At 47.3% G+C, this 112,117-nt stretch carries 96 protein-coding genes, 1 tRNA gene and 3 pseudogenes; 60 read left to right on the top strand and 40 right to left on the bottom strand.

Going from position 1 to position 112,117, the window contains the following annotated elements:
• Window positions 1-25: 25 nt before the first annotated feature.
• A pseudogene (locus ACN08Z_RS05635) lies at window positions 26-679 on the bottom strand (glucose-6-phosphate isomerase); the annotation flags it as partial.
• Between the two features lie 258 nt (window positions 680-937).
• On the opposite strand from ACN08Z_RS05635, the gene ACN08Z_RS05630 reads away from it, so the two are divergent.
• The 7 genes from ACN08Z_RS05630 (at window position 938) to ACN08Z_RS05600 (ending at window position 9,906) form a co-directional block, all read left to right on the top strand.
• Complete coding sequence (locus tag ACN08Z_RS05630) at window positions 938-2,935, top strand: BCCT family transporter (protein WP_419103596.1); 1,998 nt, start codon at window positions 938-940, stop codon at window positions 2,933-2,935.
• Between the two features lie 270 nt (window positions 2,936-3,205).
• The gene (gene typA, locus ACN08Z_RS05625) at window positions 3,206-5,113 is read left to right on the top strand and encodes a translational GTPase TypA (protein WP_419103595.1); all 1,908 of its coding nucleotides are present in this window, start codon (window positions 3,206-3,208) and stop codon (window positions 5,111-5,113) included.
• 141 nt (window positions 5,114-5,254) lie between these two features.
• A complete protein-coding gene (locus ACN08Z_RS05620; protein WP_419103594.1) occupies window positions 5,255-6,157 on the top strand; it encodes a PIG-L family deacetylase in 903 nt (300 codons plus the stop codon).
• An 11-nt stretch (window positions 6,158-6,168) separates the two neighbouring features.
• A complete protein-coding gene (locus tag ACN08Z_RS05615; RefSeq protein WP_419103593.1) occupies window positions 6,169-6,609 on the top strand; it encodes a hypothetical protein in 441 nt (146 codons plus the stop codon).
• A gap of 189 nt (window positions 6,610-6,798) precedes the next feature.
• A complete protein-coding gene (fdxA, locus tag ACN08Z_RS05610) occupies window positions 6,799-7,122 on the top strand; it encodes a ferredoxin (RefSeq protein WP_419101599.1) in 324 nt (107 codons plus the stop codon).
• Between the two features lie 165 nt (window positions 7,123-7,287).
• Window positions 7,288-8,418: a succinyldiaminopimelate transaminase gene (gene dapC / locus ACN08Z_RS05605; protein WP_419103592.1), complete on the top strand. Its 1,131-nt coding sequence runs from the start codon at window positions 7,288-7,290 to the stop codon at window positions 8,416-8,418.
• 189 nt (window positions 8,419-8,607) lie between these two features.
• Window positions 8,608-9,906 carry a citrate synthase gene (locus tag ACN08Z_RS05600; protein ID WP_419103591.1) on the top strand — a complete coding sequence of 433 codons (1,299 nt, stop codon included), beginning with the start codon at window positions 8,608-8,610 and terminating at the stop codon, window positions 9,904-9,906.
• A 119-nt stretch (window positions 9,907-10,025) separates the two neighbouring features.
• Here ACN08Z_RS05600 and galE read toward each other — a convergent pair whose 3' ends face one another.
• Window positions 10,026-11,039 (bottom strand): UDP-glucose 4-epimerase GalE, encoded by a 1,014-nt coding sequence (galE, locus tag ACN08Z_RS05595; protein WP_419103590.1) that lies wholly within the window; start codon window positions 11,037-11,039, stop codon window positions 10,026-10,028.
• Between the two features lie 211 nt (window positions 11,040-11,250).
• Window positions 11,251-12,204 (bottom strand): 2,3,4,5-tetrahydropyridine-2,6-dicarboxylate N-succinyltransferase, encoded by a 954-nt coding sequence (gene dapD / locus ACN08Z_RS05590; RefSeq protein ID WP_419103589.1) that lies wholly within the window; start codon window positions 12,202-12,204, stop codon window positions 11,251-11,253.
• A 108-nt stretch (window positions 12,205-12,312) separates the two neighbouring features.
• Between dapD and dapE the strand changes: the two genes are divergently transcribed.
• Window positions 12,313-13,446 carry a succinyl-diaminopimelate desuccinylase gene (dapE, locus tag ACN08Z_RS05585; RefSeq protein WP_419103588.1) on the top strand — a complete coding sequence of 378 codons (1,134 nt, stop codon included), beginning with the start codon at window positions 12,313-12,315 and terminating at the stop codon, window positions 13,444-13,446.
• Between the two features lie 94 nt (window positions 13,447-13,540).
• Here dapE and ACN08Z_RS05580 read toward each other — a convergent pair whose 3' ends face one another.
• The 4 genes from ACN08Z_RS05580 to ACN08Z_RS05565 are packed head-to-tail and all read right to left on the bottom strand — an operon-like array spanning window position 13,541 to window position 16,764.
• Window positions 13,541-14,455, bottom strand: a complete 915-nt coding sequence (locus tag ACN08Z_RS05580) for an amino acid ABC transporter permease (protein ID WP_419103587.1) — start codon at window positions 14,453-14,455, stop codon at window positions 13,541-13,543.
• Window positions 14,452-15,135: an amino acid ABC transporter permease gene (locus tag ACN08Z_RS05575; RefSeq protein WP_419101592.1), complete on the bottom strand. Its 684-nt coding sequence runs from the start codon at window positions 15,133-15,135 to the stop codon at window positions 14,452-14,454. Before ACN08Z_RS05575 ends, ACN08Z_RS05580 begins: the two co-directional genes overlap by 4 nt.
• A gap of 30 nt (window positions 15,136-15,165) precedes the next feature.
• On the bottom strand, window positions 15,166-16,011 hold the full coding sequence (locus ACN08Z_RS05570; RefSeq protein WP_419103586.1) for a glutamate ABC transporter substrate-binding protein: 846 nt from the start codon (window positions 16,009-16,011) through the stop codon (window positions 15,166-15,168).
• 12 nt (window positions 16,012-16,023) lie between these two features.
• Window positions 16,024-16,764: an amino acid ABC transporter ATP-binding protein gene (locus tag ACN08Z_RS05565; protein ID WP_419101590.1), complete on the bottom strand. Its 741-nt coding sequence runs from the start codon at window positions 16,762-16,764 to the stop codon at window positions 16,024-16,026.
• 313 nt (window positions 16,765-17,077) lie between these two features.
• On the opposite strand from ACN08Z_RS05565, the gene ACN08Z_RS05560 reads away from it, so the two are divergent.
• From ACN08Z_RS05560 to ACN08Z_RS05545, 4 genes are all read left to right on the top strand, one after another.
• Window positions 17,078-17,374, top strand: a complete 297-nt coding sequence (locus tag ACN08Z_RS05560; protein WP_419103585.1) for a hypothetical protein — start codon at window positions 17,078-17,080, stop codon at window positions 17,372-17,374.
• 78 nt (window positions 17,375-17,452) lie between these two features.
• Window positions 17,453-18,793: a hypothetical protein gene (locus ACN08Z_RS05555; protein ID WP_419103584.1), complete on the top strand. Its 1,341-nt coding sequence runs from the start codon at window positions 17,453-17,455 to the stop codon at window positions 18,791-18,793.
• A 133-nt stretch (window positions 18,794-18,926) separates the two neighbouring features.
• The gene (locus ACN08Z_RS05550) at window positions 18,927-19,106 is read left to right on the top strand and encodes a DUF3117 domain-containing protein (RefSeq protein ID WP_419103583.1); all 180 of its coding nucleotides are present in this window, start codon (window positions 18,927-18,929) and stop codon (window positions 19,104-19,106) included.
• A 215-nt stretch (window positions 19,107-19,321) separates the two neighbouring features.
• Window positions 19,322-19,693: a Sec-independent protein translocase TatB gene (locus tag ACN08Z_RS05545; protein WP_419103582.1), complete on the top strand. Its 372-nt coding sequence runs from the start codon at window positions 19,322-19,324 to the stop codon at window positions 19,691-19,693.
• Window positions 19,694-19,794: 101 nt separating this feature from the next.
• Here ACN08Z_RS05545 and ACN08Z_RS05540 read toward each other — a convergent pair whose 3' ends face one another.
• The 3 genes from ACN08Z_RS05540 to ACN08Z_RS05530 are packed head-to-tail and all read right to left on the bottom strand — an operon-like array spanning window position 19,795 to window position 22,939.
• Complete coding sequence (locus ACN08Z_RS05540; protein WP_419103581.1) at window positions 19,795-20,937, bottom strand: Mrp/NBP35 family ATP-binding protein; 1,143 nt, start codon at window positions 20,935-20,937, stop codon at window positions 19,795-19,797.
• A gap of 36 nt (window positions 20,938-20,973) precedes the next feature.
• Window positions 20,974-21,627: a DUF1003 domain-containing protein gene (locus ACN08Z_RS05535; protein WP_419103580.1), complete on the bottom strand. Its 654-nt coding sequence runs from the start codon at window positions 21,625-21,627 to the stop codon at window positions 20,974-20,976.
• A complete protein-coding gene (locus ACN08Z_RS05530) occupies window positions 21,620-22,939 on the bottom strand; it encodes a magnesium transporter MgtE N-terminal domain-containing protein (RefSeq protein ID WP_419103579.1) in 1,320 nt (439 codons plus the stop codon). The genes ACN08Z_RS05535 and ACN08Z_RS05530 overlap by 8 nt, the downstream gene beginning before the upstream one ends.
• 184 nt (window positions 22,940-23,123) lie before the next feature.
• On the opposite strand from ACN08Z_RS05530, the gene ACN08Z_RS05525 reads away from it, so the two are divergent.
• The gene (locus ACN08Z_RS05525; RefSeq protein WP_419103578.1) at window positions 23,124-23,999 is read left to right on the top strand and encodes a general stress protein; all 876 of its coding nucleotides are present in this window, start codon (window positions 23,124-23,126) and stop codon (window positions 23,997-23,999) included.
• Between the two features lie 125 nt (window positions 24,000-24,124).
• On the opposite strand, the gene ACN08Z_RS05520 is transcribed toward ACN08Z_RS05525, so the two are convergent.
• Window positions 24,125-25,648 (bottom strand): aminopeptidase P family protein, encoded by a 1,524-nt coding sequence (locus ACN08Z_RS05520; protein WP_419103602.1) that lies wholly within the window; start codon window positions 25,646-25,648, stop codon window positions 24,125-24,127.
• A 104-nt stretch (window positions 25,649-25,752) separates the two neighbouring features.
• Here ACN08Z_RS05520 and ACN08Z_RS05515 point away from each other — a divergent pair, with 104 nt between their 5' ends.
• On the top strand, window positions 25,753-26,622 hold the full coding sequence (locus ACN08Z_RS05515) for a PHP domain-containing protein (protein ID WP_419103577.1): 870 nt from the start codon (window positions 25,753-25,755) through the stop codon (window positions 26,620-26,622).
• A 53-nt stretch (window positions 26,623-26,675) separates the two neighbouring features.
• Here ACN08Z_RS05515 and ACN08Z_RS05510 read toward each other — a convergent pair whose 3' ends face one another.
• From ACN08Z_RS05510 to ACN08Z_RS05490, 5 genes are all read right to left on the bottom strand, one after another.
• Window positions 26,676-28,181, bottom strand: coding sequence for a DEAD/DEAH box helicase (locus tag ACN08Z_RS05510; RefSeq protein WP_419103576.1), 1,506 nt, complete (start codon window positions 28,179-28,181; stop codon window positions 26,676-26,678).
• Window positions 28,182-28,410: 229 nt separating this feature from the next.
• Entirely contained in the window at window positions 28,411-28,638 is a 228-nt protein-coding gene (locus ACN08Z_RS05505) for a DUF3107 domain-containing protein (protein WP_419101579.1), read from the bottom strand.
• 109 nt (window positions 28,639-28,747) lie between these two features.
• On the bottom strand, window positions 28,748-28,999 hold the full coding sequence (locus tag ACN08Z_RS05500) for a hypothetical protein (protein WP_419103575.1): 252 nt from the start codon (window positions 28,997-28,999) through the stop codon (window positions 28,748-28,750).
• Between the two features lie 205 nt (window positions 29,000-29,204).
• Window positions 29,205-29,333 (bottom strand): type II toxin-antitoxin system RelE family toxin, encoded by a 129-nt coding sequence (locus ACN08Z_RS05495; protein ID WP_419103601.1) that lies wholly within the window; start codon window positions 29,331-29,333, stop codon window positions 29,205-29,207.
• A gap of 141 nt (window positions 29,334-29,474) precedes the next feature.
• Entirely contained in the window at window positions 29,475-29,699 is a 225-nt protein-coding gene (locus ACN08Z_RS05490; RefSeq protein ID WP_419103574.1) for a hypothetical protein, read from the bottom strand.
• Window positions 29,700-29,804: 105 nt separating this feature from the next.
• Between ACN08Z_RS05490 and ACN08Z_RS05485 the strand changes: the two genes are divergently transcribed.
• The 3 genes from ACN08Z_RS05485 to ACN08Z_RS05475 all read left to right on the top strand — a co-directional run bounded on the left by ACN08Z_RS05485 (window position 29,805) and on the right by ACN08Z_RS05475 (window position 32,120).
• Complete coding sequence (locus ACN08Z_RS05485) at window positions 29,805-30,050, top strand: hypothetical protein (protein WP_419103573.1); 246 nt, start codon at window positions 29,805-29,807, stop codon at window positions 30,048-30,050.
• Between the two features lie 1,307 nt (window positions 30,051-31,357).
• The gene (locus tag ACN08Z_RS05480; protein WP_419103572.1) at window positions 31,358-31,831 is read left to right on the top strand and encodes a hypothetical protein; all 474 of its coding nucleotides are present in this window, start codon (window positions 31,358-31,360) and stop codon (window positions 31,829-31,831) included.
• Complete coding sequence (locus ACN08Z_RS05475) at window positions 31,821-32,120, top strand: helix-turn-helix domain-containing protein (RefSeq protein WP_419103571.1); 300 nt, start codon at window positions 31,821-31,823, stop codon at window positions 32,118-32,120. The genes ACN08Z_RS05480 and ACN08Z_RS05475 overlap by 11 nt, the downstream gene beginning before the upstream one ends.
• 914 nt (window positions 32,121-33,034) lie before the next feature.
• On the opposite strand, the gene ACN08Z_RS05470 is transcribed toward ACN08Z_RS05475, so the two are convergent.
• The 3 genes from ACN08Z_RS05470 to ACN08Z_RS05460 form a co-directional block, all read right to left on the bottom strand.
• Entirely contained in the window at window positions 33,035-33,364 is a 330-nt protein-coding gene (locus ACN08Z_RS05470; protein ID WP_419103570.1) for a lysostaphin resistance A-like protein, read from the bottom strand.
• Between the two features lie 289 nt (window positions 33,365-33,653).
• Window positions 33,654-34,079 carry a hypothetical protein gene (locus ACN08Z_RS05465; RefSeq protein ID WP_419103569.1) on the bottom strand — a complete coding sequence of 142 codons (426 nt, stop codon included), beginning with the start codon at window positions 34,077-34,079 and terminating at the stop codon, window positions 33,654-33,656.
• A complete protein-coding gene (locus tag ACN08Z_RS05460; RefSeq protein ID WP_419103568.1) occupies window positions 34,080-34,331 on the bottom strand; it encodes a hypothetical protein in 252 nt (83 codons plus the stop codon).
• A 196-nt stretch (window positions 34,332-34,527) separates the two neighbouring features.
• Here ACN08Z_RS05460 and ACN08Z_RS05455 point away from each other — a divergent pair.
• Window positions 34,528-35,004 (top strand): annotated as a pseudogene (locus tag ACN08Z_RS05455) (recombinase family protein); the annotation flags it as partial.
• A 767-nt stretch (window positions 35,005-35,771) separates the two neighbouring features.
• Here ACN08Z_RS05455 and ACN08Z_RS05450 read toward each other — a convergent pair.
• Together ACN08Z_RS05450 and ACN08Z_RS05445 are read right to left on the bottom strand one after the other, a co-directional pair.
• Window positions 35,772-35,984: a hypothetical protein gene (locus ACN08Z_RS05450; RefSeq protein WP_419103567.1), complete on the bottom strand. Its 213-nt coding sequence runs from the start codon at window positions 35,982-35,984 to the stop codon at window positions 35,772-35,774.
• Between the two features lie 35 nt (window positions 35,985-36,019).
• The gene (locus ACN08Z_RS05445; RefSeq protein ID WP_419103566.1) at window positions 36,020-36,622 is read right to left on the bottom strand and encodes a hypothetical protein; all 603 of its coding nucleotides are present in this window, start codon (window positions 36,620-36,622) and stop codon (window positions 36,020-36,022) included.
• A gap of 500 nt (window positions 36,623-37,122) precedes the next feature.
• On the opposite strand from ACN08Z_RS05445, the gene ACN08Z_RS05440 reads away from it, so the two are divergent.
• From ACN08Z_RS05440 to ACN08Z_RS05430, 3 genes are all read left to right on the top strand, one after another.
• On the top strand, window positions 37,123-37,383 hold the full coding sequence (locus tag ACN08Z_RS05440; protein WP_419103565.1) for a hypothetical protein: 261 nt from the start codon (window positions 37,123-37,125) through the stop codon (window positions 37,381-37,383).
• Window positions 37,384-37,511: 128 nt separating this feature from the next.
• Window positions 37,512-37,916, top strand: a complete 405-nt coding sequence (locus ACN08Z_RS05435) for a replication initiation protein (RefSeq protein ID WP_419103600.1) — start codon at window positions 37,512-37,514, stop codon at window positions 37,914-37,916.
• Window positions 37,810-39,069: a primase C-terminal domain-containing protein gene (locus tag ACN08Z_RS05430; protein WP_419103564.1), complete on the top strand. Its 1,260-nt coding sequence runs from the start codon at window positions 37,810-37,812 to the stop codon at window positions 39,067-39,069. Before ACN08Z_RS05435 ends, ACN08Z_RS05430 begins: the two co-directional genes overlap by 107 nt.
• Before the next feature lie 11 nt (window positions 39,070-39,080).
• Here the strand turns inward: ACN08Z_RS05430 and ACN08Z_RS05425 are convergent, their stop codons facing one another.
• The 3 genes from ACN08Z_RS05425 to ACN08Z_RS05415 form a co-directional block, all read right to left on the bottom strand.
• Window positions 39,081-39,416 carry a hypothetical protein gene (locus ACN08Z_RS05425; protein WP_419103563.1) on the bottom strand — a complete coding sequence of 112 codons (336 nt, stop codon included), beginning with the start codon at window positions 39,414-39,416 and terminating at the stop codon, window positions 39,081-39,083.
• Between the two features lie 72 nt (window positions 39,417-39,488).
• Complete coding sequence (locus ACN08Z_RS05420; RefSeq protein ID WP_419103599.1) at window positions 39,489-40,151, bottom strand: TetR/AcrR family transcriptional regulator; 663 nt, start codon at window positions 40,149-40,151, stop codon at window positions 39,489-39,491.
• Between the two features lie 111 nt (window positions 40,152-40,262).
• Complete coding sequence (locus ACN08Z_RS05415; protein ID WP_419103562.1) at window positions 40,263-41,567, bottom strand: glutamyl-tRNA reductase; 1,305 nt, start codon at window positions 41,565-41,567, stop codon at window positions 40,263-40,265.
• Window positions 41,568-41,724: 157 nt separating this feature from the next.
• Between ACN08Z_RS05415 and hemE the strand changes: the two genes are divergently transcribed.
• The 8 genes from hemE to hemL all read left to right on the top strand — a co-directional run bounded on the left by hemE (window position 41,725) and on the right by hemL (window position 50,711).
• The gene (gene hemE, locus ACN08Z_RS05410; protein ID WP_419103561.1) at window positions 41,725-42,846 is read left to right on the top strand and encodes a uroporphyrinogen decarboxylase; all 1,122 of its coding nucleotides are present in this window, start codon (window positions 41,725-41,727) and stop codon (window positions 42,844-42,846) included.
• A 5-nt stretch (window positions 42,847-42,851) separates the two neighbouring features.
• The gene (gene hemG, locus ACN08Z_RS05405) at window positions 42,852-44,303 is read left to right on the top strand and encodes a protoporphyrinogen oxidase (RefSeq protein ID WP_419103560.1); all 1,452 of its coding nucleotides are present in this window, start codon (window positions 42,852-42,854) and stop codon (window positions 44,301-44,303) included.
• Between the two features lie 109 nt (window positions 44,304-44,412).
• A complete protein-coding gene (gene hemQ / locus ACN08Z_RS05400; RefSeq protein ID WP_419103559.1) occupies window positions 44,413-45,186 on the top strand; it encodes a hydrogen peroxide-dependent heme synthase in 774 nt (257 codons plus the stop codon).
• Window positions 45,183-46,496 (top strand): ferrochelatase, encoded by a 1,314-nt coding sequence (locus tag ACN08Z_RS05395; protein WP_419103558.1) that lies wholly within the window; start codon window positions 45,183-45,185, stop codon window positions 46,494-46,496. Before hemQ ends, ACN08Z_RS05395 begins: the two co-directional genes overlap by 4 nt.
• Window positions 46,497-46,501: 5 nt before the next feature.
• Window positions 46,502-47,461, top strand: coding sequence for a hydroxymethylbilane synthase (gene hemC / locus ACN08Z_RS05390; RefSeq protein ID WP_419103557.1), 960 nt, complete (start codon window positions 46,502-46,504; stop codon window positions 47,459-47,461).
• A 5-nt stretch (window positions 47,462-47,466) separates the two neighbouring features.
• A complete protein-coding gene (locus ACN08Z_RS05385) occupies window positions 47,467-48,273 on the top strand; it encodes a uroporphyrinogen-III synthase (protein ID WP_419103556.1) in 807 nt (268 codons plus the stop codon).
• Between the two features lie 52 nt (window positions 48,274-48,325).
• On the top strand, window positions 48,326-49,324 hold the full coding sequence (hemB, locus tag ACN08Z_RS05380) for a porphobilinogen synthase (protein ID WP_419103555.1): 999 nt from the start codon (window positions 48,326-48,328) through the stop codon (window positions 49,322-49,324).
• Window positions 49,325-49,379: 55 nt separating this feature from the next.
• Window positions 49,380-50,711: a glutamate-1-semialdehyde 2,1-aminomutase gene (gene hemL / locus ACN08Z_RS05375; RefSeq protein WP_419101570.1), complete on the top strand. Its 1,332-nt coding sequence runs from the start codon at window positions 49,380-49,382 to the stop codon at window positions 50,709-50,711.
• Window positions 50,712-50,825: 114 nt separating this feature from the next.
• On the opposite strand, the gene ACN08Z_RS05370 is transcribed toward hemL, so the two are convergent.
• Window positions 50,826-52,178, bottom strand: a complete 1,353-nt coding sequence (locus ACN08Z_RS05370; protein ID WP_419103554.1) for a threonine/serine ThrE exporter family protein — start codon at window positions 52,176-52,178, stop codon at window positions 50,826-50,828.
• A gap of 62 nt (window positions 52,179-52,240) precedes the next feature.
• Window positions 52,241-52,927 (bottom strand): 3'-5' exonuclease, encoded by a 687-nt coding sequence (locus ACN08Z_RS05365; RefSeq protein WP_419103553.1) that lies wholly within the window; start codon window positions 52,925-52,927, stop codon window positions 52,241-52,243.
• Between the two features lie 226 nt (window positions 52,928-53,153).
• On the opposite strand from ACN08Z_RS05365, the pseudogene ACN08Z_RS05360 reads away from it, so the two are divergent.
• The 3 genes and pseudogenes from ACN08Z_RS05360 to ACN08Z_RS05350 form a co-directional block, all read left to right on the top strand.
• Window positions 53,154-53,963: pseudogene (locus ACN08Z_RS05360) on the top strand (UvrD-helicase domain-containing protein); the annotation flags it as partial.
• A gap of 78 nt (window positions 53,964-54,041) precedes the next feature.
• Window positions 54,042-56,402 (top strand): PD-(D/E)XK nuclease family protein, encoded by a 2,361-nt coding sequence (locus ACN08Z_RS05355; protein WP_419103598.1) that lies wholly within the window; start codon window positions 54,042-54,044, stop codon window positions 56,400-56,402.
• An 18-nt stretch (window positions 56,403-56,420) separates the two neighbouring features.
• Window positions 56,421-60,005, top strand: a complete 3,585-nt coding sequence (locus ACN08Z_RS05350) for an ATP-dependent helicase (protein WP_419103552.1) — start codon at window positions 56,421-56,423, stop codon at window positions 60,003-60,005.
• Window positions 60,006-60,079: 74 nt separating this feature from the next.
• On the opposite strand, the gene ACN08Z_RS05345 is transcribed toward ACN08Z_RS05350, so the two are convergent.
• Complete coding sequence (locus ACN08Z_RS05345; RefSeq protein ID WP_419103551.1) at window positions 60,080-61,051, bottom strand: phosphotransferase; 972 nt, start codon at window positions 61,049-61,051, stop codon at window positions 60,080-60,082.
• A gap of 217 nt (window positions 61,052-61,268) precedes the next feature.
• Between ACN08Z_RS05345 and ACN08Z_RS05340 the strand changes: the two genes are divergently transcribed.
• Together ACN08Z_RS05340 and ACN08Z_RS05335 are read left to right on the top strand one after the other, a co-directional pair.
• Window positions 61,269-63,095: an ATP-dependent helicase gene (locus tag ACN08Z_RS05340; RefSeq protein WP_419103550.1), complete on the top strand. Its 1,827-nt coding sequence runs from the start codon at window positions 61,269-61,271 to the stop codon at window positions 63,093-63,095.
• Between the two features lie 8 nt (window positions 63,096-63,103).
• Window positions 63,104-63,673 carry a M48 family metallopeptidase gene (locus ACN08Z_RS05335; protein ID WP_419103549.1) on the top strand — a complete coding sequence of 190 codons (570 nt, stop codon included), beginning with the start codon at window positions 63,104-63,106 and terminating at the stop codon, window positions 63,671-63,673.
• Window positions 63,674-63,697: 24 nt separating this feature from the next.
• Here ACN08Z_RS05335 and ACN08Z_RS05330 read toward each other — a convergent pair whose 3' ends face one another.
• Window positions 63,698-65,107, bottom strand: a complete 1,410-nt coding sequence (locus ACN08Z_RS05330) for a zinc-dependent metalloprotease (protein ID WP_419103548.1) — start codon at window positions 65,105-65,107, stop codon at window positions 63,698-63,700.
• Window positions 65,108-65,320: 213 nt separating this feature from the next.
• On the opposite strand from ACN08Z_RS05330, the gene ACN08Z_RS05325 reads away from it, so the two are divergent.
• On the top strand, window positions 65,321-66,424 hold the full coding sequence (locus tag ACN08Z_RS05325; RefSeq protein WP_419103547.1) for a PDZ domain-containing protein: 1,104 nt from the start codon (window positions 65,321-65,323) through the stop codon (window positions 66,422-66,424).
• Between the two features lie 105 nt (window positions 66,425-66,529).
• Here ACN08Z_RS05325 and ACN08Z_RS05320 read toward each other — a convergent pair whose 3' ends face one another.
• Window positions 66,530-68,134 carry a helicase HerA-like domain-containing protein gene (locus tag ACN08Z_RS05320; protein ID WP_419103546.1) on the bottom strand — a complete coding sequence of 535 codons (1,605 nt, stop codon included), beginning with the start codon at window positions 68,132-68,134 and terminating at the stop codon, window positions 66,530-66,532.
• A 216-nt stretch (window positions 68,135-68,350) separates the two neighbouring features.
• Here ACN08Z_RS05320 and ACN08Z_RS05315 point away from each other — a divergent pair, with 216 nt between their 5' ends.
• Entirely contained in the window at window positions 68,351-71,365 is a 3,015-nt protein-coding gene (locus ACN08Z_RS05315) for a UPF0182 family protein (RefSeq protein ID WP_419103545.1), read from the top strand.
• A gap of 177 nt (window positions 71,366-71,542) precedes the next feature.
• A tRNA-Met gene (locus ACN08Z_RS05310) sits at window positions 71,543-71,619 on the top strand.
• A 506-nt stretch (window positions 71,620-72,125) separates the two neighbouring features.
• Here ACN08Z_RS05310 and ACN08Z_RS05305 read toward each other — a convergent pair.
• The 3 genes from ACN08Z_RS05305 to nagB all read right to left on the bottom strand — a co-directional run bounded on the left by ACN08Z_RS05305 (window position 72,126) and on the right by nagB (window position 74,978).
• Window positions 72,126-72,371 (bottom strand): hypothetical protein, encoded by a 246-nt coding sequence (locus ACN08Z_RS05305; protein WP_419103544.1) that lies wholly within the window; start codon window positions 72,369-72,371, stop codon window positions 72,126-72,128.
• A gap of 666 nt (window positions 72,372-73,037) precedes the next feature.
• Window positions 73,038-73,160 carry a hypothetical protein gene (locus ACN08Z_RS05300; RefSeq protein WP_419103543.1) on the bottom strand — a complete coding sequence of 41 codons (123 nt, stop codon included), beginning with the start codon at window positions 73,158-73,160 and terminating at the stop codon, window positions 73,038-73,040.
• A gap of 1,023 nt (window positions 73,161-74,183) precedes the next feature.
• The gene (gene nagB, locus ACN08Z_RS05295; protein ID WP_419103542.1) at window positions 74,184-74,978 is read right to left on the bottom strand and encodes a glucosamine-6-phosphate deaminase; all 795 of its coding nucleotides are present in this window, start codon (window positions 74,976-74,978) and stop codon (window positions 74,184-74,186) included.
• Window positions 74,979-75,050: 72 nt separating this feature from the next.
• Here nagB and ACN08Z_RS05290 point away from each other — a divergent pair, with 72 nt between their 5' ends.
• Genes ACN08Z_RS05290 through udk form a run of 3 tightly spaced genes read left to right on the top strand, consistent with a single transcriptional unit; the run spans window position 75,051 to window position 77,661 of the window.
• Window positions 75,051-75,818, top strand: coding sequence for a GntR family transcriptional regulator (locus tag ACN08Z_RS05290; protein ID WP_419103541.1), 768 nt, complete (start codon window positions 75,051-75,053; stop codon window positions 75,816-75,818).
• Window positions 75,819-75,827: 9 nt separating this feature from the next.
• Entirely contained in the window at window positions 75,828-76,943 is a 1,116-nt protein-coding gene (gene nagA / locus ACN08Z_RS05285) for an N-acetylglucosamine-6-phosphate deacetylase (protein WP_419103540.1), read from the top strand.
• 52 nt (window positions 76,944-76,995) lie between these two features.
• Entirely contained in the window at window positions 76,996-77,661 is a 666-nt protein-coding gene (gene udk / locus ACN08Z_RS05280; protein WP_419103597.1) for a uridine kinase, read from the top strand.
• A gap of 86 nt (window positions 77,662-77,747) precedes the next feature.
• On the opposite strand, the gene ACN08Z_RS05275 is transcribed toward udk, so the two are convergent.
• Together ACN08Z_RS05275 and ACN08Z_RS05270 are read right to left on the bottom strand one after the other, a co-directional pair.
• Entirely contained in the window at window positions 77,748-78,464 is a 717-nt protein-coding gene (locus tag ACN08Z_RS05275) for a PspA/IM30 family protein (RefSeq protein WP_419103539.1), read from the bottom strand.
• A gap of 132 nt (window positions 78,465-78,596) precedes the next feature.
• Window positions 78,597-80,546, bottom strand: coding sequence for a TPM domain-containing protein (locus tag ACN08Z_RS05270; protein ID WP_419103538.1), 1,950 nt, complete (start codon window positions 80,544-80,546; stop codon window positions 78,597-78,599).
• A gap of 285 nt (window positions 80,547-80,831) precedes the next feature.
• Between ACN08Z_RS05270 and ACN08Z_RS05265 the strand changes: the two genes are divergently transcribed.
• On the top strand, window positions 80,832-82,262 hold the full coding sequence (locus ACN08Z_RS05265; RefSeq protein WP_419103537.1) for a S1C family serine protease: 1,431 nt from the start codon (window positions 80,832-80,834) through the stop codon (window positions 82,260-82,262).
• Window positions 82,263-82,361: 99 nt separating this feature from the next.
• On the opposite strand, the gene ACN08Z_RS05260 is transcribed toward ACN08Z_RS05265, so the two are convergent.
• Window positions 82,362-82,829, bottom strand: a complete 468-nt coding sequence (locus tag ACN08Z_RS05260) for a tRNA (cytidine(34)-2'-O)-methyltransferase (protein WP_419103536.1) — start codon at window positions 82,827-82,829, stop codon at window positions 82,362-82,364.
• A 151-nt stretch (window positions 82,830-82,980) separates the two neighbouring features.
• On the opposite strand from ACN08Z_RS05260, the gene ACN08Z_RS05255 reads away from it, so the two are divergent.
• The 10 genes from ACN08Z_RS05255 to secA all read left to right on the top strand — a co-directional run bounded on the left by ACN08Z_RS05255 (window position 82,981) and on the right by secA (window position 95,890).
• Complete coding sequence (locus ACN08Z_RS05255) at window positions 82,981-84,216, top strand: cysteine desulfurase family protein (RefSeq protein ID WP_419103535.1); 1,236 nt, start codon at window positions 82,981-82,983, stop codon at window positions 84,214-84,216.
• Window positions 84,217-84,290: 74 nt separating this feature from the next.
• Window positions 84,291-85,493, top strand: a complete 1,203-nt coding sequence (gene mnmA, locus ACN08Z_RS05250; protein ID WP_419103534.1) for a tRNA 2-thiouridine(34) synthase MnmA — start codon at window positions 84,291-84,293, stop codon at window positions 85,491-85,493.
• A gap of 48 nt (window positions 85,494-85,541) precedes the next feature.
• Window positions 85,542-85,931 (top strand): chorismate mutase, encoded by a 390-nt coding sequence (locus tag ACN08Z_RS05245; protein ID WP_419103533.1) that lies wholly within the window; start codon window positions 85,542-85,544, stop codon window positions 85,929-85,931.
• Window positions 85,932-85,980: 49 nt separating this feature from the next.
• On the top strand, window positions 85,981-87,009 hold the full coding sequence (locus ACN08Z_RS05240; RefSeq protein WP_419103532.1) for a methionine synthase: 1,029 nt from the start codon (window positions 85,981-85,983) through the stop codon (window positions 87,007-87,009).
• An 80-nt stretch (window positions 87,010-87,089) separates the two neighbouring features.
• Window positions 87,090-87,779 (top strand): MtrAB system response regulator MtrA, encoded by a 690-nt coding sequence (mtrA, locus tag ACN08Z_RS05235; protein ID WP_419103531.1) that lies wholly within the window; start codon window positions 87,090-87,092, stop codon window positions 87,777-87,779.
• Window positions 87,780-87,787: 8 nt separating this feature from the next.
• The gene (gene mtrB, locus ACN08Z_RS05230; RefSeq protein ID WP_419103530.1) at window positions 87,788-89,497 is read left to right on the top strand and encodes an MtrAB system histidine kinase MtrB; all 1,710 of its coding nucleotides are present in this window, start codon (window positions 87,788-87,790) and stop codon (window positions 89,495-89,497) included.
• The gene (locus tag ACN08Z_RS05225; RefSeq protein ID WP_419103529.1) at window positions 89,498-91,222 is read left to right on the top strand and encodes an LpqB family beta-propeller domain-containing protein; all 1,725 of its coding nucleotides are present in this window, start codon (window positions 89,498-89,500) and stop codon (window positions 91,220-91,222) included.
• Between the two features lie 102 nt (window positions 91,223-91,324).
• Window positions 91,325-92,131, top strand: a complete 807-nt coding sequence (locus tag ACN08Z_RS05220) for a ComF family protein (protein ID WP_419103528.1) — start codon at window positions 91,325-91,327, stop codon at window positions 92,129-92,131.
• A 181-nt stretch (window positions 92,132-92,312) separates the two neighbouring features.
• Complete coding sequence (gene hpf / locus ACN08Z_RS05215; RefSeq protein ID WP_419103527.1) at window positions 92,313-92,957, top strand: ribosome hibernation-promoting factor, HPF/YfiA family; 645 nt, start codon at window positions 92,313-92,315, stop codon at window positions 92,955-92,957.
• Window positions 92,958-93,265: 308 nt separating this feature from the next.
• Window positions 93,266-95,890, top strand: coding sequence for a preprotein translocase subunit SecA (gene secA, locus ACN08Z_RS05210; protein WP_419103526.1), 2,625 nt, complete (start codon window positions 93,266-93,268; stop codon window positions 95,888-95,890).
• A gap of 64 nt (window positions 95,891-95,954) precedes the next feature.
• Here secA and ACN08Z_RS05205 read toward each other — a convergent pair whose 3' ends face one another.
• Window positions 95,955-96,470 (bottom strand): Rv3235 family protein, encoded by a 516-nt coding sequence (locus tag ACN08Z_RS05205; RefSeq protein ID WP_419103525.1) that lies wholly within the window; start codon window positions 96,468-96,470, stop codon window positions 95,955-95,957.
• A 47-nt stretch (window positions 96,471-96,517) separates the two neighbouring features.
• Complete coding sequence (locus ACN08Z_RS05200; RefSeq protein WP_419103524.1) at window positions 96,518-96,904, bottom strand: LysM peptidoglycan-binding domain-containing protein; 387 nt, start codon at window positions 96,902-96,904, stop codon at window positions 96,518-96,520.
• 583 nt (window positions 96,905-97,487) lie between these two features.
• Here ACN08Z_RS05200 and ACN08Z_RS05195 point away from each other — a divergent pair.
• Complete coding sequence (locus ACN08Z_RS05195; RefSeq protein ID WP_419103523.1) at window positions 97,488-98,039, top strand: hypothetical protein; 552 nt, start codon at window positions 97,488-97,490, stop codon at window positions 98,037-98,039.
• Window positions 98,040-98,052: 13 nt separating this feature from the next.
• On the opposite strand, the gene ACN08Z_RS05190 is transcribed toward ACN08Z_RS05195, so the two are convergent.
• Entirely contained in the window at window positions 98,053-98,268 is a 216-nt protein-coding gene (locus ACN08Z_RS05190; RefSeq protein ID WP_419103522.1) for a helix-turn-helix domain-containing protein, read from the bottom strand.
• A gap of 238 nt (window positions 98,269-98,506) precedes the next feature.
• Between ACN08Z_RS05190 and ACN08Z_RS05185 the strand changes: the two genes are divergently transcribed.
• Genes ACN08Z_RS05185 through ACN08Z_RS05175 form a run of 3 tightly spaced genes read left to right on the top strand, consistent with a single transcriptional unit; the run spans window position 98,507 to window position 102,114 of the window.
• On the top strand, window positions 98,507-99,145 hold the full coding sequence (locus ACN08Z_RS05185; RefSeq protein ID WP_419103521.1) for a flagellar biosynthesis protein FlgA: 639 nt from the start codon (window positions 98,507-98,509) through the stop codon (window positions 99,143-99,145).
• An 8-nt stretch (window positions 99,146-99,153) separates the two neighbouring features.
• Window positions 99,154-100,524 (top strand): AAA family ATPase, encoded by a 1,371-nt coding sequence (locus ACN08Z_RS05180; protein WP_419103520.1) that lies wholly within the window; start codon window positions 99,154-99,156, stop codon window positions 100,522-100,524.
• Window positions 100,525-100,584: 60 nt separating this feature from the next.
• On the top strand, window positions 100,585-102,114 hold the full coding sequence (locus ACN08Z_RS05175) for a sensor histidine kinase (protein ID WP_419103519.1): 1,530 nt from the start codon (window positions 100,585-100,587) through the stop codon (window positions 102,112-102,114).
• A gap of 110 nt (window positions 102,115-102,224) precedes the next feature.
• On the opposite strand, the gene ACN08Z_RS05170 is transcribed toward ACN08Z_RS05175, so the two are convergent.
• Window positions 102,225-102,473, bottom strand: coding sequence for a WhiB family transcriptional regulator (locus ACN08Z_RS05170; RefSeq protein ID WP_419101533.1), 249 nt, complete (start codon window positions 102,471-102,473; stop codon window positions 102,225-102,227).
• A gap of 265 nt (window positions 102,474-102,738) precedes the next feature.
• On the opposite strand from ACN08Z_RS05170, the gene ACN08Z_RS05165 reads away from it, so the two are divergent.
• Window positions 102,739-103,101, top strand: a complete 363-nt coding sequence (locus ACN08Z_RS05165) for a hypothetical protein (protein ID WP_419103518.1) — start codon at window positions 102,739-102,741, stop codon at window positions 103,099-103,101.
• On the opposite strand, the gene ACN08Z_RS05160 is transcribed toward ACN08Z_RS05165, so the two are convergent.
• Entirely contained in the window at window positions 103,085-106,846 is a 3,762-nt protein-coding gene (locus ACN08Z_RS05160) for an FtsK/SpoIIIE domain-containing protein (RefSeq protein ID WP_419103517.1), read from the bottom strand. The two genes, ACN08Z_RS05165 and ACN08Z_RS05160, sit on opposite strands and share 17 nt — an antisense overlap.
• 349 nt (window positions 106,847-107,195) lie before the next feature.
• Here ACN08Z_RS05160 and glf point away from each other — a divergent pair, with 349 nt between their 5' ends.
• From glf to ACN08Z_RS05140, 4 genes are read left to right on the top strand one after another with little or no spacing between them, the layout of a single operon-like run.
• Window positions 107,196-108,383 (top strand): UDP-galactopyranose mutase, encoded by a 1,188-nt coding sequence (glf, locus tag ACN08Z_RS05155; RefSeq protein ID WP_419103516.1) that lies wholly within the window; start codon window positions 107,196-107,198, stop codon window positions 108,381-108,383.
• Between the two features lie 24 nt (window positions 108,384-108,407).
• Window positions 108,408-110,402: a glycosyltransferase gene (locus ACN08Z_RS05150; protein ID WP_419103515.1), complete on the top strand. Its 1,995-nt coding sequence runs from the start codon at window positions 108,408-108,410 to the stop codon at window positions 110,400-110,402.
• Window positions 110,399-111,283: an ABC transporter permease gene (locus ACN08Z_RS05145; protein ID WP_419103514.1), complete on the top strand. Its 885-nt coding sequence runs from the start codon at window positions 110,399-110,401 to the stop codon at window positions 111,281-111,283. Before ACN08Z_RS05150 ends, ACN08Z_RS05145 begins: the two co-directional genes overlap by 4 nt.
• A 6-nt stretch (window positions 111,284-111,289) precedes the next feature.
• Window positions 111,290-112,072: an ABC transporter ATP-binding protein gene (locus ACN08Z_RS05140; RefSeq protein WP_419103513.1), complete on the top strand. Its 783-nt coding sequence runs from the start codon at window positions 111,290-111,292 to the stop codon at window positions 112,070-112,072.
• Window positions 112,073-112,117: the final 45 nt, after the last annotated feature.

Genomic DNA, 112,117 nt, shown 5'->3' with positions numbered 1-112,117 from the left:
CTGTGCACTATAGTTTAGAGATTCGGGTTTCGAGGGTGCCAAAAGTTTTGGAAGCGACGATGAATAGAGTGGTTTCGGGGTCGAGGTCGCTGACGGTCTCTGCTGCGTCGGTGGGGTCAATGTTTGAGATGAAGCGTGCTTCTAGACCTTGTTGTGCATAGGATTTGAGCGCTTCATAGACCATGACGGGGCCAAGGTCTGATCCGCCGATACCGATATTGACGATGGTTTTAATGCGTTTTCCGGTGACGCCAACCCATTCGCCTGAACGAACGCGTTCAGCAAATGCATAGACCTTAGCGAGGACGTCGTGTACGTCTTGGTCAATATTTTGTTCGTCAACAACCAGTTCTGGTGTTGCTCCTTGTGGGCGGCGTAGAGCGGTGTGCAAGACGGCGCGGTCTTCGGTGACGTTGATGTGTTCGCCAGCGAACATTGCGTCGCGGCGTTGTTCTAGCTGTACTTGCTGAGCTAGCTGAGTGAGCAGTTCGAGGGTCTGCTCGTTGATGAGGTTTTTGGAGAGGTCTACGTGAAGGTCTGCCACTGTGAAGCTGAGTTTTTCTGCTCGCTGTGGGTCCTGTTTAAACCACCCGCGGAGGTTTGGTGTGAGTTCTTGATGGTGACGTGTGAGGGCTTCCCATGCTGTGGTTTGAGTGGGATTTACGATGTTGTTAGTCATAATTCTTATTTTCCTCTCTTGTGGGTGCTCTGCCTAGTTCTCAAGGAAGAAAAACTCATTTAGTGATAGGGGACATATTTTCCGAGGTGTTTTCTAATAGATAGTGAGCCTACTTAATAAATTATAAGTAATCTGATGATTTAGTAGATATTAATTCATATTTTCGATATGCTGGACGAGCTAGCCCTGTCCATACAGGGTTTTTTATTAACGAAAACATACACAGTTCGTAACCAGAGATATAAGGCAATAACACATATGGCTAAGACTGAAACTTCACTACCTGAGGGGGCTCCAGACTTACGCAAAGCAGACGTAAGTCAAGAAACCCGCGCCAATATGCGCGCCGGAAACCTCTCCGGTAAAGTATTCTGGCCCGCTGCCGTTATTATGGCGGTTTTTATCGGGTTCACACTCCTCTTCCCCCAAAAAGCTAAAGGAATTTTTAACGCACTACAAAGCGACGTTATTAACTACTTCGGCTGGTACTACGTCGCAATCATCGCATTCTTCGTCATCTTTGCGCTCTACCTCGGGTTCTCCCGCATGGGCGACGTCAAACTCGGAAACGACGATGACGAACCCGAATATTCCTTTACCACCTGGTTTGCATTCCTCTTCGCTGCAGGCATGGGTATCGGTCTGGTGTTCTACGGTGCAACAGAACCTCTCATGCACTACGTCACCCCACGCCCCGGCGTGAGTGGCAATGAACAACAAGTAGCACAAGCCGCAATGAGCCAGTCCTTCCTGCACTGGGGCTTCCACCCTTGGGCTATCTATGTCATCGTAGGTTTGGCGATTGCATACTCTGCACACCGTCTCAAATTGCCGCTATCTATCCGATACTCCCTCAAACCGCTACTCGGTGATCGAGTCAAAGGCGGATGGGGTGACGTCATCGACATCGTTGCACTCGTGGGAACACTCTTCGGTGTCGCAACATCCCTCGGCCTTGGCGTGATGCAGATTGCTGCTGGACTTGGCTACCTCAACATTCCTGCAGATAACGAGCTATGGCTTGTGGGCATCATCATCGTTCTTATGGGCATTACCCTCTTCTCTGTTGTGACCGGACTCGAAAAAGGCATGAAGCTCCTCTCTAACGGAAACCTCATGCTTGCAGCTATCGTCTGCATTTTCGTTCTTGTCGTTGGACCAACCATCTTCTTACTCCGAGAATTTGTTGGCTCCATCGGTAACTACCTCCAAAATATGGTCTCCATGACCTTCGATACCCTCGCACTATACGGCGATGAGGGCGAGAAATTCCAAGCTGCATGGACCACCTTCTACTGGGGCTGGTGGATTTCATGGTCACCTTTCGTTGGTATGTTCATCGCACGCGTTTCTAAAGGACGTTCCGTTCGCGAATTTGTGATGGGCGTTCTGATCGTTCCAGCGCTCACCTCCTTCTTCTGGTTCTCCGTACTTGGTGGAACTGCACTGCATCAAGAGCTCTTCGAAAACAAGACCCTTCTTGAAGCAGACGGAAGTGTCTCTGCTCAAAACGCACTATTTAAGATGTTCGAAAACCTTCCAGCTGGTACTGCCCTTACTGTTGGCGCAGTTCTGCTGATTACGATTTTCTTTGTGACATCAGCTGACTCTGGTGCGCTCGTTCTGGGCATGCTCTCAACCAACGGTTCACCTGAACCCAAGACTTGGATTCGCGTGTTCTGGGTTGTCGTAGCAGCTGCTACCGCAATCGTCTTGATTCTTGTGGGCGGGCCAGACTCCCTCACGGCAATTCAAACCATCGCGATTTTGACGGCCTTACCATTCTCCGTCGTGATTATCATGATGTGTATCTCGCTCTATAAAGCATTGAGCTATGAGCACCGACTCTTCGTTCGTGCTCAGCGTCGTAATGCTCGAGAAGAAATTGCCGCAGAACTACACGAACGTATCGGCGAAACCGTGGATGAGATGGTTGCTGAAGGCGTCGAAGCGCAAGTTGAAGCACACGTCGAAGCCCACATGGAACAAGCCATCGAAAATGCGGTCGATCAGGCTCTGGACCAAGCTGTTGGCCAAGCGGTTGACGCGAAGGTTGAAGCTGCGGTGGAAGAAGCCGTGGAAGAAGCTGTCGCCTCAGTCGTTGATGATGTGACGATGCAAGTCGAAGCAAATACTGCAGCTATCAAGAAAATCACTGATACACAGGCTCTTCGCATGGTAAGTGCCGAAGAAGTAGAAGCAGACCGCTCTGCTAAAACTTCTCGAAAAATGCCATGGAGCTCACGTAAAAAATAACACGTAGAACTCTACATAGAGCGCTCACCTAAAACCAGGGCGGGTACCCATAAGAAAAACTTATGGGTACCCGCCCTGCGACTTTAAACAAAACTATGAGCTAAATCTTTTAGGGAGTTTTATCACCGTAGAGGGTATCTGAGTATGAAGACAGGTATGATGTCACTAAGCCCTCTTTACAGGGTGCTCATTTTTTGTGTGGGTACTACCAAATAAATTGTTCTTGAGTGGGCATCTTTTATTCCCTAGATTTAAGCGAGACTTATACGCATGTCTGAAAACACCGCTTCGCGCAGCGACCTGCGCAACGTAGCAATTGTGGCGCACGTTGACCACGGCAAAACTACTATCGTTGATGCAATGCTGAAGCAGACCAACGCATTCTCTGCACACGCTGACGTTGAAGACCGAGTGATGGACTCTGGTGACCTCGAAAAGGAAAAAGGCATCACCATTTTGGCAAAGAACACCACCGTGTTCTATGATGGCCCTTCTGCACAGGGCGAAAAAATTACCATTAACGTTATTGACACCCCCGGCCACGCTGACTTCGGTGGTGAAGTCGAACGCGGACTCTCCATGGTCGATGGTGTTGTCCTATTGGTTGACGCCTCTGAAGGGCCTCTTCCTCAGACCCGCTTCGTGCTACGTAAAGCACTAGCGGCAAAACTACCTGTTATTCTTGTGGTCAACAAAGTAGACCGCCCCGACGCGCGTATCGACGAAGTCGTTTCCGAATCCATGGACTTACTCCTTGGTCTTGCCTCCGACCTCGCTGATGAGGTTCCCGACCTCGACGCAGACTCCTTGCTGGATGTGCCTATCGTCTACGCTTCCGGTAAAGCTGGTGCAGCGTCGATGAACCAGCCAGCAGACGGCGCTCTTCCTGATAACGATGACCTCGAGCCTCTCTTCGAAACCATCATCAACCACGTTCCAGCGCCAACCTATGACCCCACAGAGGTTCTTCAAGCGCACGTTACCAACCTCGACTCATCACCCTTCTTGGGACGTCTAGCGTTGTTGCGTATCTTCAACGGTCGCATCAAAAAAGGACAGACCGTTGCCTGGGCACGTCAAGATGGCCAACTCAAGAACGTTCGTATCTCTGAACTCTTGGTTACTAAAGCGCTTGACCGCGTACCTGCTGAAGAAGCTGGCCCTGGCGAAATTGTGGCAGTTGCAGGTATCGAAGACATCACCATCGGTGAAACCCTCACCGACCCTGATAACCCTAAAGCGCTCCCGCTCATCACTGTTGACGACCCAGCAATCTCGATGACTATCGGTATTAACACCTCTCCTCTTGCTGGTAAAGTCAAAGGTGCTAAAGTCACCGCGCGTCAGGTTAAAGACCGTCTTGATAAAGAGCTTATCGGTAACGTTTCTTTGAAGGTTCTTCCTACTCAGCGTCCTGACGCATGGGAAGTTCAAGGACGTGGCGAACTCGCGCTTGCTATTTTGGTGGAACAGATGCGTCGCGAAGGTTTCGAACTGACTGTTGGTAAACCTCAGGTTGTTACCAAGACCATTGACGGTAAATTGCATGAACCTATGGAACACATGATTATTGACGTTCCAGAAGAGTTCCTTGGTGCCGTAACTCAGCTGATGGCAGCACGTAAAGGCCGTATGGAGAACATGGCGAATAACGGCACCGGCTGGGTTCGTATGGAATTCTCTGTGCCAGCTCGTGGCTTGATCGGTTTCCGTACCCAGTTCTTGACTGAAACTCGTGGTGCAGGCATTTCTTCCTCCTACTCAACTGGATATGAGCCTTGGGCTGGAGACATCGAATACCGTACTAACGGTTCGATGATTTCTGACCGTGCTGGTGTTGTAACACCTTATGCCATTATCAACCTTCAAGAACGAGGCACGATTTTTGTTGAGCCAACCTCCGAAGTCTATGAAGGCATGATTATCGGTGAAAACTCACGTGCCGACGATATGGAAGTGAACATCACTAAGGAGAAGAAGCTAACGAACATGCGTTCTTCTACTGCTGATAACTTCGAGAATATGACTCCGCCTAAGAAGCTCACCCTCGAAGAATCTCTTGAATGGGCACGTGAAGATGAGTGTGTGGAAGTTACTCCTGAAGCTATTCGTATTCGTAAGGTGATTCTTGATTCCAACGAACGTATTCGTGAATATCGTCGTCGTCACCGCGACTAATTAACACAGTATTTGGGTAGAGCTTCGCCTGCGGGATTGAAGTTTAACACCTTGTCAGTGAAGGGGTTACCATCAGTGATGGTAGCCCCTTCACACTATACCTGTACACGCTAGAATTACTACTGTAGGAGGGTCGAACGTATGCTATCTCAAGAGCAAGACTCCACACCGTATTATCCAGAACAAGGCGACACAGTCCGCGAAGACGCTGTATTTTCTTTACTGCCTGAGGGGCTAGAGGTGCATGAAGCGCGTGTCCTTTTTGTTCATGCTCACCCTGATGATGAATCTACCTCTACTGGTGCAACAATGGGGTTTTTAGCAGATTCTGGTGCTCAAGTAGACTTAGTGACGATGACTCGCGGTGAATTAGGCGAAGTAATCCCGAGTGAGCTTAAACATCTTGAAGTTGGGCAGCAACAGTGCACTGATGGCGGTCAGGCTCTGGGAGAGTATCGTTCTGGTGAATTGCGTGAGGCAATACAGTCTCTGGGCGTTCATGAGCACCTCTTTTTAGGTGAAGGTGTTTCTGCTGGAAAAGATACGCCATCAGTCTTCTACGACTCTGGAATGGTATGGGGTGCTAACGGTCGCCCTGAAGCAAACCCGCAGGCTTCTTCTAACTGCTTGACGAAAACTTCTTTAGATGTTCAAGTTCAGGCTCTAATGCGTGTGATTAAACATTATCGACCGCATGTTGTCGTGACATATGATGCTGGGGGAGGGTACGGTCACCCCGATCATGTGAGAACTCATGAAGTGAGCTTGGAAGCTGTCAAGAATCTTGAGGACACTCCCGATGCTCCTTGCCTATTGTGGGGGTTGGAAGGAGACTATTCTTCTGAGGATAACCGAATACAGGCTGTGATTGAGGGGTCTCTTGTGCGTAAACGTGAGGCTATGGTAGCTCATCGTACTCAGGTGATTATTACCGCTGAAGATAGCTATCAGTTCTCTAATTTGGTGACTCAAAAAATATCTGCTCGAGAAACGTATCGGCTCGTGTGGTCTGCTTCAACAGTAGAGCTGTCTTCCTCATCATAGGAGAAGAAAAGATGAAACAAACTAAGGTTAATTCGCGTTCGTTTTCAGATGAGGATCGTCAAAACGTCGATGTGTATCCGACAGCATTGAACTCCGTCATCACGGCAATCGCTTTAGGTGTTATTACTGGATTTATGGGGACGATGTATCATGCTTCCATCTGGTATGCGCCGAATGCTTCATGGTTTGTGCCGTGGGGGAGTTGTGTAGCTATTGTGATGGTGTTTTGTGCGAGTTTATGGAGTGCGTTGCGGTCTGGGGCTTCATGGGGCGGAGCCTTGGTTGGCATTGTAGCTTTTATACTCATTGGTCTTTTTGCTTTCGGTAAAGAAGGCTCGTTATTGGTGCTCTTGAACCCCCAAGTTCCGGTGGGAATTGCTGGTGTGATATGGACTTTTGGTGCTTTGGGTGCTGCTCTTATCGCTCAGCGTGTGGCACGTTCTTTGTCATAATTTTTCCAGCTGAAACTAAGCTAAGGCTAAGCTAAGTTATTTGATAAAGAAAATAACTCGGTGGTAAAAACTATGTCAGTTCCACCACTAAAGTCTTCAGTTTCGACTCAATCGGACTACCATAGGTAGAGGTTTTGCACTACAAGGTGCTTCTAAGAATCCGCCGTACCGGCTCAGAAAGGCTATTGCATGACTTACGTTATCGCCCAGCCTTGCGTCGATGTCAAAGATCGCGCATGTGTTGAAGAGTGCCCCGTAGACTGCATCTACGAGGGAGAGCGTACGCTATACATTCATCCCGACGAATGTGTAGACTGTGGCGCGTGCGAGCCCGTATGCCCCGTAGAAGCAATCTACTACGAAGACGACGTCCCTGAAGAATGGTCAGAATACACCGCTGCCAACGCAGACTTCTTCGACGAACTCGGCTCTCCTGGTGGGGCTGCACGTCTAGGACCAACCGGCAGCGATGTCGCGTGGATTGCTGGACTCCCGCCACAAAACCAAGACTAAAATAATTCTTATCAAGAGCTTCTATGCGCAACCACTAGCGCATAGAAGCTCTTTTTTCTTGACCACAAAGATTTCTTGATATGAAATATCTTTTAAGCAGAGCCTCCTACAACGATAAGATATGAGAACACCCCAATTACCGACCCATCTACTGAGGAAAAGTTCATGCCTACATTCGGTCTTAACCTGCCAGAATACCCCTGGGAACAACTCGCACCCTACCGAGAAATTGCAGAACAATATCAAGGTCCTCTTGTCAACCTCTCAATCGGCACACCCATCGACAGCACACCCTCTGTTGTACGAGAAGCATTGGCGAATATGTCGGATGCACACGGATACCCCACCACACACGGCACTGTGCAACTTCGAGAATCTATCGCTTGCTGGTATGAACGTCGTCGTTCAGTAACAGGGCTGAACCCCCAACAAATTATGCCAACAGTAGGCTCAAAAGAACTGATTGCATGGTTGCCATTTCTTCTGGGTCTAAGTGCACAAGATGTTGTTGTACGCCCGCGTATCGCGTACCCAACCTACGACATCGGAGCACAACTAGCAGGAGCTCAACACATTGCTGCAGACATTCTAGAAGAACTCGATGAGGGCACTCGTTCTCGAGTCAAGCTCATCTGGGTTAACTCACCGTCAAACCCTACCGGTGCAGTAACGTCTCTCGAGCAGATGCGAACATTAGTTGAACAAGCACGTGAGCTCGGTGCAATCGTTGCATCAGATGAATGCTACGCCGAACTTGGTTGGGGTCAATGGGATGCTCAGCGGGGCGGAACTTCTGTTCCCTCGTTGCTCGACCCTTGCGTCACTCAAGGAAGTTTTGAGAACGTGCTGAGCGTCTATTCGTTGTCTAAACAATCTAATATGGCTGGTTATCGAGCCGCTTTTGTTGCCGGTGATGAGCAGCTCATTCTCAATCTCGTTAACTCTCGTAAACATGCCGGAATGATTGTTCCTGCACCGGTGCAATCTGCAATGATTGCAGCGCTAAACGATGAGCAACACGTCCAAGTACAAAAAGACTTGTATCGTGCTCGTCGCGAGCTACTTCTACCCGCTGTGCAACATTTCGGTATTCAAGTCGAAGAATCTGAAGCGGGTCTTTATCTATGGGGTAGTGCTGGCGAAGATACGTGGACTACTGTCGAACGTTTTGCTCGTTTAGGTATCCTCGTAGGACCAGGCGTCTTCTATGGTTCTGCAGGGGAAGGATACGTGCGTATTGCTTTGACCGGAAGTGATGAGGACATTAACCATGCGGTAGAGCGTCTGCGTCGATAAATGTCATTTTGACTAGAAAAATACGCAACAAGCCCACATGAATGTGACTTATAACATTCTTACCTGTAGGGTGTAATAGAGATTACTTTTAGTGCTCTCGGTAGAAAAGCCACCACCATGGCATACACAGCTTCCCACAATATACAGCTGCTACCGAGACACCACATTTCTCGATACACGGAGGAAAGAATGTCTGAAAACCATACCGCTGTGTTGCACTATAACGACACCGCACAGGAGCTAAGCTACGTCACCCCTACCGAAGGCAACGGCGCATTTGACATCGCAGGGCTGATGAAAAACACCGGACAAGTCTCCTACGACCCCGGATTTATGAACACCGCAACCACAAAATCAGCCATCACCTACATCGACGGTGACGCCGGTATCCTACGATACCGTGGATACCCCATCGAAGAACTCGCCGAAAATGCCAGCTTCTTAGAAGTAGCGTATCTGCTCATCTACGGTGAACTACCCACCGTCAAAGAATACGAAGACTTTGACACCATGGTTCGCCGCCACACGATGGTACACGAAGACTTCAAAATGTTCTACGCCGGATTCCCACGCGACGCACACCCGATGGCAGTGCTCGCCTCCTCCGTCTCAACGATGTCCACCTTCTACGCAGATTCCCTAGACCCCTTCGACAAACGTCACGTAGAAATATCAACATTCCGACTTCTCTCTAAAGTCCCAACACTTGCAGCGTACGCCTATAAAAAATCTAAAGGCGAACCCTTCATGTACCCACAGAACAACCTCAACTACGCTGAAAACTTCTTGAGGATGTGCTTTGGGTTCCCCACCGAAGACTACGAAGTAGACCCCGTTAAGGCTAAAGCCCTAGACACCTTGCTCTTATTGCACGCAGATCACGAACAAAACTGTTCAACATCTACCGTGCGCATGGTCGGATCAGCACAAGCCAATATTTTCGCCTCCATCTCCGCTGGTATCAACGCACTCCACGGGCCACTGCACGGAGGCGCAAACGAAGCCGTATTGAACATGCTACGTAGCATCCAATCAGAAGGTATCAGCCCCGAAGCCTTCATGGAAAAAGTCAAACGTAAAGAAGACGGCGTACGCCTCATGGGATTCGGCCACCGAGTCTACAAGAACTACGATCCGCGTGCTCGCATCATCAAAAAAACTGCTGACGAAGTGCTCAATAAACTAGGTGGCAACGACGAACTGCTCGACATCGCCCGAAAACTAGAAGAAAAAGCACTAGCTGATGACTACTTTATCGAACGGAAACTCTACCCCAACGTAGACTTCTACACCGGACTTATCTACAAGGCCATGGGATTCCCCGAAGAAATGTTTACCGTTCTCTTCGCCCTTGGCCGTATGCCAGGCTGGATTGCCCAATGGCGTGAACTCATCCACGACCCCGAAATTAGAATCGGGCGCCCACGTCAAGTGTACGTTGGAGAACCACTACGGCACTACCCCGGAAGCCAAGAGAACCACTCCTAAACGGGACTAGCCGTTCCGTATTCGTATCAAGAGATAAAAGGTTGGGGGTCGATAGCATCAACGCTATCGACCCCCAACCTCTTAACGGAAGCAGATATAACGGGTCTTATAATCTCGTATTATTGCCCATAACCTTGAGGATTATTCTTCTGCCAGTTCCAGTGGTCACGTACCATCGTGTCAATATCACGACGAGCAGACCAACCCAAATCAGCAAGAGCAGACGATGGATCAGCAAAAGACACTGCCACATCGCCCGGACGACGTGCAACTATACGATAGGGGAGCTCCTTGCCACAGGCTTTCTCAAAGGCGTGAAGAACTTCAAGTACCGAATAACCATTACCAGTGCCTAAATTCCAGGTGCGTACCCCGCCATGAGTAGTGATGTAGTCAAGAGCCTTCAAATGGCCGTCAGCCAAATCAACAACGTGGATATAATCTCGAACGCCGGTACCATCGACCGTGGGGTAGTCATTACCGAAAACATTTAAGAATTCACGACGGCCCACCGCAACTTGCGCAATAAACGGCACCAGATTATTGGGGATGCCGGAAGGGTCCTCACCGATTTTGCCAGACTCATGCGCACCGACAGGATTAAAATAGCGCAAAAGAGCAATATTCCAAGACTCATCAGAAGCACCTAAATCACGGAGCATATCTTCAATATGTTCTTTAGTGCGACCATAACAAGACTGGGCGTCCATATTAATTTTTTCGGTTAGAGGCATCTCTTCCGGTTCACCATACACCGTAGCAGAAGAAGAAAATACGATAGAACGGCAGCCAGATTCTTCCATTGCGTAGAGAAGATTCAGAGTACCCGCCACATTCGTTTGGTAATACCACAACGGTTTCTCAGCAGACTCACCCACAGCTTTAAGCCCTGCAAAATGAATGACAGCTTCAGGCTTTTGCTCCGCAAAGAGTTTCTTCATCGCCGGCATATCAAGCAAATCAACCTGATGGAAGGCAACCTCTTTACCGCTGAGTTCACTGACTCTACGTAAAGACTCCTCAGAAGAATTCGCAAGGTTATCCATCACAACAACCTCATGACCAGCATTTAACAACTCTAAAACAGTGTGTGAGCCAATGTATCCGGCACCGCCAGTAACTAGAATTTTCATTTTTCTCCCTCAATAGAAGTCTTCAACAACAGTCAACGAATCCGATCAAGACCAAACTCTTCTTTTAACTCTACTGTTTTTCTGCAATTTTATTCTCAGAAACTCTAGAAGACTTTGTACTACATCTGTAGCCACAACAAAGGACGAAACACCCCAAGCACCACCTAAGGCGTAGTATCAGATAAATACTACGCCTTATATCAGCTCATGATTAGTTTGAATGTAAGTCCGCATTAAGCTGAACCGTATTATTCGCACGAGGTAATACCTCAATCGCACCAGAAACTGAATTTCGGCGGAACAAAATATTAGAAACACCAGATAATTCGGCAGCCTTCACCGTCACAGGATCTTGACCGGGCTGCAATAAGGTCACCCGAGAACCAGCTGTTACGTATAAACCAGCTTCAACGACACAATCATCGCCAAGAGCGATACCGACACCTGCCTCAGCACCAAGCAAAGAACGCTCACCAATGCTGACACGTTCGGTGCCACCACCAGAGAGAGTACCCATCGTAGAAGCACCCCCGCCAATGTCAGAACCATCGCCAACAACGACACCTTGAGAGATGCGTCCCTCTACCATCGAAACACCTAAGGTGCCAGCGTTGAAATTGACGAATCCCTCGTGCATCACCGTAGTACCTTCAGATAGATGAGCGCCAAGACGTACTCTATCCGCATCACCAATACGGACACCTGCCGGAACAACATAATCAATCATGCGAGGGAACTTATCCACGTGAGAAATCACAAGATTCCCACGAGCACGAAGACCAATCTGAAGATCTTGAATTTCACTGGCAAGCACCGGACCAAAGTTCGTCCACGCCACATTAGCTAACTGCCCAAATAGACCATCAAGATTAATGTCATTAGGGGCTACCAACGTATGCGATAGCAAATGTAACCGAAGATAAGCGTCAGAAGCATCAGCCGGTGCTTGATCTATATCAATACGTACAGAAACAATCTCGGTGCGCACATTACGAGACTCATCAGAGCTAACCAACGGTTCTAATTCTGACCGAAGATCAACAGGAGTCTCTCCCAACGTCGGACGAGGAAACCACGTATCAAGGACAGTTCCAGCGTTTGCACCCTGACAAACAACTGTTGCGATACCAATTCCAGAAGCTAAACGTACATTATTATCACTCATACCCTCTAGTGTAGTTTGTTCTAGCGGTACGTTAAAGCCAGTATCACCGACTGAGAAAAGCTCATAGAGAACAACGTCAAAGATCTACAGCTGAGTAAGATAAAACCTATGAACGAAGATAACCGAACCGAACACAACACAAAGAGCAACGTCCTCAATATTTCCGGTGACGTGGCAGAACTAAGTGCTCAAATTATCGATATTTTTTCAGTTTCTAGCCATGAGCACGAACTCGCCGACGCCGTTGAAACCTCCTTGCGCTCGCTCGAGTATTTATCGGTCACTCGTGACGGTGACTCTATCATTGCTCGCACCCAATGGGGAAAGAAACAGCGAGTTATTCTTGCCGGTCACCTTGATACTGTTCCACTGCCTCAGACCCCAAATTCTAGAGGAACAGTACCCTCCCAATGGTGCGAAGAGAACGGTGTGAAAAAACTTTATGGTCGGGGCGCTACCGACATGAAATCAGGTGTTGCCGTACAACTGGCTTTAGCGGCAGCCCTACAACACGCCCAATACGATATCACCTATGTTTTTTATGACCATGAAGAAGTTGCCAGTGAACTATCCGGTTTAGCACGGTTAATGCGTCATCACCCTCATCTTCTCAACGACGCAGATTTCGCAGTTCTTCTTGAACCCACCCATGGAACTATTGAAGGTGGTTGTAACGGAACCATGCGTTTTTGGATTCATTGCCAAGGTGTCGCCGCACATTCTGGGCGGTCATGGGTCGGAAAAAACGCAATTCATGCAATGAATGATGTGCTGACCCGCCTATGCTCCTATGAAGCTCAAACTCACGAAGTTGAGGGGCTAGCTTATCGAGAAGGGCTCAATGCTGTCCAAATTTCTGGGGGAGTAGCCGGTAACGTCATTCCTGACCGATGCTCAGTGCACATCAATTATCGTTTCTCACCAAAACACACTCTTGAAGAAGCTACCACTCATATGCGCGAGGTCTTTGCCGGATACGAACTTGACTTTGTTGACCAATCTGCAGCTGCCCGCCCAGGACTTGACGCTCCTCTGGCGCAAGAACTGATAGCTGCCGTTGGAGAAGAACCTAAACCTAAATACGGTTGGACCGACGTTGCTCGTTTTTCTCAGATGGGTATTCCTGCAGTGAACTTTGGGCCCGGAGATGCCTTACTTGCTCATACTGATGATGAACATGTTGACGTTGAAGAAATCTATCATTGCTTTACGAGCCTCAAAGAGTGGCTATCACAGAAATAGCTTCTTCTCTTTGGGCATAGAAAAAGCTTTGGTGTTGTCGGCGAAGTGATCGTCGATAACACCAAAGCTTTATGCATAAGAAGCTAAAAAACTTCTAGGCTTTAGGCATCTTAAACATCTGAATGGTATCGGGGTTCGGATTATCAACCTCACCTGGAACACCATCAGATTTCTTAATACCTGAGGACGAACGTGAGCTCAAGAAACCAGATAGCCAGCTTGCAAACATCGTCAAAGCAAAGTTGATGATGATAAAGAGTACCGCTGCTAAGAGTAGGCTCTGGAGAATATTGCCTTCACCCGAACCAAATCGACGTGCTGCGGCAAGAAGCTCTGGGTAAGAGATGATATAACCTAAGGCAGTATCTTTGAGAATGACCACAAACTGTGAAAGCAATGAAGGCATCATCGTGAGCATTGCCTGAGGCATCAAGATATTGCGAAGAACCTGACCAGGAGTCAAACCAATTGCTACGCCGGCTTCTCCTTGGCCTTTAGGGAGCTGTTTGACGCCTGAACGAAGTAATTCAGCGATGACTGAACCGTTATACAGTGTCAATCCGAGAACTACCGCAATAAAGGGAAGCTCTGAGGGAGAGAACACGGAGAAGCGTCCCAAGAAGAGCCAGAAGAAAATCATCATGATGAGTACGGGAACTGCTCGGAAGAACTCAACAACTACTGTGCCGATAGCACGTACAAAAGCGTTTTGAGCCAGACGCATATACCCAAAAATCATTCCAAAAATCACTGAGGTAATTACAGCGATAAAGGCCGCTTTAAGGGTTGAGATAATGCCGGGGATAAAATATGATTCCCACGCACGATAGGTGAAAAGTTCTGTCCACTTTTCGGCTTCAAGCTGCCCTTGACGGTTCATGACCATAAGAACATAACCGAAGAACGCAAGCAACGCGATAATTGCAATGATGTTGAAAGCTCGTGTGAGCGCTCGACCGCGAGGGCCTGGAGTATCAAAGAGGACCGAAGTCGTTTGCTGAGTTTTCATCGTTTCACCGCCAATTTACGTGAGGACCATGTGGTCAATAAACCGATGGGAACAACGATGATGACGAATCCTGCTGCAAAGACCATGAAAATCACAAAAATCATGTCTGAGTTGAATTCAATCATGGATTTCATCATGCCCGATGCCTCTGCTACTGAAGCAACTGTTGCCACTGTAGAGTTCTTTGCAAGCGCAATCAACGTGTTGCCCAAAGGAGTGATGGAACCGCGTAACGCCTGAGGGAAAATGATATGACGAGCAGCGGGGAAGAATCCTAACCCAATGGCTCGTGCCGCTTCTGCCTGTCCGATAGGAACGGTATTGACGCCAGAACGGATGGCTTCACACACAAAAGCCGCATGGTATAGCGCCAAGACGATTACTGCGTAGAGGAAGAAGTTCATCTGAAAATCTGAAACCAGCTGTAGCTGGAACTGTGTCCACACGCCCAAAATAGCGAGGGTCATCAGAATAGTCAACGGCGTATTTCTGAAGATATGAACATACGCTGTTCCTGCTAGTTGGAGTGAAGGTACCGGCGAAATTCTCATGAGAGCGAGAATGGAGCCGATAACAAATGATCCAATAGCTGCCCAAAAAGTGAGCTGTATATTAACCCAAAACGCACCAAGCACATCATAGGTGCTAAAGAGCGTGGAGAGCTGTTCGCTAAAAGTCACGTTAGTCTCCGTAAATCTAAGAATGAATGGTTAGGATGTGGCGCATGATGTGCCAAGGTGAGGAGGATTAAGCTCCTTGTTATAGACGAAACCTGAGTCACCGACGTTCTTAGCCAGTGCCTTTTCCCATTCGCCAGTTTCTACCATTTTGTTAATAGCTTTATTAATGGCTTCGCACTTATCGCTGCCTTTGGGCAGGCCCACTCCATAGCGTTCGTCGGTGAAAGTGTTGCCGACGAGTTTGAGGTGTCCTTTATTTGCTTTAGTGGAGCCGAGTCCAGCAAGAATGATGTCATCGGTGGTTACCGCATCAACCATTCCTGCGTTGAGCGCCACAACGCAGTCTGAGTAGGAGCCTTGTTGAACAAGCTGAACGCTTGAGGCAAATTTGTCTTGAATTTTCTTTGCCGAAGTTGAACCTGTTACAGAACATAGGTTCTTTCCGTTGAGAGAATCAGGACCTTTAATGTCGTTGTTATCTGCTTGAACGAGAAGATCTTGACCTGCAACAAAGTAAGGGCCTGCAAAGTCGATAGTTTTAAGGCGAGATTTTGAGATGGAGTAGGTCGCAAAAATCATGTCTACCTGACCGTTAGTCAGCATATTTTCGCGGTTTGCTGAGGGCGACTCAACCCACTCGATACGGTCTTCTGGGTAACCAAGTTCTTGCGCTACGTAGCGAGCTACATCGGTATCGAAGCCGGTGTAGTTTTTGCCATCTTGGTAGCCTAGTCCAGGCTGGTCGTATTTGATGCCGATGCGTAGCTTATCGCCTTCTGATGAGTTTGCTGCACATCCAGAAAGAACGAGAGTAGCACTTGCTGCAAGAGCAAGAGTCTTCACGGCGTTACTTTTGAGGCGGTGAATGACGCTCATACTACCTCCTAATTAGTGGTTGAGAATTTTGGAAAGGAAATCTTTTGCACGCTCAGACTTGGGGTTGGTGAAGAACTCGTCTGGGGTTGCTTGCTCGAGAATTTCTCCATCTGCAAGGAAGACGATACGGTCTGCTGCTTTACGTGCAAATCCCATTTCGTGAGTTACAACAATCATGGTCATACCTTCACGTGCAAGGGATACCATGGTGTCGAGAACTTCGTTAACCATTTCTGGGTCGAGTGCACTAGTTGGTTCGTCAAAGAGCATCACCTTAGGTTGCATTGCTAGAGCACGGGCAATAGCAACACGCTGCTGTTGCCCGCCAGAGAGCTGAGCTGGAATCTTATGAGCTTGGGACTCAACACCCACTTTGGTGAGTAATTCCATGGCTAATTTATCTGCATCTGCTTTGCTCATGCCACGAACTTTACGTGGACCAAGAGTGACGTTTTCGAGGATTGTTTTGTGTGCAAAAAGGTTAAAGGACTGGAAAACCATTCCTACTTCTGCACGTAGCTTTGCGAGTTCTTTGCCTTCTTCGGGAAGGAGCTTTCCGTCGATACGAATTTCACCGGAATCGATAGTTTCAAGACGGTTGATGGTACGGCATAGCGTAGATTTACCAGAACCAGAGGGTCCTAGCAGAATAATGACCTCTCCTTTGCCCACCTCAAGATTGATATTTTTGAGAACGTGCAAATCGCCATAGTGCTTATTGACCGATGTGAGCTGAACAAGCGAATCGTTCACTAGGTTCCTCCTGACGAAAGTAGATATGTCTGCAGAGAAAAGTCCCTATGTGATAAAGAGGGAATAGTCGTTGAGAATGCAGACACCTGAAATATACAGTTCTACCGTACACGGGCTTATGTAACTTGCATGTTACAGATGACGCTTATCGGTTACGGCAGAGTTTTATTAAGCCAAAAATCGTGAGACTGAAAACAGTCACGGAATACAAGCTTAGAGCGGTCTGTCTCATCATGAGAAGCGCGCTTAAGATAGCTTAGAGTAAAACACATAAATTTTTTTCTCAATGGGGGAGAAAAACGAGAGGAAAACGATGAATTATCTTCTAGTCGGAGTCACTTTTCTTGTTCTTGCTGTGACCATGATGGGTGTTGCAGTGCTTGGTAGTGACCGACTCTATCCTCTTCGTAAAACCCTAGTTCACATGGGAGAAGATGGAATTGATTTTTATCAGCATCCCTCTGCGCAAGTCGATGAACCTTCAAAAACTTTTGCTGAATATCAAGAGTTCTCTCGTGAAGAATTAATCACCGCACTTATTAAAACAGAACATGATAATCTCGCATTGCGAGACGCATTGGCTGAGAAAGAAGCCTCCTCCAGCCAATAATTAGCGCTATATGCCGAGAATTTTCTAACGTTAAACACTGCAACATCATGTACGAAAAATGAGGGACTTCACCTCGCTATGCATCAGCTCACTCATCGAATGAACACCTATCTACAGGCTTTTAGCGCATATCTGTATCTTCTATGCTACAGATTCTTCACTTATTGGCAGCACCTGCATTGGGGCGCCCAAGTCCTAAGTATTTTTGCGCTAAGCCGTCTTTGGGGCTGGGTTATTTTTAGCGTCGTCGGCGCGCAAGATCAATACACTCCATGGAAAATAGGGCCAATGTCCTATCTCGAATTTATCAGTATCTGGGACTCTGGCTGGTACGAACGAATAGCCCTCGACGGGTACCCTCATACACTACCCACGAATAGCGAAGGCACGGTGACCCAAAATACTTGGGCGTTCTATCCACTCTACCCGATGAGCGTAAAATTCATCCAAGAACTTACTGGTAGCGCATACTATCCAACAGCTATAGCGCTAGCTACCGTATCGGGATTTATTGCCTGCCTTGTGGTATATCTCCTCTTTAACCGTTCTATCAGCTGGTGCAGACAGCATCGCCTACACCTGAATAACGATTCTAGTCGTGCTGTAGAGTCTCCACACCATTTAGCGTTATGGGCTACCGCTGCTTTTGCGTGGGCGCCAGTAGCACCTATCCTTCAAGTGCCTTATGCTGAAGCGCTAAATATGGTGTTTCTTGGGCTGACTCTCTACCTCATAATGACCCAACGATGGGCACTAGGGGCAATAGCTGGAATCCTCGCCGCTTTTTCTCGCCCAGTAGGGGTACCATTAGGGGCTTTAGCGGGAATATGGTGGCTTATCTGCATGTACCGTAGCTATCACCAAACACCACAAGCACATTCCACCGTCAGTACGTTACGTGGAGTTCTTATAAAACATCTCGGACAAGGTGTTAGCGCAATCAGCATATGTGCGGCTGCTATCTCTTGGCCTCTTATTGCATGGGCTTATACCGGAAGAATCGACGCATATACCGCAACAGAAACTGCATGGCGGCAGAGCCATCTTGTCCTATTTCAGCCGTGGATTGCTCAAAGCCAAGAATATTTTGGGTTAGCGGGTGTTCCTGTGCTCATCATGAGCATTCTCGGCTTTATTTTTCTGATGGCCTCGCGATATGCTCGTCGTGTATTACATCCGGTGCTTAACCTCTGGTGTTATAGCTACCTGATATATCTTCTGCTGTTCCTATACCCACAAAGTTCCACATTCCGGCTTCTCTTGCCGTTATTCCCCGTAGTTTTGGTCTTTATCGGGTTGAGTGGTTCACGAGCATATAGAGTTCTTTGGATCCTCGCTTCAGCTATCTTTCAAAGTGTGTGGGTTGGCTGGCTCTGGCATTGGAAAGAGCTACCTGGTGGGGGAGACTATCCACCTTAAAAGTTATGAACGCTGAGGAATACTACGATAACTGAGCAACATAACGAGACAATAAACCTCAGCTAGTTTATTATGGTTGCTGTCACATGAGTTTGAACCATGACCATGGGACTCATTATTAAGGAGTAAAAAGATGGCTGCCCAGAAACCACGCACCGGTGACGGACCTTTAGAGATTCTCAAAGAAAACCGGAGCATTATTGTTAAAATACCTCTTGAAGGAGGCGGTCGACTCGTACTTGAAGTATCAGAACAAGAAATTGAAGACCTCAAGAACTGTCTCAAAGATTTTGACCAACCCAGCACTTCATAAAAGCACCATATAACGCCGTACTGCCGTGAAAACTTCTTCGGTTTTCACGGCAGTTTTGTCGCCCGAACACTTTTGACAAAAATAACAGCTCTTGAACTGTTCTGCCTCACCGTGCTCAACAGTAGAGCGTATCGCTCATATTTTTCTGGGCAAAGATGATGAACTATGCGACGCTTGACGGTTTTCTTCCGAATTAACTGGTAATCTTCCATATTGTGTTCGGTATTAACGGAATGGAATTTATCGTCCTTGTAATCCTGGTGTTCGTGGTCATCGGGCCAGAACGCATGCCTGAGTACGCCCAAAAACTCAAAGAAGGCGTTAAATGGGTTCGCGCCATGGCGTTTGAGGCAAAAGATGACCTCAAAGAAGTCATGGGGGATAACCCGCTAGGCGACTTTGACTGGAAACAATATGATCCACGCCAATACGATCCGCGAACTATCGTGCGTGAAGCTCTCGCTGAAGACGATGAAGAACGCGCACGTCTGGCAGCAGAACGAGAAGCTGAGAACAAGCCACCAGCACAAAATATTCAGCGTTTACCTCAAGGCGCATACGCACCTTTCGATATTGAAGCTACTTAAACCGATACCTTCTCTCAATACTGTATTCGCTCTTATCCTCTAGCTAGGCAAAAACCCATCATCGCTGGCGAAAACCTTACTATTCTTAGAGAAGAACCTCCTTAGACGTTGAACGGTAACGGTTTACCATTCAAATTCCGCGCACGATGCGATAGTTGACGAGCAATACGGTTAATAGATTGAGCCGTTTCTGAGCTCGTATCAGCCCAGACCAGAGGCACACCGACGTCCCCTCCCGTCCGTAGAGAGACATCTAAAGGCACAGAACCAAGAAGCGGAACATCATACCCTAATGTCGCAGAAAGACGCTCAGAAAGCTTCACACCGCCTCCTGCACCAAAAATATCAAGCATCGACCCATCCGGCATACGCATCGCTGCCATATTTTCAATAACACCAGCAACCTTCTGCTGAGTTTGAACACTCATCGTGCCAGCACGCTCTGCAACATCAACGGCAGCACTTTGCGGAGTAGAAATCAACACCAACTCTGCTGTCGGTAAAAGCTGAGCCATCGAAATAGCAATGTCACCCGTACCCGGCGGTAAATCAAGAAGAAGAATATCAATAGCGCCAAAATGAACATCAGTCAAAAACTGCTCTAAAGCACGATGAAGCATCGGACCACGCCACGCCACCGGCTTATTACCAGCAACAAACATGCCCATAGAAATGACTTTGACACAGCCAGAGCCCTGCCCCGAAACATTCTCTGGAACAGAGACCACCGGCGGAAGAATCATATCTTCAAAACGTGTCGGAGCTTGTTCAATACCAAAAAGACCGGGAATAGAGAAACCATGAACATCAGCATCAACGACCCCCACCGATAGCCCATCAGCTGCAAAAGATGCCGCAAGGTTAGCCGTCATCGACGACTTTCCCACACCACCCTTACCTGAGACCACCGCATAGACACGAGTCAAAGAATCCTCAGCACTAAACGGATTCTTAGACTTATGCCCCAACGTACTCCGTAACTTTTGCCGTTGTTGAGGGTTCATATACCCAATATGAACCTGAACCTGCTGGACACCCTCGACACCAGATAACGCCTGCGTAATATCATGCTCAATCGTTGTCTTAAGCGGACAACCCTCAATCGTCAATAAAACGTGAATATGAGCAACGCCCTGCTCAAAGTACGCCTTCTCGACCATCCCAAGCTCGGTAATCGGGCGACGAAGTTCTGGGTCATGGACCGTACACAACGCCTCGTATAGTGTTTCGTCGATAGAAGACATCAATATCCTTAGAAAAATACAGAAAACAACAGAAGACTACTCGCCATGTTCTTGCGAAAGCTCATCGACATCTTTGACTTTAATCTGAGACAAACGTCGTTTAGGAGTGCTCATATCTTCCGTCACTATCTTCATAGACTGCGTTTCAGGGCTATTCTCTAACCCCTGAGATTCTGAACGATCTAGAGCCTGCTGCAATTTTTGAAGTTCTTCCATCACATCACGCAACTCACTACGTACATAATCACGAGTTGCCACCTCACGAAGAGCAATACGCAAAGACGCAATTTCACGAGTAAGGTACTGCGTTTCTTCAAGATTTTGCTGATCTCGCTGACGGTCTTGAGCAGCAATCACGCGGTCACGGTCATCTTGACGGTTCTGCGCTAACAGAAGCAACGGAGCAGCATAAGAAGCCTGTAAAGATAACGCCAACGTCAAAAGAGTAAAGTTCAAGGCTCGAGGGTCAAACTGTAACTCATCTGGGGCTAGAGTGTTCCACCCAAGCCAGAGCGTACAAAAAATGGTCATCCACAAAATAAATTGTGGAGTTCCCATAAAACGAGCAATAGCTTCGGTAGCACGCCCAAAACGGTCAGGATTCGGCTTCCCCCCGGTAGCGATACGATGACGAGCAGCTTGGGGAGTTGCTAGACGGTCATTATGACGTTCGCGGTTTTTCTCACTCAAAACGGCGACCTACCTTTCGAATGGGTGTGCCATCATCGTATGTTCTCCAGTCCTCAGGTAAGAGCGCATCTAGAACGTCATCAATAGTCACCGCCCCAACAAGACGCTGTGACTCATTAACGACTGGCAAAATAGTCAAATCATAGGTTGCTAATACACGAGAAATCTCTTCAAGACTGGTCATATCTGAGACTGGCTCAATGGAAGAATCTAAAAGATTACCGACCTGCTCACTGGGCGGATACCTCAACAGCTGTTGCATATGCACCATACCCAAATATTTACCCGTAGGAGTCTCTAACGGTGGTCTAGCAACGAGCACTGCCGCAGCCATTGCCGGAGGAATCTCCTCTTGTCGGATATGTGCTAAAGCCTCAGCCACAGAAGCCTCAGGGGAGAGAATAATAGGCACCGGGTTCATCAACGAACCGGCTGTTCCCTCTTCATACTCAAGTAGACGGCGAACGTCTTCTGCTTCTTCTGGCTCCATCAGAACTAATAGCTGTTCACGTTGCGCATCAGATAGTTCATTGAGCAAGTCAGCTGCATCGTCTGGCTCCATCTCATCAAGAACTTGAGCCGCACGCTCAACATCCAGATGCGAAAGAATCTCAACCTGATCATCTTCAGGTAGCTCTTGCAAAACGTCTGCAAGGCGATCATCGTGCAATTCATGAGCTACCTCAACCATACGTTTATCGTTCATCTCATGGATAGCGTCTGCCAAGTCTGCAGCATTAGCATGTTCATGATTAGCAACGAATGTTGTCGCTGCTTGAGGTTCTAAATCAGTTGAAAGAATCGCCTCATCCCAATCAACAACAAGGGTAGCTTTTCGGCGACGTAGTAGCCCACCATTTTCTGGGATACGTGAGATGAATAGCTCTGAGATGAACCAATCACCGTTACGTCGCTGTTCCATTGCAACGTCTTCAACAGTTGCTTCTCCAGAACCATCTGTCAAACGAACTTTACGGTCAAAAATTTCTGCAACCACAAGCGCCTCAGAACCGCGCTGTTCGAAACGTCGAAGGTTGACAAGTCCCGTACAAATAATCTGAGCAGAATCGATAGAGGTGATACGAGTCATCGGCACAAAAATACGTTTTTTGCCGAGTACTTCAATCACAATACCCACAACAATAGGTTCTTTACCACGTTGCGAGATACTTCCTGTGGCGACGGCTAAAGGCCCAAAACTTCGTTTGAGCACAACAACATCGCGTAGACGACCAAGACGGTCACCCATAGGGTCAAAAACGTCCATACCAAGTAGGCGGGCAATAAAAATTTTATTTGGTGTTGTACTCACCCTTAATAGACTACGCGTTCTCACCAATTTTTGAAGAGACCATAGCCTATCTGTGACAAGAAACGGATAATCTTTAGTTCAAAACAGCTCTGAATACGACACCATGTAGGGAAAAATTTTCGCCACTTGCGATACTCGCCGTTTTTTCAGGAAATACTAAGGTGCCTTCGCGAAAATATAGAGCATGGACGAACAAAACATATCAGCAATTCTCTCGAACACAGATAACCTTCCCGAAGGAATCCCCGTTGGAGAATACAGCAACCGACAGCAACTCAACCAAGCACTCAACACCCTCAACAACGCCAACTTCCCGCTACGAACCTTATTCATTCAAGGAGAAGGGCTGAAACAAATCGAGTTTCTTGGTAACAAACTCTCTTATCCGAAAGTTGCTTTAGCTTCTGCCGCTCAAGGTGCTTTTTTTGGTGCCTTCATCGGTCTTGCTACTGCATTATTGAGTAACGGAAACTTCGCCGCTAACCTATTATCTTCCATCCCATTAGGTATCGCTGTATGGATGATTTTTGGTGTTCTGTCTTATTCTCGAAGCAATAAACAAGGAAACTTCCAAACCCGAGCACAATTAGTTCCTCAAAAATATATTCTGATGGCTCACCCCAGCACCGCAGGACAAGCTCAACATATCCTCGGAGGCCCTCAACCTACACCAATGGCACCAGAAGGCCCTGTACCTTTTAGCCCGCCCACACCACCACAGAGCTTTGATGGAAACACCCTTCCTCCACAAAAAACGGCTGAGCCGTTTCCTTCTCCCACCGTTAACAGCCCTCAAAAAGAATCTTCATCAAAATTTGGTTTGAGAATAGAAGACCCTGAGGAATACGCACAAACGATTCGGCAAGAACCACCAGCACCAGAACCTAACGAACGCATTGAACAAATTCGTTCCCAACAACGAACTGGACGCTATGGAATCCGCATCGAAAACCCTGAACAATTTCAAGAAGCAATCCGTCAGCCGGGGCAGTCAACGCCACCTCAACCGCAACCTTCTAACACCAAACCTCACAACAACAGTGCTGGTACTCAAGAATAACTACCAGAATCATCTGAACTGGTGAGTTGAAAAGCTGAGGAACAACTGTCCATCACCATAAAACGGGGTGTGGGGTGTTCACCATATCTGGTGAACACCCCACACCCCGTTGGCATAATCCTCTGCTATGAACGCAAAGAATCCATCCACTGTTCAATCTCAGCAACAGTACGTGGAAGATCTGCTGAAAGATTCACCGGACCATCTTCAGTGATGAGAATATCGTCTTCTAAACGAATACCAATACCACGGTATTCTTCACTAATAGCTAAGTCCTCTTCCTTGAAATACAACCCTGGCTCAATCGTGAACACCATACCCGGCTCAATGACACCATCAAGATACAGCTCACGTTTGGCCTGAGCGCAATCGTGAACATCAAGACCTAAATGGTGGCTTGTCCCATGAGGCATCCAACGACGATGCTGACCTCCCTGCTCTGACAAAGCAACCTCTGCCGATACAGGAAGCAAACCCCACTGTTCAAGACGCTCTGCTAAGACAGCAGTAGCCGCCTCATGAACCTCACGGAACCGGCGACCAGGAACAGCTACTTCAAAAGCCGCATCAGCAGCGTCAAGAACCGCCTGATAAATCTTTGCTTGCACTTCAGTAAAACGCCCGCTCACTGGTAGCGTTCGAGTGATGTCAGCAGTATATAGAGTGTCATCTTCTACGCCAGCATCAACAAGAATCAGCTTTCCCTCATCAACCGAACCATTATTACGAATCCAATGCAAAATAGTGGCATTATTTCCACACGCCGCAATAGTGTCATAGCCAAGATCGTTGCCTTCTTCACGTGCTTTTGCAAAGAAAGCACCCTCAACTACACGCTCACCACGATGATGGCCTACCGCCCGAGGCAGAGCACGAACCACATTCTCAAAGCCCTCAATAGTGTGCTGTACAGAACGACGAAGATTTTTGACCTCCACCTCATCTTTAACAAGACGCGCCTCAGAAAGAGCCTCTGTCAAAAGAGCATCGGTCTGGTCAGCTTTCTCTAAATCCACCCCAGTGTTATAACGAGAGGTATCAACGAGTGCGTCAATATTTAAGTCGACGTTACGCACAAGACGGATATTAATACCGCCAAGCGCCTGACTACCAGCATTCTTCGTGATAGCGACTTCTAACTCCGAAAGGTCCGCGGTACGGATACCGTACTCTGCTTCCACCGCTGCGAGGGTAGGGCGTGGACCAACCCAGAATTCACCATAGCGAGGATCAGCATAGAACTGTGCGCTATCTCGTCCAGCAAGAGGCCGGAAATAAAGCGTCACCTCGTGATGCGAACCGTTATCTCCGTGGTTTTGCTCAACTGGTTCAAAAACGAGTACAGCATCAGGCTCTTGGTCTAGCCCAAGACCCGTTTGGTGCGCAAAGGCAGAATGAGGACGGAACCGGTAATCGGTATCATTAGAACGCACTTTAAAAGCACCAGCAGGAATCACAAGACGCTCACCAGGGAAAAGGCGTGAAATACGGGCGCGACGTTCAGCCGCATAATCTGCTACTTCTGCACGTTCAGGTAATGGTGTTTCATCGGGCGCCCAATATGAGGCCATAAACTCAATAAAAGCTTCAGACTGGGGAGGCTGAGAGCGATTATTCACTCTTTGCTCAAGGGGCTGTTCATCTGTCATATCAGAAGATTTATGTTCATCAGTAACCATAGATACAACTCTAATACGTTCAGAGGTATCTATACACCTATCTTTGTCATAGACAAGCAACCTAAGATAGAAATATGTCATATGATTTGCATACTCATTCGGTACTATCAGACGGTACACAGAGCGTACAAGAACTCGTCGCCGAAATTGCTCACTGCGGATTAACAGGTTTTTCCCTCACTGATCACGACACTACCGCAGGGTGGCAAAGTGCACAAAAATATGCTGACGACTGGGGACTAGACTTCTTACCAGGTATGGAAATCTCGTGCGCTATCGGCCCGCTTAGCGTACACCTACTAAGCTACGGACATCAACAAAACGATAGCGTCCTGAACAAACATATTACGCAGGCTCGCACCTCTCGCCGGACACGAGCTCAAAGAATCGTTCAAAAACTCTCTGAAACATACCCCATCACATGGGAAGACGTCTTAGCTCAAGCATCATCAGGAGCAACTATCGGCAGACCCCACATTGCAGACGCCCTCGTGAACGCAAACATTATCAAAACCCGCAGCGAAGCCTTCTCCGGATTACTGGCAGACCACTCAGCATATTATGTTCCGTACCGTGCCGTACACCCCGTTGACGCCGTCACCATGGTTAAAGCTGCCGGAGGAGTACCCATCATGGCACACCCCCGTGCTCGTATCCGCGGACAAGTTGCCTCTGCAGAGCTCATAGAACAGATGATTGAGGCCGGACTAAGCGGACTTGAAATCTATCATCGAGACAACAACGAAGAAGACCGCAACTGGCTCAAAAAACTTGCCCAAAAATATGACCTCATCATAACTGGCTCTAGCGATTACCACGGCGCCGGAAAGCCTAACCGACTAGCAGAAAACACCACACCAGCCCAAACCGTCGAACGTATCAAAGAAATCATCCGGCAGAACCACCAGAAGAACACCCCACCTCAACACACCCAAACAATATAAAAGGCGGTGCCCATAACCCCTTGGGTTAAGAACACCGCCCCAATCAATACAGGCTAGTCTTGTGAATCACCATCATTAACGATACGTTTGCGCCGACGACGACGCGGAGCCTGCTCGCCCTCTACCCGGGTACGACGTCGTGAACGACCAGAAGCATCTTTCTCCACAACGGGGGAGTCTGAACGCGTATTATCATGCTCTTGACGGCGAGGGCGACGCTGCCTTTGCCCATTATTCTGCGAACGACGAGAAGAAGAGGAAGAACGTTCTGAGCGGCGCTCGCCTCTGCGCGGTGAACGTTGAGCAGAAGCATCAGAATCCTTAGGCTGAGCATGAGGCATCTTACCTCGAGTGCCTTCAGGAATATCAAGGTCACGGAAAAGATGCTCAGAAGAAGAATACGTTTCTACAGGCTCTGGGACACCCAACTCTAATGCTTTGTTAATGAGAGACCAACGAGGGATATCTTCCCAATCAACAAGAGTAATTGCGGTACCAGTATGACCGGCACGGCCTGTACGACCCACACGGTGTACATAGGTTTTTTCGTCGTCGGGGCACTGAAAATTAATCACGTGAGTGACGTCATCAACATCAATACCTCGGGCTGCTACATCTGTAGCGACAAGGACATCAACGGTATTATCACGAAACGCTTGTAATGCTTTTTCGCGTGCTACCTGAGGCAAATCGCCGTGAAGAGCACCCGCACGGAAACCACGATTCTGTAACTCATCAGAAAGCTTTGCTGCAGAGCGTTTTGTTTTGGTGAAGATAATGGTACGTCCTCGCCCATTGGCGCGCAGAACTCGACCCACTAACTCATCTTTGTCGAGAGGATGAGCACGATAAATAACTTGACGGATAGACGCCTTTGTCAACGACTCATCTTCGGAAGACTGCGCTTGAATATGCATTGGTTTACGCATATAACGGCGTGCCATGGTCAGCACAGGCCCAGGCATGGTTGCCGAGAAAAGCATGCTCTGACGAATCTCGGGCAAACTTGCAAGAATTTTTTCAACATCGGGTAAGAACCCTAAATCAAGCATCTCATCGGCTTCATCAAGAACCACAATTTTTACCTGCGAAAGATTCATCTTCTGCTGGCGTTGTAAATCAATGAGTCGGCCGGGCGTACCAACAATAATCTCAACTCCGCGGTCAAGAAGTTTAACCTGCTGTTCATACGGAACACCACCGTATAACGTCACAACACGAACTCCCGCACCTGCTGCCGCAGCAGAGAGATCGTCACCTACTTGAACAGCAAGCTCACGAGTTGGAACAATAATTAGCGCTTGAGGGGAGCCCGGGGAGCGTAACGAATCCCAACGGGGATCTTCGGGGCCGATGACTCGTTGAATTGCGGGCAGACCAAAACCTAGAGTTTTGCCGGTACCTGTTTGCGCCTGCCCGATGATGTCATTGCCGGCGAGAGCAACAGGCAACGTGAGAGACTGAATAGGGAACGGATGAATGATGGAACGTTCAGCTAAAGCTTGGCAAATATCTTCGCGTAGTCCGTAATCGGCAAAAGTCTTGGGGTCTTGGTTCACGTATGTGTTTCCTGTAGAAAAGGCGCAAAAGCGCAACTATGGAGGTACGCCGATCGTGAGAGAACAAGTCACCTTATCTCAGCAGGTGACACTACTAAACATTACTGGTGGATAACGACCGGACAACCGTCTTATCTTAGCCATTCTAACAAAGCTGAAGAGAAAAAAGTGGAGAGCCTAAAAATATAGGCCCTCCACTATCGTCTACACCGTTTATATCAACGGCATATTATGCTGAGAAATTAAAGCCGACGCGACGCTTTGTCTCTGAACCAATTTCAACGAAACCGATTTTATCTCCAGGAATCAATACAACGTTACCCTTATCGTCTTCTAGCTCTAGAACCTCACCTTTATCCATGGCGCGTGCAATGAGCTGACGCAATTCAACAGGGTCTTTATCGGACTCGATAACTACTTCGCGAGGCATATTTCTAATACCAAATTTAACGTCCATAATTGCTCCTTAAACAACGGAAATTACCGGTCATGTCTCTAGACATTCTAAAAGGTGAAGACAAGAACACCTAGAAATATCACCCTCAGCGTACCACCCCTACGATAAATCACGCAGAAGAGTCCTTTGTGAACTCTTGGGAGAGCAGAAGATGTGATTCACGCTCTTTAACATCAGCGTTTGCATCAAAATGGATTTCACGCCCGCTGCCAACTTTCATTTCAAGCTCAGTGACGACGTGACCGCCTTCGCCGTCTTCGACGATGGTCGAGAGTTGGATGCTCATAGAAAGGACTGCACGTAGCTGACGGACAGCCTCGCGCGCAGTTTTGCTATCCCCTTTGATACCTAAATCAGACATGAACCCTCGATAGCTTTTCGCTAATTCAATCCGAGGAGAACCCGTTTTCACAGCTTCAGTAGTGACATACAACAGCGCAGCACGAGCGAGCTTTCCAGAGGGGATAAAAGATTCACGGCTACCATCAGGATTAGTAATAATGCCAGGAGTGATTCCGAGTGTCCAAGAGCCGTTTTTACAAAGTCAGATTTTCTCTTTGACCGCTTCATCGGTAAACCTTTGAACGGTGTCCAACCTCAAGAGCGATAATCACCACGCGGGTTGAATCAAAGTCGATAATCGCCCTGTAATTACCTACACGATACCGCCAGAGACCAGCATATTCGCCTGTCAGAGCCTTACAATGCGCTTATGGAGTATCGAAAACTTGAAAGCCGCTCAGGGTATCAATCGCACGGTGCCCAACCGGTTTATCTAGTTTTTTGAGGTCTTTCATAAAGCCCTCATCGAGGTAAACATTCCAAGTAGCCACGTTTTATAGGCCTAGCTCTTTTCGAGCTTCGTCAAGGGTATATACACGTGCATTACCTTCACGTATCGCCTGAGCGCGGGCATGTAGCTCGTGAGCGTGTTCTAGTTCTGAGATTTTTTGTTCCAACGCTTTTTTGACATAAAAAGCGACGGGGTGTTCGGTGGTCTGAGCGAGAATACTCAAACGTTCTTTGAGCTGACAGAGTATTAACGGGAGTCTCGACGACATACCAAAATATTCCTAACATTCTATGAAAATTTTGGATATACAAACCTGCCTATTGTTGGCTATAAGAAAGAAAACGTATTGTATGCAGTGTAATACACTGCTCTTATGCGTACACAAGTACCTTCCAAAAAAGTAATAACCTTCCGAACAACCCCAGACGTTCAAGAACGCTTAGCAGGCCTATCCAAAGAAACTAACCGAACCGTTTCCTTCTATATCAATTCCCTTCTGGAAGAGCACCTCGGAGAACTTGAGCACGCCTATGGGCTTCGCCAAGACGCGGAGCAAGCACGTTCTGGAAAAGCTAAAACATACTCCCTTGATAGCATCAAAGCTGAATTAGATCTATGAGTTGGAGTGTTGAATTTACTGAAAACTCACGTAAGCACATAAAAAGCTTGACCGGCAAATAGCAAAGCAAATCGTCGAAGAGTGAGAAAAACTTTCTGCTTTTGATGAGCCAAATAAACATTGCAAATCACTAACTGCAAAATGCTTAGGGTTTTGGCGTTATCGTGTTGGTGATTATCGAATCATTATTGATGTCAACCAAGGTCATTTTTTTAATCCTTGCCTTGGATATAGGACACCGTTCAAAAATATACCGTTAATCTTCTAGGACGGGGTGACTTTATTTATCTGAAGTCACCCCGTTTATTTCTATTGAGGATAAATGGGTAAATGTTTTGGCATTGCCCGTTCGGTGATGGAAGGGTAAAGAATGATTGAAAAGATTAGTTATTAGATGATAAAAATATTTTATTTTTTCTGTTCGTCAACGATCTAGAACATTTTTATCATAGGAAGATTTACTTAGGGATATTCTGCATTAGCAGGGTATCCCTTTTTTGTTGCTCTGTTGCAAAAGAAACAGTAGCCATGCAGTCTCCTGCAACAGAACCCTCTGCAACAGAACCAAACCAGCACCCCCCCCCACCCAAAAATAAAACCCAATTTACTTACACACGTCTGGCACCGAGGTGCAACCCGTTAAAAATCTTTAACCCCTTTGACTTACAGCAGACCTCAAAACCGTCAATACAAAGCATGGACGAAAACACAAAATACTGCCCCGTGTGCTCTAAAAAATCTCGACAGAAGCCGACCCTCTACGCATCTACTGCTCAGACTCGTGCAAAACTAAAGCCTCAATAAGACGAAAAAACCAGAAGCCTATCAACAACGCAATTACTTCTGAAGAAGAAGCTGAGCATCTTCGCAAGAAGGTTATGCAACTGCAAAAAGAAAATTTGCAGTTGCAGAAGAAATTGCAATCTAAGCAAAACTTGAATCGAGTTCTTAGCAAGAAAGTTGCAAGCCTAGAAACAGAGGTTGCAGAAGAAAAAGAGAAGCACCTTTGCAACTTGCAACAGGTATAAGTAAGAGCAACTGATCGGCAGAAAAAGTTGCAGAGCAACATCAACATGTTGCGAGCAGAAAACACTCGACTTTCCACCGAAGCAGAGAAGAACCATCCTCAGCAAAAGAAGCTAGATGAACTGAAATCATATATCTCACAGCTCCTTAACGTTTACCGCTCTAAGTACTCTAAGTACTCTAAGTAAGAGTGCCGGATTTCCATTCGGTTCCGCAGCATAAAATAAAAACTATTGATATGATATTAGTAATAATTCTCTAGCTACACGAAAACAAAAGACATGAATAAAGAAACATTTAAAAACCATACTCTATGGGAAAAACTAAATGAAGTTTATAACCGATATAAAAGTATGAGAACAATACAACTTCCAGAGCAACACAAAAACATATTCCAAGAATTAAAAACTTTTATATCTTTATATCAAGGTTTTAAAAATGTATTACCTGAACTGCATGATAAAACTTTCCTTGATAATAGCTACCAACGATGGCATAACATAAGTTCTAAAATAGAGGAAATAAACGAGTCTCACATAAAAAATATAAATTGCTCAGAGATTACCTCTTATCTGGATAGCATCGCCCATGAGATAGGGGAGCTCCGCACGCTTTCCAGAAAGTTCAACACCTATCAGCCTTTCAACAAGGAACAAAACAGCCTCACAGGTGAAGCTTCCACCTTCAACGATTTAGAATTTTTGAGAAAAGCCTCGATTCTCAAGAAACTTACGGAGGTAATCAATGACCGGTAAGCCAAAACGTTTAGACCGTAAGGGACTCTCTATAGCTGAGTTAGCTCAAAAATCAGGGCTTTCTAGAGGTACCATCATTCGGTATACTCCCCGGACACGTAAGCAGTGGATAGAGCAGAAAGCCCAAGAACTCGAAGCCATACGTGCTTACCATGACGATGAAGGATATTCATGGAGCCAAACCGCTAAACACTTCGGGCTATCCACCAGCACCGTCCAACAAAGAGCACGACGTGCTCGCAGGGAACGAGACGAAGAACAAGACCAGTCCCCCCCCAAGGTCGCCTAAAAGCACTCCACAAAGCCCCGCCTGCTCCTAGTGCGGGGCTTTCGCCATGCAAAAAGCCGTTTACGTAACGTAAATGTATAGCTTGCTCCGCCCGGTATTTAGGCGCTCTCACTCTTTTGAGCCACTCAAAATACAACTTTCCTGGCTCATTGAATGCAAGAGGTGTAACAAGAAAACCAGCTACTAAAACAGGCTACGAGCTTCCAGAGTCAGGGATTTATTGGCCAGGGTTACTGTCGCAAATGCGACAGTTGAGCACAGGGTCCTTCATGGCCGGATGTATAGGCATGCCCTCAGGGGAAAGAACCGAGCTCTACAGAGAGCTAGGACAACACAGAAGACAAGACAGCAACAGCTCAGAAACACCAGGCACACAACAGATACAGAACCAACCAGCCCACCCAACAACTCTGCCCCGATCTACAGGAACTTTTTTCATACACACGTCTGGCATTGAAAAGTACTAGGGCGTATTTTTACTCTGTTCCTGGCTTACGCAAGTCAACCTTTGATGAGGGCTTGGTGTTGGAATTGGGGCGGGGGGGATTGGTCTGTGGTGGAGACTCGGGCGTAGCCGATGGTGGTGTGGTGGGTGGTCATGGTCTGAGGGTATCGAAAAGGCTCCCTGGTGTGTTTGCCGGTGAGCCTTTTCGGTGCAGGTTTTCGGTATGGGTTTTTCGGGGGTGTTGGTTGCTCGTTATTCCCGTACCGAAACCGGTCTTTTTCTATTTTTTGAGGGTTTGGGGTGGCCACCCTTATGAATAAGCCTCTATAACTTTATAAAGAATCTTTGTGTGAAGATAAAATCTTGTATTTACTGCATAGGGAAAAACTTATGAGTGTGGATGATATTATAATTCCAAATACTAAATACAAAATATCTTCGTAACCCCAGATTAGAGGAACTATAAATATTAATAATAAATATGTATCAATATCGGTAGATGTATACCAAACTTTAAATACAAGAGAGAATTTGCTAACCCAAAGATAAACGCAAAAATAAATCCGTTGGAAACACTCGTATGACCAACCGTAAAAAGTATAGAGCTGATGAATATTAAAATAAAAAGAGGTAATTTTATAGATTTAAGAATTTCTATAAGGATACCTCTAAAAAAATTTCCTCTGAAGAAACTTGAAATATTGTAAGAAAAATCCAAAGAATATCTTGGCCGACAATCTTGCCTTGTATTGGGATGCCTGTTAATAGTTTTGGAAAAGCGGTCAGAATGATGCTGCATATAATACTGAAAAGCAATATAAAAGATATTTTTAATTTGCTTATATTTATTTGCGATGGATCTTGTTTCTTTATGTAATCGATTCTAGTCATGAACCATGATTAACAAAAGCGCAGGGAAAGAAAATGAGAAAGCAAGAACTGGTATCTTATAATCTTCTGCCAGGTAGTAGTTAGTCGTTGCAAGGGTGGTAGATGTGGGAAGAATCCAGCCGGCAGCTATAAAACCTACCAGTATAGATAGAACAGCTGCCGGCAAGTAAACTAAAAATAGCCTGACTGTATGAAGTTTACTGTTTTTTGGATTCGAGTATTGCATTGTTTGTTTCAAATAAAGAAACCCAATATTCACCGGTTTTCAGAATAAAAGGGATGTTCATCAAAGTTGAACAGACATCCATATGATCAAGATCCTCATATGATATCGCTACCATTGATTTAGAATCTGGTATTTTTTGAGAGACATCTACAAAAGATCCTTTATATCTATCTATCAAACCTTTGGATATGTATGCTTCAATACTCTCTTTTAAATCATCGGGTACTTCTTGGGGGGATTTATAAGATTCTAGGATAAAAATTTCGAGATCTTTTAAACCATCGTATGAAGTATCTGTAAATTTGGGGAAATATTTTTTTATAATAGGGCAAAAAGTGTCCGATTTTATTCTATTTTCCCAATCTAGTAATACGTTATCCATTTTATCGAGGGACAATTACCCAGCCTTAACACATTTCAGGCCTGAAGGGTTAGGCATCACTCGACGGAGATTCTCGCAGGCAGTCTTAGTCGTTACAATTCTAATTACACTTCCCCAAGTCATTGGGTTCTGCTGTGATTCTGAGTATGCAGCAGGAGACTGATTAGCAACTGGGCTTGTAGCTGGAGAGTCAACTCCTGCACCGACGATGAGAGCAAGGGCTGAAGCAATGACTGCAATTAGCTTGTGGGAACGAAAATTTTTCATCTATGCTCCTAAGAGTTTGAGACTTTCATCACGTCAGAGATACTTTAGCATAAGGAATAACTACATTCCCATTCTCTGTTAACTTCACTCCCTTTTCCTCCCAATATTTTCATCCACCGGTTTCGATACCCTCAAACCATGACCACCAACCACACCACCATCGGCTACGCCCGAGTCTCCACCACAGACCAATCCCCCCCAACTCCAACACCAAGCCCTCACCCAAGCAGGCTGCTACCACATCTACTCAGACACCGAGCTCACAGGCCGCACCATGGCAAGACCACAACTCACAGCCTGCCTCAAAGCTCTGCGCCCAGGAGACACCCTCATGGTCTGGAAACTCGACCGCCTAGGCCGCAACGTCAAAGGCCTCTGCCAACTGCTTGAACATCTCGAAGCGCACAATATCCACTTCCACTCTTTGACCGAAGGAATCGACACCAGCACCCCGGTAGGAAAAATGATGTTCCACATCATCGCTTCGCTGGCTGAGATGGAATCTAACCTGATCTCAGAGCGCGCCCGGGCAGGACTTGCTGCCATGAAAGCAAAGAACGGAGGCAAGAAAGGGGCCGGTCCTGGCCGTCCTGCAAAGTTATCTGCTGCCCAGAAGGGGCAGTTGGTGCGGATGTGTTCGGAGGTCTCTCTGAGTGCCTCAGAATTACCCTAGTTTCTGGATTTTAGGCGTTGACTTACGGAAATCAGAAACGGAGTAAAAATACAGTGCAACGCATTTCAATGCCACAGGTGTGTTGCATTTTTCTGTGTACTTTTTTCATACCTGAGCCTGCATACTTGCCTGGTCACCCCTACTCGTCGTAAGAGTCCTTTTGCCCTCTGGTTGGTCTTAGTTTCTGGATGCTGGGTTTACCTGCTGTGGCTAGATCTTCGGGGTAAGAAAGAAAAACGGTAGCACCTTCCAGGAATTACACCTTTTGGTTTTAGTTCCAAAAGCCACTTGACAGTTTGCAAGCTGTCACCGGGTTTTCGGGGAATTTCACGGTCGGTAGCGGCAGGAGGCAGTGAGGATGCAGCGCGTGGGCAGGTGTCTCGGAGGGCCCTGGCACCTGGTGAGGGGACCTCGGCGGGGATGAGATTTCTTCTCTTAGCGTCTTGTGCTTTGGGCCTGCGGTTAGATACTTTTGGGCTCCTATCTGGTTTTGATATGGATTTAATCTGTGTAGCACCTACTGTTTCCTTCTAATCTCAACTCCGCACCGGTGTCCCCTTGGCCGTTCCAGCGCACAACTCAGCCAGCCGACACTACACACCAGATGAGGGACGAAGAGGATGTGTGGTGTCGACTGGGAAGGGTCTAAGCACTCCGGAAACTCAAGGGGGCAGGGGGGTAAAGATATGTTGACGGGGTTCTGTACGGGTTCAGCAAGCTACATTAGTTCCTAACCAATAGGCTGGCTATAAAGAAAATAATTTTTATTATTTTTGCTGCCAGATTTCTTTTCGTAACGTCGTAAAAGCCAGTACAGTAGCCATAAAAAATCCAAAAAATCCAGCTGAAACTGAATCTCTAAAAGGCGACATAGTGCCCCCAACGATACCCCCAAGAACTAAGCCAAACACAACAAAAATCGTGATCGTCAAGAGGTATAAAAACAATACTCGGAACACTATAGATTTCTTACTATTCATAGCTTTTGCAACTCCTCAAAATTCGAATCATAAGCTTATGATAAATGCCCCCGACAGGTAAAGGCGGCCCATCCAAGGTTTGCTGCAATAACGACAGGACCTCCAATAGTTTTACCAGCAGTCGAGACAAAGGCCGGCCCCAAGGCTCGAACAATTGTACTAGCAGCCAAACCATATTTCGCTGCCTTAATCGCAGTAACAATTGAACTCCAGGTACCTGCAGCAAATGCTGTCACAGGAATACCCAAAGCCCCTTGCACCATACATTTAGCAAACTCTGCTGCGCCCTGTGGCGCTGCGTTTCTGTCAAATGAAAAGTGAGAGATGGATGTTTGCACCTCAGAAGCATTAATTGCAGCAGCAAGATTATGGAATAGCTGCGAATTATCGGAATATCCTGATGATACAACAGCAGCTTGATCAACTACGTACAGACCATTAGCATCCTGAAGCACAAATTCAGTAAAAATCAGTTCGAATGCTTGCTCAATTTGAGTTTCTGCAGAAACAACCTGATTACTCTGGCTATAGCTTGCAGAAGGCGAAAGAGATTCACTAGCAAATGCAGCCGGAGAGAGCCCGAGTGCAAGAGTTGCGCCAATCCCTAGAGCGAGAAATTTCTTTCCGATACTTTTCATGGGGAATCCTTAGTACGTCAAAAAGTAACATGTACCATTCGATATGATGTAGGGCACATTCTAGTTGAAGTGAGGGCCGGACGCAAAGGGTAGAGGTGCGGCATTTGGAAGATGGCTGGGGCCACCCGCTCGGGGGAGGAGATCGTAATACCCTGATTAAGCTCCCGAAATTAGGCCGTGTGCCCGATGGTATGAAAAATCATCTCATTGCGCTGACACTCCACCAGCTCACCCCAGACAGGCTAGGACAGGTTTCGTAGCTCCCAGTGGCTCAGAAGCCCTCAGAAGGGCTCTAAGCACCCCCCCCGAGGCCATACGGTGGAACAATCAAAGCCGGGTAAACCACCCCAGCGCCCACATAGAGCGGGTTACGGCATTTTGAGGGGGTCAAGGCATTTACTGCCGGGTCGCCGTTACAAGCACGGCACAAAAGCTCGGCAACGCCTCTAGCGAACTCGATAGGCGCGCGGTGGGCCTTGTCGGTCAACGGTACGCCCCCAATGAGCCAGAAGGCAGTAGAGGTTGCCTTGACTGAACACAGATACCTAAGCGCTGAGACAGTCCGAGAAATCATGTCTAGCGAAGCTCAAGGAGTAGTGCTACGTAAAGACAAACCGGGGGATACTAAAGCAACCGTGGTTCTGATCGAAGGGCAGAGTTTGAACTGGGTTGAGGAAACCTTGAAAAGGATTTCGTGGGTGGCTTACCAAGGTGGTTGTGGAGCTACCGTGTTCGCTCGCGCAGGAGAGCGAAATATCTGACTTGGTTAACTTATCCACTTTCACTATAGGGAGGTTTGTGTCACTATTGAACTATGACCGAAACCCTCGACTGGGAAACCGTATGGCTACCGCGATATCCCTACGCCACAGACGACCTCTCATAAGGCATTTGGCGGCAGAAACGCGACGAAGCTACGGGCAGACGCTACATCGAAGCTAACCCCCAGGCACTCACCAACCTGCTCGTTATAGACATCGACGACGGCATAGCCCTGCAAAAGGCATACTGGTGCGAAAACTACCGCCCTAACTGGGTCATAGCCAACCCCGCCAACGGTCACGCACATGCCCTGTGGCTCCTAGCTTCCCCCGTACCTCGCACCGAGTACGCCCACCGCAAGCCGATCGCCTACGCCCACGCCATTACCGAGGTCCTACGCATCGCAGTAGACGGAGATAAAGGCTATGCCGGGCTTATCACTAAAAACCCGCTACACGCCTCCTGGGAGGCTTACCAGCTCCATACCCACGGTCTATGCCTTAGACGAGCTGAAAACTGCTCTAGAATCTGATAATTGCCTTCCTAACCCCTCCTGGCGTAAAACTAAACGACGCTACACCACCGGGCTAGGCAGAAACTGCGTTATTTTCGATTCTGCGCGCCTGTGGGCTTATCGAGAGGTACGGAACCACTTCGGCAATCCTGAGAGCTTAGAAAAGGCTGTAACGGCTCATGTACACGGTCTCAATGCTGAGTTCAAAGACCCGCTACCGGAGAAAGAAGCCCAGCAAATTGCTAACAGCATTGTGCGGTGGATTGTGACGGAATCTTGGTTGTGGAATGACGGGGAAGCTGTATACGAAGCAACTTTTACAGCCATCCAGTCAGCGCGCGGAAAGAAGAACAAAGGCATTTCCAAGACATATAAAGAGCTACCTGAAAGTAGGATTGCACAATTAGAAGAAGCTCTTACCCAACAAGTCACAGCCAACGAAACACTTGAAACCAAATTTGAGAATCTTTCCTCTTCAATGGAACACCTAGAGGAACAGCAAAAAAGTAATTTTGAAGCCCAGTTAGAAACACAAGGCAACGAGTGGAAAAGCCTTCTAGAAAGAAAAGAAACCGAATATAACAGTATGCTTCATCACTCAGAAAAGGCGCTGTCAGCGCATGAGGACGAGGCGTTTTCTATTCTTGAGAAGCTTAAAACGATCCAAGAAGAAGTCGAAGCAGTCGCTGGCAACACAGCTTCCTCAGCCCTCGGAAGAAAGTTCAGCGAAGCAGCAAAAAAAGATCAACGGGCAGCGTTTTCTCTTATTATCTTGGCAACGCTGGGCACATTAGCAGCAGTAATCTACGTTATACGGGGCAACCCCCATAGCGACTTGCCTCCTCTACAGTGGGTAACAGCAAAGATTACTTTTACAATCCTTGTCGCAGGTACGGTCACTGCGCTCTTTTCTTTTGCGAAGAAGCTTTTAGATAATGCTCAGCAAGTCAAACGCTCTGAGCTTGAGATACGTGTTATCAACCCTCTTCTTGAAGACGTAAAGAAGGATGATTTGGCAAGTGAAACAAAAGTTGATTTTGTCAAACGCTCTTTTGGTCAGAGGCAAAGCAGTGATAAAGAAATAAATAGCCTTTTGAAAACCACTGATACCGAGGTAGAAAGGTTCACGCATATATTGCATTTGATTAGAGATATTTCTAAGAATCAGTAATCACGTAGTTTTTACGAGGTTCGAGATGATGAAATCTCTGGAGGTACCGAACGGCGCAACACAAGCCCTTTAAAGCCCTTGTTCTTGCCTTGTCCTGTGCCCATTTCGCGCACGTTAGCCGCAGGATAATGCTCTTTCACTGTTTCTAAAGCAATGCGGAACTTCTTTTTGAAGTTATCCATACTCTGCTGTTGTGACCCAAACTGAGCATAAAGCTGCTCCCACGTAATATGCAAAGGAGCATTAAGACTACCCAAACGGGACGATAACCATAGATAAATATCAAGAGCCAAAGGGGACTTACTCTCTTGCATAAGGGCACGCCAAGTGTCAGTCACAATCGGCACGGAATGCCCGACAATGATTGCTTCGTAGAATCTTCTGAACAAAAACCTGATAGAAGTGAAAAGGGCAGAGGACTAACCGTCATAGACAGAATCGTCATCAATGCAGAGTAGCCCTCCCCACGCTAAGCGAAAAACGAGATTTTGTGCACGAGCAAGCTCTTGGTCCTGAGCACCTTGTTGCAAAGCATGTTGTACTGCTGATAGAGCCATCCCCGTTAGCGTACGTGAAATGAGCACTGCTTCTTGTGCGGCTAGACCAGAATTAGGCTCTAACACTTGCGCAATATGATTAGCGATATGTAGATGAAGGTCATCAATACGCTGTTGAACAGCTAAATCACTGTGAATATCAGATTCAAAAATCAGCCGATAACCCTGCAGATTAGTGCGCGTGAACTCGAAGAAAGCACCAATAACACGTTCTGTTCGCTCACGGTTATCTTGGGTGTCGTATAAGGGGCGAACTAGGCGTTCTGTGAGCTCTTTAATCTGTTCGTCTAGTACAGCAAGATATAGTTCTCGTTTTGATTTGAAATGCTGGTAAAGTACCGGCTTCGTGACATCGGCAGCTGACGCAACCTGATTCATTGTCGTCGTATGGTATCCCTGAGAAGAAAAAATACGTAGTGCACTTAATACCAGATGTTGTCGTCGTAGTTCCTTCGGCAGACGCTTGTCCCCTGAGGAATAGTGCCGATCATGTGAATCTGGTTCTTGGAGTGGCTCAACGGTCACAGAACTCAACGCTTGTTCCTGAATCTATCTAAATAACGGACGAGTGATAAGGGCATAGACATCTACCGTGAATGGCTGATACCTCTGTATGAGAGGTATCGTCCATGACAGTTAGGAGGCGTCCTTATGTTTTTGCTCCATCTGAAGATGAGAGGACTCTGCGGTGTTTACCTCAATACCGTAGAGCGCTTCAAGAGCTGCAACGTAATCAGCTTCACGACCGTCTTTTGCTAAAGAACGTGCACGGACCGTAGGGGTGTGAAGTAGTGATTTCACCATACGCCGCATCGTAAGCTCTAACTGGTCTACGGCAGCACCACACCCATACTGGTTGCGAACCTTCTGCAGTTCATTGTCCAAAATAGACATCGTATGTTCCCTGAGAGCTACAATAGCAGCATCTACGTTGCGAGCCTTCTCTTGTACCGCAAAATGAGCAGCTTCATTGTCCACAATTGCGTGGGCAAGTTCAATAGAATCTTGAGTTTCGTTGGGGGCAGCCAGACGAACAGTCTCCAACGTAATCAACTCAACATCTGGCATATCTGCAACATCTGGAGCGAAATCTCTACTCAACGCCAAATCGAGAATAATGCGTTTCCCTGCAGGAACCTCATCAGCGCTCAACGGAGCGGCAGAACCAGAACACCCAATGAGAATATCTGCTTCTTTGAGAGCTTCGTGAAGAGCACCCTCAGGAACAGCTCGTATGGAGCGCTTGTCGGCAAAAGTAGCTGCACGACCAGAGGAAGAATATACACTAATATTTTGGCAACCACGCTCTCTCAGAGCCGCAACTGTAGCACCAGCGTAAGCGCCAGTACCAATAATGAGTGCGCGACGGGCATCCCACGCTAACTCTGATAGCTCATACGCTAAATCGAGAGCGACCGAAACAACTGAACGCCCTTGAGAACCAAGCAGAGTCTGCTGACCCACCTCTCGAGCAGTGCGAGCAGCACGATCAAAAAGCCGCACTAAATTACCGGTGGCTGTGCCTTCTTCGCGTGCAGTAGCAATAGCTCGACGTACCTGTCCGGTAATCTCTCGCTCTCCAACCACTGCCGACTCTAAACCAACCGCTACCGTAAATAAGTGTTTGACGGCCCCATGCTGAGTGAACACTTCAAAACTGCTTGCAACAAGTTCGTACGCTAAAGAAGACTGGTCGGCAATGCCACGATATATTTCCTGTGAAGTTTCTTCTAATATCAGCTGTATTTGCTGAGACGTTGCACCGGGGGATACAGCAAGCTCCCCATAAATCTCTAAACGGTTACACGTCGAAAGAACAACGCTTCCTCGAACCCGCTGCGCCGAAACATTTTTGAGCGCAACACTAGCACCGTTGGCCAATAATGCCACGGTGTTCAAATCTACAGTCTTGTGTGATGCAACGAGCGTAAATATAGTCACGACTGACTTATCATAAACATGTTTGCCCCTCAGACGCGAATAAAAACGGGAAATATCACTATTTTTCCTCGTAGATTCCCCTCTCAACCAGCAGATACCAGCAAAGAATGACATGGTGTCGGCAAACAATGCGCAATAATTTGGCACAATGGGAAACATGAGTAGCACTTTGAATCAACGAGAACTACTGAACACACACCAGCTAGATTCTCTTCCCACCACTCACCCACTCAAAACTACAGGCGTGGCAGAGTCACCAATGCTCAAAGCCCTCACCGGACAAAAAGGCTCACACCACCCCGTATGGTTCATGAGACAAGCCGGACGCTCCCTACCCGAATACCGAAAAGTACGTGAAGGTATTCCCATGCTAGAGGCATGTTTAACCCCAGAACTTGCCTGCGAAATTACATTGCAACCCGTACGACGCCACAACGTAGACGCCGCAATCTTCTTCTCCGACATCGTCGTCCCCATGAAGCTAGCCGGTGTAGACGTAGACATCGTCCCTGGCAAAGGCCCCGTACTATCCCAACCAGTACGCACCGCTGAAGACGTCAAAAACCTCCCCGAACTCGAAGACTGCGCACTCGACCCCATCCGAGAAGCAGTCAGCCTAACCGTCAAAGAACTCGGCGACACACCGCTCATCGGTTTCGCCGGAGCACCATTTACCGTCGCCGCTTATATGGTTGAAGGCGGACCCTCCCGAGACCACCTACGACCACGCACCATGATGCACTCAGACCCCGACACTTGGCATGCACTCGGACAATGGGCAGCCCGAACCGCAGGACAATTCCTTCAAGCACAAATCGAAGCAGGCGCCAGCGCCATCCAACTCTTCGACTCTTGGGCAGGGTCCCTCTCCGAAAGCGATTACCGCACCTACATCCAACCCCACTCCGCCCACGTTCTTCAGAGCGTGGCACATTACGGTGTTCCTAGAATCCACTTTGGTACCGGAACTGCACAACTGCTCAAAGCTATGCACGAAGCCGGAGCCGACGTCATCGGCGTAGATTACCGTCTCGACCTGACCGAAGCCCAACACCGTCTTGGTGGGGGAGTACCACTTCAAGGAAACATCGACCCTGCACTACTTAGCGCAGGATGGGACGTCCTCAAAGAACACGTAGACCACGTCCTCGCTGAAGGCGCTTGTGCCCCATCGCATATCGTCAATCTTGGACACGGCGTGCCACCAGAAACAGAGCCTGAAATACTCACCCGCCTCGTGGAATACATTCACACTCAAACTGCTCGGGAAGTAGCCTAAGAACAATGTCACCTGTCGATACTCGTTCCCCTAAAGAAACCGCAATCGTCGTCGGCGGTGGAATCTCCGGACTACTCGCCGCCCGAGAACTCGCTCAACAAGGGCTCAAAGTCACCCTGGTCGAAAAAGAAGACCATCTCGGTGGTGCAGTAGGCGCACACCAACTCGATGGACTCGTTCTCGACTCCGGCGCAGAATCCTACGCAACAAGAACCACCGCCGTCAGCGAGCTACTCGAAGAACTCAATATCAGCGAAAAAATCGTTACGCCACGGCAAGACGGCTCTTGGCTTTGCCTCCCCAACGGGACACATAAAGCACCAAGAACAGGGATTCTCGGCATCCCCGGAGACCTCAACGACCCTGACTTCAAAAAAATTATGAATAGAAGCGGTCTACGACGTGCTAAACTCGACCGTTTCTTACCCGCCTCCGCTGGGGAAAACGCGCGTACCCTTGGTGACCTTGTACGCGTGCGCATGGGACAACAAGTGCTCGACAGACTCGTCTCACCCATCGTTTCTGGCGTCCACTCCACACACCCCGACCACCTCGACATCGATTCTGTTGCACCAGGACTCAAAAAAGCGTTAAGCACCTACGGTTCTCTTGCTACCGCGGCAGCATCACTACGTAAAAGCTCCCCAGCCGGAGCACAAGTCGCAGGACTCATCGGCGGTATGCACCAGCTATCCGAAGCGCTCGTTGACGATATCCTGCGACGTAAAGTACGTATCCTCACCGGCTACGACGCCATCGCCGTCGACCGCGATCGCTGCCATAACCTCTGGACACTTATCCAACGCCAACCCGAAATCGGTGAAAAAGCTGCCGCCATCCACGGAAAATACCTCGTCATGGCATCAGATGGGCCTTCAACTCTTCGAATGCTCGGATCACACCTGAACAACGCCGACCTACCCCAAATTTCAGCAGGACCAGAAGTCGCCCTCGTAACACTCATCATCGAACAACCAGAGCTCGACTCCCGACCACGCGGCACCGGAGTGCTCGTTAGCGAAGAAGTCACCTCAGTACGAGCCAAAGCGCTCACCCACGCCAGCGCTAAATGGGAATGGATGAGCGAAAAACTAGGACCACACCGACACGTATTACGCCTATCCTACGGCAGAGGACAAGACACCAGCCCACTACAAGAAGTCAAACTCTACGACGACCAACTCATCACCTTGGCCATCCACGATGCCCAAAAACTTCTTGACGTCTCCATCTCACGAAACCAGCTCCTCGCAGCAGACGTCGTGCGATGGAAAGGGTCCTTACCTACAGCCAGCCCCGAACACCGTACAACAGTACAAAGCTTCCGCAGCGCACTCACCGAACTAGATAACGTCACCGCTGTTGGCGCATGGCTCAGCGGAAACGGGTTAGCTGCCGTCACCGCAGATACCCGCAAAACCCTCAAAAACTTTATTGAACAAAACAACATCGGATAGAACCTCAACGCTACAACTATCTAACGCCACGAGATTCACCGTAAAACACACAACAACTAGGTTTCTCCCCATCACCCCTGATAGAGAGGAACCTCTGAGGAAGGAAAACATGTCACACCAACATGGATCACATGGAAACTACTCCCACACACACGGCTCAGATGCAACCTCATCAAAAATTCAAGGTCAAGTTCCGGGAGCACCAGCTGAAGGAGACGACAAACTCTACTACGCGCTATACACCGTATTTGCACGTACCGGAGCCACAAACACCCAAGCACAAACTCCCGAAGCTGAAGAAGAACTCAACCACGTAATCTCAGCTCTTGAAGAACAAGGCGTAACCATTCGCGGATTCTACGACGTATCAGCCATGCGTGATAACGCAGACATCCTCGTATGGGCTCACTGCGAAGTCCCCGAAGACCTCCAAGAAGCAATCCGCAAACTTCGCCGTACCAGCGTCTTCTCTGAAACAAAGATTGTATGGTCCACTATGGGCGTACACCGCGATGCAGAATTTACACGCCGCCACGCCCCAGCATTTGCACTCGGTAAAGAAGCACAAGACTGGGTCTGCGTATACCCCTTTGTTCGCTCCTACGAGTGGTACTACATGAACCCCGAAAAACGCGCTGAAATGCTCAAAAATCACGGCATGAAAGGCTACGACTTCCCCCAAGTACTAGCCAACACCATCGCAACATTCGGACTCAACGACTACGAATGGGTTCTCGCCCTTGAAGCACCCGAACTCGTCGACCTCGTCGACCTTATGCGTCATTTCCGAAACACTGAAGCCCGCCTACACGTCCGCGAAGAAACCCCCTTCTACACCGGACGCCGTATTCCCTCCCACGAAATTGCAGGAGTTCTTGCATGAGCACCCGACTACCACACGACGTAGCCCCCAACGTCACCGACCCCAACAACACCGCCAGCAACGGACCTGCCGTACTCGATGCAACAACCATCGAAACATTCCACGGCGAAGAAAACATCTCACGCCCTCGTAACAAAGCACCACAACCCTACGATATGGTGATTCTTTCATCCTTTGGTGGCCCTGAAGGGCAAGAAGATGTCATCCCATTCCTGAGAAACGTCACGGCAGGACGAGGCATCCCCGACGAACGACTCGAAGAAGTCGCAACACACTACCGCGCCAACGGCGGTATCTCACCTATCAACGAACAAAACCGTGCACTCTTGAATGCCCTTGAACAGGCCCTTCAAGAAAAAGGCCCACACATCCCCATCACATGGGCTAACCGTAACTGGAAACCCTACGTCAACGACGTAGTACAAGAAGCCTACGATAACGGTGCACGAAAAATTTTGGTACTTGCCACAAGCGCCTACCCTGGTTATTCTTCATGCCGTCAATACCGTGAAGATTACGGTATGGCATTAGAAAAACTTGAACTAGAAGGAAAACTTCAGATTGATAAAATCCGTCAGTTCTATGATGCACCAGGATTCGTACAAGCCTTCGTCGATGGACTCGTAGACGGACTACGAGAAGTTCACCAAAAAATTGCGCAGAACACCGACCCTGCTGCTGGAAACGGCGCTATTCGCATCATGTTCTGCACCCACTCCGTACCAACCAGCGCAGCGAACGAAGCCGGACCACGAGATGTCGACTACGAAGGCGGCTCCGCCTACGTCGAAAAACATCTTCAAGTGGCTCGACGAGTCCTCGAAAAAGTCTCTGAACTTGACTCAAAACTCCTCGAAAACGTTGATTGGGAACTGGTCTACCAGTCCCGTTCGGGCCCCCCATCGATGCCATGGCTAGAACCAGACGTCAACGACGCCCTAGAAGCCCTCGAAGGTCAAGTTGATGGCATCGTCCTCGTACCTCTGGGCTTTGTCTCTGACCATATGGAAGTCAAATGGGACTTAGACACCGAAGCTCTAGACACTTGTAAAAATCTCGGCTTTGAAGCGGTACGCACACCAACACCCGGAACTCATCCGGCATACGTTGAGTCTTTGCGTCAGCTCATCCAAGAACGCGTACAATCTGCAAACTCAACACCGTTTACCGCACCCAAAGAGCCACTTTTTGGTGGTTGCTCTAACCGCGGATGGTTCGACGAATGCGACCCTCAATGCTGTAAACCAGCACGTGCTCAACAACATCGAGCAACGATTGCAACCTACCATATGAATACTACGGAGGACTAAAACCTATGGGCTACACCGTTGGCACCCGAGGCTCGGCGCTAGCACTCACTCAAACAGGTATGGTTGCTGACGCCATCGGACGTATCTGCAACCAAAACATCGAACGAGTAACCGTCAAAACTGAAGGCGATATCCTGACCGGTCCGCTTTCACAGATGGGTGGTACCGGTGTATTCGCTGCAACGTTAAGACAACGAGTACTGGACGGCAGTGTCGACATGGCTGTTCATTCCCTCAAAGATTTGCCCACCCAGCCCTGCCCTGGACTCAACATTGCGGCAATTCCTGAGCGCGAAGACCCACGAGACGCACTATGCGCTCGCGATGGACTCACCTTAGAGACACTGCCAGAAGGTGCAAAAGTTGGTACTGGATCTCCTCGACGAGCAGCCCAGATTAAGGCGTTACGCCCAGATATCAATATCGTTGATATTCGAGGTAACGTGGGCACACGTCTTGCACGAGTCCCCGGTCTAGAACATTATGGCAATGCAGAAGCGGTAGGGGACTGCGATGCAGTTATCCTTGCGGCTGCTGGTTTGCACCGGCTAGGTTATGAATCTGCTATTTCTGAATATCTTGACGTTTCTCGTGTTCTTCCTGCCCCTGGGCAAGGTGCCTTGGCTGTAGAAATACGTGAACAAGACGTCCACAACAACACTGAGCTAGCTCAAGCTGTCGTTACCGTAGACCACCTACCAACACGCTACGCGGTTATGGCTGAGCGTGCTGTGCTACGTCGTCTAGAAGCAGGTTGTGCTTCGCCCATTGGAACATACGCGAGATATGAACAAGACCAGCTGATTCTTGACGCTGTAGTGGCTTCTGCTGATGGTTCTCAGGTGCTAAGACATCATGCAGCAACCGTACTTTTGAGTCAAGAAGCAGCTGAACAGCTTGGTATTCAAGTAGCAGAAGACCTCCTGCAAATGGGCGCTGACCGTTTAAACGGATTGAATAGTTAGTGTCCATGGCCAACGCAATGACCTCTACTCGGCTGCTCATCACTCGTTCGTTTGAACAAGCACAACCGTTTGTTGAGCTTTTGTCTCATACGTCTTTAGCGCCGGTAGAGGTCGATTGTGCCCCTATCCGCCAAGCTGTCGCTCATACACCAGATAGTGAGCTCATGAGTCGTCTGCCTCATGGCGGCTTTTCTTGGGCTCTTATCAGTAGCGCGAATGCTGTGCTTTCTTTGAAAAAATATGCTGTTGAATCTCAGCGTACGTTGCCTCAATTACTAGCAACAACAAAAGTTGCTGCTGTTGGTGCCTCCACGGCACAAGTTTTGGCTGATAACGGTGTTGTGGTGGATTACATTCCTTCGGTGATGGACGCTGAACATTTGGGGCAAGAACTTCCGTATGACGACGATCAACCTGTTCTGTGTGTTTTGGGAAAGACGTCACGGCCGACTCTCAACCATGTTCTAGCATCACGGAATATACCTACAGAAACGGTGATTCTTTACGATATGGAACCTTACCCCGCTACAAACCCGTTAACGCCGTTGAGAGCACCCGAAAAATCTTTTGCTCTGGGGCAGGTTAGAGAGCGTTGGCAAGAATATGCGGGTGTTATCGCAACGGCTCCTTCTCTATTAGAAGAACTCGTCACCTATATTTACGGTGAGGAATCTCCGGTATCTTTTCCCCCTCTTATTGCGATGGGAAGAACAACCGCATCTCATGCGCAGCGTTTAGGTTTGGATGTTTATATTGCGCCTGCTCCAACCCCTGGCGGATTATGCGAAGCGGTTCATCATTATTTTTTGTAATTTTTTGGTTATCACGCAAAGAAAATACATGTTTTATGAGAGGAGAACTCCTATGACGGCACTCAACCTTCAGTATCGTCCACGGCGTCTACGCGCAACTCCTGCGTTGCGTAAACTGGTATCTGAAACACAACTACGCCCAGAGCACCTCATTCAGGTTCTCTTTGTGCGAGATGGAATTGAGGAACCTCAGCCTATCGCGTCTATGCCTGGACAATATCAGCACACGTTAGATTCTCTGCTAGAACAGGTAGAACAAGCCGTATCAGCAGGGATTCAATGTATTGATCTTTTCGGTGTTCCTCGTGAAGAAGACAAAGATGCAGATGGAACTCACGCATGGCTACCGGAGGGTATTTTAAACCGTGCTATTGCACAGGTTCGTCAACGTTTTGGGGATACCATTACGATTATGGCGGATACCTGTCTTGACGAGTTCACCAGCCATGGACATTGTGGGCCTCTTTCGACAGACCGGTTCGGTCAGCCGATTGTCGATAACGATGCCTCTGTACATGCTTATTCTCAGATGGCGTTGGCGCAGGCTCGTGCCGGTGCACATATTGTGAGCCCATCGGGCATGATGGACGGGCAAGTACAAGCAATTCGTCAGGCGCTTGATGCAGAAGGGTTCTACGACGTCGCTATTATGGCGTATTCGGCAAAATACGCTTCAGCATTCTTTGGTCCTTTCCGTGATGCTGTCGGTTCTTCATTAGAAGGCGACCGTAAGAGCTATCAGCAAGACCCAGCTAACCGTCGTGAAGGTCTACACGAAGTACGGCTAGATATTGAAGAGGGCGCAGATTTCGTTATGGTGAAACCGGCGATGGCGTACCTTGACATTGTGCGTGAAGTCGCTGATTTCTCTCCGGTGCCGGTAGCTGCCTATCAAGTTTCTGGAGAATATGCCATGATTGAGGCTGCCGCTGCAGCAGGGTGGGTCGACCGTGAAAAGATTGTTCTTGAATCGTTGACAGGTATTCGTCGTGCCGGCGCTGACATTATTTTGACGTACTATGCAACAGAAGTAGCCTCTTGGCTTTCATAATGTTTTGTAGACTAGAGAAAACATTACGCAACAGATATGAAGAAAGTTCTCACCTATGAGTAGTATCTCCGAAGACTTATTTAACCGTTCTCGTGCTGTCATCCCTGGGGGAGTGAACTCACCGGTTCGAGCCTTCAACTCCGTTGGCGGTGTACCCCCCTTTATGGTTGAAGCACAAGGCCCTTATCTGACCGATGCTGATGGCAGAAACTACGTTGATCTTGTGATGAGCTGGGGCCCTGCACTTTTAGGACACCGCGATTCGTCTGTAGTTGAGGCAGTTCACGAAGCTGTAGAACACGGTTTATCTTTTGGTGCCTCTACCGAAGCCGAAGCTGAACTTGCTGAGCTTGTTATTGAGCGTATCAACGCTGTGATTCCAGGAAGTATTGATCAGATACGTATGGTGTCTACGGGTACCGAAGCAACCATGACGGCTATCCGTCTAGCTCGCGGTTATACCGGACGAGATAAAATCATTAAATTTGCTGGTTGCTATCACGGACATGTTGATGCTTTACTCTCTGAAGCTGGTTCTGGCGTAGCAACCTTAGCAATGCCCGGTTCAGCAGGAGTAACAGCGGCAACAGCAGCTGAAACTATTGTTCTCCCTTATAACGATACCCAAGCAGTTCAACGTGCTTTTGAACAGCACCATGGACAGATCGCGGCTATTATCACCGAAGCAGCACCGTGCAATATGGGTGTGGTAACACCCGAGGCCGGATTCAACCGGTTCTTACACGATACTGCCCATGAGAATGGTGCATTGCTCATTTTTGATGAAGTCTTAACAGGTTTCCGTGTATCTTCTGCCGGCTATTGGGGATACACCACAGAAGATGAGGGAGGCTGGGCTCCCGATATCTTTACCTTCGGAAAAGTTATTGGTGGCGGTATGCCCATTGCCGCACTGGGTGGTAAACGAGAAGTGATGGAGTACCTTGCCCCGTTAGGGCCCGTCTATCAGGCAGGTACGCTCTCTGGTAATCCCATCTCTCTTGCTGCAGGCATCGCAACGCTCAAAGCCGCAACAGAAGACGTCTACCAGACTATTAATCAGCGTAGTGAAGAACTTCAAAAAGCTATCCACTCCTATGGCGAAAAACTTGGTTTAAACTACTCGATTCAACGCGCCGGAAACCTGTTCTCTCTATCATTTGGTACAGCTGAGCACGGCGTACATCATTATGACGATATCAAAGCAAGTGAAACGTTCCGTTATCAGGCATTTTTCCATAGCATGTTGAACTCTGGGGTGTACCTCCCACCAAGTGCTTTCGAAGCATGGTTCTTATCTGCCTCACATAACGACACCGCTATGGACCGTATTCTTTCTGCACTGCCTGAGGCCTTAGAAGAAGCTGCTCAGGCTCAACCCGCATAAATAATACTATTTAGTGTTCTCTTCACTGAAAAACCTTTGGGGTTGTATCCTCCACATCAGAGGATGCAACCCCAAAGGTTTTTTTGATGTTATATAGGTGATAACGTATTCGCCTTACCGTAGATGATAGTCAATATTAAAATGACGAACTTTTTGCAAATCTCGGTTATAGAACCAGTTCTTATCCATGAGGAAACGAGCAAATACAAGCCCCATACCAATGGCGAAGAATAATAACCATACCTCTACCATCCCAACCGCGGCTTCTGCAATATCACCATCGGAGAGGTGAGCCATGGAACGATAGAACGTCACCCCGGGAACCATCGTGACAACCGCTGGGACAGACAACGAAACACGCGAATACTTCCGGTGATATAACGGCGCGATAATTTCAGCAAGAGTCGCTGCCAAAAGAGCACCTGTAAATACTGCCAGTTGCGGGGCCAAACCCACATCAGTAGCAAGGATACGAAGAGGGTTCACCACAGCAGCAATAATTCCTGCCCATAAACAGCTCGTGGGCATTGCCGAGAAAAGCATTGCAAACCCATACGCTGCAATAAAAGACGCCGCAACTCGCAACGAATATAACGTCATAGGCGAAAACTCTAGGGGAACAGCTTTTTGCAGAGGAAGCTCAAACGTAAAAGCAAGAATCCACACCGCAAAAGAAGCACTTGCAAGTAACAACCCCACGTAGGTAAGCCGTCCAATAGCCGCCGAAAAATCAAAACGAGCTAAATCTAACATCGCGGTTACCAGCGGGAAACCCGGCACTAAAAACAAGATAGCAGAGATGAAACCTACAAGATGATCAGAAGACGTTAACCCTAAAGCAGTCAGCGCACTAACTGCGCAAATATATGTTCCTGCAGAGAACACTCCACATAAAAACCATATCGCAAGGTGATTAACCTCTTTACTGAGCAGAAAAGAACGTAATAATTGTCCTAGACCTGAACAGAAGAAAACAATACTGCACTCAACAACACCACCATTATTGAGAAAAGCAAATCCCGCACATGCAAAAGCGGCAGCAAGAGAAAGCAACCATTGAGGGTATAGGTGCGGCAATCGTGCAATACGATCAATCTCCTGACCTGCTTCAAAAGGAGAAATCTTTTCAGGGAGGTTCGAGACAAAATCGCTGAGCAAATCAATACGATAAGCGCTAATACCCATCGCCCTCTGCTCACCAATTTCGGTACGAAAATTACCAGCAGCATAAGCAGTTGTGGTGAGCTCCGTAAACGTCACCTGCGAATGATGTTCCTCTAAACCTACAGCTCTTGCCAGACGTGCCATTGAAGTTTTCACACGGAAAGCACTAGCCCCCGACTTCAACATAAGCAAACCAAGCTTCATCACCACAGCAGACTGCGATACAAGATATTGATGTTGGCGTCGTGAAGAACCTAGATAGATACTATTAGTGGGCGGCTCTGCAGAGAGATTCTCAGACATCATGCACCTTAGAAAATATATTGAGTAAAAATATTTATGAAAACGCTCCGCACAAGAACGAACTAACCATGGCGTATAGGCCACGAACCATCAATGACTTGATTCTTACCTTGACGCTTGAGATATTCTTGAAACTCCGCAGCCTGCTCTTGCGCCCACAGAATCTGCTGCTGATGTAAGAACCTCGCATCTTGGGCAAGGTCGGGGAAAGAAGCTGCCATAGCCGTGAGCAGGCGTTCTGCTGCTATCGCATCATCCTTAGATGTATGAGCATTCTCTAAGTTCACACCATATTCTTCGCTGAGTACCTCTAGAGTACGTTTGCCTCGTTTAAACTGATGAAAATGCTTATTCAAAACATAAGGATCTAGCACCGGCTCACACATCAACTCTGGGTACCCATACCGTTGCAGTTCATAATGCAATACCGAAAAATCATAGGCAGCGTTGAAAGCAATAACGGGGATACCATCATGAAAGAGAGAACCCAGAGCAGACGCCACCTGAAACACGACGGTAGAAGCATCCTGTCCATGTTCTTGCGCATATTCAGTGCTAATACCGTGAACTGCTGAAGCCTCTGCTGGGATATCAATACCAGGGTTCGCTAACCACTCTCCAGCGCGAATAACCTGTCCATCTGCCCCCACCAGAACCAAAGAAGCCGTCACAATACGTGCCGTACGAGGATCAACCCCCGTCGTTTCTAAATCAAAAGTTGCCCGAGGATTATCTAGCCAAGAAGTCATACTCCACACTATATCGCTTTTTCGATAAGCCCAATAACCCCACCCCATGTATCAGAGACTTACCGCTATCAAATGTGATAACACTCCTTCCACCCAAGACATATCGCAGAGCATCGACATCTTTTAAACCTCTGAGATACATCGTTCCCCCATAACATAAAAATCGTTAAACTTATGGGGGAGAGGCTAATTACTAAAACCTCGATAAACAACGCAAGAAGGAACCCAAACGATGAGCAACACACCACGGATCATTCTTGGTGCAGCAGGAACGGGCAAAACCACCCAACTCCTTGAACACGCCCAAAACTACCTTGACTCTGGTGCCGAAGCTGATGGCATGATGTTCCTAACGCCCTCCCGTACCAGTGCTACAAGGATGAGAGAACTCATCGCCAACCACACTCAACGAACCCTCTCAACCGTACCAACTCGCGCATGGCAGTCCTATGCTTTCGACATCTTACGACGCGCCCAAATCCAAGGCCTACTACCGGGGGTAGAACTATCACCCAAACTTATCTCAGGGCCAGAACAAGACGTCATCATCTCAGAACTGCTCCAAGGACACACACAAGGTTACGGAAAAATAATTATTTGGCCCCAAGAGCTTAAAGAGGCCGTACACACTGAAGGATTCCGCCACGAAATACGCGACTTCTTCGACCGTATTGCAGAATACGCTATCGACCCACAAGACATCGAAAACTACGCCCAACAGCTCAATATCCGTTCATGGGCTCTAATCGCTCAACTATATAAGGAATACCAACAGATTCGTCGTCTACGGATGCCCAATGCCTTCGACCCCGCAACCCTCATCCATGAAGCTCAACAGGTTCTGACCCGCAACCCAACCTTTCTCGCAGAAGAACGCGAACGTTTCAAACTCTTACTCATCGACGATTTCCAAGAGGCAACACCCTCCATCTACCGTCTACTCGAAACACTCTGTTCACCTGAAACCTCACCAGCTCCAGCACCCCAAACAGTTATCGCTTTATGCACCGATACTGTGGTTCAAGGTTTCCGTGGTGCTCGCCCCGATAAAGCAAAAGAGCTTCCTCGTATCCTTGGCGACTATGAGACCCTATCTCTCAATCTCTCCCATAGGATGCCCAAAGATATTGTTTGTGCCTATTCCACCGTCACAGAACGTATTCCGCCGGTTGCCCACATGCGCTACGACCGTCAACCACAATGCGCACCAGCTGCTGAGCCTACCGCAACAGCGGAAGAAACCTCTCAACAAGAACCTGCTGTGGATGGGTATCTTGTTCAGAACGTTCAACAAGAAAATCGACTGTTAGCACAGATGATTCTTGAAAAACACCTATATGAGAACGTCCCCTATCACCAATGCGCCATTATTGTGCGCAACACCGGCGCAATAGCACGTATTGAACGTACCCTCATGAGCCACGGCATCCCTGTATCGAGCGCTCGCACCCTTAACGTGCTGAGTCAAGAACCTGCAGTACGCCCCTTCCTTGACGCATTAGCTATAGCGGTACACCTATACGAACAAGAGCAGGACCTCAACAGTGATGCCCACCCTGTTAGTGAGTCTGGAATATCTACGGATATTGTCTTGTCGTTATTACAGTCTCGCCTAGGTGGCGCTACCGCAATGGACGTGCGTCGCCTACGACAACAGTTACGCGCTGAAGAACTAAAATCTGGTGGAACACGCCCCAGCGATGAGCTGCTCCTTGAAGCGCTCTACCAACGTCCTCATATTGCTGCTAGGGGAGCAGACCGTGCCGTACACCGTATCCACCATGTGCTCTCTGCCGGTGTCAAAGCACTCTCACAAGAAGGAGCAACAGCTGAAAGCGTTCTGTGGGCGTTATGGGAGTCTTCAGAACTTGCCCACACTTGGCGTCAAGAATCATTAAACGGTGAAGGATTGAACGCGCAACGTGCTCACCGAGATTTAGATGCCATGCTTGGTCTTTTCGAGGCTGCCTCACGTTATACCGAGCAGATGCCTGGTGCGAGTGCCTTCCAATTCTTGAACTACATGATGGCTCAAGACATTCCGATGGACACACTGACCCGAACAACACGCGTACAAGGGCACGTTGAAATATTGACTCCAGCTTTAGCTGCAGGACGTGAATGGGACTACGTTTACATTGCAGGATTACAAGAAGGTATCTGGCCGAACACTACTGTGCGCGGTTCTCTACTTGAGACGCATAAACTCACCGATATTCTTGATATCGGGTTAGATGCTGCACGACACATAACTCCCACTGATCGTGTGCGACAAACCCGTCACGATGAACTACGCATGTTTGCCACTGCTCTATCACGAGCGAAGAAACAGGTTCGGTGTACAGCAGTGATGTCTGAAGACGAATTTCCTAGTGAGTTTTTTGACCTTGTTGTTCCCGGCTCTCATGAGGGACGAACAACTACTGAGGTTCGACGTCCGATGACTCTTCGTGCGCTGGTGGCAGAGCTACGTCAATGGGCAGAACAATATGAGCAAAGCCCCGAACCCGCTCACCACGCGATACAGATTCTTCGCAAGTTCAACGACCTAGGACAAACACGCGGGTATATTGTGCCCGGTGCCTCACCTGATAGCTGGTGGGGGCTGAGCCCTCTCTCCTCTCAAGGCAGTGCCTTTGGAGAAGAGGCACCTATTCCGATGTCACCTTCACGACTAGAGACGGTGCACCGTTCCCCGCTGGAATGGTTCGTGTCCGAATCACGTGCAGAAGCTGCTACCGATGCTTCACGTTCTTTAGGAAACGTTGTACACGAACTTGCAGAACAGTACCCTCACGGGCCAGGTTATGTTTTGGAAGAACAACTTGCTCAGACCTTCCAAAAAATGAATCTTCCTGATACCTGGGAAACTCAAAAAATCTATGAACGAGCACAAAAGATGGTACGAAAATTTGCCTCCTATGTGGCTGAGCTATCCCAGCATCAGCGGGAATTGAGTAATGTTGAAGGCAGTTTTAAAGTTTTTGTTCCAGGAAAAACACGTGACGCGTTATTGGTCGGCAGAATTGACCGTTTAGAGAAAAATCAAGAAACTGGACGCTACGCCATCATCGATTTGAAAACGGGGAGAACTGCGCCCTCTCAGAAAGAGAAAATACCTCGTCACCCACAACTTGCAGCTTACCAAGTTGCTTTAGAAGCTGGTATCGGTGAGAAACTTGCTCAGGGGGAAGACTCACCCGAAGCGAGATTTAGCGGGCTTACATCACGCTCTGGCGGTGCCTTCCTCATACAGTTAGGTACCGACACGAAAACTTACCGTGAACAGCAACAAGAGCCTCTCATAGAAGAAGATTTATGGGCAGTAGAGCTCATTCAACAAGCAGCAGAGCTTATCGCTCAAGAATATTTTCAGGCACGCCATACTTCAGCCCAAGCTAGTGGCTACGGTATCCAATGCAAACTTCCCGAAATCTGCCCGTTATGTGCTCGTGGTAGACAAGTGACACAATAACGAAAAGAGACGATAAACATGACGGAAAAAACTCAAGAAGACTTCAGCCCAGAAAAAATAGCCAAACTGCTTGGCAAACCAGCGCCCACCCCTGAGCAGTCTGAAATTATTCGCTCAGATTTACGCCCTTGTCTCGTTATTGCGGGTGCAGGCTCTGGGAAGACCGCGACCATGGTCGATAGAGTTATCTGGCTCGTTGCGAACCAAAAAGTGAGGCCAGAAGAAATTTTGGGAGTGACCTTCACCCGAAAAGCTGCTGGAGAGCTTCGTGAACGTATGCGTATCGCGCTGAATCAGCTACGTCATCAAGGCATCATCAAAAGAACAGATCAAGACGAAGAAATCACCGACCCTGTTGTCTCAACCTACCATTCATATGCGAAGAGTCTTGTCTCTGATTATGGTCTACGCCTTGGCATAGAACAAGATGCACAGCTCTTAGGTCAAGCTCAAAGTTGGCAGCTGATGGCACAGATTGTGGAGCACCTCCAACCAGAGATTGCTTTAGAAGACCTCATGTCTAAAAGCACCATCATTAAAGATGCACTGACTCTTGCCAGTGAATGTTCTGAACATCTTGTCACACCTGAACGTCTACAACAATGGTGTGAGGACGAAGAACAAAAAGTACGCAATATCAGCGGAAACAGAATCTCTAGTGAACAAAGAAATCTTTTAAAACGTCTTCAACAGCGTCGTTTTTATGCTGGAATCATCCAAGAATACCGCAATGTTAAAAAACGTATGCAAGTGATGGATTACGGAGACCTAGTCTCTTTAGCTGCGCGTATTGCAAAAGAATTTCCAATGGTGTCAAAAACTGAACAAGAACGCTATAAAGTTGTTCTCTTAGACGAGTTTCAAGACACCTCCCACGCTCAAATGCAACTTTTCTCAGATCTTTTTGGGCATAGGGCAGACCCCCAACACGAACATGCTGTGATGGCCGTGGGCGACCCGAAACAGTCCATTTATGGTTTCCGTGGGGCTTCTGACGGCCAGCTCTATAACTTCTACCAGTACTTTCCAACAGCCAACAAAGACACAAAATTCTTAACAATAGCGTGGCGTAATGATGTTTCGATTCTTACCTGCGCTAATACCCTCGCAACACCTTTATCAAAACCTGCAGATTGGTCGAGAGCAAAACTTCTGGGCAAACCTATTCCTCATCTTCAGCCACGTCCAACCGCAGAAGCGGGAAAAGTTCTCCTCGGTGGCTACAACTCAACCGAAGAAGAAGCCCAAGCAATCGCCCAAAAAATCTATGAAGAACGCCACAAACCAGAATATTCTGCGCTCAACGGCAGCATGCCAACGATGGCAATTCTGTGCAAAAAACGGGCAATGATGGAACCCATCCGCAAAGAACTTGAAGCGTTGTCTATCCCATATCAGGTGGTGGGTCTTGGTGGTCTGCTAGATACCCCAGAAGTCGTCGAAATGGTCTGCTACTTGAGGGTACTCTCTGACCCCGGGCGTTCTGACGCGCTCATGCGCATCCTCAGCGGTGCACGCTGGCGTCTAGGCACCCACGACCTCTTAGCGTTAGGGGACTGGGCACGGCATCTAGCACGCCGTCGTGAACACGCCATCAAAGAAGGTATCCGAGAAAAACTGACCTCGGACGAGACTCCCTCACCCGCCGGCAGTGAAGGAGACGAACGCCCCCTCAACACTGTTGAATCAATACTTTCTCGAGCATGCCTTGATAACACCGATGACGCTTCACTAATTGAAGCCATCGAAACGTTGCCTCCAGCAGAATGGGTATCTGCTCAAGGCCGTCAGCTGAGTACAGAAGGACTTAACCGCCTACAACGCTGCGCCGAAGAACTAACAGAGCTCCGTCAATACATGAACGAAGACCTCACCACACTTCTATACGAGATAGAACAGAAAATACTGTTAGATATTGAGTTAGCTGTCAAACCAGATACCAGCTCTCACCATGCACGGCGTAACCTCGACGCTTTCTACGAGTCGGCGGCAAACTATATGCTCACCGCACCGCGCCTTTGGGCAAGTCTTCGAGCAACACAAGAACAACCTCACAACTCCGAGAAAGAATCACCATCAACCTCACAAAAAATTTCACTCTATGCTGGGCTCAGTGGCACCAGCATGGTGAGCGGATTTTTAGCATGGTTAGAAGCCGCAGCCCAAGAAGAATCTGGACTAGAGATGATGGTTGATCCTCCTAGCCGAGAAGCCGTACAACTCTTGACAGTCCATGCCTCTAAAGGACTCGAATGGGACCACGTATATATTCCAGGATTATGTGAAGGGGACTTCCCCATCACAAAAGACCAACGCTGGACACAATGCTCCGACTCACTCCCTACTCCGCTACGTGGAGACAACGACTTTATGCCACCGTGGATTAGCGCATGTGAAGATACTAAAGAGCTCAAAGAATCACTAGAGATTTATCAAGAGCAAACTCTCGAACACACCACGACTGAAGAACGTCGCCTCGCCTATGTGGGGGTAACACGCGCTCGCTCACTACTCATGCTGACTCATGCGGTATGGAAAGGCAGCAACAAAACTAAAAATAAGGTATCTACCTTCTGGGAAGAGTTGTACAGACTGACCGAAGGGCACTCTGGTGGGGCAGAAGATTTTGCTTTTGAGGTTCTTTCTACAAGTAGTGTTCCTGAAGAACAAAAAACAAACCCACAATCAGAGAAAATTTTAAGCGCATTATGGCCGTTTGACCCCATCGACGGACCTGTGACATGTAGCTGGGATTCTTTAGAAGAGCTCGAAGAAACTCCCGAACCAAAAATACGAGAACTACACCAACATACAAAACCATCACGCCGCCAACGGGTAGAGCATGCTGCCCAAGAAATAACGAACTCTATAGAAGAACACTCGTCGCTTGAAGCATCTGATAGTGAAAACCCACTCATCCGCCAATGGGGCGAAGAAAGTAAGCTACTTTTATCGCTTCTGCAACGTCAAGAGGAAGAAGACCCTCTTGGCATCCCTCAACACCTGAACACGTCAACGGTTGTGTCTCTCATTGACGATCCGCAGAAGGTCCTTGACAATACTTTGCGCCCAATACCGCAGCGGCCGACTATCTCAGCGCGCCAAGGAAATCTTTTCCACTCATGGATTGAAAATTATTATGAGAAACCGGCGACCTTAGAATTTGATGAGGAATACGCGGAAGAAGAGAATGACGAAATTATTCATTTTGAGAAGTTCACACAAAACTTCCTTGCAAGCCCTTGGGCGAACACTAAACCGTGGGCTGTAGAGTACCCTTTTGAAACTCCTTTAGCAGGTACTTCTGTCAGGGGTAGAATCGACGCAATTTTTAGGCATGAACAACCTGACGGTAGCGTACGCTGGGAATTAGTAGACTGGAAGACAGGGCGAGTTCCGACTACAAAACAGCTCGCACATCTTAACTATCAGCTTGCTGTATACCGTATTGCTTTCTCACGCCTTCACAACGTTAACCTTACGGACATCGATACAGCATTCTGCTATGTTTCGACAGGAGACATTATCCGCCCAGAAAAACTAGCAACCGAAGATGAGCTAGAAAAAATTATCCGTGAGAAATGGAACAGAACCATCAACTAACGTTCTATCTCTCACAAGAAACTGTGGGGTGCATACCATGGATGGTATGCACCCCACAGCTTGTATCAGAACTTTTATTGCGGTGGTGCAATCTTAAGAAGACGCAACTCGCCAGAGGCAAGAAGCGAATCCTCAAGTTCGCGAAGAAGCTCTAACGCCTGCTGGAACATCTCCTCATCTTCACGCTCTACAGCTCGTAGAAGCCATTGTGCTAACGCAAACTCTGCATAAAGATGGGCTCGTAAAGATAACGCAGAATCTGGAAGCTGCGGCATCTGCTCAATATATACATTGAGAACTTCTTCAGAGAACCGTTGGTCTTCACACCCTAAAAGCCATGAAAAATCAAGAGCCGGATCACCAACACACACTTCAGACCAGCCGGTTACTGCGGTGACTTTTTTCTGCTCTAACACAAGATTATCTTCGTTCAAATCGCCGTGAATCACACGCGGTCTAAACGACCACATCGCATCATCATCAATTTGTTCACGCCACCGTTGAATAAGCAAAGGCGAAATCTTATTGAGAGCCTCAACTCTATCCAACTCTGCACGACGGCGTTCTCGTATCTGCTCCGCCGAATACACCGGAAGATTTGCGTCCTCAATAATCGTCTCAGGCATCACATGAATAGTGGCAATGAGACGACCTAAAGCGGTCGCTAAGTTTTCGGTATCTTCTTTTGCATGAGAAGAAATCTCTGCCAACTCATCAATATCGTGCGGAGAACCGGGGATATGAGTATAAATGAATGTTTGCATACCGTTAACAAGAACCGACCCGACGATGGTTGGTACAAGAAACGGTAAACGTGCCCTGAGCCCTGCTGAAAAAGATTGTAAGATGACATGCTCAGCTTCAAGACGAACGCTTGCCTCGGGATTCTTCGGCGAACGCACACGCCAGCGCTTACCCGCAGAATCGATAATAATAGCTGAATCAAAGTCTGTCGTATCGTCGGCAGAAGGCAACGCCGCAACAGGATACAAACCTGGTACGCCAGCAGAAACAATAGCAGCAAGTTGAAGGGGAGTAACAGTCACATCACAAGAGTACAAGAGAAATGCCAACACCTCGAACGAACATCGCCAGATACTCTAAAATAGTGACATCTTTTATACGAAAACTCTATAAAACTATCAGCTATGCCACAGCGAAGAATGACAACAGCGCTTCTTCACAGTAGCTACTGTCAAAACACTGAACTACACTGGAACACAGAACCCACCATCCAATAACGATAAAACGCACAGGAGCCCGATGTCTTTTCTCCCCTTTTCTGCAGAATCGACAGCTAACACCCCTCAACACGTACTATACGGTGCTCCTGATTCCCAAAAAATTCTTGAAAACCTCGATCCCGAACAACGTCGAGTCGGTAGCGAACTTGACGGACCCATGTGCGTATTAGCTGGCGCTGGAACAGGTAAAACCCGAGCCATCACCCACCGTATCGCATATGGTATAGCTATTGGACGGTACGTACCTCAACGCGTTCTTGCGCTGACCTTCACCGCACGAGCCGCTGACGAAATGCGTATTCGTCTCCGTGCATTAGGCGCTGACGGTGTTCAAGCACGAACCTTTCACTCTGCGGCTTTACGACAGCTCCGGTACTTCTGGCCAAGAGCTGTTGGCGGAACCGAACCAACCCTTATCAGCCATAAAGCACCCCTCATTAGCGAAGCTGCACAACGCCTTCGACTTAGCACCGATAAGGCAGCTTTAAGAGATTTCGCCTCAGAAATTGAGTGGGCAAAAGTCAACTTACACACTCCTGATACTCTCAGCACCGTAATAAGAGGACGCTCTCTACCTGCCGGATTAGACGAACAAACAATGGTGCGTCTCTTCCGTGCCTATGAAGAACTCAAAGACGAACGCAACATCATTGACTTTGAAGATGTTCTTCTCCTCACCATTGGAATCCTCGAAGACGACCCATCCATTGCTGCAGAAGTACATAAACAATACCGGCACTTTATCGTCGATGAATATCAGGACGTTTCACCTTTACAACAGCGCCTACTAGATGCTTGGCTGGGAGACAGAGACGACCTCTGTGTTGTGGGCGATGCTTCACAGACCATCTACACTTTTACCGGCGCAACCAGCCGATATCTTCTAGAATTTCGTAACAAATACCCCCATGCAAACATTGTTAAACTGGTACGTGACTACCGTTCAACACCACAAGTAGTTCATCTTGCCAACTCTTTGCTTAAAACTCGACGGGCCCTCCCCGACGCAACACCTGGGCGGTGGGCAGAACCTCTAGAACTCATCTCACATAAACCACGAGGACCAGAGCCACAATGGTTTGGATACAACGACGACGAAGAAGAAGCACAAGGCATCGCTGAAGATGTTCAAGACCTCATCACCAAAGACGGGATTGCCCCCTCTGAGATTGCGGTGCTTTTCAGAACAAACTCACAATCTGCAACTATTGAACAAGCCTTCAACGATGCGGGGGTACCCTACCAATTACGCGGAGCCGAACAGTTCTTCTCTCGTCCAGAAGTAAAAAATGCCTACGTACAACTACGCTCAGCAGCAAGCTCTGCTGAAAGTGGATCTGTTATGCAGAACGTCTCCGATATTTTATATTCATTAGGATATACACCTAAAGCACCCAGCTCTTCGGGTGCTGTACGTCAAAAATGGGAATCACTGGCAGCACTTGTTTCTATGGCTGAACGTATGGAACGTGAACGTCATAAAGCTCAAGAACAGAACCCCGATTTACCTGATTTAACTTTGCAAGAATTTGTTGGACGCCTACACCAACGAATGGAACACCAAGACGCCCCCATCCTCAACGGCGTAACTCTGGCATCCTTACACTCTGCAAAGGGACTGGAATGGGAGGCTGTATTCTTAGCTGGAATGAATGAGGGGCTTATGCCTATTAGCTATGCCCAAGACGCAGACGACATTGATGAAGAACGCCGTCTGTTATACGTGGGTATTACACGTGCTAAAAGCTACTTGACGTTGAGCTGGTCTCGTTCACGAACACCGGGCGGACGAGGAAATAGACGCCGTTCACGGTTCCTAGCACCGATTGCTCCCGTCCCTGAATAGGGGAGTAGATGCGAAATACAAAAGAGAGACGTCAGCTGATTCCTGCAACAGAAACTCACCCTGAAATAGTGGTTCGGTTTTCTGCTCGCAGGAAGAAAACCATTAGTGCACGTTACCTTGAGGAAACAGAACAGATAGAACTTTCTGTTCCAGCACACAGCACCGCACAAGACATTGATGAATATGTAGAACGTATCCTTGAGCCGATGATGCGTAAGGTACAGCATCAGCTTCGAGAGAAACAACGCTATTCTTCTGACGAGTATTTGCACGAACGTGCGCGTTATATTCTTGACAACTATCTTCCAGAATCTGAAGAACCTACATCAATTCGTTGGGTGCAGAACCAACGTCACCGTTGGGGTTCAGCCACCGTGACGCAGAGAACTATTCGTATTTCTCACTTACTGCAAGGTGCACCCGAATATGTAATAGATCAGGTCATTCACCATGAGCTATGCCATTTTGTAGAGCCTAATCATAGTCCTGCTTTCCGGATGCTAGAACGCCGTTACCCCCACTATGAGAAGGCAACGGCGTTCTTATCAGGAATAATCTTCGCTACGAGAAATGAATAATCATTTTACCTATGGATAAATCCGCTAATTTTGTGGCTTATCGTCATCCTCAGAGGTATCTTCTGGTTGGTCGTACCCTCCAGAAAGTAGCTTCTCTAAAGCAGCATCAAACTCATCTTCGCTGGCGGTCACTAATGCCGTACGAGATGCGTATGCTTCTGGGTTATCTAACTCTTCTAAGGTGGGGAGCATCTCTGGTGCTTCCCATAACTGGTCTCGTGCTTCCAAACCGTATTCTTGGGTGTAGTGACGCCAAAATTGTGCGGCTTCTCTATTCTTCCGCGGGTGTAGTTCAAGACCTAGAAGGGCTGCAAAAATATGTTCTGTTGGCCCACCTACTGCATGGCGACGGTTCATGACCTCAGCTAGCTGAGAAGACATCGGAAGGTTCTTCGTGGCATCTTCTGCGACAACGGTAACCCAACCCTCGACCAGCGCTAAGAGCATTTCTAAACGTTCTAGAGCAAGTTTTTGGTCTTCCGTATTTTGAGGGGTGAAGATATTGCTAGAGAACGCAATTTGTAAGGCTTCTTGATCCATAATGTCAATCTGCTCTGCTTCTTGTTGCATGCGTTCAATATCAACGTGGATACCGCGGGCATAACGTTTAATCAAAGCGACAATATCTTCGCGGAGCCACTTGGCTGCTTTATACAATCTGGTGAGTGCAACTTCGCGTACAGCAAGGTAAATCATGACTTCTTGCGGTGGAATCTCTAACCCATCGCCAAAGTCTTTAATAGCTGACGGCAGTAACGCTGAACGTCCTTCTGCCATGGGCAGACCAACATCTGTTGAGGAGACGACTTCTTGAGCAAGTCTGCCGATGGCTTGTCCAGCTTGGATGCCGAACATCATGCCACCAACACCAGAGAGAATATTCGTTTGCCCGCCGAGAAGATGTTTGATTTCTTCAGGGAGCTGTTCTGACATTGACTGGTTCATTGCTTCAGAAAGGCTGGTGGCAATAGGGCCAGCAATTTCTTGGAAAATATCAAAAGTGTTATTGACGTAGTCAGCTTTAGACCATGATTCTGTGGGGTACCCTGTAGGGCTAAAAGCGGTTGCGGGGTCGACCCATAGTTGAGCAAGCTGAATCGCGTCTGCTACCGCAGACTCCTGAGCCGTTGTGAGCTTTGGATCTTCCCCTTGAGAGACGGCTTGATGAGCGTGACTTTTAGCTAGTTCCCAGTTGACAGGTTCGTCTGCTGAGGCCCCGGCAGACATTGATGTGAGTCCTGAGAAGACTGCCGCAATTTGTGCAGGGTCGATGGGAATCCCCATATTTTTCATCTGTTCAGGGTCAAGGGGCCATTCTGCTGGGTTGCCTTGTGCTCCTGGAAAACCATTTTCTGAGAGTTTTTTGAAGAACTCTTCAAAAGGGTTAGAGCCGTCATCAGATGGCATTCCCCACGGGTTATTGTTTGAAGTCATCATCATCTCCCAAAAATGAGTTAGTACGGGTTCAATCTCTACTGCATACTACGTTACCTAAGGAATATCGGTGGTGCGATGTTTTAGGGGGGGTAGATATCAAAGCGAGACATAATTCTATGCTAACTCAAAGACAACTGACTCTCTGCTGAGAATCAGTGAATCTTTGCGTCATATCACTGTTGGTAGGAAGAATACAGGTACTCTAGAACAATGCAGTTCCGAGAAAAAATGTTTTCCTTCGCTTCTTTTTCTTCTCATAAGAGGTCACGCCGTGATTCTGTTCAGAATCTATGTGCGTTCTCCACGATTGGACTTGCTTTCTTGGGTCTATGGGTTCCTGTCAATTTTGTGACGGAAGAACCTGGACCCACCTTTAACACTATTGGTTCATATAAAGATCAACAACTTATCAGTATTGAGGGCGAAAAAACATACCCTGTAACGGGCGCTCTAGATATGACAACTGTGTCTGTTGCTGGTGGACCTAACACTGATATTTCTGCAGTACATGTATTATCGACGTGGCTGATGCCAGATACTTTAGTTCTCCCTAGTGACTTGGTCTATCCTCATACGCTCACTCGTGAAGAAGTGACTGAACAAAATACTGTTGATATGGCAAATTCTCAAGAGGTTGCGCAGGCTGCAGCACTCAAATATTTAGGGAAGCCGTTTAAAGAAAAGATGACGGTAGCTCGACTGACTAAAGATAATCCCAATAGTGACCTGATCAAACCTGGTGATGTTCTCATCTCTTTAAATGGTCAGAAGATTGAGCATTATGAGCAGATTGCTGAGATTTTGTCGAGAACAGGTGATAAGACTCTTGATGCTGTTATCGAAAGAGAAGGGAAAGAAGAACATCTTTCTCTTAAACCTAGCTATGACGAAAAAAATCAAAAATATATTCTGGGATTATTTCTTGGTGCAACTTATGAATTCCCATTTAAAGTGAATTATGGGTTAGAAGAAGTTGGCGGGCCTAGCGCCGGCATGATGTTTGCTTTAGGAATTATTGACGAACTAACCGAAAAGAATCTGACCGGTGGAAAACATTTTGCTGGTACCGGAACAATCGACGCTCAAGGTCGTATTGGAGAAATTGGCGGTATCGCACAAAAGATGGTAGGTGCTCGTCAGAGTGGAGCAACAACGTTTATCGCACCCGAAAAAAATTGTGGTGAAGTAATCGGTCATATCCCTGACGGTCTATCTGTTGTTGCTGTATCAACTCTAGATGAAGCAGTACATGCAGTGGAAGGCATCGCGGCGGGAAAACCTGCAGATAGTTTTAGACAATGTACCGATTCATAAGATTTTAGCCATTGTCGTTAAACAATAGGTGGTGTGCCCTAACAAGAATGTTGGAGCACACCACCTATTGTTTATGTAAAACTCTTCTCAGAGGCATCTAGCGGTTTAGAAGAATCCTCCACCTCGACGGCGTGAAGAACGTTTAGTTCCAAAGATAGAACGTACCAGCTCACGGCCTAGAGTAGAGACGATATTAGTGCCGATACGCATTGCTGCGTCGTTACGTTTTTGGCGTTCACGTTCTTCTGCCCGCGCAATACGCTCAGCTTCTTTGGCCCGTTCTTTTTCAAGCTTTTCTTGTTCTTTAGCTAAACGTTCAGCTTCTTTTTGCTGTTCTGCACTAAGCGTTTGCTCTTCTTGCTTCTGCTGAGTTTCAGTAAGTTTTTCGTATGCAGAATAAGAATCCACGACGGTTGCGTAACGGTCGTTCAATGAGCTTGCCGCAACTACTGAGCTGATAGCTTCGGGGGCAGGAGCCATGAGTGATTCTGGCGCAAAAATCTTAGTCTTTGCAACCGGTGAGGGCGCACCTTTTTCGCTCATGACCGTGACCAAGGCTTCGCCAATTCCTGCACTCGTAAGTGCTTCTTCCATATCGTAGGCAGACTTTGGGAAAGTCCGTGCGGTAGCCGTCAACGCTTTCTGATCATCTGGGGTAAATGCACGTAGAGCATGTTGCACGCGGTTGGCTAACTGACCTAGTACTTCTGCCGGGAGGTCTTTAGGTGTTTGAGTAATGAAAAAGAGACCTACACCCTTGGAACGAATGAGTCGAACCGTTTGAGTAATAGCTTCTTTAAACGCTTTAGAGGCACCATTAAAGAGTAGGTGCGCTTCGTCAAGGAAGAAAACAAGTTTGGGTTTCTCTACATCGCCAACTTCGGGTAGCTCTGAGAACAAGTCTGCAAGGAGCCACATTAAGAAAGTGGAGAATAGTTTAGGGTTAGCTTGAACATTGGCCAATTCTAAGATGCTGATGACACCGCGCCCGTCTGCTGCGGTACGTAGGAATTCTTGAGGTTCGAACTCTGGTTCGCCAAAGAACTTTTCCATTCCTTCAGCTTCTAACGTGACTAATTCACGAAGAATGACACCAGCTGTTGCACTGGAGATACCGCCGATACCAGATAGTTCTGCTTTGCCTTCGGGGGAGGACAGAAACTGAATCACTGCACGAAGGTCAGCAAGGTTATATAGTTCTAGGTTCTTCTGGTCTGCGTAATGGAAAATTAGCTGTAGTGCAGACTCCTGTGTGGAGTTAAGATCCATAACACGCGAAAGCAGAATCGGACCAAAAGACTCAATGGTAGCTCGGATAGGGACACCAATACCTTCGCCACCGAGTGTGAAGAATTCTGTAGGGAATGATTTTGCTTCCCATTGTTGGCCCAGAGATGCCGAACGTGCAGCTAACTTTTCACTATTTTCTCCCGGCGCCGCTAAACCAGAGAGGTCACCTTTCATGTCAGCAAGGAATACTGGCACACCCTGCGCGCTGAGCTGCTCTGCAAGAACCTGTAGAGTCTTAGTCTTTCCAGTACCTGTGGCACCGGCAACGAGACCGTGCCGGTTCATCATAGATAGGGGTAGTGAGACTTTTGCTTCTGGATCGGGCACTCCGTCGCAGGTTGCTACGCCTAAGGGGATGGTTTTCCCTTCAAAGGAATACCCATTTTTAATTGCTTCAAGCTGTTGTGCATCATTAGACATGGCTTCAGTATAACGGGATTAACCACCATATATAACACATCTATTCAGCGTATTTTCAGGTTAGAGGTAAAACCTGTCATCACGGGATGTTCTCGTACCAAAGGCCCTTGTTATTTGGCACAATAGATACATACCTTTGAGCTTGTCTGCTGATAGCAAGAAAAGCTCCTATGACCGGCGAACTGAATTCGCGACGCAACCATCATCGAGGAAGATGTGAGTACCGGACCTACCTCTCAAAAACCCCGTCCTGCACAACGTAGCAATAGCACACTTGTTATAACAACAACCATTATTGCTGTTCTCATTGCCCTATTCGTTGCAGGCACCCAAATCTATACGGACGTACTGTGGTATAACCAGCTTGGTTATCTTGGAGTGTTCATCACCGAAAACGTTTATAAGATAGCTGTTTTCGGTGTAGCTGCCCTTATCGCAGGAGTTTGCTTGTGGGCAAGCATGTTTTATGCTTTCTCGCACGGTGAACCACCTAAAATGCCGCGTCCTCAAAGACCACGCCCCACAACAGAAAACTCTGGAAACAACCCAGACCCCTTCGCTGAGATCCAAGATTTGTGGGAACAAAGCATGGGACGTTATCGTGACTCCGTTGAGCGTCTACGAAAACTGATTCTCATTGTTGTTCCCCTCGTTGGAGCTATCATCGTTGGTAGCGGAATGAGTGCACAATGGGACACCATCGCACTGTTCTTTAACGGGGTTGGATTCTCTCAAGAAGACCCAGAATTTGGTAAAGACCTCGGTTTCTTTGTCTTTTCCCTTCCTTTTTGGAAATTACTCGTCGACTTCTTGAGCACTATCGTGATTTTCTCTGCCATTGCAGGAGGAGCCGTACACTACTTCTACGGTGGTATTAAAGTTCTCGATAAAGGTATCGAAACAACCAAAGCTTTCCGCATTCACGCTGCCGTTATTGCCTGCTTGTATCTTCTGCTACGCGGGGCAAAAATCTGGTTAGAACGTTATATCTCAACCCAAACCACTAGCGGAAAATGGGTGGGTGCGATGTTCACTGACGTCAATGCCATCATCCCTGTGAAAGGCATCCTCGCGATTGCAACATTGCTTGTTGCGATACTTTTTGCCATTACTGTTGTTACTCAACGTTGGCGTATTCCTCTTGTAGGAACCGCCGTTTTGGTGATTGCTTCATTACTTGCAGGCAACTTATATCCCACCATTATTCAGCGTTTTCAGGTGCGCCCTAACGAACAAGCATCTGAAACTCCTTATATCCAGCGCAATATTGATGCAACACGGGCTGCATACGGTTTAGACAACATCAAAGTTGAAAGCTATGACGCAACCACTGCAACAAACGCTGGTGCACTTACAGGGGAATCTGCAACAGTTTCTAATATCCGCCTTCTGGATCCTAACGTTGTTTCTAGCGCTTTTGCTCAGTTGCAGCAGTTCCGCCCGTACTACCGTTTTGAGCCAACGCTTTCTGTCGATCGATATACGATTGATGGAAAAGTGCAAGACACTGTACTTGCTGCACGTGAGCTGAATCCTCGTCAAACTGAAGGTTCTTCGTGGATTAACCGTCACGTGGTGTATACCCACGGGTATGGGGTAATCGCTGCATACGGTAACCAAGTAGAAGCTGATGGAAAGCCCAAATTTATGCAGGGCGGTATCCAAGCTCAAGGTGAAATTAGCGATACTTATGAGCCACGTATCTACTTTGGTATGAGCTCTCCTGAATATTCCATCGTTGGCGGTTCTCAAAATGATGAGCCTTTGGAACTAGACCGCCCACAAAGTTCAGATGATTCTGGAAACGCAGACGCTAAATACACTTTTAGTGGTAATGGTGGACCTAATATCGGTAACTTCTTTAACCGTTTGTCCTATGCGATTAAACATCAGTCCTCCGATATTTTGCTCTCGGACGCTATCCGCCCTGAGTCTCAGATTCTCTATGACCGTAAACCAACTGAACGTGTTAAAAAGGTTGCACCGTATCTGACGGTGGATGGAAACCCTTATCCTGTGATTGTTAACAATCAGGTGCTATGGGTTATTGACGCATATACGACAAGCGACCAGTACCCGTATTCTCAGGCAGAAGAGCTGCAACGAGCCACCACTGACTCTGAGACAGAATCTGGTGCTACTGCAGCTTTGCCTCAGAAGAAAGTGAATTACATCCGTAACTCCGTAAAAGCTACAGTCAACGCCTACGATGGTTCTGTTACCTTATATGCGTGGGATGACCAAGACCCAGTACTTAAAGCATGGCAGGGAGTGTTCCCTCAGACGGTCAAACCTTATAGCGAGATGAGTGCAGACCTCATGGCTCATATGCGTTACCCTCAGGACCTGTTTAAGGTTCAGCGTGAAATTCTCAATAAATATCACGTGACGAATGCTGGTAGCTTCTACGCTGAAGACGATGTGTGGTCTATTCCTAACGACCCAACAGTTAAAGCTGCTCGTCCATTGCCTCCGTACTATCTGTCTTTGCAGATGCCTGGTGAAAAGGATGCTTCTTTCTCTCTTACCAGTAGCTTCATCCCTCAGCAGTCGGACTCTAACACCCGTAACGTGATGTATGGGTTCCTTGCTGCCAACGGTGATGCCGGAACTGGTAAGGATGGTGTGAAGAGTGAAGAATACGGCAAACTCACTCTTCTGGAGTTACCTCGTTCTTCTGTTGTTCCTGGCCCTGGTCAGGCGCAGAACGTGTTCAACTCTGATACTGAAGTATCAACTGAGCTGAATCTGCTACGGCAGGGTGCTTCATCCGTTATTAACGGCAACTTGCTGACTCTACCTGTGGGTGACGGTATCTTATATGTTCAGCCAGTTTATGTGGAGTCTTCTGGGGATGCGGCGTATCCGACGTTGCGTCGTGTGTTGGTAGGTTTCGGCGAGAAGGTAGGATTTGCTCCTACTCTCGATGAAGCGTTGAATGAACTCTTTGACGGATCTTCTGGCGCCCAGACTGCTGCGGATGCTGGGGTGGATCCTTCGAAGGTTGACTCTGACACAGCAGAGGGAAGCTCATCCGGCGAGTCAAAAACTTTAGCGGATGCTCTTCAACGTGCACATCAGGCACTTAAAGATTCTGACGCTGCACGACAGAAAGGTGATTGGTCTGCATATGGTGAAGCTCAGAAGAAGCTTGACCAAGCAATTAAAGACGCGTTGAAAGCTGATGGGGTAGAAGTGGAGCAATCTGCTGATAAGCCCACTGATAGCTAACAGGCGTTTTGAAAACAGCGTTGAATCGTTCTATAAGGTTGTGACGTTGTTTTGCTCAGGGGTTGGTTGTTGTTCTTGAACGAGAGTTAACAACCAACCCCTGAGTGTATCCTCTCTCACAAAAAGCATTTTAGGTTTGCGTTCAATCGACAAGGTGTGTATAGTTATATAAGTCGCCGCGGGGTGGAGCAGTTCGGTAGCTCGCCGGGCTCATAACCCGGAGGTCGCAGGTTCAAATCCTGTCCCCGCAACCACTTGATAAGTAGCCCCAGTTGGTGTGAATCTGATTGGGGCACTTTTCTTTTCCCCTTCATTGCTAATCATCGCAGTGGAGGGGATTTTTGCGTTAATGATATTTTCCCCAAGTAATTCTCCTAGCGTAATTCCTCGCATTCCCGCTGTAACAAGTAGTTCTTCTAAGGAAAATGGTGTTTTCCCGCGAAGTTTTTCGGAGACTGAAACTGAACTTAGACCTAGTGTTTGGGCTAGATTTTTCTGCTTTATGCCAGCTCTTGTAATCCATACTTTGATTTCTCTACCGACTACAGCCAGCATACTTAAGTAATTTTTTCATTGTTCATCATGGTTGCATGATTAGCAAGTTTTACTTTCTTAATCAACGATAGAGAAGAAAGAATTTAAGCTGAACCAAATTTTTACTTGAAAAGTTCGGTTTAACCGTTTGATGATTTGCTTTGTTATTTGCCGGCCAAGCTTTTTATGTGCTTACATGAGTTTTCAGTAAATTCAACACTCCAACTCATAGATCTAATTCAGCTTTGATGCTATCAAGGGAGTATGTTTTAGCTTTTCCAGAACGCGCTTGCTCTGCGTCTTGGCGAAGCCCATAGGCGTGCTCAAGTTCTCCGAGGTGCTCTTCCAGAAGGGAATTGATATAGAAGGAAACGGTTCGGTTAGTTTCTTTGGATAGGCTTGCTAAGCGTTCTTGAACGTCTGGGGTTGTTCGGAAGGTTATTACTTTTTTGGAAGGTGCTTGTACGCGCATAAGAGCAGTGTATTACACTGCATACAATACGTTTTCTTTCTTATAGCCAACAATAGGCAGGTTTGTATATCCAAAATTTTCATAGAATGTTAGGAATGTTTTGGTATGTCGTTGAGACCCCCACTAATATCCTGCTAGTTCGCTGATTTCTATACTCTCTACCTTCCGTCAGCTTCTCGTTAAAGCCGGAAAATTAGAGTGTTCAGCTATAGAAGTAGAAAAAGTAAGCGAAGATGTTTTTTCGCGGTGGATTGAAAAATACAGCGGTGAGTATTCTCGAAAAGAGATTGCTGATTTTATTGAGATGGACCCTGCTCATCTCTCCCGCCAGATCAATAATCAGACACTGAGCTTTGATAGGTGCTTAGCGGTTGCTGAATTCTTAGATGCAGATGCTCGAATTCCCCTTATCTGCTGTGTGGGTATTTAGGGTTAGAAGATTTTTCTGAGGGGCTAAGTCAAATGCTTGCAAAGGCTTCTTTGGGTGCTCTTATTGACGTTGTAATGGAAGGGCAGAAGTTTCTCATGAATGAGATAAGTGAGCTTGGGAATAAATCAAGCCATCTATCACCTCCTTGTGGGAAGTAACATACGGCTTGATATCATCAGCGTCAATAGCTTTTAAGTAACAGGTGGCTCTACTCTAAGGTAGAGCCACTTGCTGTTTTAGGCCATCTTAGGTTCGTACTTTTTGACATCCAAGAACAGGCGAACTTCTCCAAGAACTGCTAATAGCATCAAAGCAGTGCCGATGAGTGGGTTTTGGTAAAGAACGAAAATGTTATTCAACTCAATATCTTTTGTAAAGAGGAAATATCCAAAGCAGAATACTGAGATGAAGCCAAAGAAGTTGTATGTGAACGACCGGCCAGATTTTGTTTTTAGTTTTTTATCTAAGTTGTACATATACGTAACCGTAGTCCTATGGTGTGCATGCAATAAGAGTGGTTGAGGTTAGGGTATCCCTGTGAGTGAATGCTGCATCAGGCATGATTTCTCCGATGGGTAATTAGGTGGCTTTTCACTAGCGAAAGTTACTTATATGGTAACAGTCACTAATGTATGCGCTAGTGAAGGGGGTGTCAATGATTTTTAGAGTAAAAATTATTTAAAATAGTGATTACGTCATAATCTGCAAAAATGTAGATTAACGCCTTTTGTTTGCGTAATGTAGACAAGTTCTAAATTGTTTAAAATCATGTTTAAAACAGTGGTTACCTACCTGTATCTATAGGTGACCAAGCGTTCTAACTAGGGTTAGAAAACTTTTTCTTGTCCCTCGATAAGGGCTCAGGAACATCTGCTTGGTACCATTTCGCCGAGCTTTCTCTCTTTCAAGCCTTGCCTCTGCCGTTAACTAAAACGTTGGGAGCAAGGGATATTTGTGTAAGCTGCTCAAGAAGGGCAGGACTACTTAGGCGAAGCTGTTTATTGGCTTCTATGCCTTGATAAATAATGGGAGATTTTTTCGCTGGCAAAAATTGCTGCAGTAAGGGTGCAACTACTTGGACTGTGCTCTGTTGTGACACCGCATAAATAGTGTTTATGAGGTTACGTCTTTTATGCTCTTGTTCTCGCTATGAATTGCTTTCTCTGGCAGGATGTTTTCCTGCAAATATTAGGTGACTAGAGAAAAATTAATAACTGAATCACGAATAAATATGGTGCGCAGATGAAATAATAAAAATAGGCAGAACACACAAATACATTGTTACTTTCAGTCCCAAGCGTGGGCCAATATATACAGTTAGAGGGCGTTACCTACCTGTAGTAGGTAACGCCCTCAACTATAGGTGCGGTGAGGTGATGACATTATCGATCGTATCGAGGTTTCTGCCACTCAGGTTTTTCTTGCTGAGCATAGCGATAATACTCGGTGTACGTTAGCTCGCTAGCTGCATCTTCGTCAATAACAATGGTGACATCCGGATGCATTTGAAGAATCGAAGCAGGACAGTACGTTCCAATAGGTCCTTCTACCATCTGTGCGATGGCGCGGGCCTTACTCTTTCCTTGAGCTACGAGGACAATTTTTTGAGATTCCATGATGGTGCCAATACCTTGTGTGAGGCAGTGGATAGGAACCTGCTTAATATCATCATCGAAGAAACGTGCGTTATCTTCTCGGGTACGAGGAGCTAAGGTCTTAATGCGTGTACGAGAGACAAGAGAAGAACCTGGCTCGTTGAATCCAATATGCCCGTTGGCGCCAATGCCTAGAAGTTGAACATCGACACCGCCAGCATCTTTAATGCGTTGTTCGTATGCTGCGCACTCTACTTCGACATCCTGAGCTTGGCCGTTAAGAACGTGCACGTTCTGAGCTTGAAGACCAATTTTTTCAACAATTTCACGGTTGATGACAGCGCGGTATGACTCTGGGTGCCCTTCGGGAATTTCAACGTATTCGTCCAACGCAAAAGCCTTGACTGCGCTTACGTCAAGTCCGTCGCGCACCAGCTCTGCTAAGTGTTCATAGGTTTTGATGGGGGAAGAACCTGTAGCGACACCCCATACAGCTTGTGGGTTGTGGCGTACAGCGTCTGCCATGATTTCTGCGCTGTATGTACCAACTTCTTGTGCTGTAGAGAGAATGATGATTTCCATAAGTACAGCATAAACCACAAATCATTATTTGTATGAACCAATAAAATCTTTTTCTCGTATAAACTAGAAAATATGCGAACCAAAACGACCAATAAGCAGACCAATTCCCGTCGGCAGGGCACTAATTCCCTACCCGCAGAACCTAAATATCGTTCGCTAGCTCGAATTATTGAAGAACGTTACGTTCTCGAAGGTAAACCACACGACACGCTACCAACAGAACGAGAGCTACAAAATATTTTTAACGTCTCACGAGACACTATCCGAAGAGCGCTCTACTCACTATCCGTCCGTGGACTCATCTACAACATTCAAGGCTCTGGCACATACATCGCAGAATGCCAAAGGATCACTAAAAAACCACACCTCACCTCCTTTACCGAAGACATGACAGCTCGAGGACACCTGCCTGCTTCAACCACCGAAAGCTGTAGCATTGTGCCAGCATCGGCAACCGTTGCCCGTAACCTCAACATCTCTGCAGGAGAAGACGTATACGAAATCATCCGTCTCCGAACCGCCGACGGAGTGCCTATGGCCTATGAAAGAGCCTATTTTCTCGTTGAAGCCTTCGCCGGACAACAACCCCAAGTTCATGCCTCCCTCGATGAACAACTACAACGTACCGGCTACCGTATTGTGAGCGCACACCAAAGGATTAGCGCAACCAACCTCAACGCAGAAGAAGCACTTGCACTCGAACAACCCTTTGGGATTGCTACGCTCAAGGTAGAACGTATCGGATATACCGAACGAGGTATCGCCGTGGAATCAACACAAACGCTCTACCGCGCAGACCGCTATGATTACGAAATGCGAATTATCCGAGACGACGCTTAAGGACACGCCATGAAAACACTGATTCACTCAACCCGTATTTTCTCCCCACAAGACCAAAAACTTCTCACCGGATGGGCCATTATTGAAAACGGAAAAATCACCTCCCAAGGTGTAGGAGAACAACCTCAGCTAAAAGAAGAACACGAAATACTCGATGGTACCGGAAACATCCTAACTCGCGGATACACCGATATTCATTGCCACGGTGGCGGGGGAGTAGCCTTCGAAGACCCCGAAGAATGCCATACCGCATTAAAAACGCATCGAGAACAAGGCACACTACGTGTTATCGCCTCGTTGGTAACGAACCAAGTTCCTGACATGTGCGATACCGTTGCCGCACTAGCCCAACGCTGCCAAGAATATGCTCAACCAACACAAGAGCATGCAGCACTTGTCGGAATTCACCTTGAAGGCCCCTTCCTCTCACCCCTACATAAAGGTGCGCACCGTGAAGACTACCTCACCGTACCAACACCAGAACTTGCAGAACAACTGATTGAAGCTGGCCAAGGCTACATTAAACAAGTCACTTTAGCTCCTGAAACTGACCGCGATTTAGCTGCCACAAAAACTTTTGTGCAACATGGTGTTCGCGTTGCTGTTGGACATACGGACGCTAACTATGAACAAGCCAAAGCTGCTTTTGAAGCAGGCGCTACACTGCTCACACACACTTTTAACGCAATGAGCCCTTTGCACCATCGTGCACCAGGCCCCATAGCCGCCGCTTTAGACACCCCAGGGGTAACCTGCGAAGTCATCGTTGACGGTACTCACGTGTATGCGCCAATGGTCAGAATGCTATTTGCTCAAGCTCCTGAGCGTATAGCGCTGATTACCGACGCTATGGCAGCGGCTGGTTGCTGCGACGGAAACTATAAACTAGGTAGCCTTGACGTTACGGTTAAAGACTCCGTAGCACGGTTAGATTCTAATGGTGCTATTGCAGGGAGCACACTTACCCTAGGAAGAGCAACTCGTACCGCGTATTCCTTTGGGATTCCTCTAGAACAAGTACTCTCTTCAGCAACCACAATACCTGCTCAAGCCTTAGGCATATCTGATGAAACTGGCTTGTTGCTATTGGATGAAGAACTGAATCTCGTACGTTCTTTCATCTAAGAGCCTCGATATCGTTAAAGAACTTGCACGAGCACACTAAAAACATGAAACAATATACGAGGAATACACAGATGAGGAAACCCTAGGGACGTTCATGAAACCGCTTGTAATAGGAATTGCCGGAGGAACCGGCTCAGGAAAAACTACGCTGACGAACGCTCTCGTAGACTCCTTCGAAGGTCAAGTTGCCGTGATATACCACGATAACTACTACAAACGTCACGACGAGCTCAGCTACGAAGAACGCTGCCAACTCAACTATGATGCCCCCGAAGCCTTCGATAACGATCTTCTTATTGAACACCTTGATGAACTGCTCAACGGACAAGACATCGAAACTCCAGTATACGATTACACGGTACATAATCGTTCGGACCAGACGATGGCTGTCAATACCCGACCTATTATCATCATTGAAGGTATTCTGATTTTCGCTGAAGAACGTATCTGCTCACGTTGCGATATTAAGATTTTTGTCGATACTGATGCAGATGTTCGTATTCTTCGTCGTATGCGTCGAGACGTTCTTGAACGTCAAAGAACTATCGAATCGGTAGAACAACAATATCTCACCACAGTAAAGCCTATGCACGAGCTCTACGTGGAGCCTTCAAAACGACAAGCTGACATTATCGTCCCAGAAGGCGGCAGCAACCTCGTCGCTTTAGAAATGCTCATTCATCGGGTGCAGAACCAACTAGCTATTTCCCAACCATAAAACGTTCTCCACAGAAAAATGCTGGGGTGCGGAGAAAACTTTTCAGTTTTCTTCGCACCCCAACATTATCTGAACGATACGATAATTTAAGAATTCTTGTTCTTAAGAGCTGCCAGACGTGCCTCTAACTCACTTTGTTTGCCGAGTTCTTCTAACTCATTAAACTGGGCATCAACAGAAGAAGCTGCCAATTCCTGTGCACCACGAACACGCGCTTCTTCACGACGAACTTTCTCTTCAAAACGTGAAAGTTCTGACTGAGGATTCATAATGTCAAAGGACTTTAGCGAATCATGAACCTGAGCCTGAGCTGCCGCATTCTTTTGACGAGCAACAAGCTCATCACGCTTCGCAGAAAGCTCACGTAGCTTCTCTTGCATCTTTGCTAGACCGTCTTTGAGCTGTGCTACCGCTTGAGTCTGAGACTCAATCTGCGGTTTAGCAACGGCCATCTCTTGCTCAAGGCTCATCTGACGGCCAAGAGCGACTTTTGCAAGATTATCGAACTTATCTGCATTAGCAGTATCCCCAGAAGCACGGAACTGGTCTGCTGTACGTGAAGCAGAGAGCGCCTTATCTCCCCATTCTTGCGCTTCACGCTCATCAGAAGCATAGTCTTCTTCAAGGAGGCGAAGATTACCAATGGTCTGCGCTACTGCTTGCTCTGCTTCGGTGATATTAGCGGAATAGTCACGCACCATCTGATCAAGCATCTTCTGGGGATCTTCTGCAGCATCTAACAAAGCATTAATATTTGCTTTTGCTAACTGTGCGATACGGCTAAAAATAGATTGTTTTACCATTGGGTCACTTCCTCAAAAGTTTCCTAGTATTATCGAGCCTCCACAAGGAGACAATAACTATATTGTGTCAGTGTTTCTTCATAAGATACCGAGAAAACACCTAAAAATCATAGGGTTTATCAAAAATTAACTTTAGAAATTTCCGCCAGTACCAGGTCCATCGAAACCACCAAAGCCACCATCAAAACCACTATCAAAACCTCCACCAAAACTCGTATTACCAGAAGAAGAACCTCCACCGTTGAGCAATGTTCCTAAGAGGATTCCGCCCAACATTGCAGAAGGATAATCCCCATGCTGTTGCTGCCCGAAACGTTGAACATCCTGCGAGGAACGGTCTTTTGCCTCTGTTGCTAAACGAATTGCCTGCTGCGCATGTTCTAGTGCGCTAACAGGGTCTTGATGCTGTAACTGTTGAGCCTGCTGAAGATAACGTTGTGCCTCTTGTAAGGCAGTGCGCGCCGGCGTTTTGACACCACCACGACGTGCTCGTACAAATTCAGAAGCACTATGAACCTGCGTCTGGGCAGAGAAGAGAGTGTGTTTGAGACTCTCACGGGCACGTTGCGTCTGCTCCTGAAATTCTCTAATCTCTTTGAGAGAATCATCAAGATGAGTACGTGCATTCTCTAAACGACTCAACATTGCTAAAGGATCAATCTGTTGGTTCTGAAGATGCGCACGAATCTGCTGAACAACACTTTGAAGACCAGCCGCTGCGCTCGCCATGTGTGCACGGTCTTGGTGCTGAGCAAAACTTTGTGCTTCGGCAATATCTCGTTCTGCTAGAAGTAGTGCGTCTTCGACAGAGCGCTGCGCTTGTCTTAACTGTTCGGGCGATGCCATGACTGACTCAAGCAATTTTTGTGCTTGAGAGAATGCTTCTTGGGTTGCGTGGATGTCTGCTGAAGCTTGATCGTATTGTTGCTCGGAGACTTTCTCCTCAGCAATTTTTAGGCTACGACGACCGAACTCTAAACGCTCTACAGCTTGTTGATGGTTATCGGTTACCTGCTCTAAAGCAGATGCTGTGTAGTGGTTCTGTAGCTGCTCTATCACTGCTAGCGCCTTGGGTTCTTGGGTGCTAAGACTTTGAGAAGACTTCTGCAACGTGGCAATGAGTTCTGGAGCGTTACGAGCGATTTGTCGTAGCTGGCTAATGCTACGTAATTCTTGATGGAGCTGAGTAATAATGTTTTGGCAACGAGAAATAATATCTTCAAGCCACTGACGTTGGTCTTCTTCGGTGTCGGGAATATCGTCGTCAAGCTGCCGTTGTAATTGGAAAGCTTTTTGAAGACTATCTTTTGCGGTAGAGATTCTTTCGACGAAGCTGTGAACCGCAGAATCCCCATATTGCATGCGCGCAAACTCGAGTTCTTGTTCTGCCTCAGCTATAGAGTTATCGGCCTGTAAGAGAAGAGAATCGGCGTTGGCACGTAATTGCGGTAGCGGGGTAGAAGGGGTATGTCTTTCATGTGAGGAGGCTGGGACTCTGCGTAATTTTCGAGAGTTCTTTCGAGAAGCATAGTATGCGGCACCGCCGACTCCTAACACCGCCAGACCACCGAGCATACCGAAGGTTCCTAGTGAACTGTCTGAACCTTCTCTGGCCTGTTCGATGGCTGTCATTGCTGCAATAGCAGCCTGCTGATAGTCAGATTTTTTGAGGTAAGGAAATACCTTGTTCTGGTAGATATCTTGAAGTTGTTCTTCGGAGAGAACCTGTGAACTACCTGCTTGGAAATAGGCTTGACGTGAATCGGTGGCGACCGCTAGAACAACGTCATTAGCTCCCATGTTATTGAGCTGTGCTAGTTCCTTGACCCATGCTTGAGCTTGGTGTGGGTGTTCAAAATTCTTGACTAAAACAAGATAAAAATTCATATTCTCTTTTTGAGAGAATTGTTCAATCTCTTCGGAGAGCCCCTGATGCTGAGATACAAGGTGAGCTTCATCAATGATTCGAGTACCGGCGGGGATTTTCATGGGTTCTTCTGCGAATGCAGGTACCTGAACACATGCCAGAAATACCACGGAACTTGTGAGAAGTGTCCTGAGAAAAGTGCGATTTTTTGCCATGTCTTCCTCTGTGCCCCTTATCTGACGGTGATGAAGAATCTTATGCTCATTCTAAAACGTTATTTTTTCTTTGGTAGAGCAGTGGAAGACAATTCGTCTTGAGCGTAGAAAAAATAACACCAAGAAAACTTGCAAGAACCTCCCAGAAAATAACCAGAGTAAGTTCAATAAAACTCCAGATAAATGATAGATAGTAAAGATACGTAAAAAATAGTAGATATTTGAACAGGTATACACTGAGGATATCGACACAGGCCTTTAAAACAAGAAAGAAGAATAACAAATATGTCACAAGAACCTTGGAACCAACAGCACAATTCAAACACTGCCGGATACCAGCAAAACCCTTATGCCCCTACCTCGCAGAACCAACAACCCTATAACACTTCCGAAAACCAACACGGCTACACTGGCGCATACCACGCCGAATCACCCTACTACACCTCATATAACACCCCCTACTTTGAAGAACACCCCAAAACGTCTAAAAAATATGCAGGTGGTGTACTCCTCGGCGCTGCACTCATCGCCTCACTCATCGGCGGAGGAGTCGGAGCAGGTGTTGTTGCTCTCTCACAAAACACCTCATCAACTATCACCACCACCAATGCCGGAACAACCATCGTTAATAACAAAGACTCCGTCAACGCCATTACCGCTGCTGCAGAAAAAGCAATGCCGTCAGTTGTGACCATTGGTGTTGTTGCACCAGGAGCTACAGGCTCTGGGTCTGGAATCATCCTTGACGGAGAAGGCCATATCCTCACCAACACACACGTTGTAACTCTTGATGGAAAAGTCAATAACCCAGCAGTTGAAGTCCAACTTTCAAACGGACACACTGTTAGCGCAACCATCGTCGGAACAGACCCCACCAGCGATCTTGCCGTCATCAAAATAGACCCCAGCGGACTAACCCTCACACCAGCAACCCTAGGAAACTCCCAAAAGCTTAACGTCGGAGAAACAACCATCGCAATTGGTGCACCGCTAGGGCTACAAAACACCGTGACTGACGGAATCATTTCAACCCTATCCCGAACTATTCAAGTAGCATCCTCAGAAGCACCCGAAGAAACACCTCAAGAAGAACACCAGCGACCCAACCTCGGAAACCAAAACCTTCCCTTCCAATTCCAAATCCCCGGACAAGATATTGACGGAGTATCAGCGCCAAAGAAAACTATTTCTTTGAACGTCCTCCAAACAGATGCCGCTATTAACCCCGGAAACTCTGGCGGTGCACTCGTCAATACTCAAGGCGAAGTGATCGGTATCAACGTCGCCATCGCCTCAGCACAATCAGGCCCATCCTCAGCAAGCTCGGGAGGAAACATCGGCGTTGGATTCTCCATTCCCATCAACTATGCCCACCGTATTGCCCAAGAAATTATCAAAGACGGCGTAGCAACTCACGGATTCCTTGGCGCTAACGTCTCTACCTCACCAGCCGATAACGACCAAAGTGAAATGTTCGGCGACGGTGCTCGCATCGAGGCAGTTGTCCCCGACAGCGCAGCAGCAAAAGCCGGATTGCAAAAAGGTGACGTTATCACCATGTTTAACGGGCATCGTATTACCGACTCTACAGAACTGACAGCTAGCGTCAGAGAAGCAGCAGCCGGACAAACCGTCAAAGCAACCATTTTGCGTAACGGCTCATCCGAAGAAAAAGAAATCACTCTCGGCAACGCCGCAGACGCCCAGAAAAAATAACACCAACACCTCAACAAAAGCTATAAAAATAGAGGGGGTAGCAGTCTAACCTGCTACCCCCTCTCATAAAATCCCATTGATATGAGACGAAAACACTCCTTAAAGCAGTGCCCCTGAGAAATCATTCTGACGCCACGCCTCATACACCGCAATAGACGCAGAATTTGCAAGATTTAGCGAACGACGTCCTTCTAACATCGGAATACGAACCCTCTCCGTGACTTGCGGGGCGTTCTGAACATGCTCAGGAAGACCAACAGATTCAGGGCCAAATAAAAGAACATCGCCGGGACGATACGACACCTGCGCAAAATTCTTCTGCGCCGTCGTCGTAAAAGCAAAAACACGTTCAGGCTTAAGCTCTTCCCACGCTTGCTCAATATTTTGATGTACTTGAACAACCGCAAGATCATGATAATCCAAACCAGCACGACGCAAATGCGCATCATCAAAGTTGAACCCTAAAGGCTCCACAAGATGTAACTTTGCCCCCGTAATAGCCGCTAAACGAATAACATTTCCAGTGTTACCCGGAATCTCAGGAGTATAGAAAAGAATATTAAACACACCTCTAGTGTATGCCTTCCCTCATCGCCTTTGTCATCATCAGCCGTGACCCGCCACAGAGAAGGTGAAACATCTCATGTGCTCGTCTAGGATGATAAGCGTAAAATAGTGGAGGCCAAGTACCGCTAGATAAACCAAAGGACCTGTTCTCATGAAACGTACATACCTTGATCATGCGGCAACCACACAACCACTAGCATCCGTAATTGACGAAGTAACAGAACACCTAAAATACAGCGGAAACGCTTCAGCCTTACACTCCGCAGGACGCAGAGCACGTGCGGTTGTAGAACAAGCCCGCGAACGTATCGCCCAAGCTGTAGGCTGCGATAGTGCAGAAGTAATCTTTACCGCAGGCGGAACCGAAGCCGACAACCTCGCCATTAAAGGTATCTACCGTAAAAGAACTCACATAAACCCCCAATGCCGGCGTATCCTCATCAGCTCCATAGAACATCATGCGGTCAGCGAATCAGCAGAATGGCTCGAAGCGCATGAACAAGCGCAACTATGCTGGATACCCGTAGACTCACACGGCCTTATCGACATGAAAGCACTCAAAGCTCTCATCGAAGAAGACCCCGAAAATACGGCTCTCATCACCGTTATGTGGGCGAACAACGAAGTTGGTACCATACAACCAATCCGCAAAATTGCAGAACTCAGTGCCACCTACAATATTCCGTTTCACACCGACGCAGTACAAGCCTTCGGAGCTATCCCCATCAACTTCCGTCAGATAGGGGCAAACAGCATGGCAATATCTGGACATAAAATGGGTGCACCTCAAGGTATCGGCGCACTGATTGCTACCCGAACTACCGCCCTAGCACCAGTCCTCCACGGTGGGGGACAAGAACGAGCCGTCCGCTCAGGAACACTAGATACCGCAAGCATTGCCGGATTTGGTGTAGCTGCTCAAGAAGTCACTCAACACCTCGCTGAAGAAATGGTGCGCCTTGGGACACTCCGGAACACTCTCATTGAACGTATCCGCCACGAGATACCCAACGCAACACTACGCGGGGCAGAACCCGAATCAATTGAAGAACTGGAACAAGAAGGCGCCACCCGCCGGCTACCACATAACGTACATTTCACCTTTGACGGCTGCGAAGGAGATTCTTTGCTCTTCCTCCTCGATATGGCCGGTATAGAATCTTCTACTGGCTCTGCCTGCAATGCCGGAGTTCCACGTCCTTCCCACGTGCTACTTGCCATGGGAGTTGATGAAGAACACGCACGTGGTGCACAACGTTTTACCCTCGGACATACCAGCACCAGCGAAGACATTGAGGCCCTCATGGAAGCGTTGCCCGGAGCTTATGAACAAGCCCATAAAGCTGGTTTAGCGGCGCACGTACCGAATGAACACATCTGGCATTAGCAATTTGGTAAGTTGAAGACTGTCTTATACGTTCAGAGCATTCACACACAGCAATACGAAGGAAAAATATCTTTATGAAAATCTTGGCTGCAATGAGCGGCGGTGTTGACTCTGCCGTTGCCGCTGCACGCGCGGTAGAAGCCGGACACGACGTTGTTGGCGTCCACCTCGCACTATCACGCATGCCCGGAACCCTTAGAACCGGAAGCCGCGGATGCTGCACTATCGAAGACTCCATGGACGCACGTAGAGTCTGCGACCAGCTAGGCATCCCCTTCTACGTATGGGACTTCTCTGAACGATTCAAAGAAGACGTCGTTGACGATTTCATCTCCGAATACGAGGCCGGACGCACACCTAACCCTTGCATGCGTTGCAACGAAAAAATCAAATTCGCTGCACTCCTTGAAAAAGCGGTAGCGTTAGGCTTTGATGCCGTTGTTACTGGGCACTATGCAAAAGTCATTAGCGACGAAAACGGAAACCGCGAACTGCACCGTGCCGCAACCTGGGCAAAAGACCAATCCTATGTTTTGGGCGTACTTACTCATGAACAGCTCAAACACGCATGGTTCCCCCTCGCAGACACACCGTCTAAAGATGAAGTTCGTGCAGAAGCTGCACGACGAGGATTCTCCGTCGCTAAAAAACCAGATTCTTACGATATCTGCTTCATTCCTGAAGGTGATACTCGCGCATGGCTTGAAGACCATATCCAGATGAGCGAAGGTAACATCAAAGATACTCAAGGGAACGTTTTAGGCCAGCACCCTGGAGCTCAAGCCTATACTGTAGGGCAACGTAAAGGACTTGCTATCGGACGTCCAGCACCCGACGGAAAACCTCGTTTCGTACTAGAAATTCGCCCCAAAACCAATGAAGTCATCGTCGGTTCGAAAGACTTACTCGCTATCGATCGTATCCGTGGTATTAGAACTACTTGGGCAGGGCTACCCATTGATTGCGTACAAGAATTTCTTAACAAAACACCCGAACTGAACGCTCGAAGCGATAGCTTTGAAGTCACAACCCAAGTACGGGCCCACGCTGATCCTGTTGCCTCAACCGCATATATGCAGTGGGTTCTTGACGACGAGAACACCACAGACACAGAAAAAACTTCATTACGGTTAGAAACCGTCGTACATCTGAATGAGGGGTTGCGCGGAGTAGCGCCCGGACAGACTATGGTGATGTATCAAGGAACACGCGTCCTTGGACAAGCAACCATTAACCGTGCATATTCCACGGAAAGAGAAGATATTAACGCTTCATAAAAATAGTCATCACATAACAGCGCACAACAACTCACCAAAGGTAAAAACATGCCTGACTCACAAGACATCCAAGCACATAAAGAATTCGACCAGCGCGCATCATCGTTAAGAGGACAGGTTCAACCAGAAGTCCTTGAAGAGCTGTACAGCATTCGGAAAATTATTGATAATCTTGACGCTGCACTGATGCATATCTTGGCAGAACGTTTTAGGGCAACACAACGTGTCGGACACCTTAAGGCTGAACACCAACTACCAGCTGGAGACCCTGCCCGAGAAGCTGCTCAAATTAAACGTTTGCGTTCTCTTGCGGAACTATCTGATTTAGACCCAGAATTTGCAGAAAAATTTCTGAATTTCATCATTTCAGAGGTGATTCGGCACCACGAACAAATCGCGCAAGAAAATAACACCACCGCGTCCCCGCAAGCTTGTTAAAACTGCTACCAGCAATAGCAGATGCCAGAACATCCCAGCCCTCAACACCGTGAAAATACAAACTATCACTGAAGCACCTATTAGGGTACGCGCCAGCGCAACCGGAACTCTCAGCGGAGAAAACCTCCTTGACAGCATTTTCCGCGTCCGAGGAGAGCTCGGAAACCCACACCTGCCCTTTCTTCCGGAACTGCCACAACGTGGATACGCCGCAACCACACTTGCCAGAACCATCGCAACCCTCGATGAACTCCACGCAGAAGGGGCCTCCTATGGGTGGCGGTTAAGTAACGGCACCTCTCGAGAAAGCGAACTGGCCCGCTCCACATTCCGTTCGGATATCAACCTATTAGCTGACGTTATTGGGCAAGAAGAAGATCGAGGGAAAAATCTCAAACTCCAATTCATGGGGCCTATCTCTTTGGCTGTATCGCTCTACCTATCCAACGGAGAACGCGCTATTAGCGACCACGGAGCTAGACGAGACATCCGAGACTCCTTCCTCAACGGGCTCTCCAACTGGATTGACACCATTGATACCGCAACGGGATCTCAACACCTCTACCTGCAACTTGAAGAGCCATATCTTGAAACAGCACTGCACGGAAACATTCCTACCGCAAGTGGGTATCGAACCATTCGACACCTACCGCAACATGAGCTTCAAGAAACATATGGTCTCATTCAACAACACTTACAGCAACGTTCCATTTCACTAGCTATCACCAGATGCGACATTCAAAACCTCAACACCATACAATCAATACCCGACGCCCTCTGGTTCGACACCACAAACTACACACAACATGACTGGGAAAAAATTGCTCCGCATGCTGAAAGAGGCAAAGAACTCTGGCTAGCAATCACCGGTAACAACCTGAAGAGCCATATCCCAACTCAGGCCTACCACCTCTGGAAAAGCTGGCGCACCATCGGACTGCCCGCGCAAGCCTTATCACAAGTGACCCTCTACGATAATGCAACACTCCACCTCATGAACATCGAAGATGCTACCAGCATCTTTACAGAACTCGTTCAAACAGCTCAAGCCCTCAGCGAGATAGCCCAAGACTCATAAAGAATGTTCCACCATGATGCCCCACCCCATGAAAAGAACACGATAGACTAGGGAAGACGTCGCGACCCTATGGGAGAAAAATGAACTCTACAATTCTCATTGTTGATGATGACGAAGCTCTCGCCGAAATGGTTGGCATCGTCCTAGCACAAGAAGGCTACGAAACAGTATTTTGCGAAGCCGGAGACAAAGCACGGGACGCTTTTAATAGCAACCAGCCAGACCTCATCCTGCTTGACCTTATGCTTCCAGGGATGAGCGGTATCGAAGTCTGCTCCAAAATACGTGAAGACTCAGACGTGCCCATCATCATGCTCACCGCTAAAAGCGACACCGAAGACGTCGTCCGCGGATTAGAAGCAGGCGCAGACGACTACATTGCCAAACCCTTTAAACCAGCTGAACTTTTGGCACGTATTCGCGCTCGCCTACGTCCGCGTGAAGATCACAGCAACGAGCCACTTCGTGTTGGCGGTCTGATTATTGATTTAGCGGGGCACACTGTCTCTCGTGATGGTGCGCTGATTCCTTTAACCCCCTTAGAATTTGAGCTTCTTGCTAACCTTGCGCAGCAACCGGGTCAGGTACTCACCCGCGAAACACTTTTGGGGAATGTATGGGGATACGAGAAGACTGTTGATTCCCGTCTCGTGAACGTACATATTCAGCGTCTACGCTCAAAGATTGAAGAGGACCCCGAAAATCCTAAGATTGTTCTAACTGTTCGTGGTGTGGGATATAAAGCTGCAGCTGATAGGACCCGCCGTTAGGCAAAGTTGTGGCTAAACATTTTCCTCAGGCACCCCCTATTACGGCACGGCAATACCGCAATAGTGAGTGGTTCTCGAACCCTCTTAGGCGTTTTCGTTTGTATTGGCACCAATCTTTGCAATTTCGTGCGATTGCTGCTGCTATTGTGCTGCTGATTGTCACCTTCATTTTTGTTGGTTCTTTCTTGTCCTCGCAGATTGCTAATTCTCTTTTCCGAGGTAGAGTAGATCAATCATTACAGGACTCAGCAGCTGGGTTCTCGAATGTTCAATCACTACTTGATAGTTCTGACGCTACGGGACGCTCTGAGATTCACCGTAACGTCCTGCGGTTCTTAACAGTTCTTGAAGCTGGGGGAGAAGAATCAGAAAAGCAATGGGTGCTTGCCCCTAATAAGGGAACCTCTGCTCAAGGATTTATCTCTGAACAGAGTCAGCATGGCACAATCAGCACCTCTGACATTCCCACCGAGCTACGCGATACCATCAGCCGTAATGAAGGTATTTACTGGCAGTCTGCAAGTTTGAATATTGACGGTCATCGACAGCCTGTTATCTTTGTGGGAACGAGTATTCGTATCCCTCAAAACCCTGCATACGGTTTGTATCTGGTCTACGACCTGTCCTCCTCACAAACAACGTTGCGATATATCAACCTCGTGGTGTGGGTTGCTTTCTTTATCTTGTTGCTTATTGTTGTCACGATTGTCTGGTACATTACGCGTTCTGTGATTCGTCCTATCTCTTCTACCGCAATTACTGCTGAAAAACTTGCCGCGGGGGATTTAGGGCAACGTGTCATCGTTCGAGGGCATAACGAGACTGCTCGTTTAGGTAATTCTTTTAATCGTATGGCTGATAGCCTTGAAAATCAGATTTCTCGTCTTGAAACTCTCTCTACGATGCAACAACGTTTTGTATCGGACGTTTCTCATGAGTTACGTACACCTTTAACCACCGTGCGTATGGCAGCAGAAATGCTATACGATGGCCGCGACGAATTTGGGGTAGCATATCGTCGCCCCACGGAGTTGCTCTATCATCAAGTAGACCGCTTCGATGCGTTGCTTGCTGACCTTCTAGAAATTTCTCGTTTTGACGCTGGTTCTGCAACGTTGGATGCTGTGTCTGTGCAGTTTATGGCGGTGTTTGAGGAAGTTCTTATCTCAGTAGAACCTCATTTACAACGTACCGGTACTGAGCTGAGAGTTCATCATGATAACAGCGATATCTCTGTAGAAATGGATCACCGTCGCATTGAACGCGTGCTAAGAAACTTGCTGTTTAATGCTGTTGAACATAGTGAAGGCCAGCCGATTGACGTATATATTGCAACATCTGAGACAGCGTTAGGTGTTGCTGTTCGTGACCATGGTGTTGGGCTCAGTGAAGAACATGTAACGCAGGTCTTTAACCGTTTTTGGCGGGCAGACCCTTCACGTAAACGTACTCTTGGCGGTACCGGTTTGGGGCTTTCTATTGCAGCTGAGGACGTACGTTTACACGGTGGTACTCTCGAATGTTGGGGGCGTCCGGCAGAAGGTGCGTGTTTCCGTATGACTTTACCTCTCCGTCAAGGAGAACCTATGGGCAAATCTCCCGTACGGTTATCAGGGGATGCTCTTCCTCCCGATGAATATCTAGATATTGACGTTCCGACTTCTACCGATTCCGATGTGTCTGACGCTGAGGATAAGAACCAGCATGGTGAAAATTAGATGAAAAAAATATATTCTTCTACCAAGGTTCGTTATCTTGGTGTGGGCTTATGCTTTCTTGTCGGCGTAAGTGGCTGTGCAAGTATTCCACAAAGTGGTGCTGTTAGCCACTATGCTGATTCTCAAAGTACAAGTCCTGATACTCAGAGCAGTATTGTGCTTGACCCCCCTCGAGATGGTGCAAGTCCGCAGGAAATTATTCAAGGATTTTTACGGGCTGGTGCTGGTGCGAAAGATGATTATCAAGTAGCCCGTGAATATCTGACGGAAGAGTTTTCAAACTCTTGGATACCTGATGAACGGACCTTAGTATATCGGGATTCTACAACTTTAGAAGTCACCTCAGATACTGCTCATGAGGGTGCTCAACACGGCGATGAATATTCGGTCACGATTCCTGTGGCAACTTCTATTGACCGGCGAGGAATCGCAACATCATATGCGGAAGTCTCCCCAGAAAACCTTAGGTTTAAGATGGTTCAGGTCAATGGGCAGTGGCGTATTGCTCAGGCACCGCAAGGCACTGTGATGAACCATCATGATTTTATTCAGGTTTTTGCGACATACACCTTGTACTTTTATGACCCTACATACACCTATGCCGTACCTGACATCCGTTGGTTTGCCGACCGCCCAACGGTTGTTACCTCAATTACGAAGGTTCTTCTAGAAGGGGCCGCACCGTACCTTGAGGGTGCTGTGAGTAGTGCTATCCCCTCGGGGACAACGCTCACTCGTAACTCTGTTCCGGTGGAGGAGACTGTTGCCCAAGTGAGCTTACACGGTGAGGGGCTAGGTGCTGATATCTCACAGCTCGATATTGAACGGATGAACTCTCAGCTGACGCAAACGCTATCACTTTTGGGCGGTATTGACTCTGTCAAATTGACCTTTGACGATCAAGATGTCAAAGCTGGTCCTCTCGATAATTATGTTGCTCCTCAGGTCAACCCTAGTGTATCGGGCAATATCGTTGCTCTTGACGGAAACCAGCTAGTTACTCGTAGCGAAATTTTCAATGATGCTGACCAGAACAAAATTGTTGATATTGCGGTGGCTAATCCTCGGGATCTAGCGATGGATTACACTCGTAAAAACTTCGCGTTCTTAGACTCTCTACAACAGTCACTCTTTTGGGTCTCTGATCAGAAGATTACTCATATGTTTGATGGTGTTGGACTAACACACCCATCTTTTGACCAGTTCCAATGGCTATGGAGCGCTGATTCTACAGGCCGGTTGCGAGCTGTTTCGTATGTAAACTCTCAGGAGAAAAAACAGGTTGATGTTCGTTCTCCATGGTTAGAGGGATACGACGTGAAATCTGTTCGTATTTCTCGTGATGGTGCGCGTGCGGCGGTTGTTGCAACTCTTGACGGCGAAACATATGTGTGGGTATCTGGTATTCATCGTAGTTCTGATCACCAACCACTTGAGCTGACTTCTCCCGTCCGTTTAGGGACGACTCTTGACGTAACTGATGTCTCTTGGACAAGTGATCAGAGCCTTATTGCAGCAGATGAACTTTCGGGCGAATCTGAGATTATCTACCTATCGGGGGAGATTACTTCTGTTGAACGGCTAGATGGTTTATCTCTTATCGCTTCTGGTGCAGGGAATAACCAGATTGTTGCTCAGACAAAGGACGGGCGTCTTTACACTTTGGTCGATCGTGGTTGGTCTCGTATCGACATCCCATTGCATGACGTAAACTATTCAGGTTAGTCGCCAATTACTGCTAAAACGTCAGAAAAATATTTCATATCTTTATCCACAGATATGAAAAATCCTAAGAGTCTCTCGCCCCATAGAGAGATACTTAGTGCTGTGCTATCTTCAATGGGTTTTTATCTGCGCTTATTGTGCTCTGACGCCCTAGAACTGATTCGACCTCGAGTCTGTGCAAGCTGCGGGGCATATGGGACGAAGGCTGTGAACCGTTCTTTATGCTCTCATTGTGATTTTCAGGTTCGCCATTCACTACTGAACGTTCATTGTTCTAGAGTTGATGGAGTCGGGTGTCCAATATATTCTGCTGGGGCGTATGAACATGAGTTAGCACGCAGCATTTTGGCGTATAAGAATCATTCACGCACGGATCTTCTCGATATTCTTGCTACCGGTCTGGTTCGTGCAGTGGTGGAATGTCTCCAACAGGCTGAAGATGTTAAACGTATAGTTCTTATTCCCATGCCTTCTGACCCAAGTGCAACACGAAGACGCGGTTATGTCCCTGCTCAATTATTGGCAGAGCGTGTGTGCCGGTTGATGGGGGAGTACGCTGGTGTGTCTTGTGTATCGTATGGTCTTCTCTCCAAGAAAAAGCGCTGGGGTAGGGGAGATAAGTCGGGGCAGAAACTTTTGACGGGGGCTCAACGCCGTCAACGGCTGTCTCATTCTATGCGTTTATCGTCACCACCTCTGTCTTTTATGGGGTTCTATTATGATGTTCGTGGTGTGCATTGTCTTCTCGTAGATGACGTATTGACTACGGGAGCGACTTTAGCGGAGGGGTATCGTGTTATTTCTTCTGCTGGGGGCAAAGTGATAGGTGCGGTTACGGTTGCTTATGTTCCTTATCGGGGTGGCACCTCTACATATACTGTGGGGTATCCACCTATATCTCTTGATTAAAAGATGGCGAATGTTCGCTGTGGGTAGCGTATATATTCTCACCTGAAAAATCTTTTGCGTGACACGAGACATCTTTTGAACTAGGCTAGTGATAGGGAATCAAAGACGAATTCCTCGGCTTAGCTCCTCTTCGGATGGAGTCGCAGCTAAGTACACGCCCCCAAATATGCTGGAGGGAATTGTGGAAATTAACATCATCGGACGAAACGTTAAAGTTACTGAACGTCTGCGTGAACATGTTGAAGATAAAGTTGCAAAGTTTGAGCAACTAGGTGACCGCGTCAGCACCATCGAAATAAAATTCACTAAAGAAGGCCATTCTGGTCCAGAAATTATTGGCGCAGAAATTACTGTTATCGGCAAAGGCCCTGTTCTTCGTGCAGAAGCTACTGGAGAAGATAAATTCGCGGTCTTTGATGACACCTACGGAAAACTCCTTGAGCGTTTACGCCGTGCACGAGACCGACGCAAACCTAGCAAATCAGGAACAAAACGTCCTATCTCAGTTTCTGAAGCAACCGGATCTCTCCCCATCGTGACGGAACAAGTTGCTATCTCTGAGATACATCTAGATGATGTGCCCGTCGAAGAAATTGCTTTTTCTACCGAGTATTCTCTTGAAGATGAAGTCTCTTCACCCGTAGAAATCCGGCGTAAGAGTTTCCCTGCAACACACTTAACGGCAGAAGAAGCTGTGGATCATATGGAACTCGTTGGGCATGACTTCTTTGTCTATCTTGATAAAGAAACGGGTGCACCATCTGCTGTGTACCGTCGTAAAGGATGGACGTACGGCGTGATTTCTTTAGAAAACACTCCTGAGTAAGATTCTTATTTAGTCTTTATCAAAGTAGTGTTTAAAGCGCCTAAGGATTTTGCTCAGGTGCTTTAGCCTAGCTGAAACGGCATCAAATACTGGACAGCTCACAAAACGTGGCGCCAGCTATTTGATGCCGTTTTTGTATTCTAAAACCCTTATTTCTAGGGGTTGTCCTCTAAAAATAAGGCTTAGCTGAGAGAGTAATACGAAAAGCGTTCTCATATTGACTAGTTTTTAGCCTAGAATAGTGATGATGTGCTGACATAAAGTGTCGGTACCGTATTTAAAGTTTTCGTCTCAAGGAGTCAGTTTTCGTGGCATCTTTCTTAGAGAAGATTCTTCGCGCAGGGGATAAAAAAATTCTCAAACAGCTTCGTGCGTACACTGATGCAGTGAACTCGCTCGAAAGCAGCTTTGAAAATATGAGTGACGCCGAACTGCGTGCAGAAACAGACTCGTTCCGCGCTCGCATTAAAGATGGCGAATCTCTTGACACCCTCTTGCCAGAAGCGTTCGCTGTTGTACGTGAAGCCTCAAAGCGTACCCTTGGAAAACGCCACTATGACGTTCAGCTGATGGGCGGGGCAGCCCTACACCTCGGCAATATCGCCGAAATGAAAACCGGCGAGGGTAAAACTCTTGTCGCCACCGCGCCGGCATACCTTAATGCGCTATCTGGTAAAGGCGTGCATATCGTAACCGTTAACGATTACCTTGCCGAATATCAAGCAAACCTCATGGGACGAGTATTCCGTTTTTTGGGGATGGAATCGGGCGTTATCCTTTCGAACCAGACTCCAGAAGAGCGACGTAAACAATACGCAGCAGACATCACTTACGGCACCAATAACGAGTTTGGGTTCGACTATCTACGCGATAACATGGCGTGGAGTGTTGAAGAACAGGTTCAGCGTGGGCACAACTTCGCCATTGTCGACGAAGTTGACTCCATCTTGATTGACGAGGCTCGTACCCCGCTGATTATCTCCGGACCAGCTGCAGGAGAAGCACACCGCTGGTACGCTGAATTTGCACGTTTCGTACAGACTCTTCTTCCTGAAAAAGATTACGAAGTAGACGAGAAGAAGCGTACCGTCGGTATCCTTGAATCCGGTATTGACAAGGTAGAAGACCACCTCGGAATTGAGAATCTTTACGAGCCAGCTAATACTCCGCTCATTGGTTTCTTAAATAACGCTATTAAAGCTAAAGAACTCTTTAAGAACAATAAAGACTATGTCGTCATGAATGGTGAAGTTCTCATCGTCGATGAACATACTGGACGCATCCTCCCCGGACGCCGTTATAACGAGGGCATCCATCAGGCTATTGAAGCTAAAGAAGCTGTCGAAATTAAGCCTGAGAACCAGACCATGGCAACGATTACTTTGCAGAACTATTTCCGCATGTACGACAAGCTCTCCGGTATGACAGGTACTGCAGAGACTGAAGCAGCAGAGTTCATGAATACTTACGAACTTGGCGTGGTTGCTATTCCTACGAATAAGGAAGTTCAGCGCGTTGACCACCCCGACCGCGTACATAAGAACGAAATTGTAAAATTCAACGCTGTTGTTGAAGACATCAAAGAGCGTTTTGAAACCGGGCAGCCTGTTCTAGTAGGTACAACCAGCGTAGAAAAAAGCGAGTACCTCTCTAAGCTTCTCAAACGTGAAGGTATCCGTCACGAAGTGTTGAACGCAAAAAACAACGCACGTGAGGCTGCTATCGTAGCGCAAGCAGGTCGTAAGGGCGCTATTACCGTTGCGACGAATATGGCAGGTCGTGGTACTGACATTATGCTAGGTGGTAACCCTGAGTTTAATGCTGTTGAAAAAATGGCAGAACTCGGCTTAGACCCAGAACAGAACACCGAAGAATACGAGGCGAAATGGCCTAGCATTCTTGCTGAATGTGAGGATGCGGCTCGTGCAGAACACGAAGAAGTTATTGCTCTTGGCGGGCTGTACGTTCTTGGTACTGAACGTCATGAATCTCGCCGCATCGATAACCAGCTACGAGGCCGCTCTGGACGTCAAGGCGACCCCGGCGAATCACGTTTTTATCTCTCTCTATCAGATGAGCTAATGCGTCTATTCAATGGTCAAGCAGCTGCTCGTCTGATGGCTAACGCTCCTGACGACACTGTGCTTGACTCCAAACTGGTTTCTCGTGTTGTTGCCTCAGCTCAGGGACAGGTTGAATCTCGCAACGCTGAACAGCGTAAGAACATCCTTAAATACGATGATGTTTTGAATCGTCAGCGTGAAGCAATGTATAAAGACCGTAACCAGATTCTGCATGGAGATGATCTTAAAGAACAGATTCAAATCTTTACGCGTGAAGTTCTTACCTCTGCGATTGATGCACAGGTAGGGGATAACCACGCAGAAGATTGGGACTTTGATAAACTCTGGGAAACTCTCAAGAGTATTTATCCTGTCACGATTACTGCTGAGGACTTGGCAGAAGATGCGGGAGACCGCACAAAGATTACTCGTGACCAGCTAGTTAAAGAGATTATTGCTGATGCCGAGTTAGTCTACCAAGAACGTGAAGAAACTATCGGTGCGGATTCTATGCGTGAAATTGAACGCCGTGTTGTTCTTTCTGTGATTGGGAAGCGTTGGCCTGAACATCTTTACGAGATGGACTACCTGAAAGAGGGTATTGGTTTACGTGCTATGGCTCAGCGCGATCCCCTCATTGAGTATCAGCGTGAAGGTTATGCACTGTACCAGACGATGATGGACGCTATTCGTGAAGAATCTGTCAGCTACTTGTACCATGTTGATTTGGCAAAGCAACGTACGCAGTCTTCTCCTCTGGGGATGAAGATTCCTGCTCAGCCGAAGTTCTTACAGTATTCTGCACCTTCAGAAGATGGTGGAACTGAAACTGAAATTCGTAAAAATGATTTGATGAACCAGAAGAAATAGTTTTAACTCTTAACTATGAGACGGTGGGGTGCTGACCATATATGGTCAGCAACCCACCGGTGTTTTATGGAAATTCTAGAGCTGTAATCTTCCATTTGGAGAAAACTTTTTCTACTCTCATAGCTATGGCTCGTACTCGGGCCAAATCTTCCATGATGAGACATACTTCAAACGTATCTGTTCGTACTTTTTGCGCTTTAGCACGGCGAGCTTTGGGCAGTTTTGCCCTATGAGATGTGGGAGAAGGTTTGAGAGGTGTCCTCATACTATGCTGCCGTAGGAGTTGTTGGGTGAGCTGAGCTCTTTGCGTTACCTGTTGGTAGCATTCTTGACTAAGCCACCGTGCAATATGCTGTGTTGGACGTCGTCCTGCAAAAACTTCTAAAATTGCAACGCTGATTCCTGCGCACATGATTTCGATAGCTTTACATTCTTCGTTGCTTGGGCTGATGGGGCGTTTAGGCCGGAAGTTGATATTTTCTTCTCGAGCTAAGGCCTGTCGGAAACGCTCATATTCTTCAGCTGAGATAACAGTAAAACGTTGTTGGTTTGGTGTGGACTCGGGTTGGTGGATAGCCATGATGATGTCCTTATATCGTCTTTGGTATATAGGTAGGGTGGGTGGTTCTAGGTGTTGGGAAGAGTGAGTTTTTCTCCTGGATATATGGGTGCTTCGTAGGCACGTAGGAGTTCCTGATTATGTTGGTAAATCTGGTAGCTATATTCCAGAATGCTGCTAGGCGTTGCGTCTTCTCCTAAATGTGTTTGTGCAATGTTCCAAAGGGTGTCTCCTGCTTGAACAACGTGATCTTTTGCGGGGGCTTTAGTGTGCACGCTTCGTGTTGATGTGGTGACTCCAAAGAGTGGAGTGAGCGGAATATATTCTTTCTCTGAGGCTGAGAGCATGATGTGGTGTAGAGAACTATTTTTGGCCTCATATCCAGAAGATCTTTTTTCGGCAGAATCATGCTGAGAAATTTTTGACGTAAAGAATGTCGTCAACGGAGGGCTCATAGGCTTGGACTCTATATTCTCTACTTGTCCTTGCCCTACGCAAGTGATTGCGGTTGCTGTTTGTGTGGGGGAGTACGCCTGTGCTGGAGTGCAGATAACGCCAATCCCGATTAGCGCTAGTGCACAGTTTTTGAGGCACGTCGGTGCCCACGAGGGAAGGTGAAGGCGCCTGTGAGGGTTTCTCTGCTGGAATCGGTATGAACGCAGAATGAAGAAGATACTTGTACACCACCAAAGCAGGACTAAACCACTGAGACAAAGGACGAACTGTACATATACATAATCAAGATGTGTTGGTTTTGTGGTGGTTAGTGCTAAGCGAGAGCCGAAAATTGTGCATATTGCGAGGAGAGGTGTTCCAACGCTGAGAAGATAGTCAGTTCTTGAACAGCTGACTTGGGCTTTACCCAACATGCTCGTTTGATACATAAACACCTCTTATTATGCTATTTGATGTAGTTTGATATCTTTAGATAGAGTATGTACTGTCTTGATGTTAAAAGTAAAGAGTTTTAAATAATTTTTCATAGAAAATAGAAAAAAATATCTTGATGAGAACCAAAGATGGGATATACAAGTGTCGATGGAAAAGATTTTTAGAGACTACGAAGCTCAACTCGATTCACTGCGACAACAAGAGATAGAGTCATCTGCTCAGGAATCGCGACGTGCAGAATTTGCAAAAATCCAGCAGGTGGACCGTTTAGCAGCACAACAAGGACGTCGTATTCGAGTATGTTGCCATCCGTCCATACTGTGGAGTGCAGAGCTTGAAACTGTAGGTAACGGGTGGGTGCAGCTTCGCTCGACAACAGAAAATATTCTGATACCCCTACGCTCTATTCTGTGGTGGGAAGGCGAAAACAGGCGCTCTCAACTAGATGCGGGAGCGATTACCAGAAAACTTAATTTTTCCTATGCGTTTCGAGCGCTTAGTGTAGCTAGAACACCCCTACGTATTTTTCACCGTGATTTTGTGACAACGACTGAAGGGACAGTTGAAAAAGTAGGGTTAGATTTTATAGAAGTTGCATTACATCCGTTAGACGGGCAATACCGTTCAAGAAATATTACTGGTATGCGTGTTGTCGGACTAGAAAATGTGGGGGCAGCTTGCTCCCCTCGAAACGTGTGATATCAACCGAAAACTAGGTTAACTGATTCTGCTCAATAGCTTGTTCAGTCTTTTGATACGCTTGTGCGATATATTCTTCAAGTTTGACGTCTTCAACTCTCCACTGACCTCGTCCGCCAATTTGTATGGCAGGAAGCTCACCTGAACGCACGATAGCGCGTGCTTGAGCGAGAGAAATATTGAGAATTTCTCCAACTTCTGTCAGTGTGTAAAAACGTTGCTTGACCATAAAAATATCCTCGTTAGCGTTTGAAAGAGGGGATAGCTGTTCATTACTATAACCCGTATTTCATGCTATTTGATAGCGGATATTGAAATGTGCTCTACTTTGATGATCACAAGGTGGGGTTATCCACAGATTTATGGTAAAGAAATGAAACTTTTGTTTTTGAGATGCTAAGAATCTGAAAATTCAGTAGGCTGTTACCCAAGCCCAAAACTGCCTAGAGAACTGACAGAAGTCCCTCATGAAAACAGACCCCAAAGCACCTAAAGCCTTTGCCTCACGGTTACAAAAACCTGGTTTTAAAGACCCGAAGCTACTTATCGGACTCTTTCTGATTCTTATGTCACTCACCGGAGTTATCACCGTCGTCAATATCTCCAACCAAACAAAACCCTATTGGGTCACGACACGAGAAATCTATGTCGGAGAAGAAATCAGCGAAAAAGACCTCAAAAAAGTAGACGTCCGACTCAGCGAAGCCTCCTCGCACTATCTCTCTACAGAAGACAGCGGAACACCACATATTGCAACCCAATTTATTGGTGCACACCAGCTCATACCTAAAAACTCTCTCGGAGAAGTCGAACAAAATGACCGTAAGAAAACAACAATCGTTCTCGACTCCACCATTGCATCAGGATATAAAGCAGGAGACCTCGTAGATGTTTGGGTATCTTCAAAGAACGAGACCGGTAACGGATACGCAACTCCCGTGCGTCTAATGGAACAAGCCGAAATAGCTCGTATCAACAGCGAAGATTCAGTCCTTGGCTCTACCGGAAAAACCGCCCTACAACTGCTCGTTAGTGAAGACGTCCTCTCCTCTATTCTCCACGCCACCTCTAACGACAGCAAAATATCGTTAGTTCCATCTTTCTAGGAAAACCTATGAATATCCCCGTAGTTGTTTTAGGTGATACTGCTGGACAATATATCCAAGCAATTGAACGTCAACGTGGCGCCATCAACGTTGTACGACACGTTCAAGAACTCAGTGACCTCATCGGTATCGCACATAGTGGTATAGCGCGTGTTGCCCTGCTCGTCAGCGGCTATGAAGACCTCACCGCATCATTAGTGCATCAGCTCTCTGAATCTCAAGTCATCACCCTTATCATCGCAGACCCTGGCGAAGCACCCCACATCGCCGGTGCTCATACCATCAGTTCCCTCACTGACACACAAGAACTCCTCAACCAGATTGAACAGATTACCTTCACCGAAGAATACAAAAAAGACGGCGAACACCATCAAGAACCTGAAAAACGGGAGGAAGACTCTCCTCGCAACGCGGATAAAGAACCCCAAGATGAGGGGCCATATAACGCAAAAATTCTCACGGTCTGGGGTGGGGCAGGGTCACCTGGACGATCAACAATCGCCATAAACCTTGCCGTATGCGCAACTCAAGAACAAGAAAAAGTATGTCTGATTGATGCTGATACCTACGCCCCATCAGTGAGCGCACTTTTAGGAATGTTAGAAGACTACTCTGGTTTAGCTCAGTTATGTCACCTTGCAGACAGGGCAACATTAACATCAGAGAACATTCATGAGATCATAAGTACTATCAAAATTGAAGGTGGCTACCTCGACGTCATTACTGGAATCACACGTAGCGACCGTTGGCCAGAAATCCGTTCTCAAGCATTCGAACTTCTTCTAACAACCTTGCGCCAAAATTATGACCTCATCATTATCGATACCGGATTCTGCATAGAAGAGGACGAAGAAATTACTTTTGATGGGGTCGCACCAAGTCGTAATGCGGCAACGCACGTTGCCTTAGAATCTGCAGACAACATCATTCTGCTCGGCAGCGCTGATGTACTAGGAATCCCCAGACTGCTGCGCTCGTATGAAGAACTCCAAGAGTTCCAACAACGAAGAAACCTCAACGCCACCGTCGATATCTGGGTTAATAAAGTTCGTCCAAACTCAGTAGGAAACCGACCTGAAGAAAAAATACTGCAATCATGGCAACGCTTTGGCCCCGAAAAACCTATTAGAGGCTTCATCTCTCACGAACCGTCTATCGTTGACAAATGTGCTCTTTCTGGGAAAACCGTTGTTGAAGTTTCCAAACAATCTCCGATGACACAAACAATACGAAACATGTTATCGACACTTACAACAGGTGAAGAAAAATCTGCACAACATGCGAATCAAGAAGGAGCTACGGTGGTGAGTGTTAAACGCCATGACGATAGCCCCAAACCTCCAAAAAAACGGTGGTGGAGGAAGAAAAACTCTACCTAACAGGTGGTATCGTCATGTGTGTAGATAATCAAGACGAGCTGCACACCAAGGGGCAGAAGAATGCTTAGAGAAGCCACCATTTATTCTGAGAACCTCAGTCCACGAGACTCCGAATGGTTACATTTACTTCTCGGTGATTGGCAGATTATCGCTGACGCTGCCCACGGAGACCTTGTCCTCTGGCTACCCCAAAGTATCGAACCACCACACCAATTTATGAGTGTGGCACAGGTGCGTCCTTCTACTGTGCATACACTGTTTCACCGCGATATGGTGAACAAAACTATGTATGAAGATCTTGTCCCTCATGCAGAACAGGCATGGTCTCAAAAAACCGTTAAAAAGTTTTCTCACATACTGCCAGAAACCGGCACACGAACTAACACCTGTATGGTTCCCCTCATGAGGGAAGAACGGGTTATTGCCTTATTGACCGTACACACAGAATTATTTGACGCACGTATTCCACCGAAAGTTGAATTGATGTGTCAAAAGTTTTCTATGGATCTTTTACAAATGGTCACTCGTGGAGCATGGCCTGAATTTACTGCCCCCGTAGGAAGCTCTCGTGGTAACCCACGAGTTAGCGACGGGGTGATTACTCTTGACGCAGAAGGCAAAGTGCTTTTTGCATCCCCCAATGCCGCCTCAACCTATAAAAGATTAGGGTTAAAAGAAGAACTAGAAGATACACGACTTGTCGATAAAACACGAGAACTCATTCCTTGCGGTGAGAAAGCAGACGAAACGCTTCCACTTGTGCTCACCGGCAGAATGCCATGGCGTGGTGAAGTACGAGCAAACAACACAAGCGTGACCTTTCGCGCAATTCCTCTTCGACGGCCCACAGCGCTTGGAGAAGAACGCTATGGTGCAGTACTACTATGCCGTGACGTCACTGAACTACGCCGTCGCGAGTTAGAGATGATGACCAAAGATGCCACCATCCGAGAAATACACCATCGTGTTAAAAATAATCTTCAAACAGTTTCTGCGTTGCTACGTTTGCAATCTCGACGTATGCACACCGAAGAAGCTAAACAAGGACTTGAGGAGGCGATGAGACGTGTGGCAACTATTGCATTAGTACACGAGACACTCTCTCAAGGGCTGACACAAAGCGTAGATTTTGATGAATTAATTCAGCGCCAATTCCGTTTTGCTGCAGAGTTAGCTTCCCCCGGTCAGGAAGTTCGTACCGTTCTTGAAGGAAGTTTTGGGGAGCTGCCGAGTCAGTTTGCCACTCCATTAGCGCTGATTATTAATGAGATTGTTGCTAATGCTGTTGAACATGGCTTAGCTGGTCAGGCGGGAACTGTTATTCTTCGTGGGGAGAGAGGCCATAACAAGGCCCATGAAGATACTTTAAGAATCACTATTACTGACGACGGCGTTGGTATGGGAGATACCAGTATCCCTGCCTCAGATAATGCCGGTTCCTTGACGATTAGTAACGATGAGGGACTTGGTATGCAGATTGTTCGTACTCTTGTGGCAAGTGAATTGAACGGTTCTATCCGTTGGCGTCCCGCCGAACCACAAGGAACTGAAGTTGTTATTGATGCAGTGTTGGTTGATACAGGGGAATAGTCTTTCCCGTAGTTCTAGGAGTACCCCTTTGGGGAGATAAAATAACAGCGAGGTTTCCTATCTCCTTCATAGTTGAGAGATGAGAAACCTCGCTGTTAGATGCGGTATGTTTAGGAAGCTCTACGAGCTCGGGCGACACGTCGTTTAATGGCACGGCGTTCGTCTTCACTTGTTCCACCCCAAACACCAGAATCCTGGCTAGTTTCGATGGCCCACTGCAAACAGGTGTCCATAACCGTGCAGTTGCGGCACACCGTTTTTGCTTCTTCAATTTGGAGAAGAGCCGGACCACTATTTCCTACGGGAAAAAAGAGTTCTGGGTCTTTCTCCAAACAAGCAGCACGGCTACGCCAATCCATGAGCACGTTCTCCTTATAGACCTGAAGCACCCAACTAATAGCTGCATGATGCTTCTACAACAAATCAAGGCCCCTAACGTTAGGGGCCATATCAAACCTCAATAAGGTTCGCACGTAATGAACTTATAGACAAGAGTTTTAACCGGAAAAATGTCAATAAAACTTGAGTGTTCTATCACAGAGCATCACGCAACCGTTTCTGAGCAGTCTAAATCTGAGATAGGATGTCTTCCGGTGAACAGTTCGACAATACAGGGGAGTGCCGATGCTAGGATATAACGCACCAACAGCCGTTAAAACAGTTTCAGTGTTGGTCTTTCTTCAAGCCCTTTGTATCAGCGTATATGCTGTTTTACTCACTGTATTTGCTACCGATCTTGCCGTTGGCTTACCTCTGACTTTCTGTTTCATTGCTATTGCGTTGTGTCTGGGGTGGAGTGCCTATGCGTTGCTTAAGGCTCGTGGATATGCGCGTTCACTGATTCTCGTGTGGCAACTATTTATCATCATTATTGCGGTTCAAGCTGTTATCGTTTCGGGGCATATCCTTGCTCTCATCGTGCTTCTGAGTGCGGGGGTAAACACCATCGTATTGTTTAGCTCTACAGTGTCTAAATATCTTCAATAGCTAGGGGCACCTGGCAGCATCTTTGTTCCTGAGATTCTATGAGAACAGCTCTGCCTGGAGGTATTTTGCCTTCTGTCATCGCAGTGTAGGGGAGTTGTAGATGTGGGTAGAACTGTAACTCAGCATGCCCTTGAGGTCGTAGCAGCACCCCCTGCTGTGCCGTTTTAGCTGCTACTGCAAGTGGCAGATGTGACCAACGTGCTTCTGGACTGTAAACATAGAACATATGGCGGGTTTGAAAACTAAACTCTAAGAGAGCCTTCTGCGCTTCTGAGCTTAGATAATGGGCATCATCTACAAAAACGATGAGTTGTTCTGGGGCAGATATTTTTTCTAAAAGTTCTTTGAGGCTCTGAGCAGAACTCGTTTTCTGCCCGTGAATCAATAAGCCAGCATAGTGCTGGTTGCTATGTTGTAGGACTTTGAGCGTATTTGTTTTACCGCTACGGGTACCCCCGACGATAGGAGTATATGCTCCTGAAACGATGGGGATATGTACAGTATTTTTTGCGGTTTCTACACCGATAGCTAAAGATGCGCTATCCGAATATTTATGGGAGTTTTGGATAGCTGTTTGCCATCGTTTCCACGAGATATGTTCTGGTATTTGTTCGAATAAAGGCTGTGTGATGGGGAGTTCTTGCGCTAACTCTTCATAAGAACAATGAGACGGGTAAACTAACCCCGCTCTCATCTTTTCTGAACCTTTAACGCGGTGGAGGGCTTCTCCTTCCAACGTAAACTCTCCTGATGCTGGTATAGGGTAGTTCCGTTGATGGGCCCGCAGAGGGTCATGTTCAACGGTGTGTGCCGAATATAATGCTGTGCGTGCAATAGTGGAGAATCTTCCCTTCAAAGGTTGGCGCGCGGTGACTAATACCGTGCGTTGAGGAATCTGGTCGATGAGTAGTGAGAGAATCAGGTTTTCTAAGGTACGTTCTCGGGCGTAGTTTTCGAGCCAGACATCAAGTGCGTCAAAGAGAATGACTTGTGAATTGTTCTGAGGAGGATGAGATATGAGATGTTCAATAGTATGTCGTAAAAATTCTGGGTCATAGGGGCTTACTAAAACTTTAAAACACGCGTTTTTCCCTTCTGGCTGAAGTGCTCTCATCTTTTCATAGAACCGTGTATCTGCCGTAAATAGGTAGAGGTCAGCACCCATATGTGCTGCTTGGGCAAGGAATGAATAGAGATAATTTTCTGTCTCGTCGGGGGTTCCTACGAGGGCATAGGTTCCTTCTTCTGGGCAGAAACGTAATCTATGGTGTAATCCTTGAGCGGGAAGCTCTAACACCCCACCAAAATGCTCTTGCCGATGAGATGCTCTGTAATGCAGATGATGTTTGTCTGGTGCGGGAAGAATAGGGCTTTCGAAAACTTTGGTGAATTCAATATGTTCGAGGTAACTGCGAAGTATAGAATCTTCGTCATGGCTCTGCTCAACTACAGATGGAGGATGCTGTGAAGAACCAATGTATTGGATAGTCAATGGTGTTTTTGGTTGGTGTGCTGGGGTGTCGATAGACACCCCTTGGAAGGGGAGCAACTGTTCATCTGTTTGATAAATAAGCCCTGCACCGGGTGTTGAAGCTGATATTTTTGATGCGGCGTCACTATTGATGAGGCTCATAGATTCTTGTACTGAAGAAACCCGAAGACAAAGTGTCGTGGCGATATTAGCTCGAATATCTGATGCAACGCTTCCTTGCGGTCTTTGCGTTGAAAGAATGAGATGTACTCCCAAAGAACGCCCGATACTGGCAATAGCCACAATATGTGAGTGAGCTTCTGGGTGGGCATCTATCAGCATTTTATATTCATCAATCACAATGACGAGTTCTGGAAGTAGTCCAGAACTTGAGGTGTGCTGTTTGAGGTAATCGGTGTAGGAGCTACAACCTAGGGTTGCAAAGTGTTCTTCTCTACGTCGTAACTCTGCTCGTAGGAAGAGAAACGCCCGCTGTACGCTAGAGGCATCAAGATCAGTTAGGAAAGCGCGCGTATGTGGCACCTGAGCAAAAGGACTAAATGTGCTCCCACCCTTATAGTCGATGAGTACTAGTCCAAGACGTTCTGGCGCATATTGGTAGAGCATCGACAGCAATAAGGCTCGAAGCAGATGTGATTTTCCAGAGCCGGTAGTTCCTGCAACAAGCCAGTGCGGTCCATCTTGATTAAGTCCTAGATAATGTTCTTTCCCGTCAACAACTCCAACGAGCACATTAATTTCTAATGGGATTTTGGGTGGAAGCATCTGATATAACGGATGCGTTTGTGTAAAGAGCGAGAATGACTCAATGCTGCTAGATATTAGCTGATGTTGGTGATTTCGATGGTGGCGTAACTGTCGACTGATGGAGTTTGCGAAGGCCTGAACACTCATCTGGTTGGCTAATACTGTTATGGATTGCTGGCTATCTTCTGGTACGTATCGGGAGAAATAACTGGGAGTATGCACCGTTATGAGAGAGGTATAAGGGTTTTCTTGTAAAAGCGTGATGCTATTTTCTGCCATATGTGAGGAATGTGAGAGATCCTCTGGTGAGGTACAGATGAGGAGATAATTTTTTTCTTTCTGGAGGTGTTGTGGTTTTTCTGAAGAGTAGGTTGTAATAATCCACGGCCTATGACACGAGTTAATGTCTGCCGTCTCGATAAGAGTGAGGGTTTCTAATAGCGCGTATTCTGCAGGGTATTCGTGAATGAACTCTGGCGTAAAAATAATGGTGTGCTTATGCTGCGAACATATTTGTAGAAGTAAAGAACGTAAAGCTCCTTGTGAGATATGTGTATAGATACGTACGGTATCTTTCTCTCCGTATCTTAAGAAGAAACCAACATCGTGTATGAGAGGTAGATGCGTTAGATGTGAGTTTTTGTGAGTGAGTGCTGCATAGCGTTGAGTTCTGCCAAGGCATAGAATCCTTGGCTGGTGTTTGGGGGAGTACCCCGGACAGCCTGCATGATGAACATGATTGGCTTGGTCTGCATCTTCCTGCGCTTTGGTCTGTATAAAATCACGGTATTGTGTGTTCTCATGCCTAGTCATCATCCAATGGACGCCCATGAGTACAGAAGTTGCTACTGAAAAGAGAAGAAAAATCCACGTATGCATGAGCCACGCAATGAGCACTCCCAATGCTAATGGCATGAGTGTCATCAGCGCTCGTTGAAGAGTGTTTTTAGCGGTCGCTGGTGGGGTGATGTCTAGCGGAGCTAGCATTTCAGGTGTTAGTGGACGATGCCTACATGAAAGGTCTTGAATTAGGACGCAGAGCGAATCCCCCATACGGAATGGGGTATCTAGAGCTAACGAAACTGAGGTGTGCTCATCGCGGTGAAAAAGTAACTGTGTAGGAGATATTGTGATGGTTCCGTTGTGAGGGGCTAAGGCCATATCTGCGATAGTGATATCGCAATCAGAACGTCCAATAGTGTATGTTCCACGTGTGAGTGGGTATATTAGGCCGCAGTCTGGGCCACTTTCAACGCAGAGGTAACAGATAACTTTTGAATGGTGGGGAAGGCTTCGAGGCTCGGTGTTTAAGATAGTTCCTGAGGGTAACAACCTAATATCAGTCACCTTTGAGAGGGCAAGGTCGTGGACGTATAGTGGCGGTATCTGCGATGAGTGTTCTAAAGCTGCTTGGAATGAAGCCCCGCAAATTTCTTCATGCGTTTCAACACGGATAGGTGTGTAGGTGTCAGCGTTGTGGTGATATATCAAGAAAAAGCGCTCCATACGTCCATTAGAGCTAGCGGTATAAGGGCGCTTCAAGAACCTCGCAATAAGATGTGGATAACTTGGGATATTTCTTAAATATCTCTGAAAGTTTTCCCCAAAATAAGGTATATATTGACTTCTTCATCACTTTTTGATGGATTAATCACTTTCAAGTGCATGAACCGCTGTGAGGACACGAGAGATACAATAGAAATTCAGGTAGTTTGTTTACTGAATGTTTTTGTTGATATGTCTTTTAATAAAAGCATCATAAGAACCACCCGTTGTAGCGCTGTTGGGGGCTACGCCAAGATAATAAAGAAAGCTTGAGCGGCTTATCACTCAAGCGAGAAGTACAGGAGTATTTGTGAACGCTGATCTTGTTGTCGTAGGTTCAGGTCTTTTCGGACTGACAATCGCAGAGCAAGCCGCTACTGAATTGGGACTGAAGGTTGCGCTTCTGGACCGTCGTTCTCACATTGGCGGTAACGCATACAGTGAAAAAGAAGAGCGCACTGGTATTGAAGTGCACCGATATGGTGCGCACCTATTCCACACCTCAAATGAACGTGTTTGGGAATACGTCAACCGTTTTACAGAGTTCACGGACTATAAACACCGCGTATACGCACAATATAAAGGCATCGTTTACCCCCTACCTATCAACCTCGGAACCATCAACCAGTTCTTCAACGCCGCATACTCTCCTGCAGAAGCTAAGGCTCTCATCCAAGAACAAGCTGGAGAATTTGCTGGAACTGACCCCGCAAACCTGAATGATAAAGGTATCTCTCTTATCGGCCGTCCGCTGTATGAAGCTTTTGTTAAGCACTACACCGCAAAACAATGGCAGACCCCGCCTGAGAAACTCCCCGCATCTATTATTTCTCGTCTTCCTGTGCGCTATAACTACGACAACCGTTACTTCAACGATAAATATGAAGGTCTTCCTGTAGACGGTTACGCTGCATGGTTAGAGCGTATGGCTGCACACCCCAATATTGAGGTTCACCTGAACACTGACTTCTTTGAAGATGGCCATGAATACTCTCGTTCAAAAGTTCTTGGCCAGATCCCTGTTGTCTATACTGGCCCTATTGACCGATACTTCGATTACGCTGAAGGTGACTTGTCTTGGCGTACTATCGACTTGGAAGAAGAAGTCCTTGAAATGGAAGATTTCCAAGGCTGTGCAGTGATGAACTACTCTGATGAAAACGTTCCGTTCACCCGCATTCACGAGTTCCGTCACTTCCACCCAGAACGTGACTACACCAAAGACGCCACCGTCATTATGCGTGAGTACTCTCGTTTTGCAGAAAAGGGCGACGAACCCTATTACCCCATCAACACTGACAGCAATCGTCAAAAACTTCTTGCGTACCGCGACCTTGCCGCAGGGGAGAAGAGCGTACTCTTTGGAGGACGTCTTGGAACTTACAAGTACCTTGATATGCACATGGCTATTGGCTCTGCACTATCAATGTTCGATAATAAAATTCGACCTCACTTCGAAAAAGGCCAGAAAATTGTCTCTGGCGGAGTAGAGGTATAGGTTATGGGCGCTAAAACTTTAACCATGAAGACTCTACAACGCGTTATCTTCCCTGAACGTGAACAGACCGATACTATCCCTCTATACGTAGATTCTGGTATTGCTACTGGTGTGCAACTCTCACACGTCTCAGGTGCACTCACCTCTAATGATTCCCTAGACACCGCAGACACAACAGAACGCACCGACTCTGCAAACCTTGGTTCGAAGGTGTCAGAAACTCAAATCGAGGACTTTATCGGTCGTAGTTCTACCCTCATTCGTTCCGGAACACGGCTTTCTTTTGCCACCTACTTCAACGCTTTCCCTGCTTCTTATTGGAAACGTTGGACAAACCTGACCTCTGTGCGTTTGCAAACACGTACGAACGGCACTGGAACTATCGTTGTGTATAAGTCCAATGCACGCGGGTCTATTCAGCGTGTTGATTCAAAGAGCCTTTCTGGTAAAGAAACCACAGAATTCGATTTGACGCTTAAACCCTTTGGTGACGGCGGCTGGTACTGGTTCGAGCTCATTGCTAGCGGTGAAGATAACCTGATTCTTCACTCTGCTCAGTGGATGGGTGAAGACGACGGTAAAACTGCAGGGAAAATTACATTGCAGATTACCACCATGAACAAACAAGACTTCTGCCTAGATAACCTACGTCTGCTGGCAAAAAATCCAGAAGTTTTGGAAAACCTTCAAGAAATTCTTATCGTTGACCAAGGTAGCCAAAAACTTCAAGATGCTGAAGGCTTTGAAGAAGTCGCAGCGCAGCTTCCTGGAAAACTACGCATCATCAATCAAGGTAACTTGGGCGGATCTGGTGGTTTTGCTCGCGGCATGTATGAAGCAGTAGAAAACGGTAGCGACTACGCCCTTCTACTAGATGACGATGTCGTCGTTGAACCAGAATCTATTATTCGTCTACTCACTTTTGCCGATATGTGCCGTAAACCTACTATTGTGGGTGGACACATGTTTGACCTCTACAACCGTACGGTCTTACACACCTTTGGCGAGGTTGTAAACCGCTATCGCTTCCAACCCTCATTACCTCACGCAGATCAATTCCTTGGACATGATTTCTTGCACGGTAGCTTGCGTAATACCCCATGGTTGCATCGTCGAACCGACGTCGATTACAACGGTTGGTGGATGGACCTCATCCCAACGCAAGTCATCAAAGAAATTGGTCTTTCTCTACCCATCTTCATCAAATGGGATGACGTGGAGTACGGTCTAAGAGCTAAAGAAGCTGGATACCATACTGTATCTCTACCTGGTGCAGCTGTTTGGCACGTCTCATGGGCAGATAAAGATGATCTTGTTGGTTGGCAGGCATACTTCCACATTCGTAACCGCATCATCACCTCATTACTCCACTCACCTTATGAGCGTGGCGGAAAGCTCTTACAAGAATCTTCGTTTGCAGATGTGAAACATCTTATTTCGATGCAGTACTTTACTGAACATGGAAGAATTATGGCTTTACGCGATATTCTTCAAGGCCCCGAACAGCTACATACGATTTTGTCTGAGCGTCTTCCCCAGATTCGTGAACTTGTACAACAGTACTCGGATGCACAATTCAAAGAAGACATCGAGTCCTTCCCCGAACCGAAGATGCACAAGCCCCCACGTAATGGCCGCGGTTTTGCGCCACCATCCTATAAGAGCTTGGTTCCTTGGGCTGTTAAAACTCTTGCAAAGCAGCTTGTTAAACCTGTTGAAGATACCTATAAGAACCGTCCACAGGCACATATTGCCCACCTCGATAACCGTTGGTGGCGTATGTCCCAGTATGATTCTGTTTTGGTTTCTAATGCAGAAGGTTCTGCCGTTTCATGGTATAAACGTGACCCTCAGCAGTTACGCTCTAAACTTGTTGAATCAACAAAACTGACGGCACAGATTCTTAAGAGCTGGCCTCAGCTACGTCAGCAATACCGCGCGGCTGCTACTGAATTGACTTCTTTTGAGTCATGGAAGAAAACGTTTGACCAACATACTGAATCTGAAATTACTCGATGAAAAATCTTGCTGATATTCCTTTAACCGTTCCGGGCTCAGGTCGTGGTCTACGCGATATACCCTCCCATAAATATCTTCTTAAACTTCTTGTTGATAAGGAGATTCAGGTTCGTTATCGCGGATCTGTGCTAGGTATTTTATGGTCGTACATTAAACCTGCTGTGCAGTTTAGTGTGTTCTATATTGCCCTTGGCGTGTTCTTGGGCCTAGAACGGGGAATGCATAATTACGCCATCTACCTTTTCTCTGGAATGGTCATTATTAACTTCTTCTCCGAGGGGTTTAGTAATGGGGCGAGGGCACTCATCGCTAATGGTTCTTTGATTAAAAAGATTTACCTGCCGCGTGAGCTGTTCTCTGTCTCAACGGTTTGGGTGGCGTTGATACATTTTGTTCCGCAAGTGGTGGTGCTTTTAGTCGCCTGTTTCTTTGCAGGCTGGTCACCAGATGTGAAACAGCTCGGTGCCGTTATCGTTGCCACGATTATCATTATGATTTTCTCTTCAGGGCTGGGGCTAATATTCGGTGTAGCCAATGTTTTCTTTAGGGATTCTGAAAACATCGTTGATATGTTGTTGATGATTGCAACATGGATTTCTCCGGTGCTGTATTCGTGGACGATGGTGCGCGACACCCTTTACCCCTGGGTTATTAACCTTTACTTGCTGAACCCTGTGACCATTGCTGTAGAGCTTTATCACTATGCTTTTTGGATGCCAACTCTTGATGAAGCAGAATTAGCGTCTTCGGTTGCTGCACAGATTCCACCTCATCTACTGACGTTTTGGACGCCTGTAGCGATTTTAGTGTCGTTGTTCTTCTTGTGGCTGGGAGATATTTTCTTCCGTCGTTGTGAAGGCAACTTCGCTCAGGAGCTCTGATTATTGATGAAAGTTAAAAAGTTTGACTTACCTCCAGTGAACCCTCATGGTACTGTGGTCATTCGTGTTGATAGGCTTATCAAACGTTTTGTGCTGCGTCATACACGTTCTATGAAAGAAGCTTTTATTTGGCTTGTCAGCGGACGTAAAGGTGACCTGAACGAAAAGTTTAATGCCGTCAACGAAGTGACCTTCGATATCCGCGAGGGGGAGCGTGTTGCCTTATTAGGTAAAAACGGTTCTGGAAAATCTACCATGCTTAAGCTGATATCTGGTGTGATGGTTCCGGATTCTGGTCGGGTGCTGACTCGTGGCCGTATCGCAGGTCTCATTGAAGTGGGTGCAGGTTTTCATCCTGACTTGACCGGACGCGATAACGTCTATTTGAATGCCGCTATCCTTGGTATGAGCAAAGACGAAATTACCGAAAAATTTGCCTCTATTGAAGAGTTCGCAGAAATTGGTGATTTTATGGATACTGAAGTGAAGTTTTATTCTTCAGGCATGTATCTTCGACTTGCTTTTGCGGTAGCAGTACACACAGATCCAGAAATTTTCTTAGTTGATGAGATTCTTGCTGTTGGTGATGAAAAATTCCAGAAGAAGTGTCTGGAACGTATCCGCCAGTTGTGTTTGGCGGGAAAGACTCTTGTTGTGGTGAGCCACGAGCTAGATATGATTTCAAAGATTTGTGATCGTGGCATCATCATGGACGGTGGACATATGGTTTTTGACGGGCCTGTTGACGATGCCGTGAAGATTATGCGCGGTGAGAGTCTCGACTCCTAACCAATAATTCTCATCTTGTGGTAGATGATTCGTGCGGGGTAACAC

The sequence above is a fragment of the Rothia sp. P7181 genome, assembly GCF_048513015.1.
Taxonomy (GTDB): domain Bacteria; phylum Actinomycetota; class Actinomycetes; order Actinomycetales; family Micrococcaceae; genus Rothia.
This window is presented reverse-complemented; position numbering and strand designations above follow the sequence as displayed.

Excerpts from the sequence above, each read along its gene's own strand:
- ACN08Z_RS05145 (WP_419103514.1), top strand. The coding sequence starts at position 110,399 with ATGAAAAATCTTGCTGATATTCCTTTAACCGTTCCGGGCTCAGGTCGT.
- ACN08Z_RS05225 (WP_419103529.1), top strand. The coding sequence starts at position 89,498 with ATGAAAAAAATATATTCTTCTACCAAGGTTCGTTATCTTGGTGTGGGC.
- hemB (WP_419103555.1), top strand. The coding sequence starts at position 48,326 with ATGACGGCACTCAACCTTCAGTATCGTCCACGGCGTCTACGCGCAACT.
- dapE (WP_419103588.1), top strand. The coding sequence starts at position 12,313 with ATGAACGAAGATAACCGAACCGAACACAACACAAAGAGCAACGTCCTC.
- ACN08Z_RS05320 (WP_419103546.1), bottom strand. The coding sequence starts at position 68,134 with ATGTCTAATGATGCACAACAGCTTGAAGCAATTAAAAATGGGTATTCC.
- ACN08Z_RS05620 (WP_419103594.1), top strand. The coding sequence starts at position 5,255 with ATGCTATCTCAAGAGCAAGACTCCACACCGTATTATCCAGAACAAGGC.
- ACN08Z_RS05245 (WP_419103533.1), top strand. The coding sequence starts at position 85,542 with ATGCCTGACTCACAAGACATCCAAGCACATAAAGAATTCGACCAGCGC.
- ACN08Z_RS05570 (WP_419103586.1), bottom strand. The coding sequence starts at position 16,011 with ATGAGCGTCATTCACCGCCTCAAAAGTAACGCCGTGAAGACTCTTGCT.
- hemQ (WP_419103559.1), top strand. The coding sequence starts at position 44,413 with ATGTCACACCAACATGGATCACATGGAAACTACTCCCACACACACGGC.
- ACN08Z_RS05580 (WP_419103587.1), bottom strand. The coding sequence starts at position 14,455 with ATGAAAACTCAGCAAACGACTTCGGTCCTCTTTGATACTCCAGGCCCT.
- ACN08Z_RS05200 (WP_419103524.1), bottom strand. The coding sequence starts at position 96,904 with ATGAGCCCTCCGTTGACGACATTCTTTACGTCAAAAATTTCTCAGCAT.
- galE (WP_419103590.1), bottom strand. The coding sequence starts at position 11,039 with ATGAAAATTCTAGTTACTGGCGGTGCCGGATACATTGGCTCACACACT.
- ACN08Z_RS05195 (WP_419103523.1), top strand. The coding sequence starts at position 97,488 with ATGGAAAAGATTTTTAGAGACTACGAAGCTCAACTCGATTCACTGCGA.
- ACN08Z_RS05470 (WP_419103570.1), bottom strand. The coding sequence starts at position 33,364 with ATGCAGCATCATTCTGACCGCTTTTCCAAAACTATTAACAGGCATCCC.
- ACN08Z_RS05255 (WP_419103535.1), top strand. The coding sequence starts at position 82,981 with ATGAAACGTACATACCTTGATCATGCGGCAACCACACAACCACTAGCA.
- ACN08Z_RS05600 (WP_419103591.1), top strand. The coding sequence starts at position 8,608 with ATGTCTGAAAACCATACCGCTGTGTTGCACTATAACGACACCGCACAG.
- ACN08Z_RS05540 (WP_419103581.1), bottom strand. The coding sequence starts at position 20,937 with ATGTCTTCTATCGACGAAACACTATACGAGGCGTTGTGTACGGTCCAT.
- ACN08Z_RS05160 (WP_419103517.1), bottom strand. The coding sequence starts at position 106,846 with ATGGAGCGCTTTTTCTTGATATATCACCACAACGCTGACACCTACACA.
- nagB (WP_419103542.1), bottom strand. The coding sequence starts at position 74,978 with ATGGAAATCATCATTCTCTCTACAGCACAAGAAGTTGGTACATACAGC.
- fdxA (WP_419101599.1), top strand. The coding sequence starts at position 6,799 with ATGACTTACGTTATCGCCCAGCCTTGCGTCGATGTCAAAGATCGCGCA.
- ACN08Z_RS05500 (WP_419103575.1), bottom strand. The coding sequence starts at position 28,999 with ATGTCTGATTTAGGTATCAAAGGGGATAGCAAAACTGCGCGCGAGGCT.
- ACN08Z_RS05385 (WP_419103556.1), top strand. The coding sequence starts at position 47,467 with ATGGCCAACGCAATGACCTCTACTCGGCTGCTCATCACTCGTTCGTTT.
- ACN08Z_RS05395 (WP_419103558.1), top strand. The coding sequence starts at position 45,183 with ATGAGCACCCGACTACCACACGACGTAGCCCCCAACGTCACCGACCCC.
- ACN08Z_RS05290 (WP_419103541.1), top strand. The coding sequence starts at position 75,051 with ATGCGAACCAAAACGACCAATAAGCAGACCAATTCCCGTCGGCAGGGC.
- ACN08Z_RS05165 (WP_419103518.1), top strand. The coding sequence starts at position 102,739 with ATGCTAGGATATAACGCACCAACAGCCGTTAAAACAGTTTCAGTGTTG.
- ACN08Z_RS05445 (WP_419103566.1), bottom strand. The coding sequence starts at position 36,622 with ATGAAAAGTATCGGAAAGAAATTTCTCGCTCTAGGGATTGGCGCAACT.
- hemG (WP_419103560.1), top strand. The coding sequence starts at position 42,852 with ATGTCACCTGTCGATACTCGTTCCCCTAAAGAAACCGCAATCGTCGTC.
- ACN08Z_RS05630 (WP_419103596.1), top strand. The coding sequence starts at position 938 with ATGGCTAAGACTGAAACTTCACTACCTGAGGGGGCTCCAGACTTACGC.
- ACN08Z_RS05485 (WP_419103573.1), top strand. The coding sequence starts at position 29,805 with ATGCGTACACAAGTACCTTCCAAAAAAGTAATAACCTTCCGAACAACC.
- ACN08Z_RS05340 (WP_419103550.1), top strand. The coding sequence starts at position 61,269 with ATGTCTTTTCTCCCCTTTTCTGCAGAATCGACAGCTAACACCCCTCAA.
- ACN08Z_RS05490 (WP_419103574.1), bottom strand. The coding sequence starts at position 29,699 with ATGTCGTCGAGACTCCCGTTAATACTCTGTCAGCTCAAAGAACGTTTG.
- nagA (WP_419103540.1), top strand. The coding sequence starts at position 75,828 with ATGAAAACACTGATTCACTCAACCCGTATTTTCTCCCCACAAGACCAA.
- ACN08Z_RS05430 (WP_419103564.1), top strand. The coding sequence starts at position 37,810 with ATGCCGGGCTTATCACTAAAAACCCGCTACACGCCTCCTGGGAGGCTT.
- ACN08Z_RS05205 (WP_419103525.1), bottom strand. The coding sequence starts at position 96,470 with ATGGCTATCCACCAACCCGAGTCCACACCAAACCAACAACGTTTTACT.
- ACN08Z_RS05505 (WP_419101579.1), bottom strand. The coding sequence starts at position 28,638 with ATGGACGTTAAATTTGGTATTAGAAATATGCCTCGCGAAGTAGTTATC.
- ACN08Z_RS05615 (WP_419103593.1), top strand. The coding sequence starts at position 6,169 with ATGAAACAAACTAAGGTTAATTCGCGTTCGTTTTCAGATGAGGATCGT.
- ACN08Z_RS05355 (WP_419103598.1), top strand. The coding sequence starts at position 54,042 with ATGCCCAAAGATATTGTTTGTGCCTATTCCACCGTCACAGAACGTATT.
- ACN08Z_RS05560 (WP_419103585.1), top strand. The coding sequence starts at position 17,078 with ATGAATTATCTTCTAGTCGGAGTCACTTTTCTTGTTCTTGCTGTGACC.
- typA (WP_419103595.1), top strand. The coding sequence starts at position 3,206 with ATGTCTGAAAACACCGCTTCGCGCAGCGACCTGCGCAACGTAGCAATT.
- ACN08Z_RS05475 (WP_419103571.1), top strand. The coding sequence starts at position 31,821 with ATGACCGGTAAGCCAAAACGTTTAGACCGTAAGGGACTCTCTATAGCT.
- ACN08Z_RS05370 (WP_419103554.1), bottom strand. The coding sequence starts at position 52,178 with ATGTCTGAGAATCTCTCTGCAGAGCCGCCCACTAATAGTATCTATCTA.
- ACN08Z_RS05555 (WP_419103584.1), top strand. The coding sequence starts at position 17,453 with ATGCATCAGCTCACTCATCGAATGAACACCTATCTACAGGCTTTTAGC.
- ACN08Z_RS05480 (WP_419103572.1), top strand. The coding sequence starts at position 31,358 with ATGAATAAAGAAACATTTAAAAACCATACTCTATGGGAAAAACTAAAT.
- dapC (WP_419103592.1), top strand. The coding sequence starts at position 7,288 with ATGCCTACATTCGGTCTTAACCTGCCAGAATACCCCTGGGAACAACTC.
- ACN08Z_RS05365 (WP_419103553.1), bottom strand. The coding sequence starts at position 52,927 with ATGACTTCTTGGCTAGATAATCCTCGGGCAACTTTTGATTTAGAAACG.
- hemL (WP_419101570.1), top strand. The coding sequence starts at position 49,380 with ATGAGTAGTATCTCCGAAGACTTATTTAACCGTTCTCGTGCTGTCATC.
- hemE (WP_419103561.1), top strand. The coding sequence starts at position 41,725 with ATGAGTAGCACTTTGAATCAACGAGAACTACTGAACACACACCAGCTA.
- ACN08Z_RS05140 (WP_419103513.1), top strand. The coding sequence starts at position 111,290 with ATGAAAGTTAAAAAGTTTGACTTACCTCCAGTGAACCCTCATGGTACT.
- ACN08Z_RS05190 (WP_419103522.1), bottom strand. The coding sequence starts at position 98,268 with ATGGTCAAGCAACGTTTTTACACACTGACAGAAGTTGGAGAAATTCTC.
- ACN08Z_RS05520 (WP_419103602.1), bottom strand. The coding sequence starts at position 25,648 with ATGACAGATGAACAGCCCCTTGAGCAAAGAGTGAATAATCGCTCTCAG.
- ACN08Z_RS05350 (WP_419103552.1), top strand. The coding sequence starts at position 56,421 with ATGACGGAAAAAACTCAAGAAGACTTCAGCCCAGAAAAAATAGCCAAA.
- ACN08Z_RS05525 (WP_419103578.1), top strand. The coding sequence starts at position 23,124 with ATGGACGAACAAAACATATCAGCAATTCTCTCGAACACAGATAACCTT.
- ACN08Z_RS05305 (WP_419103544.1), bottom strand. The coding sequence starts at position 72,371 with ATGCGCGTACAAGCACCTTCCAAAAAAGTAATAACCTTCCGAACAACC.
- ACN08Z_RS05175 (WP_419103519.1), top strand. The coding sequence starts at position 100,585 with ATGCTTAGAGAAGCCACCATTTATTCTGAGAACCTCAGTCCACGAGAC.
- dapD (WP_419103589.1), bottom strand. The coding sequence starts at position 12,204 with ATGAGTGATAATAATGTACGTTTAGCTTCTGGAATTGGTATCGCAACA.
- ACN08Z_RS05450 (WP_419103567.1), bottom strand. The coding sequence starts at position 35,984 with ATGAATAGTAAGAAATCTATAGTGTTCCGAGTATTGTTTTTATACCTC.
- ACN08Z_RS05460 (WP_419103568.1), bottom strand. The coding sequence starts at position 34,331 with ATGAAAAATTTTCGTTCCCACAAGCTAATTGCAGTCATTGCTTCAGCC.
- ACN08Z_RS05270 (WP_419103538.1), bottom strand. The coding sequence starts at position 80,546 with ATGGCAAAAAATCGCACTTTTCTCAGGACACTTCTCACAAGTTCCGTG.
- ACN08Z_RS05180 (WP_419103520.1), top strand. The coding sequence starts at position 99,154 with ATGAATATCCCCGTAGTTGTTTTAGGTGATACTGCTGGACAATATATC.
- mnmA (WP_419103534.1), top strand. The coding sequence starts at position 84,291 with ATGAAAATCTTGGCTGCAATGAGCGGCGGTGTTGACTCTGCCGTTGCC.
- ACN08Z_RS05515 (WP_419103577.1), top strand. The coding sequence starts at position 25,753 with ATGTCATATGATTTGCATACTCATTCGGTACTATCAGACGGTACACAG.
- hemC (WP_419103557.1), top strand. The coding sequence starts at position 46,502 with ATGGGCTACACCGTTGGCACCCGAGGCTCGGCGCTAGCACTCACTCAA.
- ACN08Z_RS05330 (WP_419103548.1), bottom strand. The coding sequence starts at position 65,107 with ATGACTTCAAACAATAACCCGTGGGGAATGCCATCTGATGACGGCTCT.
- ACN08Z_RS05440 (WP_419103565.1), top strand. The coding sequence starts at position 37,123 with ATGAGCCAGAAGGCAGTAGAGGTTGCCTTGACTGAACACAGATACCTA.
- ACN08Z_RS05275 (WP_419103539.1), bottom strand. The coding sequence starts at position 78,464 with ATGGTAAAACAATCTATTTTTAGCCGTATCGCACAGTTAGCAAAAGCA.
- mtrA (WP_419103531.1), top strand. The coding sequence starts at position 87,090 with ATGAACTCTACAATTCTCATTGTTGATGATGACGAAGCTCTCGCCGAA.
- ACN08Z_RS05150 (WP_419103515.1), top strand. The coding sequence starts at position 108,408 with ATGAAGACTCTACAACGCGTTATCTTCCCTGAACGTGAACAGACCGAT.
- ACN08Z_RS05265 (WP_419103537.1), top strand. The coding sequence starts at position 80,832 with ATGTCACAAGAACCTTGGAACCAACAGCACAATTCAAACACTGCCGGA.
- ACN08Z_RS05170 (WP_419101533.1), bottom strand. The coding sequence starts at position 102,473 with ATGGATTGGCGTAGCCGTGCTGCTTGTTTGGAGAAAGACCCAGAACTC.
- ACN08Z_RS05185 (WP_419103521.1), top strand. The coding sequence starts at position 98,507 with ATGAAAACAGACCCCAAAGCACCTAAAGCCTTTGCCTCACGGTTACAA.
- ACN08Z_RS05325 (WP_419103547.1), top strand. The coding sequence starts at position 65,321 with ATGCAGTTCCGAGAAAAAATGTTTTCCTTCGCTTCTTTTTCTTCTCAT.
- ACN08Z_RS05550 (WP_419103583.1), top strand. The coding sequence starts at position 18,927 with ATGGCTGCCCAGAAACCACGCACCGGTGACGGACCTTTAGAGATTCTC.
- ACN08Z_RS05335 (WP_419103549.1), top strand. The coding sequence starts at position 63,104 with ATGCGAAATACAAAAGAGAGACGTCAGCTGATTCCTGCAACAGAAACT.